The 115,343-nt window shown below is 38.4% G+C and carries 109 protein-coding genes (2 of these 109 cut by a window edge); 92 read left to right on the forward strand and 17 right to left on the reverse strand.

What is annotated here, in order from left to right; translation table 11 throughout:
- Positions 1-387, reverse strand: partial view of a cardiolipin synthase gene (gene cls / locus SB717_RS19570; protein ID WP_410904511.1) — the beginning only. The gene continues 807 nt to the left of window position 1, outside the view; only the first 387 of its 1,194 coding nucleotides appear in the window; it begins with the start codon at positions 385-387; its stop codon lies off the left edge, out of view.
- A gap of 197 nt (positions 388-584) precedes the next feature.
- Here cls and SB717_RS19575 point away from each other — a divergent pair, with 197 nt between their 5' ends.
- From SB717_RS19575 to pyrG, 9 genes are all read left to right on the forward strand, one after another.
- Positions 585-2,696, forward strand: a complete 2,112-nt coding sequence (locus tag SB717_RS19575) for a (Fe-S)-binding protein (RefSeq protein ID WP_410904512.1) — start codon at positions 585-587, stop codon at positions 2,694-2,696.
- Between the two features lie 88 nt (positions 2,697-2,784).
- Positions 2,785-3,948, forward strand: a complete 1,164-nt coding sequence (locus tag SB717_RS19580) for an acetyl-CoA C-acetyltransferase (protein WP_098621195.1) — start codon at positions 2,785-2,787, stop codon at positions 3,946-3,948.
- A gap of 15 nt (positions 3,949-3,963) precedes the next feature.
- Positions 3,964-4,818, forward strand: coding sequence for a 3-hydroxybutyryl-CoA dehydrogenase (locus SB717_RS19585; protein ID WP_074681852.1), 855 nt, complete (start codon positions 3,964-3,966; stop codon positions 4,816-4,818).
- 12 nt (positions 4,819-4,830) lie between these two features.
- Positions 4,831-5,958, forward strand: coding sequence for an acyl-CoA dehydrogenase (locus SB717_RS19590; protein ID WP_074681850.1), 1,128 nt, complete (start codon positions 4,831-4,833; stop codon positions 5,956-5,958).
- An 11-nt stretch (positions 5,959-5,969) separates the two neighbouring features.
- A complete protein-coding gene (locus tag SB717_RS19595; protein WP_013059833.1) occupies positions 5,970-7,103 on the forward strand; it encodes an acyl-CoA dehydrogenase in 1,134 nt (377 codons plus the stop codon).
- Positions 7,104-7,130: 27 nt separating this feature from the next.
- Entirely contained in the window at positions 7,131-7,775 is a 645-nt protein-coding gene (locus SB717_RS19600; protein ID WP_410904513.1) for a TetR/AcrR family transcriptional regulator, read from the forward strand.
- Positions 7,772-11,014: a fused isobutyryl-CoA mutase/GTPase IcmF gene (gene icmF / locus SB717_RS19605; RefSeq protein WP_410904514.1), complete on the forward strand. Its 3,243-nt coding sequence runs from the start codon at positions 7,772-7,774 to the stop codon at positions 11,012-11,014. Before SB717_RS19600 ends, icmF begins: the two co-directional genes overlap by 4 nt.
- Positions 11,015-11,364: 350 nt before the next feature.
- Positions 11,365-11,901, forward strand: coding sequence for a DNA-directed RNA polymerase subunit delta (gene rpoE, locus SB717_RS19610; protein WP_074681844.1), 537 nt, complete (start codon positions 11,365-11,367; stop codon positions 11,899-11,901).
- Positions 11,902-12,221: 320 nt separating this feature from the next.
- Positions 12,222-13,829 carry a CTP synthase gene (pyrG, locus tag SB717_RS19615; RefSeq protein WP_045293794.1) on the forward strand — a complete coding sequence of 536 codons (1,608 nt, stop codon included), beginning with the start codon at positions 12,222-12,224 and terminating at the stop codon, positions 13,827-13,829.
- A 38-nt stretch (positions 13,830-13,867) separates the two neighbouring features.
- Here pyrG and SB717_RS19620 read toward each other — a convergent pair whose 3' ends face one another.
- The gene (locus SB717_RS19620; protein WP_410904515.1) at positions 13,868-14,398 is read right to left on the reverse strand and encodes a DUF2529 family protein; all 531 of its coding nucleotides are present in this window, start codon (positions 14,396-14,398) and stop codon (positions 13,868-13,870) included.
- Positions 14,399-14,635: 237 nt separating this feature from the next.
- Between SB717_RS19620 and SB717_RS19625 the strand changes: the two genes are divergently transcribed.
- From SB717_RS19625 to fabZ, 40 genes are all read left to right on the forward strand, one after another.
- The gene (locus tag SB717_RS19625; protein WP_087944205.1) at positions 14,636-15,010 is read left to right on the forward strand and encodes a response regulator; all 375 of its coding nucleotides are present in this window, start codon (positions 14,636-14,638) and stop codon (positions 15,008-15,010) included.
- A gap of 225 nt (positions 15,011-15,235) precedes the next feature.
- Positions 15,236-16,093 (forward strand): class II fructose-bisphosphate aldolase, encoded by an 858-nt coding sequence (locus SB717_RS19630; RefSeq protein ID WP_013059826.1) that lies wholly within the window; start codon positions 15,236-15,238, stop codon positions 16,091-16,093.
- A 137-nt stretch (positions 16,094-16,230) separates the two neighbouring features.
- Complete coding sequence (gene fsa / locus SB717_RS19635; protein ID WP_410904516.1) at positions 16,231-16,875, forward strand: fructose-6-phosphate aldolase; 645 nt, start codon at positions 16,231-16,233, stop codon at positions 16,873-16,875.
- 207 nt (positions 16,876-17,082) lie between these two features.
- Entirely contained in the window at positions 17,083-18,369 is a 1,287-nt protein-coding gene (locus SB717_RS19640) for a UDP-N-acetylglucosamine 1-carboxyvinyltransferase (RefSeq protein ID WP_013059824.1), read from the forward strand.
- Between the two features lie 524 nt (positions 18,370-18,893).
- Positions 18,894-20,168: a transcription termination factor Rho gene (gene rho / locus SB717_RS19645; protein ID WP_074681838.1), complete on the forward strand. Its 1,275-nt coding sequence runs from the start codon at positions 18,894-18,896 to the stop codon at positions 20,166-20,168.
- A 154-nt stretch (positions 20,169-20,322) separates the two neighbouring features.
- The gene (rpmE, locus tag SB717_RS19650; protein ID WP_013085477.1) at positions 20,323-20,523 is read left to right on the forward strand and encodes a 50S ribosomal protein L31; all 201 of its coding nucleotides are present in this window, start codon (positions 20,323-20,325) and stop codon (positions 20,521-20,523) included.
- A gap of 204 nt (positions 20,524-20,727) precedes the next feature.
- Entirely contained in the window at positions 20,728-21,342 is a 615-nt protein-coding gene (locus tag SB717_RS19655; RefSeq protein WP_234483867.1) for a thymidine kinase, read from the forward strand.
- A gap of 138 nt (positions 21,343-21,480) precedes the next feature.
- Positions 21,481-22,548, forward strand: coding sequence for a peptide chain release factor 1 (gene prfA / locus SB717_RS19660; RefSeq protein ID WP_013059820.1), 1,068 nt, complete (start codon positions 21,481-21,483; stop codon positions 22,546-22,548).
- Positions 22,548-23,399 carry a peptide chain release factor N(5)-glutamine methyltransferase gene (gene prmC, locus SB717_RS19665; RefSeq protein ID WP_410904517.1) on the forward strand — a complete coding sequence of 284 codons (852 nt, stop codon included), beginning with the start codon at positions 22,548-22,550 and terminating at the stop codon, positions 23,397-23,399. Before prfA ends, prmC begins: the two co-directional genes overlap by 1 nt.
- A gap of 121 nt (positions 23,400-23,520) precedes the next feature.
- Complete coding sequence (gene spoIIR / locus SB717_RS19670) at positions 23,521-24,405, forward strand: stage II sporulation protein R (protein WP_074681834.1); 885 nt, start codon at positions 23,521-23,523, stop codon at positions 24,403-24,405.
- A gap of 85 nt (positions 24,406-24,490) precedes the next feature.
- Positions 24,491-24,937 (forward strand): GNAT family N-acetyltransferase, encoded by a 447-nt coding sequence (locus SB717_RS19675; protein WP_074681832.1) that lies wholly within the window; start codon positions 24,491-24,493, stop codon positions 24,935-24,937.
- Between the two features lie 193 nt (positions 24,938-25,130).
- A complete protein-coding gene (locus SB717_RS19680) occupies positions 25,131-26,171 on the forward strand; it encodes an L-threonylcarbamoyladenylate synthase (RefSeq protein WP_074681830.1) in 1,041 nt (346 codons plus the stop codon).
- A gap of 67 nt (positions 26,172-26,238) precedes the next feature.
- Positions 26,239-26,799 (forward strand): manganese efflux pump MntP, encoded by a 561-nt coding sequence (locus SB717_RS19685; protein ID WP_028411979.1) that lies wholly within the window; start codon positions 26,239-26,241, stop codon positions 26,797-26,799.
- A gap of 230 nt (positions 26,800-27,029) precedes the next feature.
- A complete protein-coding gene (locus tag SB717_RS19690) occupies positions 27,030-27,458 on the forward strand; it encodes a low molecular weight protein arginine phosphatase (protein WP_074681828.1) in 429 nt (142 codons plus the stop codon).
- 80 nt (positions 27,459-27,538) lie between these two features.
- Complete coding sequence (rpiB, locus tag SB717_RS19695; protein ID WP_098621201.1) at positions 27,539-28,000, forward strand: ribose 5-phosphate isomerase B; 462 nt, start codon at positions 27,539-27,541, stop codon at positions 27,998-28,000.
- Positions 28,001-28,035: 35 nt separating this feature from the next.
- The gene (locus SB717_RS19700) at positions 28,036-28,587 is read left to right on the forward strand and encodes a TIGR01440 family protein (RefSeq protein WP_372491911.1); all 552 of its coding nucleotides are present in this window, start codon (positions 28,036-28,038) and stop codon (positions 28,585-28,587) included.
- A gap of 117 nt (positions 28,588-28,704) precedes the next feature.
- Complete coding sequence (locus tag SB717_RS19705; protein WP_410904518.1) at positions 28,705-29,949, forward strand: serine hydroxymethyltransferase; 1,245 nt, start codon at positions 28,705-28,707, stop codon at positions 29,947-29,949.
- A gap of 214 nt (positions 29,950-30,163) precedes the next feature.
- Positions 30,164-30,793, forward strand: coding sequence for a uracil phosphoribosyltransferase (upp, locus tag SB717_RS19710; RefSeq protein ID WP_013059810.1), 630 nt, complete (start codon positions 30,164-30,166; stop codon positions 30,791-30,793).
- Between the two features lie 22 nt (positions 30,794-30,815).
- Entirely contained in the window at positions 30,816-31,967 is a 1,152-nt protein-coding gene (wecB, locus tag SB717_RS19715) for a non-hydrolyzing UDP-N-acetylglucosamine 2-epimerase (protein WP_074681822.1), read from the forward strand.
- A gap of 67 nt (positions 31,968-32,034) precedes the next feature.
- A complete protein-coding gene (locus SB717_RS19720; protein ID WP_410904519.1) occupies positions 32,035-34,227 on the forward strand; it encodes a S8 family serine peptidase in 2,193 nt (730 codons plus the stop codon).
- A gap of 297 nt (positions 34,228-34,524) precedes the next feature.
- The gene (locus SB717_RS19725) at positions 34,525-34,746 is read left to right on the forward strand and encodes an AtpZ/AtpI family protein (RefSeq protein ID WP_013085464.1); all 222 of its coding nucleotides are present in this window, start codon (positions 34,525-34,527) and stop codon (positions 34,744-34,746) included.
- 6 nt (positions 34,747-34,752) lie between these two features.
- A complete protein-coding gene (locus SB717_RS19730; protein WP_013059806.1) occupies positions 34,753-35,124 on the forward strand; it encodes an ATP synthase subunit I in 372 nt (123 codons plus the stop codon).
- An 18-nt stretch (positions 35,125-35,142) separates the two neighbouring features.
- Positions 35,143-35,853 (forward strand): F0F1 ATP synthase subunit A, encoded by a 711-nt coding sequence (gene atpB, locus SB717_RS19735; RefSeq protein ID WP_013059805.1) that lies wholly within the window; start codon positions 35,143-35,145, stop codon positions 35,851-35,853.
- A gap of 90 nt (positions 35,854-35,943) precedes the next feature.
- On the forward strand, positions 35,944-36,156 hold the full coding sequence (gene atpE / locus SB717_RS19740; RefSeq protein ID WP_013059804.1) for a F0F1 ATP synthase subunit C: 213 nt from the start codon (positions 35,944-35,946) through the stop codon (positions 36,154-36,156).
- A gap of 102 nt (positions 36,157-36,258) precedes the next feature.
- Positions 36,259-36,777: a F0F1 ATP synthase subunit B gene (locus SB717_RS19745; protein ID WP_013085463.1), complete on the forward strand. Its 519-nt coding sequence runs from the start codon at positions 36,259-36,261 to the stop codon at positions 36,775-36,777.
- Entirely contained in the window at positions 36,774-37,319 is a 546-nt protein-coding gene (locus tag SB717_RS19750; RefSeq protein ID WP_028411987.1) for a F0F1 ATP synthase subunit delta, read from the forward strand. The genes SB717_RS19745 and SB717_RS19750 overlap by 4 nt, the downstream gene beginning before the upstream one ends.
- Before the next feature lie 15 nt (positions 37,320-37,334).
- A complete protein-coding gene (gene atpA, locus SB717_RS19755) occupies positions 37,335-38,843 on the forward strand; it encodes a F0F1 ATP synthase subunit alpha (RefSeq protein WP_013085461.1) in 1,509 nt (502 codons plus the stop codon).
- A gap of 105 nt (positions 38,844-38,948) precedes the next feature.
- The gene (locus tag SB717_RS19760; RefSeq protein WP_013059800.1) at positions 38,949-39,806 is read left to right on the forward strand and encodes a F0F1 ATP synthase subunit gamma; all 858 of its coding nucleotides are present in this window, start codon (positions 38,949-38,951) and stop codon (positions 39,804-39,806) included.
- Between the two features lie 36 nt (positions 39,807-39,842).
- Positions 39,843-41,264 (forward strand): F0F1 ATP synthase subunit beta, encoded by a 1,422-nt coding sequence (atpD, locus tag SB717_RS19765; RefSeq protein ID WP_410904520.1) that lies wholly within the window; start codon positions 39,843-39,845, stop codon positions 41,262-41,264.
- A gap of 26 nt (positions 41,265-41,290) precedes the next feature.
- Positions 41,291-41,695, forward strand: coding sequence for a F0F1 ATP synthase subunit epsilon (locus tag SB717_RS19770; protein ID WP_074681818.1), 405 nt, complete (start codon positions 41,291-41,293; stop codon positions 41,693-41,695).
- 274 nt (positions 41,696-41,969) lie between these two features.
- Positions 41,970-42,206: a DUF1146 family protein gene (locus SB717_RS19775; RefSeq protein WP_013059797.1), complete on the forward strand. Its 237-nt coding sequence runs from the start codon at positions 41,970-41,972 to the stop codon at positions 42,204-42,206.
- Positions 42,207-42,366: 160 nt separating this feature from the next.
- Positions 42,367-43,107: a YwmB family TATA-box binding protein gene (locus tag SB717_RS19780; protein WP_074681816.1), complete on the forward strand. Its 741-nt coding sequence runs from the start codon at positions 42,367-42,369 to the stop codon at positions 43,105-43,107.
- 31 nt (positions 43,108-43,138) lie between these two features.
- Positions 43,139-44,443 carry a UDP-N-acetylglucosamine 1-carboxyvinyltransferase gene (gene murA / locus SB717_RS19785; protein WP_028411990.1) on the forward strand — a complete coding sequence of 435 codons (1,305 nt, stop codon included), beginning with the start codon at positions 43,139-43,141 and terminating at the stop codon, positions 44,441-44,443.
- A 161-nt stretch (positions 44,444-44,604) separates the two neighbouring features.
- Positions 44,605-45,627 (forward strand): stage II sporulation protein D, encoded by a 1,023-nt coding sequence (gene spoIID, locus SB717_RS19790; RefSeq protein ID WP_071269957.1) that lies wholly within the window; start codon positions 44,605-44,607, stop codon positions 45,625-45,627.
- A gap of 162 nt (positions 45,628-45,789) precedes the next feature.
- On the forward strand, positions 45,790-46,620 hold the full coding sequence (spoIIQ, locus tag SB717_RS19795; RefSeq protein WP_028409695.1) for a stage II sporulation protein SpoIIQ: 831 nt from the start codon (positions 45,790-45,792) through the stop codon (positions 46,618-46,620).
- A gap of 275 nt (positions 46,621-46,895) precedes the next feature.
- Positions 46,896-47,159, forward strand: a complete 264-nt coding sequence (gene spoIIID, locus SB717_RS19800) for a sporulation transcriptional regulator SpoIIID (protein WP_013059792.1) — start codon at positions 46,896-46,898, stop codon at positions 47,157-47,159.
- Between the two features lie 189 nt (positions 47,160-47,348).
- On the forward strand, positions 47,349-48,350 hold the full coding sequence (gene mreB / locus SB717_RS19805; RefSeq protein ID WP_074681812.1) for a rod shape-determining protein: 1,002 nt from the start codon (positions 47,349-47,351) through the stop codon (positions 48,348-48,350).
- Between the two features lie 114 nt (positions 48,351-48,464).
- The gene (locus SB717_RS19810; protein WP_410904521.1) at positions 48,465-49,289 is read left to right on the forward strand and encodes a flagellar hook-basal body protein; all 825 of its coding nucleotides are present in this window, start codon (positions 48,465-48,467) and stop codon (positions 49,287-49,289) included.
- A gap of 23 nt (positions 49,290-49,312) precedes the next feature.
- Positions 49,313-50,134, forward strand: coding sequence for a flagellar hook-basal body protein (locus SB717_RS19815; RefSeq protein ID WP_410904522.1), 822 nt, complete (start codon positions 49,313-49,315; stop codon positions 50,132-50,134).
- An 83-nt stretch (positions 50,135-50,217) separates the two neighbouring features.
- On the forward strand, positions 50,218-50,652 hold the full coding sequence (gene fabZ / locus SB717_RS19820; RefSeq protein ID WP_013059788.1) for a 3-hydroxyacyl-ACP dehydratase FabZ: 435 nt from the start codon (positions 50,218-50,220) through the stop codon (positions 50,650-50,652).
- A gap of 28 nt (positions 50,653-50,680) precedes the next feature.
- On the opposite strand, the gene SB717_RS19825 is transcribed toward fabZ, so the two are convergent.
- Together SB717_RS19825 and SB717_RS19830 are read right to left on the reverse strand one after the other, a co-directional pair.
- On the reverse strand, positions 50,681-51,103 hold the full coding sequence (locus tag SB717_RS19825) for a helix-turn-helix domain-containing protein (RefSeq protein WP_029715129.1): 423 nt from the start codon (positions 51,101-51,103) through the stop codon (positions 50,681-50,683).
- A 523-nt stretch (positions 51,104-51,626) separates the two neighbouring features.
- Complete coding sequence (locus SB717_RS19830) at positions 51,627-52,064, reverse strand: YwpF-like family protein (RefSeq protein WP_074681806.1); 438 nt, start codon at positions 52,062-52,064, stop codon at positions 51,627-51,629.
- 96 nt (positions 52,065-52,160) lie between these two features.
- Between SB717_RS19830 and ssb the strand changes: the two genes are divergently transcribed.
- The gene (gene ssb, locus SB717_RS19835) at positions 52,161-52,523 is read left to right on the forward strand and encodes a single-stranded DNA-binding protein (RefSeq protein ID WP_074681804.1); all 363 of its coding nucleotides are present in this window, start codon (positions 52,161-52,163) and stop codon (positions 52,521-52,523) included.
- 485 nt (positions 52,524-53,008) lie between these two features.
- On the opposite strand, the gene SB717_RS19840 is transcribed toward ssb, so the two are convergent.
- From SB717_RS19840 to SB717_RS19850, 3 genes are all read right to left on the reverse strand, one after another.
- Positions 53,009-54,055 (reverse strand): C40 family peptidase, encoded by a 1,047-nt coding sequence (locus tag SB717_RS19840; RefSeq protein WP_410904523.1) that lies wholly within the window; start codon positions 54,053-54,055, stop codon positions 53,009-53,011.
- A 297-nt stretch (positions 54,056-54,352) separates the two neighbouring features.
- The gene (locus tag SB717_RS19845; RefSeq protein ID WP_410904524.1) at positions 54,353-56,983 is read right to left on the reverse strand and encodes a DEAD/DEAH box helicase; all 2,631 of its coding nucleotides are present in this window, start codon (positions 56,981-56,983) and stop codon (positions 54,353-54,355) included.
- Positions 56,976-58,538, reverse strand: a complete 1,563-nt coding sequence (locus SB717_RS19850; protein ID WP_410904525.1) for a replication initiation protein — start codon at positions 58,536-58,538, stop codon at positions 56,976-56,978. The genes SB717_RS19845 and SB717_RS19850 overlap by 8 nt, the downstream gene beginning before the upstream one ends.
- A gap of 241 nt (positions 58,539-58,779) precedes the next feature.
- Between SB717_RS19850 and galU the strand changes: the two genes are divergently transcribed.
- The 3 genes from galU (at position 58,780) to SB717_RS19865 (ending at position 61,968) form a co-directional block, all read left to right on the forward strand.
- Entirely contained in the window at positions 58,780-59,664 is an 885-nt protein-coding gene (gene galU / locus SB717_RS19855) for a UTP--glucose-1-phosphate uridylyltransferase GalU (protein ID WP_028412001.1), read from the forward strand.
- Between the two features lie 246 nt (positions 59,665-59,910).
- Positions 59,911-61,194, forward strand: coding sequence for a nucleotide sugar dehydrogenase (locus SB717_RS19860; protein WP_028412002.1), 1,284 nt, complete (start codon positions 59,911-59,913; stop codon positions 61,192-61,194).
- Between the two features lie 66 nt (positions 61,195-61,260).
- Positions 61,261-61,968, forward strand: coding sequence for a WecB/TagA/CpsF family glycosyltransferase (locus SB717_RS19865; RefSeq protein WP_410904526.1), 708 nt, complete (start codon positions 61,261-61,263; stop codon positions 61,966-61,968).
- Positions 61,969-62,004: 36 nt separating this feature from the next.
- On the opposite strand, the gene floT is transcribed toward SB717_RS19865, so the two are convergent.
- Together floT and SB717_RS19875 are read right to left on the reverse strand one after the other, a co-directional pair.
- Positions 62,005-63,534 (reverse strand): flotillin lipid rafts scaffold protein FloT, encoded by a 1,530-nt coding sequence (gene floT / locus SB717_RS19870; protein ID WP_410904528.1) that lies wholly within the window; start codon positions 63,532-63,534, stop codon positions 62,005-62,007.
- Between the two features lie 20 nt (positions 63,535-63,554).
- Positions 63,555-64,088: an NfeD family membrane protein gene (locus tag SB717_RS19875; RefSeq protein ID WP_410904529.1), complete on the reverse strand. Its 534-nt coding sequence runs from the start codon at positions 64,086-64,088 to the stop codon at positions 63,555-63,557.
- A gap of 628 nt (positions 64,089-64,716) precedes the next feature.
- Here SB717_RS19875 and SB717_RS19880 point away from each other — a divergent pair.
- Complete coding sequence (locus SB717_RS19880) at positions 64,717-65,769, forward strand: glycosyltransferase family 4 protein (protein WP_013059776.1); 1,053 nt, start codon at positions 64,717-64,719, stop codon at positions 65,767-65,769.
- 38 nt (positions 65,770-65,807) lie between these two features.
- On the opposite strand, the gene SB717_RS19885 is transcribed toward SB717_RS19880, so the two are convergent.
- Positions 65,808-66,806 (reverse strand): LCP family protein, encoded by a 999-nt coding sequence (locus SB717_RS19885; RefSeq protein WP_028412005.1) that lies wholly within the window; start codon positions 66,804-66,806, stop codon positions 65,808-65,810.
- A 195-nt stretch (positions 66,807-67,001) separates the two neighbouring features.
- On the reverse strand, positions 67,002-67,637 hold the full coding sequence (locus tag SB717_RS19890) for a YigZ family protein (RefSeq protein WP_074681790.1): 636 nt from the start codon (positions 67,635-67,637) through the stop codon (positions 67,002-67,004).
- A gap of 439 nt (positions 67,638-68,076) precedes the next feature.
- On the opposite strand from SB717_RS19890, the gene SB717_RS19895 reads away from it, so the two are divergent.
- From SB717_RS19895 to cudC, 15 genes are all read left to right on the forward strand, one after another.
- Entirely contained in the window at positions 68,077-69,225 is a 1,149-nt protein-coding gene (locus SB717_RS19895) for a sensor histidine kinase (protein WP_013059773.1), read from the forward strand.
- 77 nt (positions 69,226-69,302) lie between these two features.
- Positions 69,303-69,986 (forward strand): response regulator, encoded by a 684-nt coding sequence (locus tag SB717_RS19900; protein WP_410904530.1) that lies wholly within the window; start codon positions 69,303-69,305, stop codon positions 69,984-69,986.
- Positions 69,987-70,403: 417 nt separating this feature from the next.
- Positions 70,404-70,832 (forward strand): flagellar export chaperone FliS, encoded by a 429-nt coding sequence (gene fliS, locus SB717_RS19905; protein WP_410904586.1) that lies wholly within the window; start codon positions 70,404-70,406, stop codon positions 70,830-70,832.
- Positions 70,833-70,952: 120 nt separating this feature from the next.
- Positions 70,953-71,390, forward strand: coding sequence for a YaaR family protein (locus SB717_RS19910; RefSeq protein ID WP_074681786.1), 438 nt, complete (start codon positions 70,953-70,955; stop codon positions 71,388-71,390).
- Positions 71,391-71,496: 106 nt separating this feature from the next.
- Positions 71,497-72,342 (forward strand): DegV family protein, encoded by an 846-nt coding sequence (locus SB717_RS19915; protein ID WP_029714335.1) that lies wholly within the window; start codon positions 71,497-71,499, stop codon positions 72,340-72,342.
- A gap of 79 nt (positions 72,343-72,421) precedes the next feature.
- The gene (locus tag SB717_RS19920) at positions 72,422-73,930 is read left to right on the forward strand and encodes an ATP-dependent helicase ComFA (protein ID WP_410904531.1); all 1,509 of its coding nucleotides are present in this window, start codon (positions 72,422-72,424) and stop codon (positions 73,928-73,930) included.
- Positions 73,927-74,619 (forward strand): ComF family protein, encoded by a 693-nt coding sequence (locus tag SB717_RS19925; protein WP_410904532.1) that lies wholly within the window; start codon positions 73,927-73,929, stop codon positions 74,617-74,619. The genes SB717_RS19920 and SB717_RS19925 overlap by 4 nt, the downstream gene beginning before the upstream one ends.
- A 61-nt stretch (positions 74,620-74,680) precedes the next feature.
- Complete coding sequence (locus SB717_RS19930) at positions 74,681-75,094, forward strand: TIGR03826 family flagellar region protein (RefSeq protein WP_029714339.1); 414 nt, start codon at positions 74,681-74,683, stop codon at positions 75,092-75,094.
- A gap of 159 nt (positions 75,095-75,253) precedes the next feature.
- Complete coding sequence (gene flgM / locus SB717_RS19935; RefSeq protein WP_144646084.1) at positions 75,254-75,508, forward strand: flagellar biosynthesis anti-sigma factor FlgM; 255 nt, start codon at positions 75,254-75,256, stop codon at positions 75,506-75,508.
- A 21-nt stretch (positions 75,509-75,529) separates the two neighbouring features.
- Positions 75,530-75,991, forward strand: coding sequence for a flagellar protein FlgN (locus SB717_RS19940; RefSeq protein WP_410904587.1), 462 nt, complete (start codon positions 75,530-75,532; stop codon positions 75,989-75,991).
- An 18-nt stretch (positions 75,992-76,009) separates the two neighbouring features.
- The gene (flgK, locus tag SB717_RS19945) at positions 76,010-77,521 is read left to right on the forward strand and encodes a flagellar hook-associated protein FlgK (protein ID WP_410904533.1); all 1,512 of its coding nucleotides are present in this window, start codon (positions 76,010-76,012) and stop codon (positions 77,519-77,521) included.
- A gap of 2 nt (positions 77,522-77,523) precedes the next feature.
- Positions 77,524-78,405 carry a flagellar hook-associated protein FlgL gene (flgL, locus tag SB717_RS19950; RefSeq protein ID WP_029714343.1) on the forward strand — a complete coding sequence of 294 codons (882 nt, stop codon included), beginning with the start codon at positions 77,524-77,526 and terminating at the stop codon, positions 78,403-78,405.
- A gap of 81 nt (positions 78,406-78,486) precedes the next feature.
- A complete protein-coding gene (gene fliW / locus SB717_RS19955) occupies positions 78,487-78,909 on the forward strand; it encodes a flagellar assembly protein FliW (RefSeq protein ID WP_410904534.1) in 423 nt (140 codons plus the stop codon).
- A 24-nt stretch (positions 78,910-78,933) separates the two neighbouring features.
- Positions 78,934-79,164 carry a carbon storage regulator CsrA gene (csrA, locus tag SB717_RS19960; protein ID WP_029714345.1) on the forward strand — a complete coding sequence of 77 codons (231 nt, stop codon included), beginning with the start codon at positions 78,934-78,936 and terminating at the stop codon, positions 79,162-79,164.
- 227 nt (positions 79,165-79,391) lie between these two features.
- Complete coding sequence (gene cudC, locus SB717_RS19965; protein WP_410904536.1) at positions 79,392-79,946, forward strand: choline uptake/conversion transcriptional regulator CudC; 555 nt, start codon at positions 79,392-79,394, stop codon at positions 79,944-79,946.
- A 42-nt stretch (positions 79,947-79,988) separates the two neighbouring features.
- Here cudC and gbsB read toward each other — a convergent pair whose 3' ends face one another.
- Positions 79,989-81,191: a choline dehydrogenase gene (gene gbsB / locus SB717_RS19970; protein ID WP_016765895.1), complete on the reverse strand. Its 1,203-nt coding sequence runs from the start codon at positions 81,189-81,191 to the stop codon at positions 79,989-79,991.
- A gap of 21 nt (positions 81,192-81,212) precedes the next feature.
- Positions 81,213-82,703: a betaine-aldehyde dehydrogenase gene (betB, locus tag SB717_RS19975; RefSeq protein ID WP_410904537.1), complete on the reverse strand. Its 1,491-nt coding sequence runs from the start codon at positions 82,701-82,703 to the stop codon at positions 81,213-81,215.
- A 628-nt stretch (positions 82,704-83,331) separates the two neighbouring features.
- Here betB and SB717_RS19980 point away from each other — a divergent pair.
- A complete protein-coding gene (locus tag SB717_RS19980) occupies positions 83,332-85,044 on the forward strand; it encodes a high affinity choline transporter 1 (protein ID WP_410904538.1) in 1,713 nt (570 codons plus the stop codon).
- 37 nt (positions 85,045-85,081) lie between these two features.
- Here the strand turns inward: SB717_RS19980 and SB717_RS19985 are convergent, their stop codons facing one another.
- Complete coding sequence (locus tag SB717_RS19985; RefSeq protein ID WP_144646074.1) at positions 85,082-86,479, reverse strand: amino acid permease; 1,398 nt, start codon at positions 86,477-86,479, stop codon at positions 85,082-85,084.
- Positions 86,480-86,810: 331 nt separating this feature from the next.
- Between SB717_RS19985 and SB717_RS19990 the strand changes: the two genes are divergently transcribed.
- From SB717_RS19990 to hpf, 5 genes are all read left to right on the forward strand, one after another.
- Complete coding sequence (locus SB717_RS19990) at positions 86,811-87,467, forward strand: hypothetical protein (RefSeq protein ID WP_410904539.1); 657 nt, start codon at positions 86,811-86,813, stop codon at positions 87,465-87,467.
- 226 nt (positions 87,468-87,693) lie between these two features.
- Positions 87,694-89,490: a flagellar filament capping protein FliD gene (gene fliD / locus SB717_RS19995; protein WP_029714353.1), complete on the forward strand. Its 1,797-nt coding sequence runs from the start codon at positions 87,694-87,696 to the stop codon at positions 89,488-89,490.
- A gap of 16 nt (positions 89,491-89,506) precedes the next feature.
- A complete protein-coding gene (gene fliS / locus SB717_RS20000; protein ID WP_028412023.1) occupies positions 89,507-89,908 on the forward strand; it encodes a flagellar export chaperone FliS in 402 nt (133 codons plus the stop codon).
- Between the two features lie 2 nt (positions 89,909-89,910).
- Positions 89,911-90,249 carry a flagellar protein FliT gene (fliT, locus tag SB717_RS20005; protein ID WP_410904541.1) on the forward strand — a complete coding sequence of 113 codons (339 nt, stop codon included), beginning with the start codon at positions 89,911-89,913 and terminating at the stop codon, positions 90,247-90,249.
- 188 nt (positions 90,250-90,437) lie between these two features.
- Complete coding sequence (gene hpf / locus SB717_RS20010) at positions 90,438-90,989, forward strand: ribosome hibernation-promoting factor, HPF/YfiA family (protein ID WP_013059750.1); 552 nt, start codon at positions 90,438-90,440, stop codon at positions 90,987-90,989.
- A 73-nt stretch (positions 90,990-91,062) separates the two neighbouring features.
- On the opposite strand, the gene SB717_RS20015 is transcribed toward hpf, so the two are convergent.
- The gene (locus tag SB717_RS20015) at positions 91,063-91,467 is read right to left on the reverse strand and encodes a GNAT family N-acetyltransferase (RefSeq protein WP_029714360.1); all 405 of its coding nucleotides are present in this window, start codon (positions 91,465-91,467) and stop codon (positions 91,063-91,065) included.
- 226 nt (positions 91,468-91,693) lie between these two features.
- Here SB717_RS20015 and secA point away from each other — a divergent pair, with 226 nt between their 5' ends.
- The 6 genes from secA (at position 91,694) to cccB (ending at position 98,915) form a co-directional block, all read left to right on the forward strand.
- Positions 91,694-94,210: a preprotein translocase subunit SecA gene (gene secA / locus SB717_RS20020; RefSeq protein ID WP_014457805.1), complete on the forward strand. Its 2,517-nt coding sequence runs from the start codon at positions 91,694-91,696 to the stop codon at positions 94,208-94,210.
- 99 nt (positions 94,211-94,309) lie between these two features.
- A protein-coding gene (gene prfB / locus SB717_RS20025) for a peptide chain release factor 2 (protein ID WP_114896991.1) occupies positions 94,310-95,408 on the forward strand; the annotation gives its coding sequence in 2 pieces (ribosomal slippage) (positions 94,310-94,372 and positions 94,374-95,408; 1,098 coding nt in all).
- A 304-nt stretch (positions 95,409-95,712) separates the two neighbouring features.
- Positions 95,713-97,446, forward strand: a complete 1,734-nt coding sequence (locus SB717_RS20030; protein WP_410904588.1) for an alkaline phosphatase D family protein — start codon at positions 95,713-95,715, stop codon at positions 97,444-97,446.
- Between the two features lie 26 nt (positions 97,447-97,472).
- A complete protein-coding gene (locus SB717_RS20035) occupies positions 97,473-97,691 on the forward strand; it encodes a twin-arginine translocase TatA/TatE family subunit (RefSeq protein ID WP_074681764.1) in 219 nt (72 codons plus the stop codon).
- A 59-nt stretch (positions 97,692-97,750) separates the two neighbouring features.
- The gene (gene tatC / locus SB717_RS20040; protein WP_029714368.1) at positions 97,751-98,467 is read left to right on the forward strand and encodes a twin-arginine translocase subunit TatC; all 717 of its coding nucleotides are present in this window, start codon (positions 97,751-97,753) and stop codon (positions 98,465-98,467) included.
- 124 nt (positions 98,468-98,591) lie between these two features.
- Positions 98,592-98,915, forward strand: a complete 324-nt coding sequence (cccB, locus tag SB717_RS20045) for a cytochrome c551 (RefSeq protein WP_029714369.1) — start codon at positions 98,592-98,594, stop codon at positions 98,913-98,915.
- A 25-nt stretch (positions 98,916-98,940) separates the two neighbouring features.
- Here the strand turns inward: cccB and SB717_RS20050 are convergent, their stop codons facing one another.
- Entirely contained in the window at positions 98,941-99,477 is a 537-nt protein-coding gene (locus SB717_RS20050) for a flavodoxin family protein (RefSeq protein ID WP_074681758.1), read from the reverse strand.
- A gap of 339 nt (positions 99,478-99,816) precedes the next feature.
- Between SB717_RS20050 and ftsE the strand changes: the two genes are divergently transcribed.
- The 7 genes from ftsE to SB717_RS20085 all read left to right on the forward strand — a co-directional run bounded on the left by ftsE (position 99,817) and on the right by SB717_RS20085 (position 107,198).
- Positions 99,817-100,503 carry a cell division ATP-binding protein FtsE gene (gene ftsE, locus SB717_RS20055; RefSeq protein ID WP_410904543.1) on the forward strand — a complete coding sequence of 229 codons (687 nt, stop codon included), beginning with the start codon at positions 99,817-99,819 and terminating at the stop codon, positions 100,501-100,503.
- The gene (gene ftsX / locus SB717_RS20060) at positions 100,493-101,383 is read left to right on the forward strand and encodes a permease-like cell division protein FtsX (protein WP_410904544.1); all 891 of its coding nucleotides are present in this window, start codon (positions 100,493-100,495) and stop codon (positions 101,381-101,383) included. Before ftsE ends, ftsX begins: the two co-directional genes overlap by 11 nt.
- A gap of 160 nt (positions 101,384-101,543) precedes the next feature.
- Positions 101,544-102,752, forward strand: coding sequence for a murein hydrolase activator EnvC family protein (locus SB717_RS20065; RefSeq protein ID WP_410904546.1), 1,209 nt, complete (start codon positions 101,544-101,546; stop codon positions 102,750-102,752).
- A gap of 173 nt (positions 102,753-102,925) precedes the next feature.
- Positions 102,926-104,365, forward strand: coding sequence for a S41 family peptidase (locus tag SB717_RS20070; RefSeq protein ID WP_074896310.1), 1,440 nt, complete (start codon positions 102,926-102,928; stop codon positions 104,363-104,365).
- Positions 104,366-104,527: 162 nt separating this feature from the next.
- The gene (locus SB717_RS20075) at positions 104,528-105,718 is read left to right on the forward strand and encodes a PDZ domain-containing protein (protein ID WP_029714374.1); all 1,191 of its coding nucleotides are present in this window, start codon (positions 104,528-104,530) and stop codon (positions 105,716-105,718) included.
- A gap of 20 nt (positions 105,719-105,738) precedes the next feature.
- A complete protein-coding gene (locus SB717_RS20080; RefSeq protein WP_029711203.1) occupies positions 105,739-105,969 on the forward strand; it encodes a DUF2198 family protein in 231 nt (76 codons plus the stop codon).
- A 314-nt stretch (positions 105,970-106,283) separates the two neighbouring features.
- Complete coding sequence (locus SB717_RS20085) at positions 106,284-107,198, forward strand: proline dehydrogenase family protein (RefSeq protein WP_029714375.1); 915 nt, start codon at positions 106,284-106,286, stop codon at positions 107,196-107,198.
- A gap of 64 nt (positions 107,199-107,262) precedes the next feature.
- Here the strand turns inward: SB717_RS20085 and SB717_RS20090 are convergent, their stop codons facing one another.
- Positions 107,263-108,924 carry a sigma-54 interaction domain-containing protein gene (locus SB717_RS20090; RefSeq protein WP_410904548.1) on the reverse strand — a complete coding sequence of 554 codons (1,662 nt, stop codon included), beginning with the start codon at positions 108,922-108,924 and terminating at the stop codon, positions 107,263-107,265.
- Between the two features lie 336 nt (positions 108,925-109,260).
- On the opposite strand from SB717_RS20090, the gene uvrB reads away from it, so the two are divergent.
- The 4 genes from uvrB to SB717_RS20110 form a co-directional block, all read left to right on the forward strand.
- Entirely contained in the window at positions 109,261-111,240 is a 1,980-nt protein-coding gene (uvrB, locus tag SB717_RS20095; protein WP_410904549.1) for an excinuclease ABC subunit UvrB, read from the forward strand.
- A 6-nt stretch (positions 111,241-111,246) separates the two neighbouring features.
- The gene (uvrA, locus tag SB717_RS20100; protein ID WP_410904550.1) at positions 111,247-114,123 is read left to right on the forward strand and encodes an excinuclease ABC subunit UvrA; all 2,877 of its coding nucleotides are present in this window, start codon (positions 111,247-111,249) and stop codon (positions 114,121-114,123) included.
- Positions 114,124-114,210: 87 nt separating this feature from the next.
- Positions 114,211-114,522 (forward strand): hypothetical protein, encoded by a 312-nt coding sequence (locus tag SB717_RS20105; protein ID WP_014457822.1) that lies wholly within the window; start codon positions 114,211-114,213, stop codon positions 114,520-114,522.
- A gap of 38 nt (positions 114,523-114,560) precedes the next feature.
- Positions 114,561-115,343 carry the 5' portion of a DUF4097 family beta strand repeat-containing protein gene (locus SB717_RS20110; protein WP_029714381.1) on the forward strand. Its footprint extends 309 nt past the window's final position, so 783 of the gene's 1,092 nt are visible here — the first part of the coding sequence; its start codon is at positions 114,561-114,563; the stop codon falls past the right edge of the window.

Raw genomic sequence — 115,343 nt, forward strand, 5'->3', positions numbered from 1 at the left:
CAGCGTTCGACTGTAAGCAAAATGAACACCTTGTTTCTTTAAGAATGCAATTTTGTTTTTCTTAATTTTATAGCTTCCTACACGGTCTACCAATAATCTGACTTCAATATTTTGACGTGCTTTTTGGACTAGTAAATCTAAAAATTCTTGGCTAATTTCATCATTTTGTACAATGTAAAACGATAAATGGATAAATGAAGAGGCATTTTCTATTTCGTGAAATAAATCTTTATACAAGACATTTCCGTCTGCGAACAAAAAAAGAGAAGCACGGCGCTTTGGAAATGTATTTTCAGCCTGAGAAAATACTTTTTTTCCAACGCCAAGGTCAATTGCAAGCCAAGCAATAAAAATAATAAAAAGTAAAATTACAACCATGCCGCTCATCATGTCACCTCTTTTCCCGATGTAAATACATTTTATGTTGTTCTTAGTGTCACCTTGTTTAAATAGAATATGAACAAAAGAACGAAAAGATATTGACTGAATGCTCATTCATTATATACAATGAAAACAGATATATTATCAGAAAATTTAGTCGTCAGGAGGAAAGAAGGTAACAAATTATTCAAGGAGGGGACGAGATGACAGGGTTGCTGTGGGTGAATTTTCTCTTTTTTATTATTGTAACCGCTTACGCTGTTTCTTTGTTTGTCTATTTAATTCGCACACGCATTGAGTATATTCAATTAGGAAAAAAAGTTGAATTTGATCAGCGCTTAAAAGAAAGGCTGCAAAAAATTTGGGTGAACGTGTTTGGACAAAAGAAGCTGTTAAAAGATAAAAAAAGCGGAATTATGCACGTCATGTTTTTTTATGGGTTTATTTTAGTTCAGTTCGGCGCGTTAGACTTCATTATAAAAGGTTTGCTTCCAGGTAAGCATTTGCCGCTTGGACCTTTATATCCAGGCTTTACATTTTTTCAAGAAATTGTAACGTTTTTGATTTTAGTAGCAGTTGTCTGGGCTTTTCACCGCCGCTATGTCGAAAAGCTTGTGCGTTTAAAAAGAGGGTTCAAATCTGGTTTAGTGCTGATTTTTATTGGAGCACTTATGCTGTCAGTGCTTGTTGGAAACGGCATGTCAATCATCTGGCATAATCATGAACCAGCATGGACAGAACCGATTGCGTCATCGATTGCCATCTTGTTTAAGGGAATCAACGATACTGCCGCTATCTCCATTTTTTATGTTTCATGGTGGATTCACTTAGCCGTGTTATTGACGTTTTTAGTATATGTTCCTCAATCAAAACATGCTCATTTACTGGCTGGACCGGCTAATGTATTTTTTAACCGTGTTTCTAAGCCAGGTAAGCTTGAAAAGATTGATTTTGAAGACGAGACGCAGGAGACGTTTGGGGTTGGAAAGATTGAAGAATTCACGCAGCATCAGCTTATTGATTTATATGCCTGTGTGGAATGCGGCCGATGTACGAATATGTGTCCGGCAACGGGTACAGGGAAAATTTTATCTCCAATGGATTTAATTTTAAAGATGCGCGATCACTTAACAGAAAAAGGAGCGGTTGTGACATCTAAGGCTCCTTGGGTTCCTACGTATGCATTCTCTAAAACAAAAGGAAATCAGCTGGCGGTGATGGCGGCCGGCCAAGGCGGAGCAGAAGCCGCAGCAACAGCGGAATATAATCCCGCTTTAATTGGAGATGTCATTACGGAAGAAGAAATCTGGGCATGTACAACGTGCCGAAACTGTGAAGATCAATGTCCCGTAATGAACGAGCATGTAGATAAGATCATAGATTTACGACGTTTTTTAGTATTAACCGAAGGAAAGATGGACGCGGATGCTCAGCGTGCCATGACGAATATTGAGCGTCAAGGAAACCCTTGGGGATTAAACCGAAAAGAGCGTGAAGAATGGCGACATGTAAGAGAAGATGTTCACATTCCGACTGTTAAAGAAGTAAGTAAAGCCGGTGAAACGTTTGAGTATTTGTTCTGGGTAGGTTCCATGGGGTCTTATGACAACCGCAGTCAAAAGATCGCTCTATCGTTTGCAAAGCTTCTCAATGAAGCTGGTGTTTCATTTGCGATTTTAGGAAATAAAGAAAAAAATTCTGGTGATACGCCGCGCAGGTTAGGCAATGAATTCTTATTTCAAGAATTGGCTTCTAAAAACATCGCTGAATTCGAAAAAAATGAAATCAAAAAAATTGTTACCATTGATCCACATGCTTACAATATCTTTAAAAATGAATATCCAGATTTCGGTTTTGAAGGAGAAGTGTATCATCACACAGAATTATTAGCTATGTTGGTGAAAGAAGGTAAGTTGTCACCAAAACATGCGGTTAATGAAAAAATCACCTTCCATGATTCCTGTTATTTAGGAAGATATAACGAAGTATACAGTCCACCGAGAGAAATTTTGAAAGCGATTCCAGGTGTTAGTTTGATTGAAATGGATCGCAACCGTGAAAATGGTATGTGCTGTGGAGCAGGAGGAGGGTTAATGTGGACGGAAGAAACGACCGGCCAGCGTATTAATGTAGCGCGCACGGAACAAGCCTTAGCCGTTAACCCAAGCGTTATCAGTTCAGGTTGTCCGTACTGCTTGACGATGCTAAGTGACGGAACAAAAGCAAAAGAAGTAGAAGAAAAGGTTCATACGTATGACGTAGCAGAACTGCTTGAAAAGTCAATTTATGGTGAAGTGCAAGAACAGGTTTCATAAAGGAGAAGTAGAGATGGTATTCATCTCTACTTTTTACAGAAAGGAAACTGAGCAAGCGTTCAATCGGGAAAAAGAGGAGGAAACAATAGTGGGGAAAACAGTTATTGTGAGTGCAGTTCGAACACCTTTTGGGAAATTAGGTGGCAGCGTAAGCGGACTAAAAGCGGCAGAACTAGGCGGGGCAGCGATTCAAGCAGCATCAAAGGGACGTACAGAAATTGATTCCGTTATTATGGGGTGCGTGCTGCAAGGGGGCCAAGGACAGCTGCCTTCTAGGCAAGCCATGCATTATGCAGGTTTACCGTGGCAAGTAGAGACCGAAACCATTAATAAAGTTTGTGCATCGGGCATGCGCAGTATTACAACTGCTGATCAGCTGATTCGATTAGGAGAAGCAAAAACAATCATTGCAGGTGGAATGGAATCGATGAGTAACGCACCGTATCTTCTTCCAAAAGCAAGGTGGGGATTCCGTATGGGAGATAGTGTGGTGACGGATCTAATGGTTCATGACGGTTTGACATGCAGCTTTACAGGGGTTCAAATGGGTACGTATGGAAATGAAATAGCTTCTGAAATGAATATTTCCCGAGAAAAGCAGGATGAATGGGCGCTTCGCAGTCATCAGTTAGCGGTAGAGTCAGAAGAGAAAGGGAGATGGGATGCAGAAAGAATCTCAGTTGATATTCCGTCTAAAAAAGGAACGATAACGGTTCAAAAAGATGAAGGACCAAGAAAAGATACGTCGTTAGAAAAACTCTCGTCTCTTCGGCCTGTATTTGGCCATAGTGGAACTATTACAGCAGGAAATGCACCTAGCGTGAATGACGGAGCAGCTGCGCTCATGCTAATGGATGAAGATGTGGCAAAAGTAAATGGCTATGAGCCGTTGGCTACGATTGTAAACCATACTTCTCTTGCGATGGAGCCAAGGGAATTTCCGAAAACGCCTGGGTTTGCTATTAACAAGCTACTGCAAAAAACAAATAAGACAGTAGACGATATTGCGCTGTTTGAAATCAATGAAGCTTTTTCAGCAGTAGCGTTAATGAGTATGGAGATTGCAGGGCTTCCGGCTGAAAAAGTAAATGTGAACGGCGGGGCAGTGGCACTTGGACATCCGATTGGAGCAAGCGGCGCCCGTATTGTTGTAACGCTCATTCATGAATTAAGACGACGAGGCGGCGGACTAGGCATTGCTTCTATTTGCAGCGGCGGCGGCCAAGGTGATGCCATCATGGTAGAAGTGTAAAAGGGGGATATCAACTTGAATATTGAAACAGTTATGGTTATTGGAGCAGGTCAGATGGGAGCAGGCATTGCGCAAGTATTTGCTGCGAGCGGATATCAAGTTTCTTTGTATGACGTTGATCAAAGAAATACACAAAAAGGAATAGAAGGTATTGATAAACGCCTGAAAAAGCAGGTGGGAAAAGGTTCTCTCTCAGCTGAGGAATATGAAGGAATTATGGAGCGTCTTCACTTGGCAAATGAAATAACAGCAGCACAAAAAGCAGATTTAATCGTCGAAGCGGTTGTGGAAAAGATGGAAGTCAAACAAGCTATTTTTGCGGAGTTGGATTCGTTAGCTCCAAGTCATACTATTTTAGCAACCAACACGTCTTCACTTCCTATTACTGAAATTGCAGCTGTAACGACTCGACCTGAAAAAGTAATTGGCATGCACTTTATGAATCCTGTTCCCGTGATGAAGCTCGTTGAAATTATTAGAGGGCTGGCTACTGCTGATGAAGTGTATCAAGCAGTCTATGAAACAACAAAAAAATTAACTAAAACCCCGGTGGAAGTTCATGATTTTCCAGGGTTTGTTTCAAATCGAATTTTAATGCCAATGATTAACGAAGCTGTGTTTACGCTCTATGAAGGTGTAGCAAACGAAGAGGATATCGATCAAGTGATGAAACTAGGAATGAACCATCCAATGGGGCCTTTGACATTAGCAGATTTCATCGGGCTCGATACATGTTTGTTTATTATGGAAACGCTTCATAAAGGGTTTGGTGATGACAAATATCGTCCTTGTCCATTGCTTAGGAAATATGTAAAGGCAGGGTGGCTTGGTCGAAAAACAGGAAAAGGATTTTTTACGTACGAAACATAAAGGAGTGGCGAAATGATCTTTTTTACGTCTGAACAACACATGATTAAGAAGATGGTAGCTGATTTTAGTGAAAAAGAAGTCACTGCGGCTGTACCAAACATGGAAAAGGGCGAATTCCCTCGAGGTTTATTAAAGCAGATGGCTGATCTTGGCCTGATGGGCATTCCCGTTCCTCAAACATACGGAGGGGGCGGACTGGACTTTGTGTCGTACATGATTGCCATCCACGAAATATCAAAAGTAAGTCCAGCTCTCGGTGTCATTTTGTCTGTTCACACTTCTGTAGGTACGAATCCTATTGTCGTATTTGGGACGGAAGATCAAAAACAAAAATATGTGAAAAAACTGGCGACAGGTGAATATTTAGGTGCTTTTTGTTTAACAGAACCTAGTGCAGGGTCTGATGCCGCAAGCTTAAAAACAAAAGCAGAACGAAAAGGAGACCACTATCTTTTAAATGGATCAAAGCTTTTCATTACAAACGGCGGAGAAGCGGATACGTATATTGTATTTGCTAAAACGGATTCCGAACGCGGGTCGAGAGGGATGAGCGCTTTTATCGTTGAAAAGACGATGGAGGGATTTTCAGTAGGAAAAGATGAACATAAGATGGGTCTTCACGGTTCTCGAACGGTTCAACTGCACTTTGAAAATATGCAGGTGCCTGTAGAAAATCGTCTCGGAGAAGAAGGTGAAGGATTTCGAATTGCTATGGCTAATTTAAATGCCGGAAGAATTGGTATTGCTGCTCAGGCGGTAGGAATTGCTGAAGGTGCGTTAACGGCAGCCAAAAACTATGCAAATGAACGATATCAATTTGGAAAACCGATTTTATCTCAGCAGGGAATTGCCTTTAAGCTGGCTGATATGGAAACGGCTGTTGAATCAGCGAAGCTTTTAATGTACAGAGCCGCTTTTTTATATGATCAAAAACTTCCTTGCAAAAAAGAGGCCTCAATGGCGAAATTATTTGCTTCCCAAACGGCTATGAATGTAGCCATCGATGCGATTCAAGTCTTGGGAGGCTATGGTTATATGAAAGATTATCCAGTAGAGAGGTATTTTCGTGACGCCAAAGTGTGCGAAATTTACGAAGGTACAAGCGAAATTCAGCGCATCGTCATTAGCAGTCAACTATAGGGGGAATAATCATGTTTTTTAAACTTTCAGAAGAACACGAAATGATTCGAAAAATGGTGCGGGACTTTGCCAAAAACGAAGTGGCTCCGACAGCTGCACAACGAGATGAAGAAGAGCGTTTTGACAGAGGAATCTTTACGCAAATGGCTGATCTAGGATTAACAGGTATTCCATGGCCGGAGCAATACGGAGGAATTGGCAGTGACTATCTAGCTTATTGCATTGCCGTTGAAGAACTGTCTAGAGTATGTGCATCAACAGGCGTTACGTTGTCGGCTCATACTTCTCTTGCCGGCTGGCCAATCTATACATTCGGAACAGAAGAACAAAAACAAAAATACCTGAAACCTATGGCAACTGGTGAGAAAATAGGTGCTTATGGGTTAACCGAACCGAGTGCTGGATCAGACGCAGGAGGAATGAGAACGCTCGCTGTAAAGGACGGAGAAGATTATATTTTAAATGGTTCTAAAATCTTTATTACAAACGGCGGCGAAGCGGATATTTACGTCGTATTTGCTCGTATCGATCCTAATGAAAAACGCACGAGCGCTTTTATTATTGAAAAAGATATGCCGGGATTTTCAGTTGGTAAAAAAGAAAAGAAACTGGGCATTCGCTCTTCACCTACCACAGAAATTATTTTCGAGGACTGCCGTGTTCCAAAAGAAAATTTGCTGGGAAATGAAGGAGAAGGATTTAAAGTAGCGATGATGACGCTAGATGGCGGCCGAAATGGCATAGCGGCGCAGGCGGTAGGAATTGCTCAAGGAGCGTTAGATGCCGCGGTGGCTTATGCAAAGGAACGTCAGCAATTTGGTAAGCCAATTATTTCTCAGCAAGGAATTGCTTTTAAGCTAGCCGACATGGCCACGAGTATAGAAGCTGCAAGACTGTTAACCTATCAAGCTGCTTGGCTGGAGTCACAAGGGCTGCCATATGGCAAAGAATCAGCCATGTCAAAATTATATGCCGGGGATACAGCCATGAAAGTAACGACAGAAGCTGTTCAAGTATTTGGAGGGTACGGTTATACAAAGGATTATCCAGTAGAACGTTTTATGAGAGATGCAAAAATTACGCAAATTTATGAAGGTACACAAGAAATTCAGCGTCTCGTTATTTCTAGGTATCTTGCTAAATAAAACACTTGTTGTAGGAGAGGTGAAAAAATGAAAAAGAGAGAAGTTCTCACATCCATTAAAGATGAAAAGCTGATTGTAGAGCGTCGTAATCAAATGATTAAAGGGGCCGTCACGCTATTTAAGGAAAAAGGTTTTCACCGAACAACAACAAGGGAAATTGCCAAAGCCGCTGGGTTCAGTATCGGTACACTTTACGAATATATTCAATCTAAAGAAGATGTTTTATATCTTGTATGTGACAACATTTATGATGAAGTGAGAGAGCGATTAGAAGAGATGGTAGTGGATCGTTATACAATCGCTGAGCTTCAACAAGCGATTCAGCACTATTTTAAAGTTGTGGATGAGCTTCAAGATGAAGTATTAGTCATGTACCAAGAAGCGAAATCGCTGTCTAAAGATGCGCTTCCATATGTATTAAAAAAAGAGCTGGATATGGTTGAAATGTTTAAGGTTATTATCGAAGGCTGCGTAGAAAACAACCAGTTTGCACTTACGGATAAAGAAGTTTCGCTGTTTGCTCATCATTTATTTGTTCAAGGTCAGATGTGGGCATTTCGCAGATGGTGGCTGCAAAAGCATTATTCACTAGAAGAATATACAAATATGCAGTTAGATTTTTTACTTAAAAATTTTTCATTTCAACAATTGTGTGAGGGGGAGACAGTTTGAATACAAGCAAAAGACCGCTTCGTTTTTTAACCGCTTCTAGCCTGTTTGACGGCCACGACGCGTCCATTAATATCATGAGACGAATTCTTCAAGCCAAGGGGGTAGAAGTTATTCACCTGGGACATAACCGATCTGTCGAAGAAATTGTTAACGCTTCCATACAAGAGGATGTTCAAGGGATTGCCATTTCTTCTTATCAAGGCGGCCATGTAGAATATTTTAAGTATATGTACGATTTACTCCACGAACAACAGGCTTCTCATATTAAAATTTATGGCGGAGGAGGAGGGGTAATTATTCCAAGTGAGATTCAAGAGCTTCATGATTACGGCATTTCTAAAATCTTTTCTCCGGAAGATGGACGAAAAATGGGGTTAGAAGGCATGATTCAATTCATGATCGATGATTGTTATTACACAAATCCCCCAGCATTGCCGAAGGATCGAACCTTAACGCCGGCTAATGACCGTTTAATTGCCCAGCTTATTACATGCGCTGAAAATGAGGCCTATGAATACACAAAAGAGCATGCAGCCGCTCTTGAAGAAATCCGAGAAAGTGTAATCGAAAGCGAGACAGGTCAAAAAATACCGGTTATTGGAATCACAGGAACAGGAGGAGCGGGGAAAAGTTCGCTTACGGATGAATTAGTAAGAAGGTTTATTGAACATATTCCAGATATTCATGTAGCTGTTTTATCCGTCGATCCAACTAAACAAAAAACTGGAGGAGCGCTTCTTGGGGATCGAATTCGCATGAACATTGCAGCGTCTCCTCGTGTGTATATGAGAAGTCTGGCTACGCGTTCATCTGGCCATGAGCTATCGGCGGCCATTCGAGATGGAATTGCCGTCGTGAAAAAAGCGGGTTTCGACATTATTATTGTCGAAACAAGCGGCATCGGGCAAGCTGATGCTCAAGTTAAAGATATTGCAAACGTCTCTCTTTATGTAATGACAAGCGAATTTGGCGCGCCGTCGCAGTTAGAAAAGATTGAAATGATTGATTACGCAGACTTTATTGTAATCAATAAATTTGAAAAAAAAGGTTCCGAAGACGCAAAAAAACAAGTGCAGCGTCAATATCAGCGTAATCATCAGCTGTTTGAAAATAATCTCTCTACTATGCCAATTTACGGAACAATTGCGAGTCAGTTCAACGACGGGGGAACAAATATTTTATTTGAAGATCTTGTAAAACATATGCAGCAAACATGCCGTACGTCTTGGCACGTAGAAAAATCATCAGAGCGCGTAAGTGAAAAGAAATATACCATCATTCCTAATGATCAACAGCAATATTTACAGGAGATTGTAAACAGCGTTCGCTCTTATCACCGCGATACGGATGTTCAAGTGCAAACGGCGCGTAAATTTTATCAGCTAGAGGGTGCTCTGGAAGAAGTGGAAACAGAAACGGCCAAGCAAGAGCTCACTCAGCTAAAGGAGAAATACCAAAAACAGCTAACGGCTGAATCCGTTGAAAAGCTGGAAAACTGGCCTAAATTAAAAAGTCAGTATCGGCAAGAAGAACTTATTACAAAAATAAGAAATAAAGAAATTAAAACCTCTTTGCAAGTTGATACGCTATCAGGACTGCGTATTCCGCGCGTGGCCCTTCCAAAGATTGAAGAATACGGGGAAGTACTTCGGTTTCTTTATAAAGAAAATGTGCCAGGCGCATTTCCTTATACAGCAGGCGTTTTTCCGTTCAAACGAAAAGGAGAAGATCCTAAGCGTCAATTCGCAGGCGAAGGGACACCGGAACGAACCAATCGCCGCTTTCACTATTTGTCAAAAGATGACGAGGCTAAGCGTTTAAGTACAGCATTTGATTCTGTAACGCTTTATGGAGAAAATCCCGATCCAAGGCCGGATATCTTCGGGAAAATTGGCGAAAGCGGCGTAAATGTCTGTACGCTTGATGATATGAAACTCTTGTATAAGGGATTTGACCTTTGCCACCCTTCGACTTCCGTTTCGATGACGATTAATGGCCCGGCTCCGATATTATTAGCTATGTTTATGAATACAGCTATCAGTCAGCAGGTGGAAAAGAAGGAAGAGGAGCTGAAGCGTCCTTTAACAGAAGAGGAATACAAGGAAGTAAAATCGGGTACGTTGAAACAAGTGAGAGGAACCGTTCAAGCGGATATTTTAAAAGAAGATCAAGGACAAAATACGTGTATTTTTTCCACAGAATTTGCATTAAAAATGATGGGAGATATTCAGCAGTACTTTATTGATGAGAAAGTGCGCAACTATTATTCTGTGTCTATTTCAGGCTATCATATTGCTGAAGCAGGCGCGAATCCAATTTCTCAGCTCGCGTTTACATTAGCCAACGGTTTTACGTACGTGGAATATTACTTGAGCCGAGGTATGCATATTGATGATTTTGCTCCTAATTTATCTTTTTTCTTTAGTAATGGACTTGATCCTGAATACACGGTTATTGGACGTGTAGCGAGAAGAATCTGGGCAATTGTGATGCGTGATAAATACGGCGCGAATGAACGCAGTCAAAAGCTTAAGTATCATATTCAAACATCCGGCCGCTCGCTTCATGCACAGGAAATTAATTTTAATGATATACGTACGACGCTGCAAGCCTTAATGGCTCTTCATGACAACTGCAACTCCCTTCATACCAATGCGTATGATGAAGCAATTACAACACCGACAGAGGAATCTGTACGAAGAGCGATGGCCATTCAACTAATCATTACAAAAGAGCATGGATTAACTAAAAACGAAAATCCACTACAGGGCTCTTTTATTATTGATGAACTAACAGACTTGGTAGAAGAAGCGGTATTGGCTGAGTTCCAACGCTTAAATGATCGAGGCGGCGTTTTAGGTGCGATGGAAATGCAGTATCAGCGAGGTAAGATTCAAGATGAATCGATGGAATACGAGATGCAAAAACATACGGGAGCTTTACCTATTATAGGAGTAAATACGTATATTAATCCAAATGAAGAGGAAAGTTCCTCAGTTGATGACATGCAATTAGCCCGCGCATCAAAAGAAGAAAAAAATCACCAAATTAATCAGCTTCAGAAGTTTCAACAGCGGCATGAAGAAAAAAGAGAAGATGCGCTGAAAAGGTTAAAGAAAGCTGCAACAGAAGGAGAGAACATTTTCAAAGAGTTAATGGAGACCGTTAAAGTAGCCAGCTTAGGAGAAATTACGCGAGCTTTATATGAATGCGGTGGGCAATATCGTCGAAATATGTAATAATGTATCGTTAGTATATAGTGATATATTAAAAGCCGAGATGACCGTTTGTTGGTCGTCTCGGCTTTTATAGACCTAACCCTAGCGAAGTCAGAATAACTGATGGTGAATTCCTTTTGATCAAAGGATGCTGTTGGTGTATTAAGTAGAATGTATTATAGTGATAAAATGTCTATTTTTTCGTTGTTTTATGCGAAATTCTCGAGAATTTTAGAAACGAGGCTAGCATAAATGTATTGAATTTGTTTATAATGAATGGTATGTATTTATTCGTTTCCATCATTTACACATATGATGAATTGATTTAATAGATTTTCGATATACATAGCCATAGAAAGGATGTGCCAGATTTGAGTTTAGCACAGTACTCAAAAACGGATTTAAAAGAAATGTCGATGATTGAGATTGCTTATGCGCTTCTAGAAGAAAAAACAGATCGTCAAGCAATGTCATTCCAAGAAATTATTGCTGAAATTAAAGCAGCAGCTGAAATGTCAGATCAAGAATTAAAAACGAGATTAGCTCAGTTTTATACAGATATTAATATTGATGGTCGCTTTTTAACAGTAGGGGACAACCATTGGGGTCTTCGTGGATGGTATCCTTTTGACCAAGCTGAAGAAGAAGTTATTCCGGTTGCAAAACCTAAAAAGAAAAAAGCGAAAAAAGCTGTTGTTGAAGAAGTTGAAGATTTTGATGATCTAGAAGAAGATTTGGATTATGAAGATGTTGATGATCTAGACGAAGAAGAAGATTTTGAGGACATTGACGAGCTAGAAGAAGATGAAGATGATCTTGCAGAAGACGACTTTGACGATTTAGAAGATGATCTAGACGATGATGAAGAAGACGAAGAAGAAGATTATGAGGGCGAAAAAGAAAAATAATCCTTCTTGACTTTTTCAAGCGAAGTAGGTAGAATCTTTTTTGGGCTCTTTAAACAAGCATTTAAAAAGTTTTTATTTAAAATAGACTATTGCTCCCAATCCAGTTTTGGTATTGGGAGCAATTTTTTTATTTTATTTATCAATGTTTTACACCCCGATATGTTCTTATAAATCCTTGATAGAAACTTTCTTTTGGTTCTTGAACGTTTCACATTCAAAAGGTTTCTTATAATTTCGCATGCACAATGAATGAATTGTGATTGTTTATGTGAAAACTTTTAATATTGTACAGTTCAAATTATTTAGAGGGGGAAGTATAGATGACAAAGTATATTTTCGTAACAGGTGGTGTTGTATCATCTCTAGGAAAAGGGATTACAGCAGCTTCTTTAGGCCGTTTATTAAAAAACCGTGGGTTGAACGTAACGATTCAAAAGTTTGATCCATACATTAACGTAGACCCAGGAACAATGAGTCCATACCAACACGGTGAGGTATTCGTAACGGATGACGGCGCGGAAACAGACTTAGACTTAGGTCACTATGAGCGTTTTATCGATATCAACTTAAATCGCTACAGCAATGTAACAACAGGTAAAGTATATTCAACAGTATTGAAAAAAGAGCGTCGCGGTGATTATTTAGGCGGAACAGTTCAGGTTATTCCGCACATCACAAATGAAATTAAAGAACGCGTTTTCCGTGCAGGCAAAGAAACAAACGCAGATGTTGTTATTACTGAAATCGGCGGAACGGTAGGAGATATTGAATCACTTCCTTTCCTAGAGGCTATTCGTCAAATCAAAAGCGATATTGGCCGTGACAACGTTATGTATATTCACTGTACACTTGTGCCATATTTAAAAGCGGCTGGTGAAATGAAAACAAAACCAACACAGCATAGTGTAAAAGAATTACGTAGCTTAGGTATTCAGCCAAACGTGATCGTTGTTCGTACAGAAATGCCAATTTCTGAAGATATGAAAGATAAGCTAGCTTTATTCTGCGACATTGATCCAAAAGCAGTTATTGAGTGTGCAGATGCTGAAACATTATATGAAATTCCACTATCTCTACAAGAGCAGCACTTAGATCAAATCACATGCGATCACTTGAAATTAGATTGCCAAGAAGCAGAAATGACTGAGTGGAAAGCACTTGTTGAGAAAGTAAAAGGACTTTCAAACACAACAAAAATTGCATTGGTTGGTAAGTATGTAGAGCTTCAAGATGCTTATATTTCTGTTGTAGAAGCAATGAAACATGCTGGATATGCATTCGATGCAGATGTAAATATCAAGTGGGTAAACTCTGAATTTGTAACAAAAGAAAATGTTCAAGATTTACTTGGTGATGTAGATGGTATCTTAGTTCCAGGTGGATTTGGTGATCGTGGAATCGAAGGTAAAATTGTGGCAACACAATATGCACGTGAGCAAAAAGTTCCATTCTTAGGTATTTGTTTAGGTATGCAGCTGGCATCAGTTGAGTTTGCACGTAATGTATTAGGATTAGAAGGCGCACATTCAGCAGAAATTGCACCTGAAACAAATTATCCAATTATCGACTTATTACCAGAACAAAAAGACGTAGAAGACTTAGGCGGTACATTACGCTTAGGATTATATCCATGTAAGTTGTCTGAAGATACGCTTGCATATGAAGCATATCAAGATGAAGTGGTGTATGAGCGTCATCGTCACCGTTATGAATTTAACAACGAATACCGTCAACAGATGGAAGAGAAAGGCTTTATCTTCTCTGGTACAAGCCCTGATGGCCGTTTAATTGAAATTGTAGAGCTTAAAGACCACCCATGGTTCTTGGCTTCACAATTCCACCCAGAATTCACGTCTCGTCCAACAAGACCGCAACCATTGTTCAAAGAATTTATTCGCGCATCAATGGTGTCAAGCCAAAACAAATAAGTGAAATAAAAACACGCTGTCTTTAGACAGCGTGTTTTTTATTCATATTCTTCTACGATTTCTTTTAATGTGAAAATTAAACCGTAGTACGCATATAAAGCGACCATCATTGCTGGAAAACCAAATCTTGAGCCGTCTTCTCCAGGAATAAGCGGCTTTAACAATTTTGTATCAATATGAGCATCTGCGAGTGCTGTTAAAGAAGGCTCGGCTATTTCTTTAGGGACAGCAGCAATGCTGATAAATGGAATATCTAGTTTCTTTAAACGTTCAGCTATTTCTACTGCTTTGTGATCTGTTGAAAATCGAGAAACAATCAGTACGCGATCGACGCTAGTCAGCTGGTCCAATTCATGTAAAGGCAAAGCTTTTGTCTGACTTAAAGGTTCTGCGCTGCTTAGTGCTTCAAGTGTAATAGCGTGCATTTCTTCTACACCATAAATATAAATAAATCCTTCTCCGACAGAGGCCTGCGCTAAAATACGCGCAGCATCTTCAAATTGGAATTCTTCTTGTTCTTCAATTCGTTTAAAAAAACCTGAAAGTTGAGTTGTGAAAATTTTAAGCATAGAATCTCCCTTCTATTTAAGCGGCTAAAGCCGGCTATCTACACATTATAACGAAAAAAGCTATCTGTATTCTATCTTGAAATGAGCTACAATGAAAGTAAAGTGCAATGAAGTTAGATGGACGACAAAAAAAGCTATGTTTTGTAACAATTTCTCTAATTAGCAGGGATTTTTGTTTTAAAGGCGAAATACATATGTTAGTTTTGTCTGTATAAGAGGAATATAAAAGGTGGGATTATATTGGCAGAGAAAATTTTAATTGTTGATGATCAGTATGGTATACGTATTTTATTAACGGAAGTGCTGCAAAAAGAAGGCTATACGACATTTCAAGCGGCGAACGGTTTCCAGGCGATTGATATTACAAAAGAGCAAGCACCGGATCTTGTCTTATTAGATATGAAAATTCCAGGAATGGATGGAATCGAAATTTTAAAAAGGTTAAAGCAGCACGACGAAACGATTAAAGTTATCATTATGACCGCTTATGGTGAATTGGATATGATTCAAGAAGCAAAAGATTTAGGAGCATTAACTCACTTTGCAAAACCGTTTGATATTGATGAAATCCGCAAAGTTGTTAGGGAATATATACCAGTAAAGTCGAATTAAGGTTTTGGTAGGGTTTTCATCCTAACAAATTTTGAATATCAGCCTAAAAATGTTGCTGTTTTCATTGTTAGTTGGTATCCTAATTACTGTATTCATAATTCGACAATCTATTATGTAAAGATGCGCGTTGTTTCTACATGAAACACTCAATTCAAGAGCATACTATTTGAGTGTGCCTTTTGGTTAGCATCTAAATCTAAGGTTGATTTTAAGGAGGATTTCGATATGCCTTTAGTATCAATGAAAGAAATGCTTATTACAGCAAAAGAACAAGGCTATGCAGTAGGTCAATTTAACTTAAATAACTTAGAGTTTACTCAAGCTATTCTTCAAGCAGCAAAAGAAGAAAACTCTCCAGTTATTCTTGGTGTATCTGAAGGTGCAGCACGCTACATGGGCGGTTTCAAAACTGTTGTAGCAATGGTTGAAGCTCTAATCGAAGATTACGACGTTCAAGTACCAGTTGCAATTCACTTAGACCACGGTTCAAGCTTTGAATCATGTGCAAAAGCAATCCACGCTGGATTCACTTCTGTAATGATCGATGCTTCTCACCACCCATTTGAAGAAAACATTGCAATTACTTCTAAAGTAGTTGAACTAGCTCACTTCCACGGAGTATCTGTAGAAGCAGAACTAGGAACTGTTGGTGGACAAGAAGACGACGTTATTGCTGAGGGCGTTATCTATGCAGATGCTAACGAGTGTGAAGAACTTGTTAACCGTACAGGTATCGATTGCTTAGCTCCAGCATTAGGATCAGTTCACGGACCATACAAAGGTGAACCAAACCTAGGTTTTGCTGAAATGAAAGAAATCGGAGATCGTACAGGCTTACCATTAGTTCTACACGGTGGAACTGGTATTCCAACAAAAGATATCCAAAAATCAGTTTCTTTAGGTACTGCTAAAATCAACGTAAACACTGAAAACCAAATTGCTTCAGCTAAAGCTGTTCGTGAAGTATTAGCTGCGCAACCTGAACAATATGATCCACGTAAATACTTAGGACCTGCTCGCGAAGCAATCAAAGAAACGGTTCAAGGTAAAATGCGTGAATTCGGTTCTTCTAACAAAGCATAATTTGACATCTTCGGATGGCCTGTTTGCAGTTAGTTGAGTCTGAAAAATAAAACCGTCTTATTTTTATTGTAAGGCGGTTTTATTTTTATTATAATTTTCTTATCATTCTGAATACATAACACGGGGGGATGGCATTCATGAAGTTTTTTATTGATACAGCTAATTTAGACGAAATTAAGGAAGCGCATTCATTAGGTTTGTTAGCGGGAGTTACAACAAATCCTAGTTTAGTAGCTAAAGAGAACATCACGTTTGAAGATCGTCTTCGTGAAATTACAGAGTTCGTTGGAGGGTCTGTAAGTGCAGAAGTAATTGCGCTTGATGCAGAAGGCATGATTCGCGAAGGGAAAGAGCTTGCTGCGATTGCGCCGAATATTACAATCAAGGTACCGATGACTCCAGATGGCTTAAAAGCAGTAAAAGAATTTACTAGTTTAGGTATTAAGACAAACGTTACGCTTATTTTCTCAGCTAACCAAGCGTTAATGGCAGCAAGAGCAGGTGCTACTTACGTATCGCCTTTCTTGGGAAGGTTAGACGATATTGGTTTTAATGGCCTCGATTTAATCTCAGATATTGCAGATATTTTTGCGATTCATGACATTCCATCAGAAATCATTGCAGCATCTATTCGTCATCCGATGCACGTAACAGAAGCTGCAAAAAATGGAGCACATATTGCGACAATTCCTTACAAAGTTTTAATGCAATTGTTCAAACATCCGTTAACAAATGCAGGAATTGACCAATTTTTAGCAGATTGGGAAAAACGAAATGTCTAAACATGTATAAAATTGTGTGGCATTTACCATCCTGACAGGTGAATGCCATATTTTTCTTTTATCTTGTCGAAACTATACATGATTTTTTCATTTTCGTGTACACTAGTAGGTAATAGGAAAAATAACCATTCTTTTAGGTATTCTTTGTACCAAAATTTTCCTCAATTACTAGGTGAGAAACTTTCTTTCACTAGAAGGGAGCTATAAATGGAAAAGTTAAAAATACAAGGTGGCTTTACCTTAAGTGGATCCGTCCGCGTCAGTGGTGCTAAAAATAGTGCCGTTGCGCTTATTCCAGCAACAATTTTAGCCGAGTCACCTGTCACAATTGAAGGTCTGCCTGATATTTCAGACGTGCAGTTATTAGGGGATTTAGTTGAAGAAATTGGTGGGAAAGTAACCATTGATAACGACGAATTAACAGTAGATCCATCCGGAATGGTTGCAATGCCTTTACCGAACGGAAAAGTAAAAAAATTACGCGCTTCTTATTATTTGATGGGGGCGATGTTGGGACGCTTTAAAAAAGCGGTAGTTGGTCTTCCAGGAGGCTGTTACCTTGGTCCAAGACCAATCGATCAGCATATTAAAGGCTTTGAAGCTCTTGGTGCGAAAGTAACAAATGAGCAAGGAGCTATTTACATTCGAGCTGAGGAACTGATTGGCGCTCGAATTTATTTAGACGTTGTGAGCGTAGGAGCAACAATCAATATCATGCTAGCTGCTGTGAGAGCAAAAGGGCGTACCGTTATCGAGAATGCTGCGAAAGAGCCTGAAATTATCGATGTAGCTACGTTACTGACAAGTATGGGTGCCCGTATTAAAGGTGCAGGGACGGACGTTATTCGAATTGATGGAGTAGATCAATTAAAAGGATGCCGTCATTCCATCATTCCAGACCGAATTGAAGCAGGCACGTATATGATTATGGGAGCGAGTATGGGAAAAGAAGTTGTTGTTGACAACGTTATCCCTCAGCACCTAGAGTCATTAACGGCTAAAATGCGTGAAATGGGTATTCATATCGAAACAAGCTCAGATCAGATTCTTGTAGCGACTCGTCAGCTGCTGAAGCCTGTAGATATTAAAACGTTAGTATATCCAGGTTTTCCAACTGATTTACAGCAGCCATTTACGACGCTTCTAACAAGAGCATCAGGTACAAGCGTTGTGACAGATACAATTTACGGTGCAAGGTTTAAGCATATTGACGAGCTGAGACGAATGAATGCATCTGTTAAGGTAGAAGGACGTTCAGCTATTATTAATGGTCCTATTCACTTACAAGGTGCCCGTGTGAAAGCATCAGACTTACGAGCAGGCGCAGCCCTTGTAACCGCTGGCTTAATGGCTAAAGGGATTACAGAAGTAACGGGTTTAGAGCACATTGACCGAGGTTACAGCCATTTAGTAGACAAGCTATCGGATTTAGGGGCAATGATTTGGCGTGAAGAGATGACTCAAGAAGAAATTGAACAATTTCAAAATTCATAGAGACAAATTGCACAACAGTCATGAAAGCAAATTCTAGAAATAAGCCGTTTAATAAGCTACACAGGTGTAGGAACGTTCTTCTATGTCTGTGTAGCTTATATATTTATGAATAGGGTAAATAGATAAAAAGGAAAGCTAAAAGATAAATTTCACTTCTTACTTTAACGTCCAGTTTATTTCCTTTAATGTGAAATTATGAAAAGGTTTTCCTGGCTTCTCGTAAGCTATTAAATTTCCTTTTTTTTATTCATCTTCTAAAATAAAAAAAGATTGATTAAAAAGATAGAAAAAGGTTAGAATATAAATTGCTACGTTAAATTTATCAAGATAATATAAATGGTTTTATGTCGGAATTACTCTTCTAAAAGTGTATAGTTAATCAATTGATTCTACTTATTATACTTCAAAGGTTATATTCTCCATTTTCACAGATTTATTCCATCCATATCATCTCTCAATTTTATATTTGAATTTAATATGGGAGGAACGGTTAAAAATTATTCATTATAAAGCGTGGTGTCCTAATGAACTTAACATTATCCAGTTTAGAAAATATGAAATTAAAAGAGCTATATGAACATGCTCGTGAGTATAAAGTTTCGTACTATAGTAAATTAACGAAAAAAGAACTTGTCTTTGCTATTTTAAAGGCTCAAGCTGAACAAGATGGGCTTTTATTTATGGAAGGCGTTCTTGAAATTATTCAGTCAGAAGGATTCGGTTTCTTACGACCAATTAACTATTCACCGAGTTCAGAAGATATTTATATCTCAGCTTCACAAATTCGTCGCTTCGATCTGCGTAATGGAGACAAGGTATCGGGGAAAGTTCGTCCTCCAAAAGAAAATGAGCGCTACTACGGATTATTACATGTAGAAGCAGTAAATGGAGAAGATCCAGAAACGGCAAAAGATCGCGTGCATTTTCCAGCGCTAACGCCGATTTATCCAAATGAGCAAATGCTGCTGGAAACTCAGCCAAGAAGTTTCTCTACGCGTATTATTGACTTGATTTCACCAATTGGATTTGGGCAAAGGGGACTAATCGTTGCGCCGCCAAAAGCAGGTAAAACGATGCTGTTAAAAGAAATTGCCAATAGCATCACAACGAATCATCCTGATGCCGAATTGATTGTTCTTCTTATTGATGAGCGTCCTGAGGAAGTAACGGACATTGAGCGTTCGGTTGACGGTGATGTTGTAAGTTCTACATTTGACGAAGTGCCAGAAAACCATATTAAAGTAGCTGAACTTGTCCTTGAACGTGCGATGAGACTTGTCGAACATAAAAAAGATGTTGTCATTTTGATGGATAGCATTACAAGACTTGCTCGTGCTTATAACTTAGTTATTCCACCGAGCGGCCGTACACTATCAGGGGGTATTGATCCAGCTGCTTTTCATCGTCCAAAACGATTCTTTGGAGCTGCGCGTAACATTGAAGATGGAGGCAGCTTAACCATTCTAGCAACAGCTTTAATTGATACAGGCTCTCGTATGGATGATGTTATTTATGAAGAATTTAAAGGTACAGGTAACATGGAACTGCATCTAGATCGTTCACTAGCTGAAAAACGTATCTTCCCTGCGATTGACATTCGTCGTTCGGGCACACGTAAAGAAGAGCTGTTAATTCCAAAAGAGCATTTAGACCACTTATGGGCAATTCGTAAATCAATGGCAGATGCTCCTGATTTTGCAGAAAAATTCTTAAAACGTTTACGTCAAACAAAGACAAATGAAGAGTTCTTCTCGATGTTAACGGAAGAGAAAAAAACGCTTCTAGCAAATAAACGATAAGTTATAAAACATGTGGTTGCAAAAGCATACAACCCTTGTTATAATTTCATCATGTGTGTTGATAAAGTACACAGTGAAATAGTTATTATTTCATCACTATCTTTATCAATAAACTCTGTTTCAGAATGATTCAGGGCGGAAGGAGATGAAACGAATGAAAACAGGAATTCATCCAAACTATAAAACAGTTATGGTTAAATGTACTTGCGGAAACGAATTTGAAAGTGGTTCTGTAAAAGAAGAGATCCGCGTTGAGACTTGTTCTGAATGTCACCCATTCTACACTGGTCGTCAAAAATTCGCTGAAGCTGGTGGCCGTGTTGACCGCTTCAACAAAAAATACGGTCTTAAATAATCACATTGTCGAAACAAACAGGCAAGTAGCTTAACTTCTTGCCTGTTTTTTTGCTTATAAAAGTAGAAAAACAGTGTCTGCTTGATAAAAAAGTGGGTACTTTATCATAGGAATAAGATCTACATAGAAGACGTAGATTAAGTTAGTAGCGGTTCGCTCAGAAACGGAACGAGAAGAAGGGAGAGTCCCGCAGTGGTGTACGTAATGAAACAAAGCGGTTGGATAGAAGTAATTTGTGGCAGTATGTTTTCAGGGAAATCAGAAGAGTTGATTCGACGTGTGCGCCGTACGCAGTTTGCTAAACAAAAAGCACAAGTGTTCAAGCCTGCAATTGATAATCGATATAGTGAAGAAGCTGTCGTTTCACATAATGGTACATCTGTTATGGCTTATTCAATCTCGGCATCGCGCGATATTTTAAAGCGAGTAAATGAAGAGACAGACGTAGTAGCGATAGACGAAGTACAGTTTTTTGACACAGATATTTTAGAAATTGTTCAATCTTTAGCAGATCAAGGCTTTCGTGTGATTGTAGCAGGGTTAGACCAAGACTTCAAAGGCGAACCTTTTGGACAAATGCCGCAGTTAATGGCTATTGCAGAATCGGTAACAAAGCTACAGGCCGTGTGCGCTTCATGTGGCTCTCCTGCGAGTCGTACGCAGCGTTTGATTAACGGTGAGCCTGCTTCTTATGACGATCCTATTATTTTAGTCGGTGCGTCTGAATCGTACGAACCAAGATGCCGTCATTGCCACGTTGTGCAAAAGTCCAAAGGACAAGCTGCATCTGTGGAATCAAGCGAAATGGTCGAAAAATAAAGCAAGAATTTTATGGTGATAAAAACAGAACGCGCAGTTCTGTTTTTTTGTTCATATACCGGTATTAACAAGGTTTTGACTCTATTTTAAAGCTATACTATAATTACAATGTTATGGATAAAGAATGAGGTGAATGACGTGTTTGATCGTTTAGAAGCGGTAGAGGCGCGCTATGAGAAGTTAAACGAACTTCTGAGTGACCCTGAGATCGTAAACAACCCCTCTAAGTTGAGAGAATATTCGAAGGAACAATCAGATATACAACAAACGGTAGCCGCTTATCAGGAATACAAAGATGTAAAAGAGCAGTTATCAGAAGCGAAAACGATGCTTGAAGATAAGCTTGATGCAGATATGCGTGACATGGTAAAAGAAGAAATTGCCGAGTTAGAAACGCAGCAAGAGGAGCTAGTTGAAAAGCTACGTATTTTATTAATTCCAAAAGATCCAAATGATGATAAAAACGTAATCATGGAGGTTCGTGGAGCAGCTGGTGGAGATGAAGCAGCATTATTCGCAGCTAATTTGTACCGCATGTATTCGCGTTTTGCTGAATCACAAGGCTGGAAAACAGAAGTAATGGAAGCAACGACTACTGGAGTAGGCGGTTATAAAGAAATTATCTTTATGATTAACGGTAAAGGTGCGTACTCAAAGATGAAATTTGAAAACGGTGCACACCGTGTTCAACGAGTTCCTGAAACAGAATCAGGCGGTCGTATTCATACATCTACAGCAACGGTAGCATGTCTTCCTGAAGCGGAAGAAGTTGAAGTGGATATTCATGAAAAAGACATCCGTGTAGATACATTTGCTTCAAGTGGACCTGGTGGCCAAAGTGTTAATACGACGATGTCGGCAGTTCGTTTAACACATTTACCTACAAATACAGTGGTATCATGTCAAGATGAAAAGTCTCAGATTAAAAATAAAGAAAAAGCAATGAAAGTATTGCGTGCTCGCGTGTACGACAAATTCCAGCGAGAAGCACAAGCAGAGTACGATGCAACGCGCAAACAAGCAGTTGGATCAGGAGATCGCTCTGAGCGTATCCGTACGTATAACTTCCCGCAAAATCGTGTAACGGACCACCGTATTGGTCTGACGATTCAAAAGTTAGATCAAATCTTAGAAGGCAAGCTTGATGAAATTATCGATGCATTAGTAATGGAAGACCAAGCGCGCCGAATGGAAGATTCGAACTAATGAAAGTATTTGAAGCCCTTAAGTGGGCTTCTTCTTTTTTGAAAGAGGCAAAGCGAGATGAAAACGCGGGAGAACTCTTGCTTCGCCATCACTTACAGATGACGAGAACTCATTTGCTAGGTGCTCTGCAGGAAGAACTAGAAGAAGAAACGCTAAAAAGATTTGAACAAGATGTCCATGCTCATAAAGCAGGGATGCCTGTACAATATCTAATCGGGACAGAAGAATTTTACGGACGTTCATTTATTGTAAACGAACATGTATTAATTCCAAGACCCGAAACAGAAGAGCTCGTATACGGAATGATTTCTCGAATAAAAAAAGAGTTTCAACACCAGCATATTGAGCTTGTCGATATTGGAACGGGAAGTGGGGCAATTGCTATCACTTTAGCGTTGGAGCTTGGCAGCGTCAATGTTACAGCAACAGATATAGCTATAGAATCTTTAAATGTAGCCAAGGAAAATGCTCAAAACCTGGACGCTGCTGTCACGTTTATACAGGGAGATCTATTACAACCATTTCTATCATCGAAGCAGAAATTTGATGTGATTGTGTCTAATCCGCCTTATATTCCAGCAGATGATGAATTGTCCACAGTGGTAAAAGATCATGAGCCAAACCGAGCCCTTTTTGGTGGAAAAGACGGCCTGGATTTTTATCGACGTTTCATGGAAGAGTTGCCATATGTGACGAAGTCAAATAGTATTATTGGATTTGAAGTCGGGGCCGGACAGACAAAAGATGTAGCTGAGATGCTGCAAAAAACGTTTCCGACAGCTTTTGTAGAATGTGTATATGATATTAATGGAAAAGATCGAATGGTTTTTGCACAACTTCGTGAGAACTAAAAAAATCAAAGGGAATGATTTTCCCTTTGATTTTTGAAAATCATGCATTTTTTTACTAAATTACTAGTTTAAGATATCTTGCTTTCGGCCATACTGTTCCTATGAAAGGGCGGTGGCCGAAATGAAGAAATATGCTATCATTTATTTTATTTTATTAATTATTGGAGCAAATGCTCAACTTATATATACACATAACCAAGTGCAGGCAGATCAGCCTGCAGTCATTCCAGACGAGGCAATTCGACTGCGTATTTTAGCGAACAGCGACGGTGAAAAAGATCAGTACGTAAAACGTCTGATTCGTGACCGTGTGAACGAACAAATTACAGAATGGGTAAAAGATTTAACATCTGTAACTGTAGCTCGAAAAACCATTAAAGAAAATTTGCCGGCGCTTGAGACAATTGCGAAAGAAGTGCTAAAAGAAGAAGGCGTAAATGAATCTGTTCACGTTAAATTTGGAAAAGTAGAGTTTCCTACTAAGTTGTACGGTCAGTTTTTATATCCAGCAGGTGAGTATGAAGCCGTGCTTATTACTCTTGGCAAAGGAGAAGGAGCAAACTGGTGGTGTGTACTATTTCCTCCCTTATGCTTCTTAGATTTTTCAAACGGTGAAGCAGTAAAAGCACCAGAGCCATCTAAAGAAGAACCAAAGGCAGAAAAAGAAAAACCAGCAGCTTCTGAATCAAAATCTGGAGACAAAACAGAGGACACGTCGGCTGAAAGTAAAGAACCCGCAGTGAAAACAGAAATTCAATCTGCAACTATTACATCGGATTCTATTGAGCAGAAAGCTGAGGAACCTTCTCAACCAACAGCATCTCCTGCAAAGCATACTACAAGCGGCACAATAAAGGAAGAAACAAGCGCTAAGGCTGAAAAAAAGGAAAGTAAGGAAGCTGAAAAGTCTGTTTCATCTAAGAAAAAAGCTGGTTCTAAATCAAAAGAAGATTCTGTAGAAGTTAAGTTTTTTGTAGTAGAATGGGTATCTTCAGTATTTAATTAATAGAATCATTAAAAATAAAATTCAGTTCTACTTTTTTTAAACATCTCATAGATTTGTTACTAGAAAACAAGTTGAGGTGATTAAAATGAGAGAACAATTAAAAATTGCCAGTGAAAATGATTATATTCGAATTCAGAAGTTTTTACAAAAAGCGGGTATTAGCACAGCAGGTGTAGAAGAGCATATTCATCAATTTGTCATCATGGAAAGTGAAGAAGGCGAGCTGCTAGCAACAGTTGGGTTTGAAAAAGAAGGTATGGATGGAATTCTTCGCTCCCTTGTCGTGTCACCTTCTTTGATGCAATCTGATATTCTGCTGCTATTTAAAAGTATCGTTCAGCTGGCTCAAAAGCATGGTGTGAAGCAACTATATTTACTAACAAATAAGGCATCCTCTCTGCATTTTTTTCAAATGATGAATTTTCAGCAAACATCTTATAGTGCTCTACCTGATATGTTAAAAGAACATTCTTATTTAAAACAGTTACCAAATCCTAAGGATGTCTACGTGATGTTTTATGCAGCTAGTTAAAAGAAAATGTGGATAAATCATTTTAAAGGGGTATCCACAATGTTATTCACAAAAACCTGAGCTTTATCCACATTTTGTGGATAAAGCTTGTTTGCTGATATAATGAATGCATGTATTTTACTGTTTTTGATACATATTGTACTTTTAAAGTAAAAAAAAACCTAGATATAGAAAGAAAAAGGAGTTGAAGAAGATGGAAACTAAGTTATGGCTTGTGGATAATTTTACGAGCGAAAAAGATATTTATCCACAGATAGAAGAAGCGGCAGATTTGCTGCGCAATCACGAAGTGGTTGCTTTTCCTACAGAGACGGTGTATGGATTAGGAGGAGATGCAACATCGGATAAAGCTGTGGATAAAATTTTTGCAGCGAAAGGACGTCCTAGTGATAACCCTCTTATTGTTCATATTGGAGATAAAGAGCAACTGCATACATTTGTAGAGTCAATTCCTTCAAAAGCAGAGAAAGTGATTGATGCTTTTTGGCCAGGTCCTCTTACAGTGATATTACCTAAAAAAGATCAAGTTTCAGATAAGGTTACGGCTGGTTTAAACAGCATTGCAGTGAGAATGCCATCACATCCGGTAGCTCTTGCATTATTGAAAAAAGTGGCTTTGCCTATCGCAGCTCCGAGCGCAAACCTTTCTGGCAAGCCAAGCCCCACTTTAGCTCATCATGTGATGAATGATTTAGAAGGGCGTATTAGCGGAGTTGTAGACGGAGGAGCGACAGGGGTAGGAGTAGAGTCGACTGTCCTTGATTGTACCGAAGAGATTCCTATTATTTTACGTCCAGGCGGCATTACTCAGAAAGAGTTGGAAAATGTAATTGGTCCCGTAAAAGTAGATCGAGCGTTAATAAGTGATAAAGAAGCGCCAAAATCTCCAGGGATGAAATATACACATTACGCACCCGATGCACCACTTGTCATTGTTGACGGCAGTTCTGGTTTTTTCCAATCTATTATTGATCACTATAAAGATCAGGGTAAGCGAGTAGGGGTATTAACGACATCTGAACATGAAAATGTGTATAAAGCGGATGCCGTCATTACATGTGGATCTCGCTCAAATTTAGAGACGGTGGCTAGCCACTTATATGAGTCTCTTCGTTCATTTAATGAGTGCGATGTAGATATTATCGTTAGTGAAAGTTTTTCTGAAGAAGGAGTCGGTCATGCCGTTATGAATCGATTAATGAAAGCTGCAGGACATCACGTGATTAAGCAATAAAATTCATCTTCTAAACCTTTTCGAATGTGCATATTTTGAAATAGGAGCACGTCCGAGGAGGGTAAAGATGAATGTATCTCAGTTAATTAGTGAAATGATCACGTTAGTCATTATGGCGTTTGCCTTAGGAATGGATGCTTTCTCAGTTGGTTTGGGAATGGGATTAATTCGTTTACGCTTTCGCCAAATTTTCTACATTGGTGTTGTTATCGGTATATTTCATATTTGGATGCCGCTGTTAGGCATGTTTATTGGACGACTTTTGTCTGATAAACTTGGAATGTTTGCTACCTATGGCGGTGGAATTTTATTGCTGATTCTTGGGGCACAGATGATCTATTCCTCCTTTAAGCATGACGATACGCCGTTTATCAAACCAGTTGGCTTTGGACTGTTATTTTTTGCGCTCAGCGTGAGTCTAGATAGTTTTTCTGTTGGACTTAGCTTAGGTATTTTTGGAGCAAGAACGTTTTTGACCATTATTGTTTTTGGAGTAGTGAGTATGCTATTAACTTGGTTAGGACTGCTGCTAGGCAGAAGAGTACAAGGCTGGCTTGGTTCATATAGTGAGGCCCTAGGAGGGAGCATTTTATTAGCTTTTGGAATCAAATTGTTATTACCTTTTTAACTATATATAAATAGGTAAAGGATCATGACCATGCAGGTTATGGTCTTTTTTTGCTTCTTTTAGATTACAGTGATAAAAGAAGGAAAGTGAAGGTGTTTTTTCGAGATAAATAAAGAGAATATGGACAAAAAATACCCAAAAAAGCTAACTGGATTTATGCAAGCAATAGAGATACAATAGGGTGGAATATCAACATAGTCGCACATAGTGAAAGCAAGGGAGGATGTATCTTGAAAAACATCTTATTTGTATGTACAGGAAACACGTGCCGCAGCCCTATGGCAGAAGCGTTGCTGAAAGCTAAAAAAATAGATGGAATGAACGTGAAGTCTGCAGGCGTATTCGCTTCAAATGGAAGTGAAGCTTCTGTCCATGCACAAGTTGCCCTTCAACAGAAAGGCATAGCTTGTTCTCATGCTTCGGCAGCATTAACGGAAGAACAATTGATGTGGGCTACTTATATTTTTACGATGACGGAGCAGCATAAAATGCTGATTTTGAACCAAGCTCCATACGTAAGTGATAAATTATTTACGCTAAAAGAATTTGCCGACGAACAAGGTGAAGTATCTGATCCCTTTGGCGGATCATTACAGACGTACGAACAGACTTTAGAAGAGTTAGAGCGTATGATTAACAAAATAGTCGACAAATTATAAAAGGTCCCATAAATTTTTGCAGACTTAAAATGAACAAAAATTTAATAGAAGACGAAGGTATGTATGAGGAGGAAACAAAGATGAAAGTAGCTATTGCATCTGACCACGGTGGTATAAATTTACGACAGGAAATTATCTCTTTAATGAAAGAATTAAATATTGAATATGTGGATTTAGGGTGTGAATGCTCAGCGTCTGTAGACTATCCGGATTATGCACTTCCTGTTGCTCAAAAAGTGGCGAGCCAAGAAGTAAGTCGTGGCATTCTTATTTGTGGAACAGGCATCGGTATGAGCATAGCAGCTAATAAAGTAAAGGGAATTCGCTGCGCTCTCGTGCATGATACGTTCAGTGCAAAAGCCACAAGAGAACATAATGATAGCAACATTTTAGCAATGGGCGAACGCGTCATTGGGCCGGGACTTGCACGTGAAATTGCGAAAATTTGGTTAACGACAGAATTTGAAGGCGGACGACATGAAAATCGCGTCAATAAAATTAAACAGTATGAGCAGCAAAACGGTGCAATAGTAACGGTATAATGTGAACGTATTCAATGAAAGAAAGGAAGAAAAACGTGTCTGAACTTACGAAATGGAAAGAGCAGTTGGAAACAGTTTTATCTGATTTTTCAGCACAAGTGCAGTTATCTTCAGAACATACACTTGTCATTGGATGCAGTACAAGCGAGGTAATTGGTGAAAAAATAGGAACCGCCGGTGCAATGGAAGTCGCAGAAATGATCTTTGATACACTAGCAGATTTTCGAAAGAAAACGGGTGTCCACTTAGCATTTCAATGCTGTGAACATCTTAATCGAGCACTGGTAGTAGAAAGAGAATTAGCTCGTAAAGAGCGGTTAGAAATCGTTAGTGTTGTCCCTATTCATAAGGCAGGTGGAGCGATGGCTACACAGGCCTATGGCAAGCTTAAAGATCCTGTTTTAGTAGAGTTTATTAAAGCTGATGCTGGGATTGATATTGGAGATACATTCATTGGTATGCATTTAAAGCATGTCGCAGTACCCGTTCGTTGTACGTTGAACGCAGTTGGACACGCTCATGTTACTTTAGCAAAGACGCGTCCGAAACTAATTGGTGGAATGAGAGCGTTTTACGAACTTTCGTAATTAAATATATTAAAATAATACACATTTTTTCTTTTTTATTCTAAATAAATCATGTTACAATGTAGTTGAATTAACAAATAACGAACATTGCGAATACGAAACGAGGAGAGGATTTTGATGGAGAAACAACTAATGCAACAAGATCCAGCAGTTTATAATGCGATCAAGGATGAATTACAAAGACAACGTACTAAGATTGAGCTAATTGCTTCAGAAAACTTTGTAACAACAGCGGTAATGGAAGCACAAGGTTCAGTTTTAACAAATAAATATGCTGAAGGCTATCCAGCTAAACGTTACTACGGCGGTTGTGAACACGTGGACGTAGTAGAAGACTTAGCTCGTGATCGTGCAAAAGAAATTTTCGGAGCAGAGCATGTGAACGTTCAGCCTCACTCAGGTGCACAAGCAAACATGGCAGTATACTTCACTGTTTTAGAAGCTGGAGACACAGTACTAGGTATGAATTTATCGCACGGCGGTCACTTAACGCACGGAAGTCCTGTTAACTTTAGTGGTGTTCAGTACAATTTCATCGAATATGGTGTAGATCGTGAAACACATCGTATTAACTACGACGACGTATTAGAAAAAGCTCGTACGCACAAACCAAAATTAATTGTGGCTGGTGCAAGCGCATATCCACGCGCAATTGACTTCAAGCGTTTCCGTGAAATCGCTGATGAAGTAGGCGCTTATCTAATGGTAGACATGGCTCACATTGCTGGTCTAGTAGCTGCAGGACTTCATCAAAATCCTGTGCCACATGCTCATTTCGTTACAACTACAACGCATAAAACACTACGCGGACCACGCGGCGGTATGATTTTATGTAAAGAAGAATTTGCGAAAAAGATTGATAAGTCAATCTTCCCTGGTATTCAAGGTGGTCCATTGATGCACGTTATCGCTGCAAAAGCAGTAGCATTTGGTGAAGCATTACAAGATGAGTTTAAGCACTATGCTCAAAATATCATCGACAATGCTAATCGTTTAGCAGAAGGATTAAAGAAAGAAGGATTTGCTCTTGTATCTGAAGGAACAGACAATCACCTTGTGTTAATCGACGTAAGCTCAATGAATTTGACAGGTAAAGTGGCTGAAAAAGCGCTTGATGATGTAGGTATTACAACAAACAAAAATACAATTCCTTATGATGAGCAAAGCCCATTTGTAACAAGTGGTATCCGTATTGGTACAGCTGCGGTTACAACTCGCGGATTTGGCTTAGAAGAGATGGATGAAATTGCTTCTATCATCGGATTAACGCTTAAAAATATTGAAGATGAAAAAAAGCTAGCTGAAGCTAAAACGCGCGTTGAAGCTTTAACAAGCAAGTTTGAAATGTATAAATCACTTTAAGAGAGACAGGCCTTTGTGCCTGTTTTTTTTATGGAGAAAGTGGTAGCAATTCAATCATTTTTTGAATAATGCTTGAACTCAAAAACTTTTTTCTGTAAAATGAATGCAATGTATAAATTTAATTAGCAAGAGATATGTTTTTACTAGTACGTACCATTCAATTCGTTGAATGGTATTTTAATGTGTACATCTTTATATATAAGGAGAGATATCAATGGGCAAAGTATACGTATTTGATCACCCGCTTATTCAACACAAATTAACTTACATACGCGATGTAAAAACGGGAACGAAAGAGTTTCGTGAATTAGTTGATGAAGTGGCAAGCTTAATGGCTTTTGAAGCGACACGTGATTTACCGCTAGAAGATGTTGAAATTGAAACACCGGTTTGCAAGACAAAGTCAAAAGTTATTGCAGGGAAAAAGCTTGGTATCGTTCCAATTCTTCGTGCTGGTATCGGCATGGTAGATGGATTTTTAAAACTAATGCCAGCTGCTAAAGTTGGACACGTTGGCTTATATCGTGATCCAGAAACATTACAGCCTGTTGAATATTATGTAAAGCTACCTAATGATGTAGAAGAGCGTGACTTTATTGTAGTAGATCCTATGCTTGCAACAGGAGGGTCAGCTGTAGAAGCAATCAACTCTCTGAAAAAAAGAGGCGCTAAAAACATTAAATTTATGTGTTTAATTGCTGCTCCTGAAGGCGTGGAAATTGTAAAAGAAGCACACCCTGACGTAGATATTTACATTGCAGCATTAGATGAAAAATTAAATGACCATGGATATATTGTTCCAGGTTTAGGTGATGCAGGGGATCGTTTATTCGGTACAAAATAATTTGTAGATTTGGGTGATGAACATGAAGCAGCCAATTAAAGTAATGACGATATTCGGGACAAGACCAGAAGCAATTAAAATGGCTCCTCTAGTATTAGAGCTTAAAAAGCGACCAGAAGAGTTCGAAGCAATTGTTACAGTAACGGCTCAGCACCGTGAAATGTTAGACCAAGTATTGAGCATCTTTGACATTCAGCCTGACTATGACCTGAACATTATGAAGGATCGCCAAACCCTTATGGACGTAACGACCAGAGGATTAGAAGGCTTGGACGACGTAATGAAAAAAGTAAAGCCGGACATCGTACTTGTACACGGTGATACAACTACGACGTTTATTGCTGGGCTAGCAGCTTTTTATAATCAAATTCAGGTCGGGCATGTTGAAGCAGGTTTGCGCACATGGAATAAATATTCTCCATATCCGGAAGAAATGAACCGTCAGCTTACAGGTGTTCTCGCGGATTTGCACTTTGCTCCAACAGATAAGTCTGCAGCTAATTTGCAAGCGGAAAACAAAAAAGAAGAGCGAATCTTTGTCACTGGAAACACAGCTATCGATGCGTTGAAAACAACAGTAAAAGAGACATATGAGCATGAAGTGTTAACGAATTTGGGAGATGATCGTCTTATTTTGTTAACGGCACATCGCCGCGAAAATTTAGGCGAACCAATGAAAAATATGTTCCGTGCTGTTAAACGTATTGTGGATGAACATGAAGATGTGCAAGTTGTGTATCCTGTTCATTTGAATCCAGTAGTTAGAGAAACAGCAAATGACATCTTAGGAAATGACCCGCGCATTCATTTAATTGAACCGTTAGATGTAATTGACTTCCATAACTTCGCTGAGCGCGCTCATATTATTTTGACAGATTCGGGCGGTGTTCAAGAAGAAGCGCCTTCATTAGGTGTACCTGTATTGGTACTTCGCGATACAACAGAGCGACCGGAAGGAATTGAAGCAGGAACGCTCAAACTAGCAGGCACGGAAGAAGAAACAATTTATACGCTAGCAAAAGAGCTGTTAATAGATGAAGACGTATATAAGCAAATGTCACAAGCATCAAATCCTTACGGAGACGGTTTAGCTTCTAAACGCATTTGTGATGCTATTAGCTACTATTTCAACCGCCGTGAAAACAGACCGGAAGCTTTTAGTCCGCTTTCGTAAGATTTCTAAACACCTTTCACATGAAAAGTGTCTCTTTGAGACACGATAGTGTGAGAGGTGTTTTTTTATGTGGATTAAATGGTTAATGATTAGCTTTATATTAGGGAGCGGGGGAGGGCAAATGTCGCTCAATCCGACATTTCCTTCTATAAAACAAGAAATGAATCATCAGGAAAAATCAATAATTGTCATGGTTGAAAAAGAAAAATTCGCGGAATTTAAAAGTCAGCTACAAAAAAATTATCCTAATATAAAGATTAAGAGCGAATTTCACACGGTATTTACAGGACTTTCATTAAACGGCTCCATCTCGGATTTGGAAAAACTATCTCATAATCCTTCTATTATTGGTTCACATTCTATTAAAAACTACCAGGTTGCAGAAGAAAATAGTGTAACCTTCATTGGCTCAGAACAGGTAAGAGGCTTATTTGATACTCATAATCAGCGCTTAACAGGAAAAGGAATCAAAGTAGGCGTCATCGATACGGGTGTTGATTATTCTCATCCCGATTTAAAACAAACCTACAGGGGAGGGTATGATGTAATAGATAAAGATTATGAACCGATGGAAACCACTCGGGAGCAAGGAGAGCCTACTCTGCATGGCACTCATGTAGCGGGTATTATTGCAGCAAATGGAAATATTAAAGGTGTAGCACCTCAAGCGGAAATCTACGCATACCGAGCTCTTGGACCTGGAGGAGCTGGAACGTCTGAAAGTGTTATTCTAGCTATCGAAAAAGCAATTCAAGATGATGTAGATATTATTAATTTATCATTAGGAAATGATGTGAATGGCCCTGATTTACCAACAAGCTTAGCGTTAGATCGAGCTGTTGAAAAAGGAATTGTAACGGTTACATCCAGCGGCAATTCAGGTCCAGGCTTATGGACCGTGGGCTCTCCAGGTACAGCGGGAAAAGCTATTTCGGTTGGCGCTTCTGTTTCCCCGACAACAGTTCAATTTCTAACAATCGGATTTAATAAAGACAAAATTATGATGGCGCCAGTAGAAGGGTCGCACCCGTGGACATTTAATCAAACGCTGCGTGTAATAAATGAACAATACTCCAAAGAGCAAAAGCATGCGTTGGGTAACGTCATTTTGCTAAAAGCAGAAGGAAATGCCGTTGAAAAAAAGATTAAACAAGCTGAACAGGCAGGTGCAAAAGCCGTTATTTTATATAGTCCGACTGAAAAAAGCATAATCGGTAAACTAAAAGAGTCAGTAAATATTCCAGTGATATGGGTAAGTAAAAAAAACGGTGATACAATTAATCAACACATTCAGTCTCAACAGCCATATTTACGCACTGGCAAGCAAGTAGTGCAAGACTTGCTTACATCTTTCAGTTCAAGAGGGCCTGTAACGACTACTTGGGGAATCAAGCCGGACGTCGTCGCACCTGGTTACTTCATTAATAGTACAGTTCCCGGCGGATATGAACGCATGCATGGCACAAGTATGGCTGCGCCCCATGTAGCTGGAGCGTGCGCTCTTATTTTACAAGCTCACCCTAACTGGTCTCCTGAACAAGTCAAAGCTTCATTGATGAACACCAGTAAAGTAATGCAGCAGCTAAACGGTCAAACGTATCGCGTATATGAACAAGGAGCGGGAAGAATTCAAATAGCAAAAGCTGTCACAGCAGACTCTTTATTTTACCCATCTTCTTTATCTTTTGGTATTTTTACGCGTCCATCAAAGAAAGTTTTATCTTTTAAAATTGATAACCAGTCTGATAAAGCAAAAACGTACCGTTTAAACGTTCCGAAAAGGGATGAAGGAGTAAACTGGGATGTTCCATTACCCGTCACGGTGCTACCCCATCAGACAAAAGAGATAGCTGTCACTTTATCGGTGCAGCCCCGTTTTAAAAATAAAGGTATATATGACGGATATTTGGAAATAAATGATTCACGTGAAACATTTTTGCTTCCTTATATGTACATGATTAGCATTCCAGATTATCCTCGTGTCATGGGATTGCAAGTAGCAGCAGAAAAAGAGAAAAATACGTATAGCTATGAACTGTTTTTGCCTGAAGGAGCAGATCAGTTAGGCGTCGCTCTTTTTGATAAGCAGTCTTTGCAGTTTGTATCGTATTTAGATGTTGACGTGGATGTAGAAAGAGGCGTGAGAAAACGAAAAATAACGATTGATGAATCGCTTGTACCGGGAGTGTACCAAATATTTGCATTTGTGAAAAAGCATAGACAAGAGCAGGTTGTACACAGTACAATAACGATTAAATGAACCTCTTTAAATGTTTTCATTTGAAGAGGTTTTATGTGTGGCAGAAATGTGAACAATAAGAAGAGATTGTGAAGTTTTTAGCTTAAACACATTGACATTAAATATACGCTATTGTATGCTTACAGGGAATATAAATGATAAGGTTTTCAACCTGTGAAAACCGTTGATATTTCTGCGTATTTTATTAGCTGTTTTTACCTTTTTTAGCAATTTTTTTTGCCTTTCTATCATATATTGAGCTATGAAAACGATAGAGAATTCGGAAAAAAGAAAATTTTGCAAAAGGGGTATGAGCTTATGAAAGATCGCAACCGTCATCCTTTGCAAGCGATGGCATTAGTGTCAATCATTCTATCACAGTTAGCAGGTTCAGTCTTAATTGGCTTATTCTCTGGAAGATGGGCTGATCAATGGCTTGACACCGAACCACTATTTTTGATTTTAGGCCTTCTTTCAGGGCTAGCAGCAGGTGTTTTTATGATGCTGCGGACAGTCCACCATTTTTTTTCAGGAGATTAATAATTCATGCAGGATTTGCAGCACGTTTTTCCAAGACTTCGTTCATACATATTGTATTTGTTAGCATTATACGTTCTCGGCTGGGGATTTACAAGTTATAAGGCTGTTTTTGCAGGTTTAATTTTAGGAACCGCCCTGAGTTTGTATAATTTGTGGAACTTAGTAAGAAAGTTTGAGCAGTTTGGACAGGCGTTGGATGAGGGGAAAAAGCCCCGTTCAATTGGGACTGTTGTAAGATTTGCAACAGCTGCTCTCGCAGTTGTGATTACCATCTCTTATCCAAAAACCTTTCATATTATTAGTGTAGTTGTGGGATTAATGACGTATTATGTTGTCATTATCATAGATTTAGTTGTTCAAAATATGCGTAGAAGATAGAAAGAGAGGTGAACACAGTTGGGTCATGAATCACCAACTATAGAGTTTCTAGGCCTTACTTTTAGTCAAAGTAACTTGCTTATGGTTACCGTAGCTTCTGTTATTGTATTCTTAATTGCAGTTTTATGTACTCGTACTCTTGCTATGAAGCCAAGCGGTGCACAAAACTTTATTGAATGGGTCTTAGATTTTGTTAAAGGGCTCGTTAATAGCAATATGGATTGGAAAACAGGTGGCCGCTTTTTGACGCTAGGTGTAACTTTACTTATGTACATTTTTGTGTCAAATATGTTGGGTCTTCCATTTGCCATCGTGATTGACCATAACTTATGGTGGAAATCGCCAACCGCTGATCCAGCAATTACGCTGACGTTAGCCGTTATGGTAGTTGTACTATCACATTATTATGGTATTAAAATGCGAGGTTTCTCTGCATACACGAAAGATTACTTCAAGCCAATGGCATTTTTATTCCCGCTTAAGATTATCGAGGAGTTTGCCAATACGTTAACGCTTGGCCTTCGTCTTTACGGTAATATTTATGCTGGGGAAATTTTGTTAAGCTTGCTAGCTGGTTTAGCAACAACAGGCTTCCTAGGTACAATTGGAGCTGCTATCCCAATGCTTTTATGGCAAGGATTCAGTATTTTTGTAGGCGCAATTCAGGCCTTCATTTTCACAATGTTAACGATGGTTTATTTATCTCACAAAGTGAGTAGCGACCATTAATTTATAAAGCTTTGTTCAAGTAATACCCAATTTGGACAAAACAAAACTTAGTTAAACAAAATCATATATATTAAGGGAGGACTTTATAAAATGGGTTTAATAGCATCTGCAATTGCGATTGGTTTAGCGGCACTAGGTGCTGGTATTGGTAACGGTCTTATCGTTTCTAAGACGATTGAAGGCACAGCTCGCCAACCAGAAGCACGTGGTACATTAACTTCAATGATGTTCGTTGGGGTTGCCTTAGTTGAGGCGCTTCCAATTATCGCCGTAGTTATTGCATTCATGGTACAAGGTAAATAATAATGTGTTACATGTGGCGAAGATCATTCAAAAGAACCTTCGCCATTACTTTATGTCTTTAAGAAGTAAATTATATATGTGGAGTCTCTGAAGGGAGTGAACATGGCCGTGTCGAACATGTTTGTGTTAGGAGCAGCAGGCATTAATGGTGGAGATATTCTTTTCCAATTAGTGATGTTCCTTATCCTACTTGCGTTACTTCAAAAATTCGCGTTTGGTCCTGTAATGGGAATCATGAAAAAACGTGAAGAGCATATTGCCGGTGAGATTGATGAAGCAGAAAAGCAAAATGAGGAAGCGAAGAAGCTTGTTGAAGAGCAGCGTGAAATCTTAAAGCAATCTCGTCAAGAAGTGCAAGTAATGATGGAAAACGCTAGAAAGTCTGCAGAAGATAAAAAAGAAGAAATCATTGCGGCAGCACGCGAAGAGTCTGAGCGTCTAAAAGCTGCAGCAAAACAAGAAATCGAACAGCAAAAAGATCAAGCAGTTGCTGCTTTACGTGAGCAAGTTGCTTCATTATCTGTTTTAATTGCGTCGAAAGTTATTGAAAAAGAACTTTCTGAACAAGATCAAGAGAAGTTAATTCATGAATATATCCAAGAAGTAGGGGATGTACGATGAGTCAACCAGCTGTAGCCAAGCGCTATGCACTAGCTCTTTTTCAATTAGCAACAGAAAAACAGATGATCGATGAAATGCAAGACCAGCTACAAATCGTTGAAGAGGTGTTTGCTAAAACACCTGAATTAATGGATGTATTAACTCATCCAAAAATTACAATTGAGCGAAAAAAACAGTTTGTAAGTGAGGCATTTGCTGAACTTTCACCAACTGTTCAACATACGGTTCTTCTATTATTAGAGCGTCACCGCATTCAAATTGTTAGCCAAATGGTACAAGAGTATCGTTTCCTAGCGAACGAAGTACGTGGCGTGGCAGATGCAACTGTTTATTCTGTCAAACCTTTAAGCGCAGATGAGAAAAGAGCAATCTCGCAATCATTTGCTTCAAAAGTTGGAAAACATACGTTAAATATTTCAAATGTAGTAGATAAAAGCCTAATCGGCGGCGTGAAGCTTCGCATTGGTAATCGTATCTATGATGGCAGCATTAGCAGCAAATTAGAAACGATCCACCGAGGACTTCTTGCACACAGATCGTAGATAGGGGTGAAATTCATGAGCATCAAAGCTGAAGAAATTAGTGCGCTGATCAAGCAGCAAATTGAAAACTATCAGTCTGAGATTAAAGTGAGTGATGTAGGTACTGTTATCCAAGTTGGGGATGGTATCGCACGTGCTCATGGCCTCGACAATGTCATGGCTGGAGAACTGGTTGAATTTTCAAATGGTGTCATGGGAATGGCACAAAACTTAGAAGAAAACAATGTAGGTATCATTATTTTAGGACCATATACGGAAATTCGTGAAGGTGACGAAGTTCGCCGTACAGGACGCATCATGGAAGTTCCAGTAGGGGAGCAGTTAATCGGTCGTGTTGTTAACTCATTAGGTCAGCCAGTAGACGGCTTAGGCCCAGTAGAAACAACAAAAACACGTCCAATTGAAGGTGCTGCACCTGGCGTTATGGATCGTAAATCAGTACATGAGCCGCTTCAAACAGGTATCAAGGCGATTGACGCACTTGTGCCAATCGGTCGTGGACAGCGTGAGTTAATTATCGGTGACCGTCAAACGGGTAAAACATCGGTAGCAATCGATACAATCTTAAACCAAAAAGATCAAGATATGGTATGTATCTATGTAGCGATTGGCCAAAAAGAATCAACAGTTCGTAACGTAGTAGAGACATTACGTAAACACGGTGCTCTAGATTACACAATCGTTGTAACAGCATCAGCTTCACAACCAGCTCCGCTATTATTCTTAGCACCATACGCTGGAGTAACAATGGGTGAAGAGTTTATGTATAACGGTAAGCACGTACTCGTTATTTACGATGATTTAACAAAACAAGCATCAGCTTATCGTGAACTTTCATTACTATTACGCCGTCCTCCAGGTCGTGAAGCGTATCCAGGGGATGTATTCTATCTGCACTCTCGTTTATTAGAGCGTGCGGCAAAGTTATCGGACGCAAAAGGTGGAGGTTCATTAACAGCTCTTCCATTTATTGAAACGCAAGCAGGAGACGTATCTGCTTATATCCCAACGAACGTAATTTCGATTACAGACGGACAAATTTTCTTACAGTCAGATCTATTCTTCTCAGGCGTACGTCCTGCGATTAATGCTGGTCTTTCTGTATCACGTGTAGGGGGATCTGCACAAATTAAAGCGATGAAAAAGGTAGCAGGTACACTGCGTCTAGACCTTGCATCTTATCGTGAGCTTGAATCGTTTGCTCAGTTCGGTTCTGATCTTGACCAAGCAACTCAAGCAAAATTAAATCGAGGAGCGCGTACAGTTGAAATCTTAAAACAAGGTTTACACAAACCGCTTCGTGTAGAAAAACAAGTAGCTGTGCTTTACGCATTAACAAAAGGCTTCTTAGATGATGTTCCAGTATCAGATATTACACGCTTTGAAGACGAGTACTTAACATGGTTAGAATCAAACCGTAAAGAAGTACTTGAATCAATCCGTACAACTGGCGGCCTTCCTGAAGCTGGCGTATTCGAATCAGCACTTGAAGAATTCAAGAAAACATTTATTGCATCTGAATAATATATTGTCAGCATGGTATGTTAAGACAATCTTTCAATAAGGTGAAGGTGAACATTTGTTCACCTTTCATACCACGTGATCTTCTAAAACAAGGTGGTGAAACCTTTGGCATCATTACGTGATATACAAACTCGAATCACATCGACGAAAAAAACGAGCCAGATTACGAAAGCAATGGAAATGGTTTCAGCTGCAAAGCTGAATAGAGCGGAACAAAATGCAAAATCGTTTGTTCCATATATGGAAAAAATTCAAGAGGTAGTCTCAAGCGTAGCCCTAGGCAGCAGAGGCGCTTCACATCCAATGTTAACTGCGCGCAGCGTGAAGAAGACTGGTTATATCGTAATCACTTCAGATCGCGGTCTAGCAGGAGCATATAACAGTAATATTTTGCGAAAAGTATCTCAAGCTATTGAAGAACGCCATCAATCACCTGATGAATACGGTGTGATTGCAATTGGACGAGTAGGGAGAGATTTCTTCGTAAAACGCGGTATTCCGGTTTTGCTTGAAATCACAGGCTTAGCAGATCAGCCAGCTTTTGCTGACATTCAAGGGATTGCTTCACAAACAGTTCAAATGTTTGCAGACGGTACGTTTGATGAACTTTACTTATACTACAATCACTTTATCAATACGATTTCACAAGAAGTGACGGAGAAGAAGCTATTGCCTCTAACAGATCTTCAACCTTCTGGTAAACTTGTTGGTTATGAATTTGAACCATCACAAGAGGAGATTTTAGAAGTATTACTTCCTCAGTACGCAGAGAGTTTAATTTACGGCGGCCTACTTGATGGAAAAGCAAGTGAGCATGCTGCTCGTATGACAGCGATGAAAAGTGCAACAGACAACGCAAAAGATCTTATCAATAATCTTACATTGTCATATAACCGTGCACGTCAAGCGGCAATTACCCAGGAAATTACGGAAATTGTTGGCGGAGCGGCAGCGTTAGAATAGAAAGTTTAATGGAAAAGCAAGTTAGGAGGGAACACGATGGCAAAAGGACGCGTTACTCAAATCATGGGTCCAGTTGTAGACGTAAAGTTTGACAACGGACACCTTCCGGCAATTTATAACGCCCTTAAAATTTCACATAAACCGAGCAGTGCAAGTGAAGTTGCAATCGAATTAACATTAGAAGTTGCGATTCACTTAGGTGATAACACAGTTCGTACAGTAGCAATGTCATCCACTGACGGCTTAGTTCGTGGATTAGAAGTAGAAGATACAGGTGCAGCAATCTCAGTACCAGTTGGTGACGTTACGTTAGGTCGTGTATTTAACGTATTAGGTGAAAAAATTGACTTAGACGCCCCAATCGATGCAGGTGCACGTCGTGATCCAATCCACCGTCAAGCACCAAAGTTTGAAAATCTATCTACACAAGCTGAAATTCTTGAAACAGGTATTAAAGTAGTAGACTTATTAGCTCCTTACATTAAAGGTGGAAAAATCGGTCTATTCGGTGGTGCCGGTGTAGGTAAAACAGTATTAATTCAAGAGTTAATCAATAACATTGCTCAAGAGCACGGCGGTATTTCGGTATTCGCTGGTGTAGGTGAGCGTACGCGTGAAGGTAATGACTTATACCATGAAATGACAGATTCTGGCGTTATTAAGAAGACGGCTATGGTATTTGGACAAATGAATGAGCCGCCTGGTGCACGTCAGCGTGTTGCATTAACAGGATTAACAATGGCAGAATACTTCCGTGACGAACAAGGTCAAGACGTATTATTCTTTATCGATAATATTTTCCGTTTCACACAAGCGGGTTCAGAAGTATCAGCATTACTTGGCCGTATGCCATCAGCAGTAGGTTATCAGCCAACATTAGCGACAGAAATGGGTCAGCTTCAAGAGCGTATCACATCGACAAGCGTAGGTTCTGTAACATCGATTCAAGCGATTTACGTACCAGCCGATGACTATACGGATCCAGCTCCAGCGACAACATTTGCTCACTTAGATGCAACAACAAACTTAGAGCGTAAATTATCAGAGATGGGTATTTACCCGGCGGTAGATCCATTAGCATCTACATCTCGCGCTTTATCTCCTGAAATTGTTGGAGAAGAGCACTATGCAATTGCGCGTCAAGTTCAACAAACGTTACAGCGTTATAAAGAGTTACAAGATATCATTGCAATCCTAGGTATGGATGAGTTATCTGATGAAGATAAACTTGTTGTACAACGTGCTCGTCGCGTTCAATTCTTCTTGTCTCAAAACTTCCACGTAGCAGAGCAATTTACAGGTCAAAAAGGTTCTTATGTTCCTGTAAAAGAAACTGTTAAAGGATTTAAAGAGATCTTAGAAGGTAAATACGATCATTTACCTGAAGATGCGTTCCGTTTAGTTGGTCGCATTGAAGAAGTTATTGAAAATGCGAAACGTATGGGAGTAGAAGTTTAATTTAAGGGACATAGGAGGTTTTTTAAATGAAGACAATCCATGTCAGTGTAGTGACTCCTGATGGCCCAGTTTACGAATCAGAAGTGGAAATGGTAAGTACCCGAGCACAGAGCGGTGAGCTTGGTATTTTACATGGCCATATTCCGATGGTTGCTCCTTTACAAATTGGAGCCGTCCGCTTGAAGAAAGCAAGCAGTACAGAACTTGTGGCTGTTAGCGGAGGATTTCTTGAAGTAAGACCTGACAAAGTAACAATTCTTGCACAGGCTGCTGAAACAGCTAAGGAGATTGACGTAGCTCGTGCAGAAGAAGCGAAAAAACGCGCTGAAATGCGCCTTGATAGCAAACAAGACGATGTTGATGTTAAGCGTGCTGAAATTGCCTTAAAACGGGCAGTCAATCGTTTAGATATTAGTCAACGTAAGTTCTAAAAAAAGCCCTCTCAAACGAATGAGAGGGCTTTTTTGCTCTATTATATAAAAGAGGAAGAGCAAATAGCATTCGTCTATAATTATATATTCCATTTAACTAAGCGCCTCCGTCTTCTTTGTTTTTCTTAATAATGGAAAAGGATCTTAAAATAGGGAATAAAATAAATGTTTTTCGTGTTACCGTTTACGAATTTGCATAAGTGTGCTTTAATATGAAAAGAAGAGACGATGATCGTCTCTTCTTTTCATATGGTGTTTAAAAGGAGTGCTTTTATTGTTTGGAGGAATTGAGCAGCAAACGTTACTAACCATGATTTCACATTTGATTTTTATTGTGATTACTTGGTATGCTTTGCAAGGCTTTCAAATTGAAAAGCTGATGAAACCTAATCATGTGTTTCAAGCAAAATTAATGCTTATTTTATTGACCATTACGATTTCATCAACAGTAAGTAATTTCTTTTTGGATTATTTATTTTGGTCACAGCGCATTCCCTCATTTTTTCAATGATTGGCAAGCTATGAGTCTATGATAAAATAGATGTTCATTCATTGAAGATATACGAATTTATACGCTAATGTATGTCGCTATGTCTAAATATGACGACCCTTTTCATGTATGCATCATCGCCTTCTGGAAAGACTGATGAGTACGGAGAGGGAGTGGCGAAATGTTTAAAAAAATTAGTGTCTTTTTGGCTATTTTCATTACTGGCTTATTCGTATATCATGGAAGTTATGTGAGCAATGCCCAAAACAATGAAACTACTATTGAGAAGATTGTTCACACCTTAAATAAGCAGCATGTTTCGTTAACTGAAGTATCGTTGTATGCAAGAGAAGAAGTAAAAGCTGTTACTGACCAAAAAACCTTTTATTTGCAAGCTAAAAGTATTAAAAGTAATTTTAGAGGTTTTAAATGGGAAGTGAAGAGGGAAAGAGACCTATGGAAAGCAATAGGTACACGCAAAAGTGAAGATGTGAACGAAGTCATTCTGTTAACTTATGCGATCGATGAACACAGCAATGCGTACATATCGTATCATGTAACGGGACAAGGTTTAAAAGAAAAAAATATGACCCATTTTCAAAATGTATTTCAGACAAATTATGAAAAAATTTTCCTATCAGAACCCATAATTTTCTCTTGTGCAACAGGGGAAATCAATGATAAGATGGAAAGTGTTTTGTCTGTTGAAATTCAAGACCTATTACGAGCTTTCAATGCTAAACCAGTGGAATCTCTAGTGGAAGAGTCATTTACCTCTGTTTCAGCATATACTGGACTGTGGAAAGAAGCTCTTCAAACGAAAAAGCAGGAAATGAACTTACAAATTGCATTACGCAAGACAAGAATGGGCGGTCAAACAACCATAGTTGTTGGCACACCTATCATTACGTCTGAATATTAATATAGAGAAAATGGACGCGGAGGGGAATACCTTGGAAAAAATCATCGTCCGCGGTGGAAATAGATTAAGCGGTACAGTTAAAGTTGAAGGAGCAAAAAACGCCGTTTTACCTATTATCACTGCAACCTTATTAGCTAGTGAAGGAAAAACAATTCTAAATGATGTACCAGCTCTCTCCGATGTATTTACGATTGGCGAAGTTTTAAGACATCTGAATGCAGAAGTAGATTTTGAAACAAATCGTGTAGTTGTAGATGCATCAAGAGAGTTAAAAACAGATGCACCTTTTGAATATGTAAGAAAAATGCGCGCTTCAGTACTTGTAATGGGTCCTTTATTAGCGCGTATGGGTGAGGCTCGTGTAGCTTTACCTGGTGGATGTGCGATTGGATCAAGACCAATTGATCAGCATCTTAAAGGCTTTGAAGCAATGGGTGCTAAGGTTCAAGTAGGAAATGGTTTTATTGATGCAAAAGTTGAAGGACGACTAAAAGGTGCTAAAATTTATTTAGACTTCCCAAGTGTAGGTGCCACAGAAAATATTATGATGGCAGCAGCATTAGCGGAAGGCACTACAATTATGGAAAACGTAGCAAAGGAACCTGAGATTGTCGACTTAGCAAACTTCTTAAACGCAATGGGCGCTAAAGTTCGCGGTGCAGGAACTGGTACGATCCGTATTGAAGGTGTTAATAAATTATATGGTGCAGAACATGCAATTATTCCAGATCGCATCGAAGCTGGAACATTCATGGTAGCAGCAGCTATTACAGGTGGAAACGTACTTGTACGCGGTGCAGTAGCAGAGCACATCAGTTCACTTGTTGCTAAAATGGAAGAAATGGGTGTTGAAATTACTGAAGAAGGCGACGGCTTACGTGTTGTAGGACCTGAAAAGCTAAAATCAGTAGATATTAAAACAATGCCTCATCCAGGGTTCCCTACGGATATGCAATCTCAAATGATGGCATTATTATTAGCAGCAGAAGGCACAAGTATGATTACAGAAACAGTTTTTGAAAACCGCTTTATGCACGTAGAAGAGTTTCGCCGCATGAACGCTGATATTAAAATTGAAGGACGCTCTGTTATTATTAACGGACCTTCTCAACTACAAGGCGCTGAAGTAGCAGCAACAGATCTTCGTGCAGCAGCAGCGTTAACATTAGCAGGACTTGTAGCAGACGGCTATACGCGTGTAACGGAATTAAAACACCTTGATCGTGGTTATGTGAATTTCCACAATAAATTAGCCGCTTTAGGCGCTGATATTGAACGTGTAAATGACGAAACAAAGCAAGTAGAACAAACTCAACAGGCTTCAGACGTCAAGTAAATATGTCATAAAAAAGCATCTCGTAGCGAGATGCTTTTTTTGTCGTTGGACGACCCTTATGGCCGGTTTGCTGTCATAAAAGGTTGTCCAGCTCCATACATATGGAATATAGGGATATAGGTTTTCCTTGTCAAAATAATAGATATGGAGGCTAGGCGTTCATGAAACAAGCAAAGCCAATCGTCGTACTAGGAGTCATCTTTTTTTTCGTTGTGTTACTCATCCCAACCCTTCTCGTTGTTCCTTTTACTGAAAAGACAGATGGAAAGCTACATGAAAATGTCAAACAGACCCCAAAAAACGAAAAACTACAAAAAGTGACAGCATCTCCTCTTGACGTCAGTGTTTATCGTACGGAAACGAAAAAAGTAGAAAAACTGCCGCTCGAAGACTATCTTGTAGGGGTAGTAGCAGCTGAAATGCCCGCTACTTTTGAACTTGAAGCACTTAAGGCTCAAAGTTTGGCAGCCAGAACCTATATTGTGCAAACTATGATGAATGGAAATAGTCATCTTCCCCAAGGAGCGGATGTGACTGATACCGTAGAGTACCAAGTCTATTTAAATAAAGATGAGCTAAGAAGCAGATGGAACAAAGACTATGATTGGAAAATCAAAAAAATTCAAGAAGCAGTGAAGGACACCCAAGGTCAAATTCTTACGTATAAAAATAAGCCAATTAATGCTACGTTCTTTTCTACCAGCAATGGTTACACTGAAAATTCAGAAGCGTATTGGAAGAATTCCATTCCTTATCTAAAAAGTGTAGCTAGTCCATGGGATAAAAAGTCTCCTGAATTTACAAACCAGAAAGTAATGTCTGTCGCTAGCTTTGAACAGAGGCTTGGAGTGAAATTAACAAACAGTGGATCAGTAGGTGAAATTGTCTCTAGAACGCCGGGGCAGCGCGTAGATTACGTAAAGATAAACGGTAAAGAACTGTCGGGAAAAGATGTTCGGGAAAAACTGGGTTTATCGTCAGCTGACTTTCATTGGACAAAAAAAGGTAATGAAATTGTCATCAACACAAAAGGATATGGACATGGTATTGGGATGAGTCAGTACGGAGCAAATGGTATGGCACTAGAAGGAAAAACGTATAAAGATATTGTTACTCATTATTATACAGGTGTTGCGATTACCCCTAACGATCAGTTTGTTGCACAATTAACAGCTAAACGCTAATTCAAAGACCCTTATAGCAGGGTCTTTTTTTATGTTTTTCACTTTTTTTAAATAAAATGTATATTTTAGATTCATCTGTTGAAAAATAATCGAAAAAAATTTTTTATCGCTGTGTATATATTCATTCAATTGTGTTCAGACTGATTGCTGAGGTGATGATATATGAGAGAGGAAGAAAAGAAACGTACTTCTCCAAAATCGAAAGTTCAAAAATTAGTTAGAAAGCGTTGGGTGTTCCCGGCTATCTATTTAGCGAGTGCAGCAATTATTCTTACAGCAGTCCTTTGGTTTCAAGCTAATGGAAATGATATTAGCAAAGAAGACAAAAGCGGCTATAGCCAAGACGGTACGGCTTATCGAGACGACGCTGTAGAGGTAAATGCTTCGCTTGAAAATTTAAAAATGCCAGTTGCTAGTGAAGCATCAGCTATCGTGAAAAAGCCTTTCTACGACGATCAAGCATCTGAAAAACAACAAGAAGAAGCACTAGTTTTCTACAACAATACGTATCATCCAAACACAGGTGTTGACTTAGCTGTTAAGGGAGATAAATCATTTGATGTTGTAGCAGCAGCTAGCGGTACAGTAACAAAAGCAACAAAAGATCCTTTACTAGGTTATGTAGTAGAAATTGATCACAAAGATGGTTTAGTAACACAGTATCAATCTCTTGAGAAAGCTGATGTAGAAGTAGGAGATATTGTTAAACAAGGCCAAACGATCGCAAAAGCTGGAAAAAGCTTATATAATCAAGAAGCAAAAACACATGTGCACTTTGAAGTTCGTAAAGATGGTGTAGCAATTAATCCAAGCAGTTATTTTGGAAAATCTGTTAGTTCTATCAAAGAAGTCAAAGCAGCTGAAGTGACAGAACCAAAAGACGATTCTTCTTCTGAAGAATCAAAGGATAGCGAAAAATCATCTGATGAAAAGACTAAAGAAGATAAAGATTCAAAACAACCTTCAACAGATACGTCTAAACCAAATGCATAAGGCAAGGCTATAAATACGAAAAGAAGCTGGATAAAACCAAGCTTCTTTTTTTATGAATTTTTCTAAAATGAGATGCATTATGTTAAAAAAGTAAATAAAAAACACTAAAATTTCAAAAAAATATAAGAAATCACTTGTCCTTACTGACTTTTCTAGCATATATCTGCACACAAGCTAATAAACTGTTACAAACCTATAAAGAGAATGTTAGAAAAGGGATAATATATACATTCCCTTGGATACTTCTCATATCCAATTTGGGGAGGGCGAGTAGTGTGCACGATTACATCAAAGAGAGAACCATCAAGATTGGAAAGTATATTGTAGAAACAAAGAAAACAGTTCGTGTAATTGCGAAAGAATTTGGCGTTTCGAAAAGTACTGTCCATAAAGATTTAACAGAGCGTCTACCAGAAATAAATCCTGAGTTAGCAAATGAAGTAAAAGAAATTCTTGATTACCATAAATCTATTCGGCATTTGCGTGGAGGAGAAGCAACAAAATTAAAGTACAAAAAGGAAGAAGAAACTGTAAAGTAAAAAAATGCCCAATATTGCCTTTTTTATAGAGGTAGTATAGGGCATTTTGTTTTTTTTTGGATAAAATAGGTATATAATAAATATTTTTGCTAATAACAACATACATATACAAATTGTGATAAAATAGTAAATTAGGAAAAAAGAATGGTTATCATGCAAAGATATGTAAATAGAAGGAGGATTTAAGGTATGTTAGCAAAAGACATTGGTATCGATTTAGGTACAGCTAACGTCTTAATTCACGTTAAAGGCAAAGGAATTGTGTTAAATGAACCGTCTGTTGTGGCGATTGATAAAAATACAAATAGAGTGCTAGCAGTAGGAGAAGAAGCGAGGCGTATGGTAGGAAGAACGCCCAGTAATATTATTGCCATTCGTCCCTTAAAAGATGGTGTTATCGCTGACTTCGAAATTACAGAGTCTATGCTCAAACACTTTATTAACAAATTAAATGTAAAAGGTTTTTTATCCAAGCCTCGCATTTTAATTTGTTGTCCAACGAATATTACCTCTGTTGAACAAAAAGCAATTCGCGAAGCCGCTGAAAAGAGCGGTGGAAAAACCATTTATTTGGAAGAAGAACCAAAAGTCGCGGCTATTGGCGCTGGAATGGATATCTTTCAGCCGAGCGGAAACATGGTCGTAGATATTGGTGGAGGTACAACTGATGTGGCTGTCCTTTCAATGGGCGATATCGTAACAGCAGCTTCTATTAAGATGGCTGGTGATCATTTTGATGCCGAAATTTTGCAGTACATTAAGCAAAAATACAAGCTCTTAATTGGAGAGCGTACAGCAGAAGAAATTAAAGTGAAAATTGGTACGGTGTTTCCTAAAGCTCGTAATGAAGAATTGGACATTCGAGGGCGAGACATGGTTTCAGGCCTACCTCGTACGGTTACTGTTTATTCTGAAGAAGTAGAGGAGGCGCTTAGAGAGTCTGTCAGCGTCATCGTACAAGCTTCGAAAAGTGTATTAGAGCGTACACCTCCCGAACTTTCTGCCGATATTATAGACAGAGGCGTTATTTTAACTGGCGGTGGAGCACTGCTTCACGGTATGGATCAGCTGTTAGCGGAAGAATTAAAGGTGCCTGTGCTAATTGCAGAAAATCCAATGGGTTGTGTAGCTGTTGGAACAGGTATTATGCTCGATAATATTGATAAACTATCTCGTCGCAATATTGTTTAAATAAATGAAGACTCCTCTATTGGCTCGTTTCATACAGAGGAGTCTCTTCTTTTATCTATTATACTCTGTCAGCCGGCTATAACGAACAACGTTTACTTGTAAGGAGGATGAATTATGTTTAAAGGGTTTTACACGGCAGCAGCGGGTATGCTGTCTCAGCAGCGTCAAACGGACTTATTAACGAATAACATAGCGAATGCTAATACGCCAGGATTTAAAGCAGATCAAGGTACGTTAAAGGCATTTCCTGATATGTTACTGCAGCGAATGGAATCTGAAGATTTACCCACTGACCGTAACGTCTCTGTTCAGAACAAAAAAGACATAGGTACGATTAATACGGGTGTGTATATGCAAGAAACAGTTCCAAATTTTACACAAGGTGATCTTCAGCAAACGTCTCAATCAACTGATATTGCATTGATGGAGCAAAATATGCCTACAAAAGAGGGCGGACTATTTTTTGCGGTAAAAAGCCCTAATAATACACCTCAATATACAAGAAACAGTAATTTTACATTAGATCAAGAAGGGTTTTTAACTACATCTACCGGAGCTCATGTATTAAATACAAATAATCAGCCAATTCAACTAAAAAGTGAAAACTTTATAGTAGATTCACAAGGTAATGTAACGGAAAATAATCAGCAGATTGCACAAATCGGTATTGCTTATGCTAGTGATTTACAAACGATTAAAAAGGCAGGGAATGGATTGTATGAAACGTTGAACAATCAGCCATTACCTTCAGCAAGGAATAGCCCAGGCATTTCTTATCAGTTAAAGCAAGGATTTGTTGAACGTTCCAATGTAGATGCTGCTCAAAGTATGACTGATTTACTAACGGCTTACAGAGCTTTTGAGGCAAATCAAAAAATAATGCAAGCTTACGATAGAAGCATGGATAAAGCGGCAAATGAAATTGGACGCGTGCGTTAAAAGCAACAGGGGAGATGAGTAGAATGAACCGTACAATGATAACAGCGGCTAATACGATGGGACAGCTGCAGCAGCAGCTTGATGTCATTAGTCATAATCTATCTAATACAAATACGACAGGATATAAATCGAGAGCTACTTCATTTAATGATATGCTGTATCAACAAGTAAACAATCAAGAAGATAAGGGAACAGAAAAGCGGCTTACACCAGCCGGAATTCGGCAAGGCACAGGTGCTTATTTAGATCAAACGAGTTTGAATATGACGCAAGGTGCTTTCGAGAATACAGATAAACTATTAGATGTAGCTGCATCGAACACAAACGTTTATTTTCAAGTTGCCGTAAACGATTCCCAACAGCCTGTACAATATACGCGAGATGGTTCATTTCACCTTAGACCTGAAGGCCCGAACAATGTTAAATTAGTAAACGGGTCTGGACAGGATGTGCTGGGGGAAAATGGCCAAGCTATTATTTTTAGTAACGCGTTCAAAGATATACAAATTGATGGAAGTGGAACGATAACGGTTACTACGAACACTGGTGTTGAACAGTTTACCCTTGGGTTAACAAATGTTCAAAAGCCGCAGATGCTAGAAGCTAAAGGAGAAAATTTATTTGCCTTTTCAGCAGGGATGAACCAACCGAATATGTTTACAGATTTGATTGGAAAAGCTCGTGACACAGCAGGCGTAGAGCAAGGGAAATTGGAACAGTCAAATGTAGATTTGAGCAAAGAGCTCACTGATATGTCCATTGCTCAACGTGCATATCAGTTTAATTCCCGCTCTATTTCAATTGCAGACCAAATGATGGGCTTGGTGAATGGAATCAGAGCTTAAGCAAGTAGTTGCTTCTCAATTGAGCATTCTGTATATTGATAATAGTATCGTATGTTACATGCGGTTTGAAAGGAGACTTATTTATGCTTGATATTGAACAAATTAAAGAAATTATTCCACACCGATATCCATTTTTATTGGTCGATCGTATTTTAGAAGTGGAAGAGGGAAAAAAAGCAGTTGGTTTAAAAAACGTATCTGCCAATGAAGAATTTTTTAACGGGCATTTCCCTGACTATCCTGTGATGCCAGGGGTTTTAATTGTAGAAGCTTTGGCTCAGGTAGGAGCAGTAGCTATGCTGAAAAAAGAAGAAAATCAAGGACGTTTAGCATTTTTTGCAGGCATTGACAACTGCCGCTTTAAAAAGCAAGTAAGACCTGGCGATCAACTGCGTTTAGAGGTGGAAATTGTACGTGCGCGTGGATCTATTGGCAAGGGAAAAGGTATCGCAACTGTAGACGGAGAGTTAGTCTGCGAAACAGATATTATGTTCGCTTTAGGCGATAAAAAAGAATAGTACATAAGAGCTGCTGATGCAGCTTTTTTTATTGGCGCTGCAAAGCAGAAAAAAGTTTCTTTAATAAAGGTATAATATCCGTTAGCAATTCTTTTTGAAGAGTTGGTGACAGAGATGAAAATTGTAAGAGCAAATTTTTCAATGAGGGCTGTTTATCTATGAGTTTTAAAATCGCGTCGTCGCGTGAATCAGATTCACGTTTTCTTGTTAAGTAAAGAAGTTGGAAATCATGTAAATGATCTTGTTTATAAGAGGAAGGGTCAATAAGTTGGTCTAGCGTAACTTGAAAACAACTACATAGAGATAGAAAGTCAAAAATGGAAGGCGTTTGCTTCGAACATTCCCATTTCGAAATAGTTGTACGCGAAACATTTAATTGATTTGCTAATTCTTCTTGTGAAAACCCTCCTTTTAGTCTGAAATGCTTAATTCTTTCTCCAAAACCCTTCATATGCATCACCTAATTTCGTAAAGATAAGTATATGTCTTATTGTTCGAATCTAGTTCATATTCTTTCTAATATGCCGAAATCGCACAATATGGAACACATATACTTTACTTTCTGCAATAAAGGGAATAAAACCTGTTTTTATTTCTTTTTTTTCTTTAAAAAGACTTATTTTTTCTGCATGAATATAAAAAAAGAACAAAAATAGAGGTTTTTATAGTAAAAAAATCCTATTTTTTGTTCGGTATATTGAAAAAAATGGTTGAATAATGGAGAAAAATGCATTAATATACGAATTACAAAGAAAAAGGAGTGAAAAAATGACAAATTTTTATTTGAAAAGGCAAGGCGCTCGTATAAGAGATAATCGCTTCAAACGTTCTAGTTGTGCTCATTTATTTTTAGGAAAAAAAGAAAGGTACCTCTCCAGTGAGTTCTCTTTTCTTTACCCTTCTCATGGACCAACGAAAAAGACAGCAAACAATAATCCCCTCTTTTAAATACAGACACCTTGAGATGAATTGGCTTATTTTTTAGATGTACTTTTTACCGGTCTGTTTCGAAGCTGCAGTTTGAACTGTTGAAGCAAATCTTCACCTGACAACCCTTGGTTAATTAAATCCTCTAAGAGCATTTCAGCATAATGAAGTCTCCGTTCTTTTAAAACACCTTTCATTAACAAACTAATACGATTTTCACCAATTGAAGTAATGGAAGCCACGGTAGCCATAAAGGTAGCGGGATCATTTGTTTCTTTCGTAATTTTAGCTTCTACCGTCACTTTTTGTTTATTTTTCAACAAAACATGAAATTCATCGTACCATTTCTTATCGATAACTGCTTCTAAAATCCAGTTATTTTCGCCGTCTTCTTTATTAATAATAAGGCCGTTAGTTAGTGAGACAGACTGGCGCTTTTCTTGATCATCAACCAATTGAAATGACACAAGTTTAAATGTTTTCATTGATGTTTCCTCCTTTACGTAAATAGTAGGTTATCCATATTATAACATGAATGAGCTTAAAGATTCCCATTATTCAATCAGTTGGAGTGGTAGACTATGATTAACCATATTGTTCTTGTAGGAAGACTGACAAAAAAACCGGAGCTTCGATATACCCATGAAGGGATTGCAGTATCTACTATTACTTTAGCAATTAATCGAACGTTTCGAAATGTTGAAGGTGAATATGATGCTGATTTTGTCAACATTACTCTGTGGAGAAAAAATGCAGAAAATACAGCTGCTTACTGTGATAAAGGAGCGGTTGTAGGTGTGGTAGGGCGTGTACAAACGCGTACATTTGAAAATAATCTTCAGCAACGAGTATATATGACCGACGTCGTGGCTGATGCTGTTAAATTTTTAAGTGGAAAGCCAACCGATTCTTCTTCATTTAGTTCAAATCACCAAGAAGAATAAAGTTATCTAGTATGAAAGGGGGTGGTTAGTTCAGCTAAGGTTTTAATTCCCCTTGTCTATCATAATAGAAGATAGATCCTCTTTAAGAGCAACGCTCTTTCTATGTTCTCAAGAGAGAAAATTAAAGTATTCACTATCCCCGAACTATTCCTCTATTTCAGCCGTTAAATCATTTACCGGTTTTTTTGCTGTATATAAGAGGTTGAGGCATAACTGAATCAATGCAATCTAAAGACAAACAAAACGGGATAAATGAGCTGGTATGGATGACTTGTTACACCGCTGTTGATTTCCATGCAAGTCTTCGCTTTCCCGGGGCGGCCGATGAGCCTTACCCTCCAATCAACAGCTAGAAGCATCTACATATATGAAATCTGAGTCCATCCTACCAATGAAAAAATCCGAACGAGTTTGATTCTCCATCAAGCATCAAACTCGTTCGGATTTTCCTTCAACTAAAATACTTTTGTCTCAGCTTCTATTAGTTATTTAGCAAATCTTTTTGCACCTAAGTAGCGCTTGCTCCAGTAGCTGTTATCTAAGCTCGCAATGGTTACACCCGTAGAAGATCCAGCATGAATAAATTGGCGATTACCAAGATAAATGCCCATATGTGTAGGACCACTAGAATATGTATTAAAAAATACTAAGTCTCCAGGCTGTGGATTACTTACAGGTGTTGATACACTCCAATAACCAGCCGTCGTATAGCGTGTTGTAGAAATTTGTTGTTTCATTACGTAATAAATGAATCCGCTGCAGTCAAAACCAGAAGGAGTTGTGCCACCCCATTTGTAAGGAACACCCATATAACGTTTTGCATCTGAAATCATTTGCGATACATTTAATGTTCCGCTAGAAGTTGCAGGTGTTGATGTACTTGGTTTTGTAGTTGGCGTAGTTGTTTGACTGCTTTTTGATACCTTTAATTGTTGATTTACATAAATCGTATTAGACGTTAATCCGTTTATTTGTTTTAATTCGCTGACGCTCATGTGGAATGCCGAAGCTATTTTAGACAGGCTATCTCCACGCTGAACCTTGTAAGTTCCGTTTGGATCCTTAGAAGTAGTTTCTGCTGGTTTACCCGTAGTTGGAGTGGATGCGCTGTTGCTTCCATTTACTTTTAACGTTTGGTTAATATAAATGATATTGGAAGAAAGAGCGTTCAAACGTTTTAATTCTTCTACGCTCATATTAAAACGAGTAGCCACTTTCCAAAGGGTATCGCCGCTTTGAACTTTATAGGTTGAACCAGTAGCGGGAGCTGAAGGCTTTTCTTCCTTATTAGATGTTTGAGAGGTTGAAGCAGAAGGAATCGATAACGTTTGTCCTATGTGAATTGTATTTGAAGATAACTTATTTACGTTTTTTAAAGCTTCTACCGTTGTATGATATTTGGTAGATAATGACCAAAGTGTATCTCCAGCTTTCACTTGAACAGTTGAAGCAGATGCTTCAGCTGAAGCTTGATATAAGAATGTTCCGCCAATAATGGCCCCTAGAGATAAAGCGAGCTGCCTTTTTTTCATTAATAAATCCCCCTAATTATGTAAATGTTTCGTGTTTATTTTTCCAGTATGTCTATTAAATTACAAAAATATTATATGTATAAATATGCTGGAATTTAAAGAGAAAGTAAAGGGTCTTTTTCGCTATAAAAATACCTTTTTATAAAAAAAACGATATTTATCGCGTTTTTTGTATCTTTATCAGTAGTTGAAGAACGATTTACACTTATTTTTTTGTGTCGAATGATCTAATAAAAAAAGAGGACAAGTAAAAAAGTCCTCTTTTTGGTAACGATGTAACCTATTTTATAATTTTTCTTATTCATTTCTGTAAGCAAGAAGCTCTTGTAGCTCTTTATTCGAAAGTTCTGTTACCCATTGATCTCCTTGGATGAGTTCATTGTTTAAATGTTGTTTTTGATTGATCACTTCATCAATTTTTTCTTCAATCGTTCCTCTTGTAATAAATTTATGAACATGAACAAATTTTTTCTGACCAATTCGATGGGCCCGATCGGTTGCTTGGTTTTCAACAGCCGGGTTCCACCATCGGTCAAAATGAATAACGTGATTTGCAGCTGTTAAATTCAATCCAGTTCCCCCTGCGCGAAGAGAAAGGATAAAGATGGCTTTTTTCCTTGCCTGAAATTGAGCAACCATTTCATCTCTTTGTTCTTTTGACAAACTTCCGTGAAGGAATAAAACCGGCTCGTTGATTTCTTTTTCTAAGGTTCTTTGCAGCATGAGTCCTGTTTCAATATACTGAGTAAAGATTAAACAGCTTTCTTGCTGTGTGCGAATGCTTTCTACGAGTTCAATAATTTTTTCACTTTTATGAGATCGCCGTACCGTTTGTTTAGCTGCACTTTCCTTTAAGTACAGAGCGGGATGATTGCATAATAATTTTAGCTTATTTAGTGTTTGCAAAATCAGGCCTTTTCGTTCAAATCCTGTTTTTCCCTCTGTTTCTTGAAGCATTTCTTGAACTAGCTCCTGGTAAAGTGAAGCCTGTTCCGCTGTCAGCGGGATATATTCTTTTTGTTCTTGTTTATCAGGCAGTGAGCGGGCGATGTTTTTATCTTGTTTTGTTCTTCTCAATAAGAAAGGCTGAATGAGGGCTTTAAGCTCCACCGTTCGTTCAGGTTTCTCTCCTTTTTCAATGCCGGCTACAAATCGGTTTTTAAATGAATTGATTGTGCCTAAGTAACCGGGATTTATGAACTCAAATAATGACCATAGTTCCAGCAGGCGGTTTTCAATGGGAGTTCCAGTTAGCGCAATTTTGTGTCTTCCTTGCAGCTGCCGGATGGCTCTTGCCTGTTTAGTCTGCGGGTTCTTAACATGTTGTGCTTCGTCTAAGGAAATGCTGTTCCACATAAACCCTTTCAACAATTCGAGATCTAAAAGGGCAACTTGATACGTTGTAATCACAACGTCGGTGCTTTCACATGTCTTCTCAAATGCATCTCCGCTGGCTCTTTTTGTCCCATAATGAACATGAACGCGAAGAGAAGGGGCGAACTTCTGGAATTCTTTTTCCCAGTTTCCGATTAAAGAAGTTGGACAGATGATAAGAGAAGGAAAGCTATGTGACTTATGAATGTTTGTTAAATAACTAATTAATTGAATGGTTTTGCCTAGTCCCATATCATCTGCTAGACATCCTCCTAAGTTAAACTTTCTCAGAAACATGAGCCAATTTACGCCTTGCTGCTGATAAGGTCTTAGCGCACCTTTAAATGTCAAAGGTGGCAGAACTTCTGGCAGCCGTTCTAAATTCGTTAAAGATGTAATAAATGATTGAAAGGAAGCGGGGAGTTGGAACTCAACTTTTACCTCTTCTTCATCGGTTTTACTGTCTGCCATGTAGGTTAGCTTCGTTTTTAAAATTTCATGAATTGAGACGCCTTTTTTACTAGCTTCTTTAACAATTTTCTGCGCTTGTTTAATTAATCTAGAATCCAGTTGAATCCACTGTCCGTTAATAGATAGTAATCGGCGTTTTTGTTCGACTAATTTTCGAAACTCTTCTTCTGAGAAAGTTTGATTGCCAATAGAAAATGACCAGCGGAAGCTGCTGATAGCTTGTTTACCAAATAATGCAGATGAAGTATTTTCTATAGTACCAGATACTTTTATGGTGGCTTTTTTTAATGATTCCCACCAGCTTGGCAAATGGATAGAGACACCTTGTTTAATCAATGCTGCACTATCTTGAGTTAGAAATTCCCATACTTCTTCATCTGTTAGGACAGACTGAATAAACGCTCCTTTTTGGTATAAAGTAGGAGCCAATGCTTTCCATCGCTCGTGTTCGTAAGCGATATATGATTCGTAGTGATTCCACTCTTTAGGAAGCGTTCTTTCCAGTATAAAAGGTTCTTTGGCTTCATCGTGGGGAATCACGAATGTTTCAGCCGTCCATACATCTCCATCGGTCGTTGGCTCTACAATACGCAATGAAAGGTCAAAGGGAGGATTATAGCTCTCGCCTTCTATGCTTATTAAAAAGTCTTTTCCTTCTTTTTTTAATAGGCTCTCTTTAATTTGTGCTCGCCACTCTTGCTCATCAGCTTGTGAAAGCGATCCAGTCATTTGCTTTTTTAAAGGAAGAGAATGAAATTTCCCTTGGATAATCCTCTTTGTCATATCGACTGCAATTTGCTGATAAGCTTCTGCTGAAGCGGACAAAGCCGGTTTCAACACATGCTGTTGAATAGATAATTGTATGAAAGTGAACATTTGCCATGCAGAAAGAAGAATTCCTTTTTTTCCATTAATCTCAACCTGTGTAGCTTCGCTTCCATAATAGGTCTGTTCATGCCATAGAAACAGCGCATCTTTCCATGTATCAGGGAGCAAAATTTGGCCGCTAGGTGATACACAGTAGAGAAAAAAGTCATCGTGTACAGGTTCGACTTCAAGTGTTAAGTGAAACAAATCAAACATTCAGTAAATCTCCTTTTTCTAATAGTTGTTGAAATGCGCGCTGTTTCTTTGTTTTTATCGTTAATTCTTCTATATAATGTTCCCATAGTAGAGAGCGATTCATTTGTAGATAAAGTCTCTTTAATTCTTGTAAGTAGATATAGGCTTCGTGATAACTGCTTTTCTTTTTTTCATAAATCAGCTTTGAAATCATTTGATGATAAAGAGGGATAATCAGCTTTTCATCTTTTTGTTTTAAGGCTTCTATCGTTTGCTCGTCATATTTGATGCTGTCATATTGAAGAAGCACCTGTAATTCAACCCACTTTTTCAATTGGTCAGAAGCATATAAAAAATCACTATACTCAATAAAACTATAGGGAAGTAACGTTTGTAATGCTTCGGTATACAAAGTTTGATCGTTCGTTAAGTCTTTATAGTGCTGAAATAAATTTGCAATCATGGATACCATGTTTCGGCTTCCTTGATAAGTAGTCGGAACGGTGCGCACGTAATCTCCTATATAAGCCATTATATAAGAGCCCCACTGAGCAAAGCGGTCAGTTTCTTTTTCGTGCAATAAATCATTTAACCAAGGGATAAGATAAGGAATCATTTGTAATGTTTCATCGCTCAAACGTTCTTTTGCTTCTCTATCTTTTTCTTGAAGAAATAAAAGATAGGAAAGAGCTGTATTATTTATAAAAGAACCATGCTTGGCTTTTAATTCGCGTTCCTCGTTTTTTCGCCATCTTTCCAACGTGAAGACTTTTTGCCAAATAACGCGATAAATTTCAATACGCTCATATTGTAAAGGCATATCTTTATGCAATAATTCTCGGATGTATGGAATGCTGTCCTCTATAATAGATAATGCATCCCGATCGTATTTCGTTTGCTTTAATGAATCAGCGGTAGCATAAATTTCATTTGTTATTTTGTATACGTGACTATATACAAAAGATTCTTCGATGTTGGTAGAAAGCTGCTGAGTCTGTAATTGAGCTGATAGTTTATTGAATGAATGAACCGCTCCATACATACAAAATAAAGCATAAAGCAATGGATGCTCAGGAGCCTTTTTCACTAAGGCACGGTAATAATATTGATAGTATTCATGATAAATGGAACGGTCTTTTTCGTTTCGCCCCTGCATAAAAAGCGTATACTGCTCTTCAAAAGTTTGTCTCCACTCTTGAAAAGTTGCCTTCGGCTTTTTTAACACTTGTTTGGCAGATAGCATACTCAAAGCTGCCTTTTCATGGTTTCGCCATTCTTTGAATAGGGGCGAAAGCGGTTCTATTAATGAATACATATAAAAAAACGCTGCAAAGCAGTGTTCACAAAATCCGCGATGCTGGCAAGAACAGGTACTTTCAGGAAGCAGCTGCTTGTTTAGTTCAACATAAAACGAATCAATTTTAACGTTTAATATCTGTTCATCATTGTGCAAAATGAAGAATGAATGGGTGCGGTAAAGGTCTAGTCCTGCTTGGGCATTTGTACGATAGCGTGCATCACTGTACGGGAAATGATGTATAAATTGGTGCTGTAAGTGATCTGAAAACGAACTCATAATCCCATTCCTTTCTATACATAAGTGGAACATAAAATTATATTTATAAGTGATTAATTTTCTTTTCATTATAAATGATAAAAATAGAATTATACAAAATCTTTTGTTATGATAAAGCAGAATCCAACATGACTCTTTATAAAAAGAAATGGATTCAACATGACTTTGTGTACATACTCAATCGAAGACTTACTATACTATAACCAATAAGCACGATTGGCATTGACAGGAGGAAAAGTAAGTGAAAATTCGTAAAGCTATTATTCCAGCAGCTGGATTAGGAACACGCTTTTTGCCGGCTACAAAAGCACAGCCTAAAGAAATGCTGCCAATTGTAGATAAACCAACGATTCAATACATTGTGGAAGAAGCAGTAGCATCAGGTATTGAAGATATTTTAATTGTAAGCGGTCGCGGAAAACGAGCAATTGAGGACCATTTTGATAAATCATATGAGTTAGAAGAAACATTAGCCGCAAAGGAAAAGTGGGACATGCTTGAAGAAGTGCAGGGGATTTCGAATTTGGCCAATGTTCACTACATTCGTCAAAAGGAACCTAAAGGGTTAGGTCATGCTATTCACTGTGCAAGAAGTTTTATCGGAGATGAACCGTTTGCTGTTATGCTAGGCGATGATGTAGTTCAATCAGAAACACCTTGTTTGAAACAGTTAATGGACGTATACGAAAAATATGAATGCGCTGTAGTTGGTGTACAGGAGGTGCCTAGGAAAGAAACTTCAAAGTACGGAATTGTAGGTCCTAAAGGAGAGCCTCTTGAAAAAGGATTATTAGACGTAGAAACGCTCGTTGAAAAACCGAATCCAGAAGATGCCCCTTCAGGCTATGCAATTATGGGGCGCTATATTTTAACACCGGAAATTTTTGATATCTTAAGCAGAGAAGAGATTGGTGCAGGAGGAGAAATTCAATTAACAGATGCTATTTTACGTCTGAATGAATTTCAACGTGTACTTGCTTATTATTTCGAAGGAAAACGTTATGATGTCGGAGATAAATTTGGGTTCATTAAAGCAACAATTGATTTAGCCTTACAAAGAGAACCGCTGCGAGAAGAGTTAGTGAGCTATTTTAGAGAAATTGTCGAAAAAGAAGGGCATATGTAAAAATATATTTACTAGGGGAACTATTGGGAATCATGGAGATTTTCAATAGTTCTTTTGGGTTAGAGCCCGTTGTACAAAAGATGGTTATATCGTTTATTGATGAATTCTCATAAAATGTTACATAATAATAAGTAAAAGAAATTATTTCATGTTTTTATATAAATGCTATCATGAAATGACATTTTTCGATATAATATCAGATAGGTTTTATTTATTAAGCATGTCATATAAAGGAGATTTTCTGCAATGACAAAGAAATTGTGTGTAGTTGGTTTAGGATATATAGGTTTACCGACAGCTGTTATGTTTGCTAATCACGGCTTATATGTACATGGTGTCGATGTAAATGAAAAAGCAGTAGAATTAATTAAAAATAAGCAACTTCATATAGAAGAAAACGGCTTACAAGAACGTTTAGAATCAGCAGTTGACAACGGCCACTTTACGGTAGGCACAACAGCTGAAGAGGCGGATATTTTTATTATTGCTGTGCCATCACCAATTAATGAAGATAAAACGGCAAACTTGAACTATGTTCGAGAAGCGACAAAATCGATTGTTCCTTACGTTCGTAAAGGAAATTTAGTTATTTTAGAATCCACAGTTCCTCCGCGTACAGTAGAAGATGTTATGCTACCTGTGCTAAAAGAAACTGGTTTAGAATTAGGCAGTGAGCTATTTGTTTCTCATTCACCTGAACGCGTTATTCCAGGAAAAGTATTTGAGGAACTAGTAAATAATGACCGTATTGTCGGTGGTATTAACGAAGAGTCTAGTCGTTTGACTGTTGAACTTTATAAAACATTTGTAAAAGGAAATATTCACGTAACGGACGCTACAACAGCTGAAATGGTGAAAGTAATTGAAAACACATATCGTGATGTGAACATTGCGTTTGCCAATGAACTGGCGAAAATTAGTGAGAAAATTGGTGTAAATGCGTGGGAAGCGATTAAGTTAGCGAACTATCATCCACGTGTAAACATTCACTTACCAGGTCCTGGTGTAGGCGGCCACTGTATTGCTGTTGACCCTTGGTTCTTAACGGAGCTTCAGCCAGAACTGGCGAAAATTATTTCTCTTTCTCGTCAGACAAATGATTCAATGCCTGAATATACAGCATTAAAAACGAAAAGCCTACTAGATGAAAAGGGCATTCAACATGGACGTGTCGCTGTTCTAGGTTTAGCTTTTAAAGGAAATATTGACGATATGCGTGAAAGTCCATCAACGGATGTGCTTCATCACTTAGAAAAGCTAGGTGTTGATTACACAGCATTTGATCCTCATATCAAAGAGAATAAAATCGAACGTCAAACGCAAAGTTTGGATGAAGCTGTTGCACATGCAGATGTGATTCTTATTTTAACAGATCATAATGAGTTTAAAGAGCTTCTTCCATCAGCTGTTGAAAATCATATGCGTACAAAGATTATTTTTGATACGAAAAACTGCATTCAGCGTGATCAATGGAAAGCAGCAGGCTTTGACGTAGTGTTACTTGGTGATTCAAAAGTTTCTACTTTATAAAAAGACGGGCTGAACAGCCTGTCTTTCGTTTGTAAAAAACTAAAAAATCAACATACGGGTGATTTAATGAAGGAAAACATCTTAGGAATAGACGTTTGTAGCGACACGTACGATGAGCTAGCGGTAAAGTTACTTCAGGATATAGATAAAGGCCGAAAATCATTTATTGTAGCAATCAACCCTGAAAAGATTATGAAAGCACAAGAAGACAGGGAATTGAAGTCACTATTAAATCAGGCGACTTATCAAATTCCAGATGGAATCGGTGTGATTTTAGCTTCAAAGCTCAAAAAGGGGCGTATTCGTGAGCGTGTAACGGGTATTGATATGATGCTGAAGCTGTGTAAAGAAGCAACGAATAATGGTAAAAGAATTTTTTTATACGGAGCCAAGCCTGGAATTGCAGATGAAGCCAAAGCTAAGTTGGAAGAGATGTTTCCAGGGATTTCAATTGTTGGAACATTAAATGGCTACGAAAAAAATGAAGAAGTGATTGAACGTACGATTAATGATTCAGGAGCAGAAATTGTTTTTGTGGCTTTAGGCAGCCCAGCCCAAGAAAATTGGATTATTGCTCATAAAGAGAAACTTAATCCTTCTGTTTATCAGGGCGTAGGAGGCTCGTTCGATGTTATTTCAGGACGATTGAACCGAGCGCCTGCTGTTTTTCAAAAGTTTGGTTTAGAGTGGCTTTATCGATTGTTAAAAGAACCATGGAGATGGAAGCGTCAGTTAGAATTACCTAGGTTTCTTCTTCGAGTGTTAAGAGGTTAAAAAAGCATGCGGATTATATCCGCATGCTTTTTATTTTTAGATATCTTCTTTTTGGTTTTGTTGCTTGATTTCATCCGTTAGTTCATGCAAGCTTTGTCGCACATTTCCTTTTCCAGAAAAGTTCTCAATTAATTCCTTCACATCTATACCTGATGATGCTTTCAGAGATTCTTGAAGAGAAGACATTAAGTTTGTTGCATAGCCAGTCACTTTATTAGCTCCGCTGTTTTCACCGTTGCTTCCTGTATCCACAACCGTAATTTTGTCAATATTTGCTAAAGGACTTGCGACTTGTTTTGCATATTCAGGAAGCATCTTGATAATCATATCTAAAATAGCCGCTTGACCGAACTGCTCGAATGCTTCAGCTACCTTTTGTTTAGCTTCTGCTTCAGCTAAACCTTTTAAGCGGATAATCTCAGCTTCAGATTCACCTTGGGCACGCTGAGCATCAGCTTTTGCTAACCCATCAATTCGAACGCGTTCAGCTTCAGCTTTAGCCATTGCTTCAATTCGATATTTGTTGGCGTCAGCTTCAGCAAGCTGTTTTGCTTTTTCAGCTTCTGCGGATTGTTCAACAGAGTAACGATCTGCATCTGCTTTCTTTTTTACTTCAGAATCGTATTGACGCTCACGACGAAGAATTTCTTTTTCTTCCAATTCAATTTGTTTCTGACGTTCAATAATGCGGATTTGCATTTCTTGTTCTGTTACATCTTGTTTAGCGCGAGCTGTTTCTAGATCATATGCTTGGTCAGCACGAGCTTTGGCAATATCTTGTTCGCGGCGGTATTCAGCGGTTTTTAACTGATTCATTTTTTCAGCTTCCGCGATTTCTGTATTTCGCTCAAGCTCCGCTTTTTGGGCATCTTTATGAGCCTCAGCACGCTTGATTCTTGTTTCTTTTTCAGCTTCCGCTGTTGCAATGTCAGCATCTCTCTTAACTTGAGCAATACGAGGTTTCCCTAGCGATTCTAGATAGCCGTTCTTATCCCGAACGTCTTTAATTGTAAACGATACAATAATTAATCCCATTTTAGCTAGATCTTGTGAAGCTACGCGCTGTACTTCTTGAGAGAATTTTTCACGGTTTTTATAAATTTCTTCTACCGTCATAGAACCAAGAATCGAGCGAAGGTGACCTTCTAAGACTTCTCTAGCTTCGGTTTCACGATCTTCTTTTGCTTTGCCCAAAAACTGCTCAGCGGCCGTTGCAATTTCTGAAATAGAACCTCCAATTTTGATAATTGATACCCCATCAGCCATAACAGGAACGCCTTGTTCTGTATATACTTCAGGTGTAGACACTTCCAGTTTGCTTGATAGCAAGCTCAGAGGCTCAGCCTGTTGAAAAACTGGCAGCACAAACGTACCGCCGCCGCGAACAATTTTAATCCGGTTTCCGGATTCATCGACGTGTACGTTTTTATTTCCGAGATAGCTCCCTGTTACAATTAACGCTTCATCTGGACCTGCTGTACGGTATTTTGTAATAAATACGGCAATCAGCGCAATTAATAAAAAAACAACAATTCCAAGGACAACTAATATAGGTGTTGAAAACATAAAACTCCCCCTAATGCTATTTATAATGATTGATTGGTCATAACTTCTTCATAAATCACAACGAGTGCGTTGCCTCTTTGTATATCTACCACAAGCACTTTGCTGCCTAAAGGTATAGCAGTTTTTTTAAAGCTGGCAGCGGGTTTGGAGATCGTGCCGCTAACCCCTTCGATAAATACTTCTCCATAACCATCTGCAGGAACGGAAGTAATAATGGTACCAAGTCTTCCTTTTAACGAATCTTCAGTAAAAGCAAGAGACTCTTCAGCCGATGATAAAGGAATCAATACGAAAACGTTGAGCAAAATAACGAGTAGAAGGGCAATAAGAGCGGAAATCGAAATAATCCAATAATTTTGCAATGACGTATAGGTGAACAAATATCCACTGGCACTAAAGAATGTTAAAAAAGAAAAAAGAAGAGAGGGGTTAAAAAAAGGTATCGCTTCAGATAATCCATCTAACAAATCGCTAAATAAAATGTATAAGAAGGTTAGACTTCCGCAGATAATTAATCCATACAAATACACTGTTTGAACAGATAGACCGAGCATAGTTCATTCAACACCTCCTTTATGTAAGATGATTGATGCTGTTTCTACTATGTATTACGAACCGTATTGAAAAAAGTTTCATTTTTTTGATTAAATTCCTTTTTTGTTTAATTTTATCTCTGTCCATTTCACTATATTTTAACTTTTAAATGATATAAGATAAGGACAACGATTCAGTAAATGCGGTTTGAAGTAGTAGACATGCATAGGTCAAAAGTTTGTTCATATAATGAGTGGGGCTATGTGAAATAAAAATAAAGGTTTAAATATGCTTAATAAAAAGGAAAAAGAGTTAAAGATGACGAATAAATTAGACGAAAAGGGGGGAGTTCGCTTATATTTTAATAAAATATAGTAAAGAAAATGTTCTACATAAAATAACCACATAAAAATACAGTAAATCAGCTGTTTATACACCAAAAAATACAGTTGTTTTCTATTAATAGTTTGTAAATGTGCTAATTTTTGAGAATAAATTTCTATTTAAGTAGTAGAATCATTGTGATATAATCCATTTTGGGAATAAGTAAGTAATTATTGTTATACGCAATTTGAAATACTATCCAATTATATAAAGTTGGATACATTTTTTATGGTTTTGGTTAACATAAACCTGAGGAGGGTCTCCATGCTATATTTGACCTTGTTTATTTGTTTTATTACATCTATTCTGATCACTCCGCTGGTTAAGAAGCTGGCGTTTAAAATAGGTGCAACGGATAAACCAAATCAACGAAAAGTTCATCAAAAAATTATGCCTCGCCTTGGAGGTTTGGCGATATTTTTTAGTTTTCTTATTGGATACCTCGTTTTACAGCCTGACAGTAAATATGCGCTGCCGATTTTAATCGGAAGCATTATTATCATCATTACCGGTGTCTTAGATGATATGATTGAGCTCTCCGCTAAAATCAAATTAGGCGGTCAGCTAGTAGCGACATTAATTGTTGTTGTATACGGTGGAGTCCAAATTGACTTCATTAACTTGCCGTTTGGCGGAAAATTAGAATTCGGAATGTTAAGTATTCCAATTACGGTATTATGGATTGTAGGAATTACCAATGCTATTAATTTAATTGATGGATTGGATGGATTAGCTGCCGGCGTTTCCTCTATTGTATTGATTACCATCTCGGGTATGGCTATTATGATGGGCAATGTGTTTGTGACAAGCATGGGTTTCATTGTATTGGGAAGTACGCTCGGATTTTTGTTTTACAACTTTCACCCCGCTAAGATTTTTATGGGGGATACAGGAGCACTATTTTTAGGCTATATGATTTCTGTATTGTCTCTGTTAGGATTTAAAAATGTAGCGGTTATTTCCTTCATTGTTCCAGTTATTATTTTAGGGGTACCAATTTCAGATACGTTCTTTGCTATTATTCGCCGAATCGTAAAAAATCAACCGCTATCGGCTCCTGATAAATCTCATTTGCATCATTGCTTGTTGCGCTTAGGTTACAGCCATAGACAAACGGTTTTAATTATTTATGGAATGAGTGCGATATTTGGTTTAGCGGCAGTTATCTTCTCAAAGGTACAAACAATGTGGGGTTCTTTTCTTGTACTAGCTATCCTCCTTGTGGCGATTGAAATTATCGTTGAAAAGATAGGATTAGTTGATAAGACGTATAGGCCGATTCTCAACATGGTTCGTGGGCTTCGTTTAAAAAATTAATTAAAAAGACCTCTTGGATATGCAAGAGGTCTTTTTAATTATTCTGTTGTATCTGAAGTTGATTCAATGCCTAAATGCTTGCGGAGCTTTTCACTTACTTTTTCCACTGAATCATTGTCTAGTTTGAAGTAGTAAACGCCGTTAATTTTTTCATCGCTGCCGTCTAAGTTAATGGTTTCGATGTCTACTTTTTTCGAAGCATAATCATAAAACGAAAGCATTTCACCGAACATTAAATTCGTTTTCATATTATCGCCAACAGCTTCGATAAGGTTGCCATATTTATTTAGTGATCCAATAGAAGCAGCTTTTTTAATCATGGCTTCGATCAACTGCTGTTGTCTTTTTCCTCGCTCAATATCGTTGTCTTGTTTTCGTGTTCGAGCAACAGCTAACGCTTCTTCGCCATTTAAATGTTGGTTTCCTGGTTTTAAGACAATAGCATTATGACGATCTTTTGAGTCCTTTTCACTCATCGCATAAGGTACATCAAAATCGATTCCCCCAAGTGAGTCTACAATGTCTGTGAAAGCTTTAAAATTCACTTTAACATAGTAATCAACAGGGACATTAAACAGCTGTTCTACCGTTTCTACAGTTGCTTTTGGACCTCCGTACGCATGCGCATGAGTAATTTTATCTTTTTTATTCACTTCAGGTATATAAACCCGCGAATCTCGAGGTATGCTTACAAGCTTTACGGTTTTATTTGTTTCGTTAAAGGTCGCCAAAATCAAAGCATCTGTACGGGCTGATTTTCCGAACTTCCTGGTTTCACTATCATCTACGCCCATAAATAAAATGGATATATCATCTTTTTTGGGATCGATTTTACGATCACGCATAGGAGAGTTATCGCGATCTCCGAGTCCTTCATAAGAATCAGAAGCTACTGTTTTAGCTTTAACAAATAAATAAGATCCATAAGCGGTTGCAGAAAGCCCTAAAATAAGGATAGGTAACAGAAAAAATGTAAAAAGCCTTCGTTTTCTTTTCCGTTTGTTTACTCTTTTTTGAAAACGTCTATATTGAGCCATACGGTTTCTCCTTTTATTCGTATATTCGAACATTTATTGTGACACTTAGTATGTGTTATAAATTGGAATGTATGAATCAAACTCGTCAAAGCTATGTGTCTTTACGAGGTTTTTACTCATTGACAAGTAGCGCAACCATCAGAATAGTTGCGCTATTTATCAATTGTACAATGTTTTTTAAGAAGAGTAAATAATTCATTCTGCATCTTCTTCTAAATAGGTCGTCTCACCTGCTCGAATATCTGCTTGACCGTTTGTTAGCTCAGTCATCCATTCAGTAAATGCTTCTGTTTGAGCTTCTTTTACAAATGTTTCAATCTCTACCATGTCTGCGTAGTGGATTTCTTTTAATAGATAAACGGAACTGCGAAGCTCATTTTCTAATTTTCCAAGCCATGTATAGTCAACGGTTGTATGCATAACCGCCATGAGAGTTCGTTTGACTGTACCTAATTCATTTAACGCTTCGGAAACGGATTTTCCATACGCGCGCACCAAGCCACCTGCGCCCAATTTAATGCCTCCGAAATAGCGCGTAACGACGACCACCGTATCTTTTAAGCCTCTCTTTTTAAGCACTTCTAACATCGGTACGCCTGCTGTTCCACTTGGTTCTCCATCATCGTTTGCTTTTTGAAATTGATCTCGTTCTCCAATTAGGTAAGCTGAACAGTTATGAGTAGCATTCCAGTGCTGTTTTTTAATGTCTTGAATAAATTGCTGAGCTTCTTCCTCAGTTGTTACACGTTTCATATGACAAATGAATCTAGATTTTTGAATAGTGATTTCATGTGAACCTTCTTGTTTTACGGTATAATATTGTGATAACAATCAAAAAATCCTCCTTAGCGTTATAAATAGAAGAAAAACGGGTATTTACGTACTGTTTACTTGCTATTAGTATAAAATGTTTATGAAAAGACATCAATTAATCAAATTCAACATCACTTAAACAAGCCATATAGAATATACGTTATAATAAAGTAGTGTGCAGGCTTGTATAGCTAAATAATGAAATGATTGAAACAGGCAGTTAGTCACTGTTGAAGAGTGAGCGTAAATGGTAATCTATTCAAATAACGCGAGTCAAGCGTCGATTGATGTCGAGTTTGAGGGTACTAAAAACAACCGTTACTTTTTGGATATAAAAAGTCAGATAGGGAGAAAATATGGATCTTATCCTCACAATTCAGATAGGTCATACGAATACTATATATAGCATGAACGTATAGACATTTCTCCGAATGTGAGTATAGTTTGGGGTGAGTAAATGTCGAAACATAAATTAACAAGCAAGGCACTTGATGAAATTTTTGAGAAGATTATTGGCACAGTAGGAGATAGTAAAAATGAAGTCTATCGCCTTTCTGAAGATGCCAGACAAGAATATCAGCAAATTAAAGAAGAGTTAGAAGTGTTAAAAGGAAAAGTTCTTGAGACGATAGAGCAAGGCGATAAATTGGAAACTCAGGCAAGGTTGGCTCGAAAGCGTTTGTCTGATGTGAGCCGACATTTTCAAATTTATTCAGAGCCTGAAGTAAAAGACGCTTATGAAAAAGCACACGAATTACAAACCAAGCTGCTGATGAATCAGCAAAGCGAATATCAGCTGCGTAATCGTCGAGATGAACTAGAAAGACGCTTGCTTACATTGGAAGAAACGATTAAACGTGCCGATCACCTAGTAGGTCAAATTTCCGTTGTGTTAAATTATTTAACAAGTGATTTAAAACAAGTAGGGGAAATAGTAGAAGATGCTATTCAAAAAGAGTATTTTGGCTTTCGGATTATTGAAGCTCAGGAAGAGGAACGGAAACGTTTGTCCAGAGAGATTCATGACGGCCCAGCTCAAATGCTTGCAAATGTTATGATGAGATCGGAATTAATTGACCGAATTTACCGGGAACGTAGTGCAAAAGAAGCAATGGAAGAAATTCGAGATTTACGAAAAATGGTTCGTTCTGCCCTATACGAAGTGCGTCGAATTATATATGATTTAAGACCGATGGCACTTGACGACTTAGGTCTAATTCCGACGCTGCGTAAATACCTTGATACAATTGAAGATTATAATGAAGGCAAGCCTCGGATTACGTTTATTTCCATTGGACAAGAGAAGCGAACTGCTTCAAAATTAGAAGTAGCACTGTTTCGTCTAGTGCAAGAAGCTGTAACGAACGCATTAAAACATGCAGACGCAACGGAAATCCAAGTGAAGATAGAGTTCAACAATGAACACGCTATTTTGCTGGTCAAAGATGACGGCTGTGGTTTTAATCAAGAAGAGAAAAAAGAGAATTCGTTCGGCTTAATAGGAATGAAAGAGCGTGTTGATTTGTTAGATGGGACTATTTCTGTTCATTCGAAAATTAATCAAGGCACGCTTGTTATGATTAAAGTACCGATTATAGCCGCTTAAAAAGGCAGAGATATGTATATAAATAGGGGTCAATATAGAGTAAAACATTTGTTGTTCGATTTGGGGAGGAATCAAACATGCAGACAAGAATTATCATAATCGACGATCACCAATTATTCCGTGAAGGAGTAAAAAGAATTTTAGATTTCGAAAAAGATTTTGAAGTAGTTGCAGAAGGTGACGACGGTAGCGAAGTTATTGACCTTGTAGAAGAACATCAACCCGATGTTGTAATCATGGATATTAACATGCCGGCTGTGAATGGTGTAGAAGCTACGAAAAAGCTTGTAGAAGTAAATCCGGACGCTAAAGTTATTATCTTATCTATCCATGATGATGAGACATATGTAACTCATGCCTTACAAACAGGTGCACGAGGCTATCTGCTAAAAGAAATGGATGCGGATGCGTTAATTGAGGCAGTAAAAGTAGTTGTAGAAGGTGGTTCATATTTACACCCGAAAGTAACGCATAGTTTAGTAAAAGAGTACCGCCGACTGGCAGCTCAAGGACAATCATCTTCTTATCCGCACGAACCAATTGAGATTCGCCGTCCGCTACATTTGTTAACACGTCGTGAGTGCGAAGTGCTACAACTGTTGGCTGATGGTAAAAGTAACCGAGGAATCGGAGAAGCATTATATATCAGTGAAAAAACCGTTAAAAACCATGTGAGTAATATTTTGCAAAAAATGAATGTAAATGATCGTACTCAAGCTGTTGTTGTGGCAATCAAAAACGGCTGGGTAGAAGTGAGATAAGTTCAAAAGTCCGATATACCACTAGGTATATCGGACTTTTTTTTTCTTTTTATAACTTTTTTTGAAATTGCGGGTAAAAAGTCATGTGTAATGAGAGAGGAAAACAACCGATAAGTTAAGGGAAGAAGATATCTTTTAGGAAGGCGATGGATGACACCTTTGCGCCTTTACTCGTCTTTCAACTTCACTTAAGGATAAAGGAAATCTTAAGAATCTTACAACTTTCGACGAAAGCATCCATACCTCAAAACAATGTCCATCAATTTGATGCAAGCTCTTGTAAAGGAAGGTCTTCGATACATTCAGATACATATGAGGTTGTAGAAGGATTTATTCAAACCTCAGCTGATACCCTTTGGAAATTTAAGAGTTATAGTGAAACAAATAGAAAACTGATTTAAAGAAGGCAAGAAGGTGATGAAGCTGAATTTTATAACGGAAGAATTAATCTATCATAAATCTCCGCAAGAGCTAACAGCTATGATGTATGAAAAACTTATTCAAAATATTGGTGAAGCTATTATAGCAATTCAACACAGCGATTATTTTACAGCGAATGAAAAAATTAAACAGTGCAACGATATTTTATATCGGCTAGGAATTGGCTTAACATATCAAGCAGGTATTATTGCAGAGCAGTTAGATACCCTTTACAGCTATATGTCTGAGCAATTAATTATGGCTAACTTTAAAAAAGATACGATTATTTTATGTGAGGTTCAACAAATGATGAAGAAGCTTTCTAACGCTTGGAATGAAGTGTTAAAAGCAACGCCTAATACCTCTTCGTTCCGAAAAAACAAGCTGTCTTCTTATGAACAGCACATAAGCATCACTCTTAGCTAAAGGATAATTATCACATCCACGCATCAGATGCCTCTCAAAACTTTTCAGCTAGTCAAGCTAGCACATCTAAAAGTCTAAACGGAATGGAGTGTATACTAACAGAGAAAGGAGAGATACATAGTGGAGTTACAGCGAATTAACGGTCTTTCTTCTTCCGTGAATCTCATTAGAGAAAAAGAAGTAAGTAGTTCGGCTTCATTTACAGGAGTAATGGTAAAGAAACAAAAAGAACTGACCTATGAACATTTAACTCAAGTAATAAATAAAATTGAAGAACAGGGAAAGCAGTTAGTAAAAAGTCACACTATTGATTCCTTGCGAAAATACAAGACGCTTGTGAAGCAGTTTATGAACGAAGTTGTTAAAAATGGTTTTGAATTGAATGAAGAAAGAGGGTTTAATCATAGAGGAACGACTAAGGTATATAAATTAGTGAAAGAAGTAGATACGAAACTAGTTGACTTGACAAATGATATCCTTCAAAAAGAAAAAGACAGTTTAAATTTACTCAAGCGGGTTGGAGAGATTCAAGGTTTGTTAATTAATATGTATACGTGAAGGAGCTTTTACTAATAGGTAAACCTCTCGTTACATGCATTTTAATCCTAAATGTTGTAGAATAGAGTGAAATTATTTTATATAACAAAGGATGGATCCCTATCTTATGAAAACAGCAATTATTACAGATAGTACCGCCTATATATCAGAGGAAATTCGATCAAACTATCATATACATATGGTACCGCTAAGCGTTATTTTTGGTGAAGAAACATATCGTGAAGAAGTAGATATGACTGCAGATCAATATTTTGAAAAAATTAAAGAAGCAAAAAATCTTCCAACCACTTCTCAGCCCGCTATAGGAGAATTTGTAGAGTTGTTTGAGCAGTTAAAACGAGATCAATTCGATGCAGCTATCGTTATTACATTATCTAGTGGAATTAGCGGAACTTATCAGGGTGCTTTGACGGCAGGTAGCATGGTAGAAGACTTTGATGTGCACGTATTTGATTCAGAAATCAGCTGTATGGTTCAAGGCTTTTATGCGATTGAAGGAGCCGAGATGGTCCGATTAAATAAACATCCTGACGAAATCATTGCGCGTTTCGAAGAGATGAAACTATCAATGCGTGCGTATTTTATGGTAGATGATTTATCTCACTTACAGCGCGGAGGTCGCCTAAATGCTGCTCAGGCTATTATCGGCAGCCTGCTTCAAGTAAAGCCAGTGCTGCATTTTGAATCTAAAAAAATCGTTCCGTTTGAAAAAATTCGTACGCGTAAGCGAGCATTGAAACGAATCACCGAGCTTCTTGATGAGGATGCAAAAGAAAATGTACCTATGAAAGCTGTAGTTATTCATTCTAATCGTGAAAATGAAGCAAAAGAAATTCAGCAAGAGTTAGAACAAGAATATCCTCATATTGAATGGAGCCTTTCTTATTTTGGCGCTGTCATTGGCACGCATTTAGGTGAAGGTGCCATCGGTATAGGCTGGTATAAAAAGTAATCGAAAACCAAATCATTTGATTTGGTTTTTTTGCAGGAAAAAACACCTTTTTTTGCGTATATAGATGTGTACGATAAACATGGAAAGGAATGAAGATATGCTTTTTACTGTTAAACAAGAATTGCTAGATCCCGTTCAAGTACCTAGCCCCTATGCTTTTCCACTCTCGCAAATCGATACATGGAGAACTCCACCTTTAAATCCTTCATACTCCTACTCTTTAGATCTTCAGCGCTCTTTAAGCGGAAAGCAGCTTCTGCTAACTCAGACTCCCTATCCTTTATCTCTTATTCATGAACATTATCTAAACGGATATATTTCCTATCAAAAAGCACTTATCCAGAAAGAAAACGGATATAAATGCAGCCGGTGTGGAAGTGACAGCCCCTTTTATTTTGCTTCATTTCCATGCAGTAGATGTCACCAGGACTGCTACTATTGCCGAGCATGTATTGTAATGGGCAAAGTAAGTGAGTGCACGCCCTTTATAAACTGGGAAGGACCAGCAAGTAATGTCCTGCCAAAAAGCAGCGTAATGAATTGGAAAGGAACGCTGTCTACAGCTCAAGAACGTGCTTCAAATGAACTCATTCAAGCTATAAAAAAGGATGAAGAGCTTTTAATTTGGGCGGTTTGCGGAGCAGGAAAAACGGAAATTTTATTTAAAGGTATTGAATCAGCGTTGAACAGCGGAAAGAAAGTCTGTATTGCTACTCCAAGAACAGACGTGGTTATTGAGTTAAAGCCAAGAATTCAATCAGCATTTCCGGATATGTCCGTGCTGGCTATGTATGGAGGCAGCGAAGACCGCTTTCATGAATCCTCTCTTATTATTTCCACCACTCATCAACTTCTGCATTATTATCAAGCATTCGATGTGCTGATTATTGACGAAGTAGATGCATTCCCGTATTCAACGGAGCCTATGCTGCACTATGCTGTTGCAAAAGCAGCTAAACACGCTGCGTCAAAGATTTATTTAACAGCGACTCCAAGTGAATCATTAAAAAAAGACGTTGAGCAAGGAAAAAAACAAGTAGTTAAAATTCCAGCCCGCTATCACCGCATGCTTATTCCTGTTCCTCGTTTTGAATGGTGTGGCAATTGGAAGAAAAAAATAAAAACAGATACCTTGCCTGCTAATGTTGAGAAATGGCTGAAAAAAAGAATAGACGAAGGGAAACAATGCTTTGTCTTCGTCCCGCAAATTAAGTGGATTGCTCCGATCACAGACATGATTCGAAAGCTGACCGAAAAGGTAGACGGTGTCCATGCTGAAGATTCCCAGCGAAAAGAAAAAGTAATGAAATTTAGAGAAGGACAGCTAGTTATTTTAGTAACGACAACAATATTAGAGCGAGGCGTAACGGTTCCCAACATAGATGTTGCAGTATTGGGAGCAGAAGAAACGATTTTTACTGAAAGTGCTCTTGTGCAGATTTCAGGAAGAGTAGGGAGGAGTGCACAATTTCCAACGGGAGACGTGGTCTTTTTTCATTATGGACAATCTCTGTCTATGCGAAAAGCAAAAGAACATATTGAATATATGAATGCTCTAGCTTATAAGGAAGGGCTGATTGATCGATGACAATATGTCTGATTTGTTTTGAACCTCTTGTTTCTTCTTTCGATTGGAGGTCATTGTTAAAACCTTCTTCAACGGATAGGATTTGTAATGTTTGCTTGCAAAGATGTCCCATCATCACCAGCAGCATTTGCAGGGGATGCGGCCGCTCTCTTACAGACCTGGCTCCTTCTCATTATGAGTTAGACACATGTAAGGACTGTCAGAAATGGAACGATGCTTCTTTTTTTAACCGCTCTCTTTATACGTACAATGATTTTATGCAAAGTATAATAGAACGTTTTAAATTTCAAGGAGACTATGAAATTATCCAAGCATTCAAGGAGCAGTGGTATAAGTTCTATAAAAAAGAATGTAATCCAAAAGCTATACTAGTTCCTATACCTTTAACGGACAAGAGATTATATGAGAGAGGGTTTAACCAATCTTTAGCGCTAGCTGAACTGATCAGTGACAACATAGAAATGCCTCTTGTTCGCTGTTCAGGAACAAAGCAATCAAAGAAAAATAGGCGAAGTCGGCTGGCAGAAAGACTGGAATTTAAAGTAGTCAATTCCTCAATGGTTACGAATCAAGAATTTCTCTTGATTGATGATATTTATACAACAGGAGCAACCGTGCGCCAAGCGGCAAATTGTTTGCAGGAAGCTGGGGCACGTTCAGTTCGTTCGATCACTTTAATTCGTGCATGAAGATGTATAATTTAAAGCTTTGACCGATAGTAAAATAAAAAACAAATGAGGAGTTTCGAATATGGGAACGTTAGATAATTGCAGGGAATGCGGTCATTTATTTGTAAAAAATGGATCAATAAATATATGTAAATCATGTTTTGACAAAGAAGAAGCTCTGTTTCAACGTGTTTCTTCATTCTTGAAGAAAAGAGCAAATCGTACCGCAACGACTTACGAAGTGATGAAAGAAACGGGCGTTTCAGATTCGTTAATTCATCAATTTATTCGACAAGGTCGCTTAGTGCTAACTAATTTTCCAAATATAAGCTATCCATGCATGCAATGCAACGCTCAGATTCGAGAAGGGAAACTTTGCAATTCATGCTCTCAAGAAATTAAACATGGGTTAGAAAAGCATAATCGTGAGATAATTCGTTCCAATGAAGAGCCGACGCGTCCTACCTATCGTTCTAACGAAAGGAAAAAAGAGTAAAAGTGTGCTGAGTGTTTGCAGGTTCTCTATCTATAGACCTATGTTTAAGGTGGACTGTGAAAATGGTCTCAACTTCCTTGTCGATGCTAAAGGTTTAGGTGGAAATTCCGATATAATGAATAGAGATAACGGATACAAATATAAAAAGAGGTGAGAGAGATGAAGATTAATCCATCGAACTTATTTGGAATAAATCCGTACAAAAAACAATCAGAAAAAACAGAACAGGTCTCTAAAAAGAATCCACAAGATCAGATTCATATTTCATCTGAGGCGAAGAAACTTCAGGGAAATGAATCATCTCCAGAAAGACTTGAAAAATTGGAGAAACTAAAACAGCAAATTAACAGCGGAACATACGAAATTAATGGAAAAGAAATTGCTAAAAGCATTGTAGATTTTTATAAAAAGTAAAAGGACTGACATTGATTGAACGTGCGAGAAATTCAAACGGTACTAGAAAAACAAGTAACGCTTCACAAAAGTTTGTCTGTCATTGTTAAAGAGAAAACGAATTTTATTATTAAACAAGATGTAAAGGCATTGACGGCTTCTTTGCAAAAAGAGCAATCTCATATAGCTGCTATTTCTGCACTGGAAACAAAACGTATAAAAGCGATGGAAAAAAGCGGACATGCTGCTCGCTCCATTGAAGAAATAGCAGGCTCATTCTCTGAATACTCCATCTTGATACCCTTTCAAAAACAGCTAATAGATATAATTCAAGATATAAAGTATGCAAATGACTTGAACAATCAGCTGCTCACACAGTCTTTGCAGCTGATTCATACCGAACTAGACCTTCTTGTTCCATCGAAACGAGAGGATTCGTTCAATTATACAAAAACAAATAATAGATCGTTTCAGTCCAACTCTATTTTCAATTCCAAGGCATAAAGAACGGAGGAAAGCAGAATGAGTTCAACATTTCATGGTTTGCAGGTGGCTAAACGAGGAATGGATGCCCAACAAGCGGCCCTTTACACAATTGGCCATAACGTATCTAATGCAAATACGTCGGGCTATACGCGTCAGCGAGTAAGTTTAGAAACGTTCCCAGCCTATCCAGCCCCAGGGATGAATCAGACTGGAACTGCGGGTCAAATAGGAATGGGAGTAGAAGCCAGCACGGTAGAGCGAATACGTGATACATTTTTAGATACCCAGTATCGAGATGAAACAATTAAAGTAGGGTATTGGGATGCACGCGCTGGTGCTCTTGAAAAAATGGAGGAAATTATGAATGAACCTACTGAAGATGGACTTTCAGCTGTTTTTAATCAATTCTTTGAATCCATTCAAGATGTAGCTTCACACCCTTCAGAAGCAGGAGCCAGGTCTGTTATGATTGAACGGGCTGAAGCAGTAGGCGATACTTTCTCTTATTTATCTACTTCTTTAAAAACGATTCAAGGTGATTTACAAAACGAGCGTGACGTAGCCGTAACACAAGTGAATTCTTTGCTAGAGCAAATAAATAATGTGAACCAACAAATACAAAACGTAGAACCGAATGGCTATTTGCCTAATGATTTGTATGATGAAAGAGATCGGCTGCTAGATGAGATTTCTAAATTTATGCCGGTTTCTTTAGAGTATACAAAAAGCAGCGGGAACGCTTCTGCAACGTCAGAAGGAGTGGTAACGGTTCAGCTTCAAACGTCTCAAGGGCCTACTACTCTTTTAGATGGGAAAACTCATCAAGTAAACGCCATCAGTGTGACAACAAATCAAGATTCCTATGTGACGGAAATTCATATAGGGGATGAGATACGGAATCCTGAGTCATTTCCTCAAGGAAAACTTAAAGGGTTAATTGAGGCTTCTGGATATATAGATAATAGTGGTAATAAAACAGGTGTTTACGCTTCAATGATTGATGATTTAGATGAAATGGCATATGAATTTGTGAACTGGTTTAATGATAAGCACCAACAAGGTGTCACGCTAGATGGTGATAATGGTGTGCCCTTTTTTAATGAGATTTCTCAGAAAGAAGGGGCTGCAACTGGAATTGTTATTGCTGATAAAATTAAACAAAACACGAACAATATTGCTGCTGCTTCTGGTGCTGCTGGAACTGATCGCCAAGGAGATGGACAAAATGCTCAGCTGTTGTCTCAATTTCGTCAAAAGGTGCTTATTAATTCGGGAAATCAAGCTGTTTCCCTAGATGGCTTTTATCAATCTGTTATTGGCCAAATGTCAGTAGATGCCCAACAAGCCAACCGCTTAAAAAGTAATTCAGAAACTCTCCAGGGAGCTGTAGAGCAAAGGCGCCAGTCTACCAGTGCAGTTTCATTAGATGAAGAGATGACCAATATGATTCAGTTTCAGCATGCATATAACGCTAGTGCCCGTATGGTGACGATGATTGATGAAATGCTTGATAAAATTGTAAACGGTCTTGGAACTGGAGGAAGGTAAAGATGCGTGTCACACAAGGAATGTTAGCGGCTAATTCGTTAAAACAGATTAGCAATAGCTATAATAAGCTGGAAACCCTTCAAAACCAATTATCAACGGGAAAGAAAATTACTCGTCCTTCGGATGACCCGGTAGTGGCTACTAAAGGAATGGCGTATCGTTCTAATCTTTCTGAAGTAAATCAATATAAACGTAATTTAACAGAAGCCCAGTCTTGGTTTGATAGTTCAGAATCAGGACTTGAACAAGTCAATTCCATTCTTCAGCGCACTAAAGAGCTGGTCGTGCAAGGGTTAAACGGTACGAATGAAAGTGATGACCGCCAAGCGATTGCACGTGAAATTGAACAGTTAAAGCTGGATTATATGCAAGTAGGCAATACGCAGGTGGCAGGAAACTATATCTTTAACGGTGTAAATGTGGGAGCACCGCCTATTAGTGGGAATGCAAGCGGTATGATAGAGTCGAATATTAACCTGGATCCTTTTTCGGTTGAGGTATCAAAAGGTATCCAGCTGAGAGTCAATATTCATCCTGAAAACATCTTTGGACAAGATGCATTCGAATTAATGAACAATGTTCAAACAGCTTTTGAACAAAACGATGTAAACTCACTAAAAGATCTTTCTACACAGGTAGACACGCAGCTGTCTACGCTATTAGCGGAGCGATCTGAATTGGGAGCAAGGAGCAATCGGCTTGAGCTGATCGAAAACCGCCTTGATTCACAGGAAATTACGGCTACTAAGATGCTTTCAAATAATGAAGATGCTGATATTGAAAAAGTCATTACGGATTTAACCGTACAAGAAAGCGTGCATCGTGCTGCTTTGGGAGTAGGGGCTCAAATTATTCAGCCTACGCTACTAGATTTCTTGCGTTAAAAAGCTCCTTCTAAACAGAAGGAGCTTTTTTATAATGAAAAAAGATAACAATAAAAAATTAATTAGCAAAGGTGTGATGAGATGAAAATTTCCACAAGCTATCATGGAGATATAGAAATAGATAATCAGCAAACACTGACATTTAATCAAGGGATTCCAGGTTTTTTGGAAGAAACTGAATTTGTTATTTTACCACTTCCAGAAGTCGAAGCTTTCCAAGTTCTGCAGTCTATTCAAACCAAAGAAGTAGCTTTTATTATCACGGATCCATTTCAGTTTTTTTTAGATTATGATTTTCAACTAGAACCTCAGGAAATCGAAAAGCTTCAATTACAACAAGCGGAAGATGCAGCGGTTTACGTATTGCTTACGATGTCAGATTCTGTGGAAAAGATAACGGCTAATTTGCAGGCTCCTGTTATTATTAATACAAAGCAACAGCTTGCTAAGCAAGTGATTTTAATGAATACAGCTTACGAAACGAAGCACAGGATATTTGAGTAAGAGGAATAGATAAGGAGTGAGTCCATGCTTGTTTTAACACGAAAGTTACATGAAACAATCAAAATAGGTGATGAAATTGAAGTGACCGTCCTTGCAGTTAATGGTGATCAAGTAAAGTTAGGAATTCAAGCTCCAAAGTCTGTAGATATTCATAGACAAGAGATTTATGAAGAAATACGTAATGAAAATAAAAGTGCTTCTCAAATTACATTACATGCTATTGATATGCTGAAACAATTACCGAAAAAGAAATAAAACGATCAGGTTGAAAATAATCAAAAATATACGGTATAAATAATATCTAAATCGGGAAAGATAAACATATAGTATTCCCCACTATGTCTTAAGCCTTTCTCTTAAAGAGAAAGGCTTCTTTTTTATCAAAAAATTGAACTGAATTTCTGTTTTTTTCCTTTTTATCGTGTATCATTAAATTTATTAAGTATAATTCAAATAAATTTAACAAAAGAGGAGAAGAGTAAATGAGTGATGTTCAAGAGTATCATAATTTATTAAAAGAAGCAGAAGACGTGGTTGTCAGCGCCTTAGCTGATACGATGGATTTATATGGTGTCACACCTTCAGTAGGAAGGCTGTATGGCATGCTTTATTTTATGGATGAACCTGTTACATTAGATCAAATGAGTGAAGAATTGGGTATGAGTAAACCAACAATGAGTACATCTATTCGTTCACTGCAAAATATTGATATGGTCCACAAAGTGTGGAAAAAAGGTGTTCGAAAAGACTTATATGAAGCAGAAAAAGATTTTTCTAAGTCCTTTTTTTCATTTTTCTGTAAGAAGTGGCAAAGAGAAATTTCAGTTAATTTAGAGGCAATCGAAGAAGCGGAAAACAAGCTGCAGATTCTTTTAAATGATGAAGATTTGCCTGAGGAGATCGCAGTAAAGGCAAAGCGTAATTTAGCGCAGATTATAGAGTCAAAACATTATTATCATTTCTTGAAAAAAGTAGTGAAAGTTTTTGACGACCGGAGAATCATCGATATTTTAAATGAAGAATTAGCGAAAGAGTAAATAAAAAAGGCTGTTGAAAAATCAACAGCCTTTTTATCATTTTTATACGGTTAATGGTGTAGCTTCAAAACAGCGGTTATAAATCCATTCGTAACTTTTTACAGTTAAATCACGAGGGTTACCAACTGTTTGTGGATCATTAAATGCTTCTTGAGCTAAGCGAGAAACCGCTTCTTTTGGAACACCTTGTTCTTCTAAAGAAGGGATTTGTACATCTTTAACTAATTGATATACTTCACGAACAGCTGCTTGAGCTGCTTCTTCAAGCGTTAATTCATGCGTATTAACTCCTAAAGCTTGAGCTATGCGCGCAAATTTTTCAGGCTCGCCCATCCAGTTATATTCCATTACAGGACCTAGCATTGCTGCTACGCAAGGGCCATGGGCAATTGGATAAATGCCTCCTAATGTTTGAGCCATCGCATGAGCTGCTCCTGCAGATTCACTTCCATATGAAAGGCCAGCAAGCATAGCTGCATGCGCCATTCCATAGCGTGCTTCGATATCCTGTCCATTTGCAACTGCACGTCGTAAGTATTTTCCAACGTACTCAATAGCCAATAAAGCAACAGAGTCTGTCATTGGTTGTGCAAAGTGGCATGTATAACACTCAATTGCATGAGCTAATGCGTCAATTCCTGTACCGGCCGTAATATGTGAAGGCATAGATACGTGCAGTTCTGGATCAATAATTGTTAAGTGAGCAGCAATTAAAGGTCCACCTGTATTAAATTTAAACTCACGAACAGGATCGGTAATGACGGCCCATTGTGTGACTTCGCTTCCTGTACCGGCAGTTGTAGGGATTGTTGTTAAAGGAGGGATACGTTTTGTTAAAGGTTTTTTTCCTTCAGCTGCTTCATAATCTAAGACGGGAGCATTATGAGCTACTTCTACACCAATAGCTTTTGCCGTATCCATTGAGCTTCCGCCTCCAACAGCCACGAGTCCGTTGCATCCATTTTCTTTGTACATTTTTGTGCCGTCTGCTACTACGTGAATAGAAGGATTGGCTTCTACTTGGTCAAATAGAATAACGTCTACGTCCGCTTCTTTTAAACTAGCGATTACGGGATCTGCTAAGCCTACTTTTTTTACGCCAGGATCTGTTACTAGTAAAACCTTAGATACACCTAGGTTTTTTACTTCTTCTCCAGTATGCTTGACAGCACCAATTCCATGTTTTACAACCGTTGGCATCTCAAAACTTTTTAAACGTTCCATTCTTTCAAATCGCATAAACATCTTTAAATTCCCCCTTAATTTTTATTGAAACCAGCGCATTGGCTGTGGATTTGTATTCGTATAAATATGTTTAATTTCCGTATATTCTTCTAGACCGATATGGCTAAGCTCTCTTCCAATCCCAGATTGCTTATATCCTCCCCAAGGAGCCTGCGGGAAGTAGGGATGATAATCGTTAATCCAAGTCGTTCCCATACGGAGTGCTTTTACTACACGTTCAGCTCGGTTCATATCACTTGTCCAAACGGCTCCAGCTAATCCATAAATCGTATCGTTAGCAAGTGCGACTGCTTCTTCTTCAGTGTTGAAGCGCTCAATGGTCATAATTGGACCAAATGACTCTTCTTGGACAACTTTCATATCTCCATGACAGTTTGTGAAAATAGTTGGTTCGATAAATAAGCCTTTTTGTAACGAGTCCTGAGTTGGACGCTTGCCTCCTAAAACAAGAGAAGCACCTTCTTGTTTCCCAAGCTCAATATAATGTTCCACTTTAGCTAGATGTTCTTTTGAGATAACGGGTCCCATTTGAGTGGCTTCGTGCATGCCGTCCCCTAGCTTAATTTTTTGGGCTTGTTCAATAACTGCTGAAACAAATTTATCGTGAATATCATCTTGAACGAGTAATCTCGCACCAGCTGAACAAACTTGACCAGCATGAAAGAAGACCGCATTTAATGCATAGTCAACCGCAGTGTCAAAGTCAGCGTCAGCAAAGACGATATTCGGATTTTTTCCACCGAGTTCAAGAGCGATTTTTTTAAAGTTGCCTGCAGCAGCCTGCATGACTTTACGTCCAGATACACCGCCACCTGTAAAGGAAACTAAATCTACTAAGTGACTTTCTGCCATTTCTTGTCCAACGGTCGCACCCGGGCCGAGTACAATGTTAATGACGCCCGCTGGAAAGCCAACTCTTTCAAAAATTTTCATCATATGAATAGTTGTTAAAGGGGTAATTTCGCTTGGTTTAATAACAATTGTGTTCCCAGCAGCAAGTGCGGGAGCCAATTTCCAAGAGGCTTGCAATAAAGGGTAATTCCAAGGAGTAATTTGGCTGCATACACCTAGAGGTTCGCGGACAACGCGGCTAACAGAATCGGGATTAGGTGACTCAATCATCTGTCCACCATCTTTATCTGCTAATCCAGCATAGTATTGAAAGACATCAGCAATTCCATCCATGTCTGCCAGGCTTTCAACGAGGGTTTTTCCAGTATTCAAGGTTTCAAGTTTGGCGAGTTCTTCATGATCATTACGAATTTCTTCCGCTACTTTAAATAGTAAAGAACCTCTTTGGGCCGCTGTGAATTTAGACCATTCACCTGCATCAAAAGCTTTTCTAGCTGATTCAATGGCTTCTATGGCATCAGCACGATTTCCTTCTGTAACGACAGCGATAACCTCTTGATTAAAAGGATTTATAATCTCTCTTTTCTCGCCGCTGCGTGCTTCAACCCATTCACCGTTTATGTGCATTTTTTCAAGCGTAAGTGTTTGTTCCAATAGCATCGACCTCCAAATAATAGAATTTGTTAAATTTATATTTAACGTTCTTAACAATTTGAATTATAGCATCGGACATTTAATTTAGTCAAATCGAAAAACTCAAAATGTTCAGAATTTATTAGATTATCTTCTCTGGAAGAGACTAATCATTCGGATATTAAGAAAAAATTTAACAAAAAGTAATAAAAAATCACTGATTGCTATGTCCCTTGATACAAAAGGTTTTTTTATGTACGAGCTATGAGAATATTATTCTTTTTTTATATGAAAACACTCAAACTTTTTTGACAATATACTAAACATTCAGATATATTAACCATAGTACGATATCTGCTTGCATACAAACCCTGAGAAACAAAGGATTTTGAATGTGGAAATTAAGAAAGGAGTTTAGATGGAAGATGAAAATAATTATGAGTTCTTAGCAAAATAATAAAAAAAGTCAATTTAAATTATTTTAATATAATTATATAAACGTAATTTCTCCCCTTCGCATTGGTATTTATAATCCAACTATTTATATTTTATTCTAAAAAAACTATTTTTGGGTTTAATTGTATGATGGTAGGAAAAAGGAATAGAGGACAATTATGTCTTTAGATTTCTTTATCAATTTAAAGGATGTGAGACGATGCAAAATGCTAAAAAGCCATTTCGTTCAGACACACAACAAGCCAGGCCTGAAAAGTCGAATGAGACTTCTGACTTTTCAGGGAAATCAAACAGGAACAACCGTCTACTAACCCCCTTATGGACAACTATTATAGGATTTTCCATCTTTATGGTTGTCGCATTTATCTATTCTCTCTATAATCCAGATCTCTATTGGCCAGGCCTCATTTTAATGTTCATTATGTATGGTGTTATTTATTTTATTGGTGCTCGAGCCGCTGCAAGTAAAAAAGGAAAATCAGATGATATGCTTGTTGCGGGAAGATCTATGCCGCTATGGATTTCAATGTTCACAATGACCGCCACTTGGGTAGGTGGAGGGTATATTGCTGGAACGGCCGAAACCGTTTATTCCTCAGGGCTGACATGGACGCAAGCGCCATGGTGTTATTCAATCAGCTTGATTTTAGGCGGTATCTTTTTTGCTAGAAAGATGAGAAGGTTTGAGTTTATGACAATGCTCGATCCTCTAGAATCTCGTTTCGGTAAGAAAATGGCTACGGTTCTTTACTTTCCAGCTATACTGGGAGAGCTGTTTTGGAGCGCAGCTATCTTAACTGCTTTAGGAACAACATTCGGTGTGATTTTAGGCCTCAGTTTTTCAATTTCCATCATTCTTTCCGCACTTATTGCCATTGCATACACCGTGATTGGCGGCTTGTGGGCAGTAGCACATACCGATATCTTACAGCTTTCTATTATGTTTTTAGGACTATTTCTGGTGCTTCCCTTTGCATTTTCGAATACGGGAGGGGTGGGAGCCGTTTTTTCTACTTATTCAGAAGGCCTGACTGGTTCTCTTCATTTATTTCCTCCAATAAAAGGCTGGGAAGATCCGAAATGGGGAAATACATATTGGCAATGGTGGGATAGCACATTTTTACTTATTTTTGGTGGTATTCCATGGCAGATTTATTTTCAGCGCGTGTTATCTGCTAAAAATGAAAAAGCAGCAATGTGGCTATCTATTACAGCCGGCATCTTTTGCGCTCTAGCGGCCTTGCCTCCAACTTTAATAGGAATGATAGGTTATAGTGCAGACTGGTCTTCATTTGGAGCGTCAAGTCCTGAGAGCGCGTCCATGATTTTAACGTATGTATTTAAATACCTAACGCCCGATTTAGTAGGAGCGATTGCACTTGGAGGACTAGCTGCTGCCGTCATGGCTGCAGTAGCGGCTTCGTTACTTTCAGCTTCGGGAATGGCAGCTTGGAACGTGTATCGTCCGATTGTAAAACCAAATGCGACACAGGCACAGTTAGATAAAGTTATCAAACGTTCTATCATTATTATTGGAACCGGAGCAACTTTAATTGCTTTAAACTCTGAGAGTGTCTACTCCTTATGGTATTTATCAGGGGACCTAGTGTATTGTATTCTTTTTCCACAGTTGGTTTGCGCTTTGTTCTTTAAAGGAGCGAACTGGTACGGATCTTTGGCTGGGTTCATTGTGTCTCTTGTTCTTCGAATCGGTGGAGGGGAACCACTGCTTCATTTAAAAGCGCTGCTTCCGTATCCGATGATAGAAGACGGGGTGGTCATGTTTCCATTTCGTACATTTGCGATGGTAGGCGGGTTGTTAACTATTTTTGTCGTTTCTTACGCGACGCGACGTATTTGCCCTCCTCAGCCGCTTCGAAATCTTCATCGTGACATATCGGTTGAGAAATAATCAAAAGCAAAATAAAAAAGCCGCAGATGCGGCTTTTTTATTTTGCAATATTTTCTGACTCGGAAAATTGATCGTCAGGTCGCTTGTTGTTTGTTTTTTTGATGAACGAGTATGAAAGAAGAACTACAACGGTTAATCCAAGAGTTAAGAAAAACTGTGAGCGCATCGAATCAATAAATGCCATTGATAAGAAGATTACGGTAATAATAGCAATTGTTATGTATGTTAAATACGGGAACAACCACATTTTCATCCCTTTAATTGGCTGGTTTGCTCGATTCATTTTCTTACGCAGGCGTAAATGAGAAATAGCGATAGCTAAGTACACAATAAGAGCAATGGCTCCTGATGCATTAACTAAGAATAAAAAGAGTTTATCCGGCGAAACGAAGCTAAAGATAGCACATACATATGCGGCAGCTGTGCTAATCCATACAGCTCTTGCCGGCACGCCTGATTTGCTTACTTTTGCTAAAGCGCGAGGAGCTTGTCCTTTTTGAGCTAATGATAAAATCATTCGTGAGTTCGTATACAAAGCAGAGTTCAAGCAAGACAAAACGGATACTAATACGACTAAATTCATAATTTGTGCAGCTGCTGGAATGTTGACCATTTCTAACATTGTTACATATGGACTTTTTAGTAAATCAGCTGAGTTCCAAGGTAAAAGAGTTACTAAAATAGCAACTGAACCAATATAGAAAATTAAAATTCGCCATACAACACTGCGAATAGCAGTTGTGATAGCTTTTGCTGGATTTTCTGATTCACTAGCTGCAATAGCCGCAATTTCAGCTCCAAAATAAGAGAAAATAACGGTAATAACTCCTAAGAAGATAGAGTTCGTACCTTTTGGCATAAAGCCTCCGTGGCCCGTTAAATTAGCTAGACCAGGTGAAGATGTACCTGGGATTAATCCGAAAATAATAGCTAAACCGATTCCCATAAAGGCAACGATTGCCACAATTTTAATCATAGCAAACCAATATTCAAATTCTCCAAATGATTTGACAGAGAACAAGTTTGTTAAAGTTAATGCAAAGGTTAAAATTAAGCTTAAAAGCCAAATTGGTACGGAAGGGAGCCATTCATGAACAATTGCTCCTCCTGCAGTGGCTTCAATTGCAATTACAATTAGCCAGAAAAACCAGTAAAGCCATCCAACAGCATAACCTGCCCACGCGCCAATTCCTTGCTGAGCATATGTTGCGAATGAGCCTTTATCTGGGTTTACCATAGCCATTTCACCGAGCATACGCATCAATAGAACGACTAGCAGTCCGGCTGCTGCATATGAAACTACTGCTGCTGGGCCTGTTGCGTTAATAACGGATCCGCTTCCTACAAACAAGCCGGCTCCGATAATACCTGCAATGGAAATCATGGAAACGTGACGTTGCTTTAACTTTCCGTGTGATTCTGTTTTGTTTCCCATCGTATTCACTCCTTTAAAATTATCGAAAGACTATTAGAAAATAAAGTAAATTCTGAAAATATAAATAGAAATTCCTCCCCTTACCTTTATAATAAGCAAGAAGTGTGCCAATTATCAAATTACTATTAAAATCGCTTTTAAGTTACTGAATTTAAAATATTTTAAGTCAAAAAAGACTTTATTTATTCATTATAGACTTATTCGTTGCTCCGAATTTCCGCTATATACGTACATCCTATACAAGTTTTCGACATATATCTTATTTATCTTGTATGATAAAAGATAAATCGGTATTATATTCCAAGAAGAATGTTTGAAAGGGTGCGTGTGTTTGAGAAAATTTATAGCTGTTATTTTTCTGTTTATTATCCTTTTAGTTGGGTTGTATTTTTTCGTTAGTCCAGTTAGAAATGTTGAAAAGCTTGACCAGACTGCTTCATTATCTTCACTAGCACAAGAAAAGTCCGCTCATGCGACGTCGCTAGAACTGAACGGAGGCTCTCCTATTTTAGGGTACCGATTGAGCGAGAGCGATGTTAACGATTATCTGCGCAGCTACCTTTATGAAAATGATGAAACGGTTGAGGGAGCAGAAGCCGAGTTGCTTCCGGAACATATAAAATTTTATATTAATAAACATGTAGTATCTTTTATGGAATCACAGTTTGTAGTTGACGTAACACCAAATGCCGAAAATGGAAAGCTTGTTTTAAAGGTGAACAGCGTGCATCTAGGAAGAATGCCGATTCCTATGTCCCTAGTATGGGATCGCTTAAATATTGACGAGTCTTCTGATGTCACGGTCGATAAAGAAATGAATGAAATTACTCTGCTCAATAATTTGCCAGATTCCATTTCGTTTGAGCAAGCAGATACAACGGATGAATATATAAATTTATCTGCCTCTGTAACCATTGATTCGTTACGGGATATTATAAATCTAGCACCATACCTTATTCCTAAGAATATTCAAAGAAATTTATCCTAGAAACTAAACTTGTTTGGCCAATAAGAAAAAGCTCACTTATTATAGAAAAATAAGTGAGCTTTTTCTATCTTACACCATTTGACCTATGAAAAAAATATTTGTTTTACCGATACAAAATAGAGAAGTGTTGAACCTATGAACGAATAAGGAAATTCGGAAAAGTGTACTCATATTTTATGGCTAACAGTTGATGAATAGATGAATAAAAAAACGGTGGTGATGGTAAGTGGTAAGAGTAAGTGGTTTAGCAAGCGGAATGGATATTGATCAAATCGTCAGTGATTTAATGAAGGCTGAACGTATGCCTATTGATAAAATGAAAAAACAAAAGCAAACGTTAGAGTGGCAGCGAGATGATTATCGCTCTATGAACTTGCTGTTATCAGACTTTAATAATCTTGCTTTTAATATGACCTTGCAGTCTTCTTATTCGTCTAAAACGGTATCTTCAGCAGATGAAACGAAAGTAAAAGCAGCAGCTACTTCCTCAGCAGGTAACGCGTCTTATACCCTTTCAAATGTGACAATGGCGACTGCTGCGCAAAATATCAGTAGTGAGAAAATTTCAGAAGGCACTATTGACCCTGCTAAAAGTTTATGGGAGCAAAAAAACTTGCTTGGCAGTGCGTGGAGTGGAAAAGAGGTCAAGCAACCTGATATTACAATAAGTGATGATACAAAGGCTGCCAAGTTATCCAAAGGAGCTATTTTTGAGGGAAGCCTACCTTCTTCTATTCAAGTGAAAAATGGAGAATCTTCTCAAGAATTTAATATAAAAACTACAGGCGATCCTACTTTAATAGGAGAGAATGATGTATTCATTAATATGAATACGGGCGAAATGACATTCGGTACCACATTAACAAACGGTAGCACTGTTCAAGGATTTACGTATAAGCAAAATGTCCTCCAGTTTTCTATTACAACGTATGACAGCAGTGGAAAAGCAACAGGAGATAATGCAGACGGCAGTATGTCATTTGAATTTGATGGCTCAGCGTCATTAAATACTGTTTTGACCCAACTTAGTAATTCAAAAGTAGGTATTTCAGCCTTTTACGATGAAGGAACAGATAAAGTTGTCTTTACTCGCAAAGACACAGGAGATTTGTCAAAAGCCGGTGGTGCAGGCGGTCAAAAGATGGTGTTTTCAGGAGCGTTTTTAACAAATTTCTTAAAATTAGATACTCAAAAAGAAACCGGCGGAACAGATGCAAAATTTACGCTAAACGGTCTAGAAACAACTCGTAAATCCAATACGTTTACAACGGCAGGTGTTACTTATAACCTCCAAAATAATTTCACAGGAGATGTGCGCGTTAACGTAAGCAATGATACGCAAAAAGTATTTGATACAATTAAAGATTTTGTGACCAAATACAATGAACTGATTGAGAAGATTAATGGAAAGGTTACGGAAGAAAGGGACCGGAACTACCAGCCTTTGACGGACCAAGAAAGAGAAAAGCTCACGGACAAACAAGCTGAGCAGTGGGATGATAAAGCAAAAAGCGGTTTGTTAAAAGGAGACACAATTTTATCAAGCGGGCTGAATCAAATGCGTTCTAACTGGTATGCCTCTGTATCAGGAGTGAGCGGAGCATTTTCACAGCTAACGGACATCGGTATTTCAACTAGCGCAAACTATAGTGATCGAGGCAAGCTAGTGATTGAAGGTGACGGGACTAAATTAAAAGAAGCAATTGAAAAAGACCCGCAGTCTGTTATGGATTTATTTATGAAAAGTGGAAGTACAACAAGTGAAAAAGGAATTGTACGACGTTTACGAGATACGATTACTCAAACCGTATCCAAAATCGAGCAGCGCGCTGGTCGTTCAACATGGACAAGCGAACAATTTTTGCTTGGGCGTAATTTAAAAAGCGTAAATAGCCAAATCACGAGTTTTGAAAGTAGGCTCACACAAATAGAGGACCGGTATTATCGCCAGTTTACAGCAATGGAAAAAGCCATTCAAAATGCAAATGCCCAAAGCGCGCAGTTATCGCAATATTTTAGTTAAGAAGGAGTGAACGTTTATGGCAGCAAATAATCCGTATCAGGCGTATCAGCAAGGAGCTGTTCAGACTGCCTCTCCAGGAGAGTTAACGCTTATGCTGTATAACGGGTGTTTAAAATTTATCAAACTTGCACGAACAGGCATACAGGAAAAAAATATTGAGCTAAAAAATACGAATTTGTTAAAAGCACAAAATATTATTCAAGAATTAATGATTACCCTTGATACAAACGTGCAAGTTGCTAAGTCTATGATGACTATGTATGACTATATCAACCAGTGTTTAATTGAAGCTAACACAAAAAATGACATAGAGAGCTTGGATGAAGCCGAACAATATGTAACAGAATTCCGCGATACATGGAAGCAAGTTGTGCAGCTTCACCGCCAGCAAGTCCATGGAAGCGGCGGCCAAGCATAAACATGATAAACGAACTGTATCAGATAACTGATGAGATTTACCAGCTTACTCAAATATTTTCTGACAAAAATCGAGAAGAAGACATTCGGAAATTAGAGTATCTTCTATTAAAAAGACGTGACCTCATAGAGAAGCTGCCCCCAAAAAGTAGAGATCATGAATGGATGGGTAAGAAAATTGTCGAAATGAATAAGACGATTGATCAAAAGCTGATCTTCATTCGGCATCGAATCATGGAGGATCTCCGTTTGCTAAAAGTTAAAAAAAAGCATAATAACAGCTATGTAAACCCTTACGAAATGAAATCGTTTGATGGGATGTTTTACGATAAAAAAAATTAATTTTGCGTAAAAAAATACAACCCTTCTTCTTATGAAGAAGGTCTATTTTTTTGGTTTTTTCATAAACTTTTCTCAGGTTCCAAAAATTTTCACTAAATTTTCAAAAAATTTTAATAGTTTAGGAAGGGATTGTGTCGGGTATTGTAGAATTGTAAGGTATAGCAATGGATTAAAGGAGGAGTTCGAACATGATGTATAACATTCGCGGTGAAAACATTGAGGTGACTCCAGCAATTAGGGAATACGTAGAGAAAAAGCTTGGTAAGTTAGAGCGTTATTTCGACGAGACACCAACTGCTGACGTAAATGTAAACTTAAAAGTCTACAATAACGATCAAAAAATAGAAGTCACAATCCCAATGAATGATCTCGTATTGAGAGCTGAAGAGACCCACAGTGATTTATACGCAGCTGTCGATCTTGTCCTAGATAAATTAGAGCGTCAAATTCGTAAACATAAAACAAAAGTGAATCGAAAAATGCGTGAAAAAGGTGCTGAGAAGTATCTATTTGCAGCATTAGAAAGCGAAGCGAACGTAGCTGTTGCAACTGAAGAAGATGAATTAGAGCTAGTTCGTACAAAACGATTTAATTTAAAACCAATGGATAGCGAAGAGGCTATTTTACAAATGAATATGTTAGGACATAGTTTCTTTGTATTTACAAATGCTGAGACAAACATTACAAACGTTGTGTACCGAAGAAAAGATGGACGATATGGATTGATTGAACCAAACTAAAGGTTACCTTCTTTCTTAAATAAGGGCAGTAAAATAAAAGCAGCGTGCTTCCGCACGCTGCTTTTTTAGCTGTTTAAAAAAATAGTTCCATAACTACATAGCGCGTAGAAGATTTGGTGAATATACGCGTGGTTTCTTTCATTTTGAATGCCTGATAAAAAGATACTTTATTTTCTCGTGCGTTACACCAGACCCTTCGTATCCCAAGATTCTTGACTTTGAACAAAACCTCTTTTAGCAAATGGCTGCCGTACCCTTTTCCTTGTTCTTCTTTGAGCGTAGCAAATTTCCGGAATTGAGCTTCATCACCTGTTATAAATAAGGAAACAACTGATTTTAACTCTCCTTTTTCAAACAGTCCATAGTGCATTCCTGATGGATCATCTCTCAGCTGAACATAACTGAAATCTTTATCAGGCCACATGACGATATGTCGGACTTCCCAAGCTTGTTCTTTCGTAATCGTTTGAACGTTCATTCTACATTCCCCTTTTTTATTGTAAGAGTGAGGCAGGGGAAATCACAATAGAAAATAATTCGTTAATAGAGTAGTACTAGTAAAGAGACAGACGAAAAAGGGTACAAGTTGCTACTTGTTTAGCTGCAATGTTACAATTTTACTCAGAATGTTTTATAATGAAAGATACAGATATGAATGAAAATAGTATAAAATGTACTGATTATAAATAGAGGAGCGTTTTAATATGCTTGGATTATTTAAAAAAGTGTTTGACGGCAATCAGCGCCAAATCGGCCGTTTAGAAAAAATGGCGGACCAAATTGATGCGTTAGGTCCTGAAATAGCGTCTTTAACGGACGATCAGCTTCGTGAAAAAACAGCTGAATTTCAACAGCGCTACCAAAATGGCGAATCGCTCGATAACCTATTAGATGAAGCTTTTGCGGTTGTACGTGAAGCAGCGAAACGTGTGTTAGGCATGTATCCGTACAAAGTTCAGCTAATGGGGGGTATTTCTCTGCATGAAGGGAATATCTCGGAAATGAAAACGGGTGAAGGTAAAACGTTGACAGCTACTATGCCTGTATACTTAAACGCTATTACAGGCAAAGGTGTACATGTAGTAACAGTCAATGAATACTTAGCGAGCCGTGATGCTAGTGAAATGGGTCGTTTATATGAATTCCTAGGCTTGAAAGTAGGATTAAACTTAAACCATTTAACGCGTGAAGAAAAACAAGAAGCATATGCAGCGGACATTACGTATAGTACAAATAATGAACTAGGATTTGACTATTTACGTGATAACATGGTGCTTTATAAAGAACAAATGGTTCAACGTCCACTTCATTTTGCTGTAATCGATGAAGTTGACTCTATCTTAATTGATGAAGCACGTACGCCGCTTATTATATCCGGCAGCGCACAGAAATCAACTGCGCTTTATATTCAAGCTAATGCATTCGTTCGCACGCTTGATAAAGAAACCGATTTTACTTTTGATATCAAAACAAAAAGTGTTCAGTTAACGGAAGAAGGTATGTCAAAAGCCGAGCGGGCATTTGGCATTGAAAACTTATTTGATATTTCACACGTAGCACTAAACCATCACATCAATCAAGCGCTTAAAGCACATGTAACGATGCAAAACGATGTGGATTATGTAATTGATGAAGATCAAGTCGTAATCGTTGACCAGTTTACCGGTCGTTTAATGAAAGGAAGACGTTTTAGCGACGGCTTGCATCAAGCTATCGAAGCTAAAGAGAACGTCGAGATTCAAAATGAAAGCATGACGTTAGCTACGATCACATTCCAAAACTATTTCCGTATGTATGAGAAATTATCAGGTATGACGGGTACAGCTAAAACGGAAGAAGAAGAATTCCGTAATATTTACAATATGCACGTTGTTGTTATTCCGACAAACAAGCCAATTTCACGTGATGATAAAGCTGATTTAATTTATAAGTCAATGGAAGGCAAGTTTAATGCGGTAGTAGAAGACATTGCCGAGCGCCACGCAAAAGGACAGCCTGTTCTTGTTGGTACAGTTGCGATTGAAACGTCTGAAATTTTATCAGCTTTATTAAAGAAAAAAGGCATTCGCCATCACGTTTTAAATGCAAAACAGCATGAGCGTGAAGCGGATATTATCGAAAATGCGGGTCACAAAGGTGCCGTAACAATCGCGACAAATATGGCCGGTCGTGGTACGGATATCAAATTAGGTGAAGGTGTCGTTGAAGCTGGAGGTCTTGCTGTAATTGGTACAGAGCGTCATGAATCACGCCGTATTGATAATCAGCTCCGCGGACGTGCTGGACGTCAAGGGGACCCAGGGGTATCTCAATTCTATCTATCCATGGAAGATGAATTAATGCGCCGATTTGGTTCTGATAATATGATGGCGATGATGGATCGTCTTGGTATGGATGACTCACAGCCAATTCAAAGTAAAATTGTAACAAGAGCTGTTGAATCCGCTCAAAAACGTGTTGAAGGTAATAACTTTGATGCGCGTAAACAATTGCTTCAATATGATGATGTTCTTCGTCAGCAGCGTGAAGTTATTTACAAACAGCGCTTTGAAGTGCTTGATTCAGACAACCTACGTGCGATTGTAGAACGTATGATTGAATCAACGCTACAGCGTGTGGTTGAGGTAAATACACCGCGTGAAGAATTAGAAGAAGAATGGAATTTACAAGCGATTATTGATTATGTAAATGCTAATGTTCTTGAGGAAGGTGAAGTCACAGAAGAAGATCTTCGCCGTAAAGAGCCTGAAGAAATGGTAGAACTGCTGGTAGATCATGCAAAAGCTCGTTATAATGAAAAAGAAGAGCAGCTCCCTGAAGAACAAATGCGTGAATTTGAAAAAGTTGTTGTTCTTAGAGCAGTTGATTCTAAATGGATGGATCATATCGATACGATGGATCAGCTTCGCCAAGGTATCCACCTTCGTGCGTACGGCCAAACAGATCCTCTTCGCGAATACCAAATGGAAGGTTTTGCGATGTTCGAAAATATGATTGCAACCATTGAAGAAGAAGTGACGAAGTATATCATGAAAGCAGAAATTAACAACAACCTTGAGCGTCAAGAAGTAGCGCAAGGTCAGGCGGCTGTTCATCCAAAAGAAGGAGACGCGCCGGCTAAGAAGAAGCCAAAAGTAAATGCGATAGAAGTTGGCCGAAATGATCCTTGTATCTGCGGAAGTGGCAAAAAGTATAAAAACTGCTGCGGTAAAGAATCATAAAATAAGAGTCAATTAGTATAGAATGAACTAGTACAGGAAGGAAATGAGTCTTCTCATTTCCTTCCTGTGCGTCAAAAATAAAATAGAGGTGTTTAACTCATGGATTTAGTAGAAATTAAGCAAGAACTTGACAAAACAGCTAAGCGATTAGCGGACTTTAGGGGGTCTCTTTGACCTCGATACAAAACAAGCTCGTATCGATGAATTAGATGAGACTATGGCTGATCCAAATTTTTGGAATGACCAGCAGGCAGCTCAGACTGTTATTAATGAAGCCAATGGTTTAAAAGATGCAGTAAATCAATTTAACCACTTAGATGAAACATACGAAAATTTACAGATATCTCATGAACTTGTAAAAGAAGAATACGATGAAGATTTAGCAGAAGAACTAGTTAGTGAACTAAAAGAGCTTATTTCAGGCATGAACGACTTTGAATTACAACTGCTTTTAAGCGAGCCGTATGATAAAAATAACGCCATTTTAGAACTGCACCCAGGTGCTGGTGGAACAGAATCACAGGATTGGGGTTCAATGTTACTGCGTATGTATACACGCTGGGCGGAGAAAAAAGGTTTCAAAGTAGAAACGCTTGATTACTTACCTGGAGATGAAGCTGGTATTAAAAGTGTAACGCTTTTAATTAAAGGTCATAATGCGTACGGGTATTTAAAAGCTGAAAAAGGCGTTCATCGTCTCGTTCGTATTTCTCCGTTTGATTCATCAGGCCGTCGTCATACGTCATTCGTATCGTGCGACATAATGCCGGAATTTAACGATGAAATTTCAATTGATATTCGTACGGAAGATTTGAAGGTTGATACGTATCGTGCAAGCGGTGCCGGAGGTCAGCATATCAATACAACAGATTCAGCTGTTCGTATTACTCACCTCCCAACTAATGTAGTGGTATCTTGTCAGACGGAACGTTCACAAATTAAAAACCGTGAGCAAGCAATGAAGATGTTAAAATCTAAGTTGTATCAGTTAGAAATTGAAAAGCAGCAAGAACAGCTAGCAGAAATTCGCGGAGAACAAAAAGATATTGGGTGGGGAAGTCAAATTCGTTCTTACGTATTCCATCCGTATTCATTAGTAAAAGATCACCGCACAAATACGGAAGTCGGAAACACGCAAAGTGTAATGGATGGAGATCTAGATCCGTTTATCGATGCGTATTTACGTTCTCATATTTAATCAAAAGGCAGTGTACCTCGGTATGCTGCTTTTTTTAGTTGTTAGGACTTTGTAAAATTTGAATGAAGAAAAACGAGCGTAAAGAACTATTTGTAGATAGAAAATTAAGAAAATGAAAAAATTTAAAGGTTGCTGTCGTCCGGTCGCTTATTTTGTCAATGAAATAAAATGGTTAAAAACACCTATTTTATGGTAAATGCTTCTTTACAATCCTTTATACCTCTTTTACAAACAGCTTTTATAATTTGAGCTAAATCAAGAGGAAGGGGCATGTGCAGTGGCAAATAAATCGTTAAACGAATTAATAGAGCAAGTAAAACAGAACAGTTTTTCTTCGAGTAAAGGATTTGATAGACGGCGTTTTTTACAAGGAGCTGGAAAAGTAGCAGGAGTATCACTTGGCTTAACAATTGCTCAGTCTATCGGTTTAAATGCAGTAGAAGTTTCAGCTGCAGCGCCTAAATTTTCAAGTTATCCATTCACTTTAGGCGTCGCATCAGGGGATCCTTTAGCAGATAGCGTTGTTCTTTGGACAAGATTAGCACCAGACCCATTGAATGGCGGAAAAATGCCTAATCAACCCGTTCCAGTAAAATGGGAGCTTGCCCAAGATGAAGACTTTCATCAAATTGTCAAACGAGGAACAGAAATAGCTAGACCTGAACTTGCTCACTCTGTTCACGTTGATGTAAAAGGATTAAAGCCAGGCCGTATTTACTATTATCGATTTAAAAGCGGTCATGAGTTAAGCCCGATTGGAAAAACAAAAACACTTCCTTCAGCAAATGCAGAAGTAGCCAGCATGACGTTTGCATTCGCTTCGTGTCAACAGTATGAACATGGTTACTTTACAGCCTATGAACATATGGTTAAAGAACAATTGGATTTTGTGGTTCATTTGGGCGATTACATCTATGAATATGGACCAAACGAGTATGTGGCTGCAAGCGGAAATGTTCGTACTCACAGCAGCGCAGAAATTCAAACGCTTCAAGACTATCGCAACAGGCATGCTCAGTACAGGTCAGATGCTAATTTGAAGTCTGCTCATGCTGCTTTTCCGTGGATTGTGACGTGGGATGATCATGAAGTAGAAAACAATTATGCAAATGTAATTCCTGAAAAAGGCCAATCAGTAGAGGCATTTATTCAACGCCGCGCGGCAGCTTATCAAGCTTATTACGAACATATGCCTTTGCGTCAAACATCCTTGCCTCATGGAACGGATATGAGATTATATCGTGACTTTTCATATGGGAAACTAGCTTCCTTTCAAGTGTTGGATACGCGTCAATACAGAGACGATCAAGCAAATGGAGACGGAACAAAGCCGCAAACGCCAGAATCTCTTGATCCTAAACGTACGCTATTGGGGATTGAACAAGAAAAATGGCTTTTTACTAATCTTGAAAAATCAGCGTGCCATTGGAACGTACTGGCTCAACAAATTTTCTTTGCGCCAAGAAAATTTGGAACGGCGGCTAAGCCTACATACAGCATGGATGCATGGGATGGGTATACGGCGAATCGTCAGCGTGTTATTGATTTTATTGAAAAGAAAAAGTTGGACAACGTCATTGTACTAACCGGAGATGTGCACGCTAACTGGGCTTCTAATTTACACACGGATTTCTCCAATCTTAATTCAAGAATTATTGGTGCAGAGTTCGTCGGCACCTCCATCACTTCCGGAGGGAACGGAGCAGATAAACGAGCTGATACGGATAAAATTTTAAGTCAAAACCCACACCTCACATTCTTTAATGATTACAGAGGATATGTAAGGTGTACGGTAACTCCTGATATATGGCAAGCCGATTATCGCGTTGTGCCTTTTGTAACAGAACCTGGTGCGGAAATTTCAACTCGAGCTTCCTTTCAATATAAAAAAGATGGAAAAGGTATGGCGGAAGTTGAAGTAAATAACGTGCCGCGCGGGCTAAAGATATCTAAGGAAGTAGAGGAAGATCGTATGCGGGCACACGGGAAAGCACATGAAAAACAAGAGTTGAAAAAGAAAGAAAAAGTACAGCAGTAAACTGAGTAAGGGAAAGGAGGTTAAGTATGTTTTCTAATATTGGAATTCCTGGTTTAGTTATTATTTTGGTCATTGCGTTAATTATTTTTGGGCCGTCTAAGCTGCCGGAAGTTGGACGGGCGTTTGGGCGGACATTAACTGAATTTAAAGGAGCCGCAAAAGGGCTTGTATCGGATGATGAAGGTGTCAAAGAAAAACAGGCAGCAACCGTTTCTGAACAAAAAGAGAATGAATCGACATTGTAAGTAAAGAAATAGACGAGGAAACTCGTCTATTTCTACTTGTCAGAAAGGAGAGGAATATGATGGGGGAAATGAGTTTGATGGAGCACCTTGAAGAATTGCGAATTCGTATTATAAAAACACTTTGTGCATTTGTAGTATTACTTATTTTCAGTTTTGTATTTGTGCAAGATATTTATCAGTGGCTGGTGAAAGATTTGGACGGCAAGCTTGCTGTACTTGGACCAAGTGAAATTGTATGGATTTATATGGTGATTGCATTTGTTTTTGCGCTTGCTTTTACGCTTCCAGTAGCTGCTTATCAAATATTTCGGTTTGTTTCACCGGGGCTAAAAAAGGAAGAATACAAGGTTATGATTACCTTCATTCCGTTCTTTTTTCTCTTGTTTGTAAGTGGATTGGGGTTCGGTTATTTTGTTCTATTTCCAATGGTTTTAGCATTTTTAACGGGCCTGTCGAATGATCAGTTTTCACTGATGTTTACAGCTGAGCATTATTTTCGTTTTATGCTTAATCTGTGTTTACCATTTGGTTTTTTATTTGAAATGCCTTTAGTTGTCTTATTTTTAACGCGTTTAGGGGTTCTAAATCCATTGAGGTTAGCTAAAGCAAGGAAGTTATCTTATTTTGCTTTAATTGTGATATCCGTCCTTATTACGCCTCCTGATTTTATTTCGGATATTTTAGTCATTGTCCCGCTGCTTCTTTTATATGAGCTCAGTGTGACAATTTCGCGCGTAGTATACAAAAAACGTTTAAGAAACGAATCAATTGCTTAATCGTATACATAAATGTGATGAGAGAATTCATGAAATTGAAACAAAGTCCTTGTAAACAGAGTGTTTTAAACATTCTGGAGTAGGTTATAATAGAGTGAAAACTCTACAGCAAGGGGGAAAAGGCTTGAAAAAAGTATTACTGACGTTAACAATCGGTCTAGCGCTTGTTTTGTCCGCGTGCGGCGGAGGAGGCGGAGGAAGTTCTAAAAATGAATCTGCTGGTGACTCTTCAGCGAGTGCAGAAGACATTGTGAAGAAAAACTGTACAGGCTGTCACGGAGTAGATTTAGGAGGAGCGAATGGACCAAGCTTGCAGCATGTAGGCAGCAAGCACTCAGAAGCTGAAATTGAAAACATTATTAACAATGGTCAAGGCGGTATGCCAAAAGGACTAATTAATGAAGAAGATGCAAAAAAAGTTGCTGCTTGGCTGGCAAAGAAAAAATAAGACGGATATCCGTCTTATTTTTGTGTTAAAGCTGCTTTAATTCTTGGTTTAAGACAATGGCTTGCTTTTGAGCTTTGACATCTTTTGCTATGTCTCCAGGTGCATTGGCTTCTCCAATGATGTATCCGCTAAAGGAAGAGCCAATAAAATCGACAATGTATTGAAATTGCATAATAAGAGGAAGAGCTTTTACAGATGCGCCTGTGCCCCCTACTACTAATACATACACGCGCTTATTTTTCATTTGTTCTTTAAAGTTGATTGTCGAATCTCTAAGACTTTCAGACCAACGATCCACAAAGTTCTTCATTAATCCGCTCATACCGTACCAGTAAAGAGGCGTAACAAATAAAATAGTGTCGTGCGCTGCCATCTTTTTCGCTATATCATAATAATCATCTTGTTGATTGGTAAACCCGAGTTCATCGTGACGCATATCAGTAATGGGGTTAATGGTATGCTGACGCAAGTAAATTTCTTCCGTATTGATATCTTTTAAGACTGTTTTAGCTAATTCCTCTGTATTTCCGTTTTCTCGTGAACTTCCATAAATGGTGATCATGTTATCTCTCCTCATCGTTTTTCTTATTTATCATACCTTGTTTGTAAAAAAAGTAGATATGAATATGCTTTGTCTAACGATATTCGTAAAGAAATGAACAACAAAAAACAACAGAATTAAAAATAAGGATAAATTCTCATACCCTGCTAAAAATACCCTACTTATGTCATATTTGAAATAAAAATGTAATATTTTTGGGGCTTATTTTCACGAAGAGTGATGTTATAATGAGAAAGCGCGTGAGAAGAGTCGAATTTTTGGTTTGAATTGTAGAGTTTTGTCGTATTTTGACAAGTTTTACATAGTATTAAAATAACACACTTGATTAGGTGATTACTTATGATTGAAATGCAAAATGTATATAAAACGTATCCGAACGGTGTAAAAGCAATCAATGGCATTAGCATCAAGATTAATCAAGGTGAGTTTGCTTATATCGTAGGACCAAGTGGAGCAGGAAAATCCACTTTTATTAAAATGATGTATCGTGAAGAAAAGCCTTCTTCAGGAAATATCATTGTAAACGGTGCAAATGTAGCAAAAATAAAAGATAGCAGAGTTCCTATCTTTAGACGTCATATTGGTGTAGTCTTTCAAGATTTCAAGCTGCTTCCAAAATTAACGGTCTATGAAAACATTGCTTTTGCACTAGAAGTAATTGAGCAAAGTCCCGAAGAAATTAAAAAACGAGTGCTAGAGGTGCTAGAGCTTGTTAAGTTAAAGGGTAAAATGGATTCTTTCCCTGATGAATTATCTGGAGGAGAGCAGCAGCGTGTGTCTATTGCGCGTTCAATTGTGAATAGTCCTAAGGTTGTCATCGCCGACGAACCGACAGGGAATCTTGATCCGGAGACTTCTTGGGAAATTATGGATATATTTGAGGAGATTAATAAACGCGGTACGACTATTTTAATGGCAACGCATAACCGTGAAATTGTAAATACAATTCGAAAGCGCGTAATTGCGATTGAAAATGGAAATGTTGTGCGCGATGAAGTAAGAGGTGAATACGGATATGAAGTCTAGGACATTCGGTCGCCACTTACGTGAAGGATCTAAAAGTTTAGGAAGAAACGGCTGGATGACATTCGCATCTGCAAGTGCTGTTACAGTGACGCTCTTACTTGTAGGCGTATTTTTTATGTTGATGATGAATTTAAACCACATTGCTAAATTGATTGAAAACGATGTGGAAATTCGCGTTCACGTTGATGCTGCAGCGACAGCAGATGATCGAAAAGCAATGAAGGAAAAGCTAGATGCAATTAAGCAAGTTGATACGGTGACGTTTTCTTCTAAAGATAAAGAGTTAAAAGATTTGATTAATAGTATGGGTGATGAAGGAAAAGCTTTTGAACCGTTTGAACAGCAAAACCCATTAAATGATGTATTTGTTGTTAAAACAAAAGAGCCTACTGATGTCGCAAAAGTAGCTAAACAAATTGAGAAATATCCGTATGCAGCAAAAGTTCAATACGGACAAGATCAAGTTGAAAAGTTATTTAAAGTGCTGAAAGTAGCTCGTAATATCGGAGTAGTGCTGATTTTAGGGCTTCTATTTACAGCAATGTTCCTAATTTCAAATACAATTAAAATTACGATTGTAGCTCGCCGTGAAGAGATTGAAATTATGCGCTTAGTTGGAGCTACAAACTCCTTTATTCGCTGGCCGTTCTTTATTGAAGGTCTGTTTTTAGGAGTGCTTGGTTCTATTGTGCCAATTGCAGTTATTATCGGCGTGTACAGCGTTTTATATAATGAAGTTCAACCTAAGTTTGATGGATTCTTTGAACTTTTACCTGCCTTTCCATTTGTGCTTCAAGTGTCGCTATTATTACTAGTGATCGGCGGTCTAATTGGGATGTGGGGAAGTACATTATCCATCCGTAAGTTCTTACGAAAATAAGAATAGATTTTTAACATAATAGATTACAACAACCTCACATTTGATGTTTATCAAATGTGAGGTTGTTGTGTAATTACACATAAAAATAGAAAAAAGTGCTAATGGGGGTCTTGCTAATGCCCGTTTATACGGGGAAATATGTGCAGATGGGGAGAAAGAAATGACGCGTAAGACATTAGTAATGACAGCAGCAGTTTTAGTTGGACTAAGTGCGGCTTGGATAGGTAATGAAAAAATTGCTTATGCAGAAAGTGCCACCACTACTAAACTCAGTGATTTAGAGAAAAAAAGTAACGATGTGAACCAAAATATTAATCAAAATAAAGAGAAATTAAAAGAAGTTCAAGAAAAGCAAAAAAACGAAGAAGCTGAGATTGCGCGCTTGGATTCAGAGGTCGGACAAACGAATACAGATATCCGCAGCCGTGAAGCTGAAGTAGGAAAAGCAAACCAAGACATCGAAAAGCTGAAAAACGAAATTGACGTTGTAAAAAAACGAATTGAAAAACGAAATGAGCTACTAAAAAAACGTGCTCGTGCTTTACAAGAAAATGGCGGGTCTGTGGATTACATAGATGTGCTACTAGGCTCTGAAAGCTTCGGCGACTTTATTAGCAGAGTGAGTGCGGTTTCGACAATTGTAGGGGCTGACCGCGATTTGTTAATGCAGTACGAAGCCGATAAAAAGGCAAAAGAAGAGAAAGAAACAAAAGTGCAAAACAAGCTAACGGAAGTAAATCAAGCGCTTGAAGAGCTTAAAAACCTTCGTGCACAGCTGCAAAAGCAAGTCGAGGAAAAGAATCAGCTCATGCAAACGCTCAAAGATCAGGAAAAAGAATTTAATGAAGAAGCCGTTGGATTAGAAGAGCAAGCTTCTATTTTAGACGATCAAAAAAATGCAGCGCAAGCTCAACCGCAAGAAGTTGAAAAAGCCGGGGCAACAGAGGAGGCACCCCCTGTTACAAGCGGGTCGTTTATGAGGCCAGCAAAGGGCCCGGTAACGTCTCATTTTGGATATCGAGAAACGTTTGGAAGAGGACATTACGGTATTGACATTGGAAAGCGAGGAGAAAGTGTGCCAGTTGTAGCCGCAGCAAGCGGAAAGGTAATTAGAGCCTATCATTCGTCTTCTTTTGGTAATGCTGTATTTATTCGTCACAATGTAGAAGGTCAGACGTGGGTTACAGTTTATGCTCATTTAGAGAGCTACAGCGTCTCAAGCGGTCAATCTATCAATAAAGGTCAACAATTAGGTTATATAGGGAACACAGGACGTTCGTTTGGTGCTCACCTGCATTTTGAATTGCATAAAGGCGATTGGAAAGGCAAAAGTTCTGCTGTAAACCCTGAAAGTTATATTAAATTTTAAGTTCCTAGCATACGTGGTACAAGCTCAACATATAGTTTAACAAAAAGGCATCGCACTTGATTTGTGTGGTGCCTTTTGCTACAAATAACACATGCATCCTTTTTATTACATAGTTTTGGTTGTATCTATTATAATAAGAAGAGATGGCTTAAGGTTGAGGAGGATGAAAGAACTTGAATCGGAAAATCGTTGCACTATTAATGGCACTCTCCTTAGTTGTTGGAGCAGCAGGTACATATTTTGGTATTCAGTATGCAAATGCTGGAACAGTCAGTACCCCCCTTACAACTTCTTCAAATGATAGTAAAGTGGAAAAGGAAGAGCTAGACAAAATCAAGCAAGCTTATGAACTGATATCTTCAAAATATTACAAAGATGTAGATGACAAAAAATTATTAGATGGCGCAATCCAAGGAATGGTACAAACCTTAGGAGACCCTCACTCATCTTACATGGATAAGAAAACGGCACAGCAATTCACCCAGTCTCTTGATTCATCATTTGAGGGAATTGGCGCTGAAGTAAGCATGGTAGATGGAAAAGTAACAATCGTAGCTCCGTTTAAACAATCTCCTGCGGAAAAAGCAGGATTAAAACCAAATGATCAGATTTTAAAGATCGATGGTAAAAATATCGCAGGTCTTGAATTGAATGAAGCGGTATTAAAAATTCGCGGTAAAAAAGGCTCTACCGTGACATTAGATGTTCAACGACCAGGCGTGAAAGAAACGATGAAAGTAAAAGTTGTAAGAGATGAGATTCCAATTGAAACCGTCTATTCTTCTGTTAAAAATGTAAACAATAAAAAAATTGGCTACATGGAAATTACGTCATTCTCTGAATCAACGGGAGACGAATTCACGAAACAGTTGAAAAAACTTGAAAATAAAAATATTGATGGCTTAGTTCTAGACGTTCGGGGAAATCCTGGTGGCTATTTAACGAGCGTTGAAAAAATGCTTGATAAATTAGTAACGAATAAAAAGCCATATATCCAAATTGAAGATCGTAACGGTGAACGTCAAAAAGTGGTTTCTTCAATGAAAAAGCAAAAGGATTATCCAATTGTGGCCTTGATCGATGGAGGAAGTGCATCCGCTTCTGAAATTCTTGCAGGGGCATTAAAAGAAGCAGGAGGATACAAGCTAGTCGGTGAAAAGTCCTATGGGAAAGGAACGGTTCAACAAGCTGTTCCAATGGAAGACGGCAGTAATTTAAAATTAACGTTCTATAAATGGCTAACGCCTGATGGAAACTGGATTAACGAAAAAGGTATAAAACCAACGGTAGAAGTCAAACAGCCGGATTATTATTATGCAAATCCAATTCAAGTTGATAAAAAGCCATTAACACGTGATATGACAGGTGACCAAGTGAAGAACGCTCAAGTGATGCTAAAAGGCCTTGGCTTTGAACCTGGACGTACAGACGGATATTTTAGTAAAGAGACAGAAACAGCTGTAACTGCATTCCAAAAAGCCAATAAGCAAAAAGCTACAGGTGAAATCGATGAAGATACAGCAGCGCTTTTACAAACAAAACTTCTAGAAAAAATTAAATCAAAAGATGAAGATCGTCAGCTTCAAACGGCTTTAAAGCTAGCTAGTCAATAAGAAGCAGAAAAAGTTCCGTGCTTTTCCAAAGCGCGGAACTTTTTTAGTAAAAACAACATTGTCGGTTAGTGATGCATTTTGATAAAATAAAGAAGCCTATGATACATAACAATCAATCGTAAATGTTGTAATAAAAATGTGAAAAATACAGGTGGTGAAAAAATGGATTTTGCATTAGAGCTCTTAAAAGGTATCGGGCGTTTGTTTTTACATCCGTTAACTTATTTATTTCTGCTCGTCTCGTTTTTTGTAGGTCTTTCTCGCGTCAAGAGAGAGCGTCAGAATTTTCATGTTCGCGTGTTTGATTTTATTTTAGAAGCAAAATATTTATTTTTTCCAGGTATCATTATTGGGTTGATTTTATCCGTTGTTACCGTGTTGCTAGGTGTCTATGTATCTATAGGAATGATTGTACTTGTAGCTGTTTTAACTTTTATCATAAGCGGCCCTTGGACGTTTAAATGGCTTTCTCCTTCTTACACCGTAGGACTGGCTGTGCTTGCAACTTTGCTTATTCCGGCATCTGGTTTCGGTGAAGGATTTATTCAAACGTGGTCTGTGCAAGCTCATAACGCAGATTTACCTTCTCTGACTATTTTAATGTCTCTGCTTGTATTAGCAGAAGGATATTTAATTTGGAAATTTGGAGCAAAAGGTACGTCTCCAGCCATTGTGAAAAGTAAAAGAGGGCAGGAAATTGGGGCTCATTACTCTCAAAAATTATGGGTGGTTCCGCTTTTTGTCTTAATTCCAGGCAGTGCCATTACGTCTGTGTTTCCATGGTGGCCTGTGTTATCTATTGACGGAACATCATTTAGCCTGTTTTTTGTTCCTTTTGCTATCGGTTTTTATCAGCGAATTCAGAGTATGGTGCCGTTTAAGTCTATTGAATTTACCGGTAGGCGTGTATTAGCATTAGGCGTGGGATTAACGATCATTACGATTGCTGCCATTTTTTATCCTCTTGCCGCTGTAGCTGTTGTTATTCTAGCGATCATAGGAAGAGAGTCGATTCGTTTGCAGCAGCGTCGAAGCGATGAAAAAGCGCCCGCACTATTTACTAAGCGTACACAAGGTTTGGTTGTGTTAGGAATCATCCCTCATTCTCCGGCAGAGAAAATGGGTTTGAAAGTAGGAGAAGTGATTATTAAGGTAAATGGAATCGCTGTATCTGAAGTCCATAAATTTTATGAAGCATTACAAGTTAATAACCGTGCTTTTTGTAAGCTAGAAGTTATTGACGAAAATGGAGAAGTTCGCTTTACTCAGCGAGCATTGTATGACAACGAACATCATGAACTAGGTATTTTGTTTGTACACAATTATACAAAACGGGATTCACAAGCTGGTTAAAAGACGGATAAAAAGGAGAAATGTTTGTGGAAGTCAAAACGATTGCCGCAGTTTTTCTACCCGCCATATTGCTTGTTCTGTTTGCTAGAGTAACATATAACTTATATGTTGCCACGGCGCTGACGCTTTTGTTGATAGCTGTTTCTGTATATAAAGGGTACGCAGATTATCCGCTTATTATTTTAATAGATTTACTTTCAGCAGCCATCGGTTTTATATATGCAAAAAGCATGCTAGCAGCTGGAAAATAAAGATTGTTGGTTTGATGATAAGTTAATCGCTTGTTATTAAACTGTACACAAAAGCTCTCTGCACAACGTGGAGAGCTTTTTTATGTAAAAAGTGAGTTAGAACTTATAACAATATTATTCCGGTTCATTTAATGAACGAGTATAATTAAGTTAATTATACAAATATGTTTATGGATAAAATTTTTAAACGCTTATGTGTAAATTAATTTAAATAAGTGTACAGAAATGTGAGAAGGGTATAGAAAAATAAAATTATTAATCTGAAAATTTAGTTTATTTTTTAATTTTAAAAAATAAAAGGAGGTTTAGGATTGATGGAAGTATTAATGAGAACGATGTTTCAGTCGCTTGGCAAAAATCATTCAATGAACAAATTAGCCAAAAAGTATGGATTGAGGATGGGGGCAGCTCGTTTTGTTGCTGGAGACTCAATTGAATCAGCAATTCAAACATCCAAGGAGCTTAACGATAGTGGGAAAGTCGTTACACTCGATCATTTAGGAGAATTTGTTTTTACAGAAGAGGAAGCTAGGTTATCTACGGCTATGTGTATTCAGACATTAGAAGCCATTGCAAAATCAGGCGTTCAATCAAATTTATCATTAAAGATGACTTCTTTAGGGTTGGATATTAGCAAAGAGCTTTGTATGGAAAACATGCGCAGAATTTTACACACGGCCAGGGTGAATGATATTTTTGTTCGAATTGATATGGAAGACTACTTGCACTGCCAAATCTCTCTTGATATGTATAAAGAATTACGCAAAGAATTCGATAATGTTGGAATAGTGATTCAAGCGTATCTTTATCGTACAGAACAAGATATGAATGACTTACATCAATATCAAGCCAATTTACGCCTAGTCAAAGGAGCTTATAAAGAATCACCAGAAGTATCATTTCCCGAAAAGAAAGACGTAGATGAAAACTATAAAAAAATAATTAAGATGCATTTGCTAAATGGACACTATACAGCTGTAGCAAGTCACGATGAAGAAATGATTCAGTACACAAAACGATTAGTAAGAGAAAATGGTATTTCAAATGACCAATTTGAGTTCCAAATGCTTTATGGAATCTGTGTAGAACTGCAGGATCGTCTAGTAAAAGAAGGATATAAAGTAAGGGTTTATGTTCCTTACGGAATTGATTGGTTTGGGTATTTCATGAGACGCCTAGCCGAACGTCCCGCCAATGTGTGGTTTGTATTAAAAAATATCTCTAAATAAGTTCAGTCCAAGAAACAGAAAAAATTCGACACAAGTACCCTGAGCTTCGTGTCGAATTTTTCAATTAGTTTAATCCGTATTCTTTGATTTTGTTATAAAGTGTACCGCGCGAAATGCCAAGCAAATCTGCTGCTGCACTCTTGTTTCCATATGTTTTTTGAAGAGTCTCTTCTATTAGCCTAGCTTCTTGGAGAGAATCTTCTTCTTGTTGAACTTCTGTAAAAGAACTTGCATCCTTCAGGTTGTCAGGAAGGTGCGCAACGGTAATCAACGACTGATCACTTAAGAAAATCATTCGTTCAATCGTATTTCTCAGCTCGCGAATATTGCCTGGCCAGTCGTATTGCATAAAGGCTTCAAGAACTTCGGAGCTAATGAAAGGAGCCTTTTTTTTATACTTCTTGCTGAATTCCTTTACAAATTGCTGAGTCAATGCTTCGATGTCTTCTTTATGGTCTCGAAGCGGCGGAATAATAATGTTAATGACGGTCAGCAAATAGTAAAGATTTTCATGGAATTCACCCGCTTTTAGCAACTCTTCCAAAGGCGTCGTGGTAGAGGCTACAATTCGGGTTTGAACTTGAATTTCTTCCTTGCCTCCAACGTGATAAAAGGATCGTTCTTCCAAGTAACGGAGAAACTTAACTTGAATTTCAAGAGGCATTTTATCAATTTCCTCAATAAATAACGTCCCGTTGTGGGCCTGCTCTAGCTTTCCTGCAATGGTTGTTGGATCTTCTGAAAAGACATCTTTTTGATGACCAAAAAGTTCAATTTCCAGGAGTCCCGATGGAATAGTGGCGCAATTTAAAGATAAAAAAGGTTCTTTATGTTTAGATCCTCCGTAGTGAATGGCCTGAGCCAGCATTTCTTTCCCAGAACCAGGTTCTCCTGTTAATAGAATAGGCATATCTGTAGATGCCACTTTTTTGGCAATGTCAACGGCTTGCTTAATTTCAGGACTGATACCTGCGAAAGAAGAAAATGGATTATCTTTTGGAATGAGAAGAGACACATCAATTTCTTCATTTAATCTTACAATATTGGTAATGTCATGTTCAGTTGCGACTCCACCTATGACTCGATTGTTTCTTATAATAGGGGATGCATTGATGAGCACGTGAGTTTGTTCATTAGGACGATGATACGTTCCGCGTACAGGGCGCCCTTCGTTTAGAATCGTATGTAGAATGATGGATTCATCTTTGAAATGCTCTCCGATTTTTCTACCAATAATATCATCTCTCTGAATCTTATACGTATGTTCCGCAGCAGTATTCCACAAGATTACATTTCCTTCATTATCGACCGCTGTCACTGCATCATTAATGGTTTCTGCCAATGTATCAAAATAGGAAGCAAATATCTCATTTTGGCTATGCAAATGTGTAATCCACTGCGAAGGTGTTACAAGTCCTATTGTGGTTTCTTGGTTTTCTGCTTGAATGAGGACTGGTCTGTTCCAGTTTGTGTTGGCTTGTAAATTGGCTAACGTAGAAGTAGAAGATGAAGGCCAATTTGTATCCGCTATTATTTTTTTTATGGACGATGCCTCGTCATGACCTGTTAACAGGTATCGTTCATCTTTTTGTATTACATAAAAGGTACTTGCTGTGACTACGACGAAGTCATAGTTTGAAAGTTCAGATGTCACTTTAGCTAAAGAAGTTGATTCTTCAACTGTTATAAAGGAGTTATTTATAAGAACTTGATCAACGCTTGCCATACTAAACCCCTCTCAGTACATATTTTTTATACTGTATCATAATTTAGAAATTGGCGCAAAAGCCTATCTTTTTCAAACAATCACGCAGCTTACTTTCTTTTATTGCTTTCATTCAAAGAGTTGTATTCCCTTCGAAAAGGGTAGTATAAGAATTTAGTGGGTAATAAAGTAACAGGGTAAAAAATAAAAACAAACAAACACTATATAAGATTAATACTCATTAGTTTCATTTATGATTATAAAGTGATAAAATACGAATATCAGTTCGTGTTTTCGGTTTTTACATATCGTAATAAAAAATAGATAAAACAAGAAAATGGAAACGGAGGCCTTCATTTGAAAGATCAGTTTGAATTAGTATCCCCATATCAACCGCAAGGTGATCAGCCAAAGGCAATTGAAAAGATTGTGAAAGGAATTAAAGAAGGTAAGCAGCATCAAGTTTTATTAGGTGCTACAGGAACGGGAAAAACCTTCACCATGTCTAATGTTATTAAGGAAATAAATAAGCCGACATTAATTATGGCTCATAACAAAACGCTTGCTGGTCAATTGTACAGTGAGTTTAAAGAGTTTTTCCCTAATAACGCAGTTGAATACTTTGTCAGTTACTACGATTACTATCAGCCTGAAGCTTATGTACCTCAAACAGATACATTTATTGAAAAGGATGCAAGCATTAATGATGAAATTGATAAACTTCGTCACTCGGCAACTTCTGCTCTTTTTGAACGAAAAGATGTCATTATTATTGCCAGCGTGTCCTGTATTTATGGATTAGGGTCTCCGGAAGAATACAAAGAAATGGTCGTATCTCTTCGAGTAGGAATGGAAAAAGAGCGGAATCAGCTGCTTCGTACGCTAGTGGATGTACAGTACGAAAGAAACGATATTGACTTCAAGCGCGGAACGTTTCGCGTTCGCGGCGATGTTGTGGAGATTTTTCCTGTATCTCGAGATGAACACTGTATTCGCGTCGAGTTTTTCGGAGATGAAATTGACCGCATTCGAGAAGTTGACGCTCTAACAGGAGAAATTATTGGAGATCGTGAACACGTAGCTATCTTCCCGGCATCTCACTTTGTCACGAGAGAAGAAAAAATGCGTGTTGCTATTCAAAATATTGAAAAAGAATTAGAAGAACAGCTAGAGAAGCTAAAAGAAGCAGGAAAGCTTTTAGAAGCGCAGCGCTTGGAGCAGCGCACGCGCTACGATCTAGAAATGATGAGAGAGATGGGCTTTTGTTCAGGAATCGAGAACTACTCTCGTCATTTAACGCTTCGTCCGGCTGGTTCTACACCTTATACACTGCTGGATTTCTTCCCGGAAGATTTCCTTCTTGTTGTGGATGAATCCCACGTTACCATTCCTCAAGTTAGAGGAATGTATAATGGAGACCAAGCGCGTAAACAAGTGTTGGTGGATCATGGTTTCCGCCTGCCGTCTGCATTAGATAACCGTCCGCTTAAATTTGATGAATTTGAACAGCATATTAAACAAATCGTCCATGTTTCAGCAACACCAGGTCCTTATGAACTTGAGAAGGCGCCTAAGGTGATTGAACAAATTATCCGTCCAACGGGATTATTAGATCCAAATATTGAAGTTCGACCAATTGAAGGGCAGATTGATGATTTAATTGGAGAAATCCACGACCGGATTAAGCGAAATGAACGAGTACTTGTTACGACGTTAACAAAGAAAATGTCTGAGGATTTAACGAACTACTTAAAAGAAATTGGCATTAAAGTTCAATATCTTCACTCTGAAGTGAAGACGCTCGAGCGTATTGAAATTATCCGAGAGCTGCGTCTTGGAAAATATGATGTACTTATAGGGATTAACTTACTCCGTGAAGGTTTAGATATTCCGGAAGTTTCGTTAGTAACCATATTAGACGCGGATAAAGAAGGATTCTTGCGTTCAGAACGATCGCTTATTCAAACCATTGGACGTGCCGCGCGAAATGCTAATGGACATGTCATTATGTATGCAGATCGCATCACAAACTCCATGGACATTGCAATCAATGAGACAAAGCGTCGTAGAAGTATTCAAGAAGCTTATAATGAAGAGCACGGCATTACGCCGACAACGATTCAAAAAGAAGTTCGAGGCTCAATTCGTGCAACGTTAGTGGCAGAAGATACAGAAACGTATGAAGAAGCACCGGCATTTGATAAGCTCAACAAAAAAGAAAAAGCAAAGCTCGTAGAAGAGATGGAACAAGAAATGAAAGAAGCAGCCAAAGCGCTTAACTTTGAACGCGCAGCTGAGCTTCGTGACTTGATTCTAGAATTAAAAGCGGAAGGGTGATCAAACATGGCGATGGAAAAAATCGTGGTAAAAGGTGCACGAGCCCACAATTTGAAAAATATCGATATTGAAATCCCGCGGGACAAATTAGTGGTATTAACAGGGTTATCAGGTTCTGGTAAATCTTCTTTGGCTTTCGATACAATCTATGCAGAAGGACAAAGACGTTATGTCGAGTCGCTTTCGGCATATGCAAGACAGTTTTTAGGTCAAATGGATAAGCCCGATGTAGATTCGATCGAAGGATTGTCGCCTGCTATTTCAATCGATCAAAAAACAACGAGCCGAAACCCTCGTTCAACCGTCGGGACTGTGACCGAAATCTATGACTATTTGCGTCTTTTGTTTGCTCGTGTAGGAAAGCCGATTTGTCCTAATCATGGAATTGAAATTACGTCTCAAACGATTGAGCAAATGGTAGATAGAATTTTAGAGTACTCTGAACGCACAAAACTTCAAGTACTGGCCCCTGTGGTATCCGGCCGAAAAGGCACCCATGTAAAAGTATTAGAAGATATTAAAAAGGAAGGGTACGTTCGCATTCGAGTAGACGGAGAAATGCGTGAAATAACAGAAGAAATCGAACTGGAAAAAAACAAAAAACACTCCATTGAAGTAGTGATTGATCGCGTCGTTGTAAAAGAAGGTGTAGCCGCTCGTTTGTCGGACTCTTTGGAATCAGCTCTTCGCCTTGGAGATGGGAAAGTAATTATTGATGTAATAGGTGAAGAAGAACTGCTTTTTAGCGAGCATCATGCTTGTCCAAAATGTGGCTTCTCGATTGGAGAACTTGAGCCCCGCATGTTTTCATTTAATAGTCCTTACGGGGCGTGTCCAACGTGTGACGGGTTAGGAACGAAATTGGAAGTGGATAAAGATTTAGTGATTCCTAACTATGACTTAACACTTCATCAGCACGCAATTGCACCTTGGGAGCCAACAAGTTCTCAATACTATCCGCAGCTGCTTGAAGCCGTATGTACACATTACGGCATTGATATGGATGTGCCGGTTCGAGATATTCCGGAACATTTATTTGATAAAGTATTATATGGCAGCGGTAAAGAAAAAATTTACTTTCGCTATGAAAATGACTTTGGCCAAGTAAGAGAAAATCATATCGAATTTGAAGGCGTGCTTCGGAACGTAGAGCGTCGCTATCATGAAACAAGTTCAGATTATATCCGGGAGCAAATGGAAAAGTATATGGCTCAGCAAGCCTGTCCAAAATGTAAAGGAAATCGTTTGAAACGCGAAAGCTTAGCGGTGCTTATTGACGAAAAGCATATAGGAGATACAACGCGTTTTTCAGTAAAAGAAGCATATGACTTTTTTGAAAGTCTCAGTTTATCTGAAAAAGACATGAAGATTGCGGATATGATACTGCGGGAAATTCGTGAGCGTCTAAGCTTTCTCATTAATGTGGGGCTTGATTACTTAACATTGAACCGCTCTGCTGGAACTCTTTCAGGAGGGGAAGCGCAGCGCATTCGCTTGGCTACTCAAATCGGTTCTCGCTTAACGGGGGTTCTTTATATTTTAGATGAACCTTCTATCGGTCTTCATCAACGTGACAATGATCGCTTAATTCGCACAATGCAAGACATGCGCGATATTGGAAATACGTTGATTGTTGTAGAGCATGATGAAGATACGATGATGGCAGCTGATTATTTAATTGATATCGGACCAGGAGCCGGCGTACACGGAGGTGCCGTTGTTTCTCAAGGCACGCCTCAGGAAGTGATGGATGATGAAAATTCCTTAACGGGTCAATATCTATCAGGAGAGAAGTTTATTCCACTTCCAGCCGAAAGACGTTCGATAGATAAAGATCGGATGATTGAAATTATAGGAGCAAAAGAAAATAATTTAAAAAATGTAAAAGCAAAGCTTCCGTTAGGTGTATTCACGGCTGTTACAGGTGTATCTGGATCAGGTAAGAGTACGCTGGTAAATGATATCCTTCACAAGTCGCTGGCACAAAAACTGCATAAAGCAAAAAGCAAAGCAGGAGAATATAAAGAAATCAAAGGTATTGAACATTTAGATAAAGTCATTGATATTGACCAGTCGCCAATAGGCCGTACGCCTCGTTCAAATCCTGCAACCTATACAGGTGTATTCGATGACATTCGAGATGTATTTGCACAAACAAACGAAGCAAAAGTGCGCGGATATAAAAAAGGCCGTTTTAGCTTTAACGTGAAAGGCGGCCGCTGTGAAGCTTGTCGAGGAGACGGTATTATTAAAATCGAAATGCATTTCCTTCCAGATGTATACGTCCCTTGCGAAGTCTGCCACGGCAAACGATATAACCGTGAAACTTTAGAAGTAAAATACAAAGATCAAAACATTTCAGATGTTTTGGATATGACGGTTGAAGACGCGCTTCACTTCTTTGAAAACATTCCAAAGATTAAGCGGAAGCTGCAAACCATTTACGATGTGGGACTTGGCTATATCACGCTTGGACAGCCGGCTACTACTTTATCCGGTGGAGAGGCACAGCGTGTAAAGTTAGCTTCAGAGCTTCACCGTCGCTCCACAGGAAGAACGCTGTACATTTTAGACGAACCGACTACCGGTCTTCATGTCGATGATATCGCACGATTATTAAAAGTGCTCCAGCGTCTAGTTGAAAATGGAGATACAGTTCTAGTGATCGAACATAATTTAGACGTGATCAAAGCAGCTGATTATCTACTTGATTTAGGGCCTGAAGGTGGAGATAAAGGCGGACAAATCGTGGCTACGGGTACGCCAGAAGAAGTGGCAAAAGTAAAAGAATCTTATACGGGGCATTATTTGAAGCCAATTTTAGAACGTGACCGTAAGCGCATGGAGAAAAAAGTTGAAAAAGCACAGGCATTAACTCGTTAAAAGACACCAGCACTGGTGTCTTTTTTATAAAGAATGAAACTTTTTAACTCATTAAACCGTAATACATGATATAAGGAGTTGATTATCATGGAAGGAAATCGCGTACTATCTTCCTTAAATTATTTTAGCGTTTTCTTTGCACCATTTTTATTACCTATTATTATTTATTTTGTTGTTCATAACATAGAAGTAAAGAAACATGCAAAAACTGCATTTTTGTCACATTTATTACCTATCGCTACAGCGATCTTGTTCTTATTCTTCTTGCTTCCTGCTCTTACTGGCTCTAGTGGAACGGTATTTATTCTTTTAATTGTAGCTTTAGTTGTTGTTTCTTTAGTTAATGTTGTTGTATTTGTATGGAATATTGTAAAAGGGATACAAATATTAAGCAGATAAAAGTTAAATGACTAAAACGTAAAGAGGAGATGGAATGTATGAGTGAAAAGCGCAAACAAATTTTACAGATGGTAGAAGAAGGAAAGCTTAGCGTAGATGAGGCTTTAACTTTGTTAAATTCACTGGAAAAAGACCCAGCTAATAATTCTTCCTATGCTACGCCTGATAAAGCTGAGCTCTCCCCTTATGTAGGAGGAAAACAGAAAAAAACGTACGCTTCTAAGTCATCTCAAAGCTCTTTAAAAGAAAAATTATTTACATTTGTAGATCAAACGGTAAAAAAAGTAAAAGAAGGAGATTTAGATTTTAACTTTGGTCCTTCGATTGACGTCCAGCACATCTTTCAACAATCAGAAGCATATATTCAAGAGATTGACGTAGATTTAGCAAATGGAAGCGTCCAACTCCGACCATGGGGGAGTACAGAAGTACGAATAGAGTGTGAGGCTGCTATCTACAAAGTAGAGAATTCGGATGAAGCGCGCCGCACTTTCTTGCAGCATACGGCATTTTCCATTGAAAATGGCAAACTGCGCTTTGCTATTCAGCAAAAACAAATGAAGGTGAAAGCGATTATTTATATTCCAGAAATGGAATATGAACGCGTTAAACTCCGTATGTTTAATGGTTCAATCGATGGGGAAAGACTAAGCGTACGAGACCTGAAAGCCAAAACAGCTAATGGCACCATCCGCTTTTACGATGTGAATAGCCATTCTCTTGAAATGGAGACATCAAATGGGCATATGGAACTTTCTCGAATCCTCGCTTCAAAATGTGAGCTTGAAACAATCAATGGAACGGTTAAATTTGATGGGGAC

The sequence above is a fragment of the Priestia sp. SIMBA_032 genome, assembly GCF_046535215.1.
Taxonomy (GTDB): domain Bacteria; phylum Bacillota; class Bacilli; order Bacillales; family Bacillaceae_H; genus Priestia; species Priestia aryabhattai.

Coding starts and splice junctions, on each gene's coding strand:
- SB717_RS19720 (WP_410904519.1), top strand. CDS start 32,035: ATGTGGATTAAATGGTTAATGATTAGCTTTATATTAGGGAGCGGGGGA.
- SB717_RS19925 (WP_410904532.1), top strand. CDS start 73,927: ATGACAATATGTCTGATTTGTTTTGAACCTCTTGTTTCTTCTTTCGAT.
- tatC (WP_029714368.1), top strand. CDS start 97,751: ATGGGGGAAATGAGTTTGATGGAGCACCTTGAAGAATTGCGAATTCGT.
- SB717_RS19815 (WP_410904522.1), top strand. CDS start 49,313: ATGAACCGTACAATGATAACAGCGGCTAATACGATGGGACAGCTGCAG.
- SB717_RS19980 (WP_410904538.1), top strand. CDS start 83,332: ATGCAAAATGCTAAAAAGCCATTTCGTTCAGACACACAACAAGCCAGG.
- csrA (WP_029714345.1), top strand. CDS start 78,934: ATGCTTGTTTTAACACGAAAGTTACATGAAACAATCAAAATAGGTGAT.
- secA (WP_014457805.1), top strand. CDS start 91,694: ATGCTTGGATTATTTAAAAAAGTGTTTGACGGCAATCAGCGCCAAATC.
- spoIIR (WP_074681834.1), top strand. CDS start 23,521: ATGAAGAAATATGCTATCATTTATTTTATTTTATTAATTATTGGAGCA.
- mreB (WP_074681812.1), top strand. CDS start 47,349: ATGTTAGCAAAAGACATTGGTATCGATTTAGGTACAGCTAACGTCTTA.
- SB717_RS19860 (WP_028412002.1), top strand. CDS start 59,911: ATGACAAAGAAATTGTGTGTAGTTGGTTTAGGATATATAGGTTTACCG.
- gbsB (WP_016765895.1), bottom strand. CDS start 81,191: ATGTTTATGCGATTTGAAAGAATGGAACGTTTAAAAAGTTTTGAGATG.
- SB717_RS20085 (WP_029714375.1), top strand. CDS start 106,284: ATGGAAGTATTAATGAGAACGATGTTTCAGTCGCTTGGCAAAAATCAT.
- SB717_RS20050 (WP_074681758.1), bottom strand. CDS start 99,477: ATGATCACCATTTATGGAAGTTCACGAGAAAACGGAAATACAGAGGAA.
- SB717_RS19930 (WP_029714339.1), top strand. CDS start 74,681: ATGGGAACGTTAGATAATTGCAGGGAATGCGGTCATTTATTTGTAAAA.
- SB717_RS20105 (WP_014457822.1), top strand. CDS start 114,211: ATGGAAGGAAATCGCGTACTATCTTCCTTAAATTATTTTAGCGTTTTC.
- upp (WP_013059810.1), top strand. CDS start 30,164: ATGGGCAAAGTATACGTATTTGATCACCCGCTTATTCAACACAAATTA.
- SB717_RS19810 (WP_410904521.1), top strand. CDS start 48,465: ATGTTTAAAGGGTTTTACACGGCAGCAGCGGGTATGCTGTCTCAGCAG.
- SB717_RS19885 (WP_028412005.1), bottom strand. CDS start 66,806: ATGGCTCAATATAGACGTTTTCAAAAAAGAGTAAACAAACGGAAAAGA.
- cudC (WP_410904536.1), top strand. CDS start 79,392: ATGAGTGATGTTCAAGAGTATCATAATTTATTAAAAGAAGCAGAAGAC.
- spoIIQ (WP_028409695.1), top strand. CDS start 45,790: ATGAGAGAGGAAGAAAAGAAACGTACTTCTCCAAAATCGAAAGTTCAA.
- rho (WP_074681838.1), top strand. CDS start 18,894: ATGAACTTAACATTATCCAGTTTAGAAAATATGAAATTAAAAGAGCTA.
- fsa (WP_410904516.1), top strand. CDS start 16,231: ATGAAGTTTTTTATTGATACAGCTAATTTAGACGAAATTAAGGAAGCG.
- SB717_RS19675 (WP_074681832.1), top strand. CDS start 24,491: ATGAGAGAACAATTAAAAATTGCCAGTGAAAATGATTATATTCGAATT.
- fabZ (WP_013059788.1), top strand. CDS start 50,218: ATGCTTGATATTGAACAAATTAAAGAAATTATTCCACACCGATATCCA.
- flgM (WP_144646084.1), top strand. CDS start 75,254: ATGAAGATTAATCCATCGAACTTATTTGGAATAAATCCGTACAAAAAA.
- SB717_RS19840 (WP_410904523.1), bottom strand. CDS start 54,055: ATGAAAAAAAGGCAGCTCGCTTTATCTCTAGGGGCCATTATTGGCGGA.
- fliW (WP_410904534.1), top strand. CDS start 78,487: ATGAAAATTTCCACAAGCTATCATGGAGATATAGAAATAGATAATCAG.
- SB717_RS19680 (WP_074681830.1), top strand. CDS start 25,131: ATGGAAACTAAGTTATGGCTTGTGGATAATTTTACGAGCGAAAAAGAT.
- SB717_RS20075 (WP_029714374.1), top strand. CDS start 104,528: ATGGATTTTGCATTAGAGCTCTTAAAAGGTATCGGGCGTTTGTTTTTA.
- SB717_RS19780 (WP_074681816.1), top strand. CDS start 42,367: ATGTTTAAAAAAATTAGTGTCTTTTTGGCTATTTTCATTACTGGCTTA.
- SB717_RS19575 (WP_410904512.1), top strand. CDS start 585: ATGACAGGGTTGCTGTGGGTGAATTTTCTCTTTTTTATTATTGTAACC.
- floT (WP_410904528.1), bottom strand. CDS start 63,534: ATGTTTTCAACACCTATATTAGTTGTCCTTGGAATTGTTGTTTTTTTA.
- prmC (WP_410904517.1), top strand. CDS start 22,548: ATGAAAGTATTTGAAGCCCTTAAGTGGGCTTCTTCTTTTTTGAAAGAG.
- fliT (WP_410904541.1), top strand. CDS start 89,911: ATGATAAACGAACTGTATCAGATAACTGATGAGATTTACCAGCTTACT.
- fliS (WP_028412023.1), top strand. CDS start 89,507: ATGGCAGCAAATAATCCGTATCAGGCGTATCAGCAAGGAGCTGTTCAG.
- SB717_RS19620 (WP_410904515.1), bottom strand. CDS start 14,398: ATGCTTAAAATTTTCACAACTCAACTTTCAGGTTTTTTTAAACGAATT.
- atpD (WP_410904520.1), top strand. CDS start 39,843: ATGGCAAAAGGACGCGTTACTCAAATCATGGGTCCAGTTGTAGACGTA.
- SB717_RS19685 (WP_028411979.1), top strand. CDS start 26,239: ATGAATGTATCTCAGTTAATTAGTGAAATGATCACGTTAGTCATTATG.
- atpE (WP_013059804.1), top strand. CDS start 35,944: ATGGGTTTAATAGCATCTGCAATTGCGATTGGTTTAGCGGCACTAGGT.
- SB717_RS19640 (WP_013059824.1), top strand. CDS start 17,083: ATGGAAAAGTTAAAAATACAAGGTGGCTTTACCTTAAGTGGATCCGTC.
- SB717_RS19875 (WP_410904529.1), bottom strand. CDS start 64,088: ATGCTCGGTCTATCTGTTCAAACAGTGTATTTGTATGGATTAATTATC.
- ftsX (WP_410904544.1), top strand. CDS start 100,493: ATGAAGTCTAGGACATTCGGTCGCCACTTACGTGAAGGATCTAAAAGT.
- ftsE (WP_410904543.1), top strand. CDS start 99,817: ATGATTGAAATGCAAAATGTATATAAAACGTATCCGAACGGTGTAAAA.
- SB717_RS19600 (WP_410904513.1), top strand. CDS start 7,131: ATGAAAAAGAGAGAAGTTCTCACATCCATTAAAGATGAAAAGCTGATT.
- spoIID (WP_071269957.1), top strand. CDS start 44,605: ATGAAACAAGCAAAGCCAATCGTCGTACTAGGAGTCATCTTTTTTTTC.
- fliS (WP_410904586.1), top strand. CDS start 70,404: ATGAAGCTGAATTTTATAACGGAAGAATTAATCTATCATAAATCTCCG.
- SB717_RS19655 (WP_234483867.1), top strand. CDS start 20,728: ATGAAACAAAGCGGTTGGATAGAAGTAATTTGTGGCAGTATGTTTTCA.
- SB717_RS19920 (WP_410904531.1), top strand. CDS start 72,422: ATGGAAAGGAATGAAGATATGCTTTTTACTGTTAAACAAGAATTGCTA.
- wecB (WP_074681822.1), top strand. CDS start 30,816: ATGAAGCAGCCAATTAAAGTAATGACGATATTCGGGACAAGACCAGAA.
- pyrG (WP_045293794.1), top strand. CDS start 12,222: ATGACAAAGTATATTTTCGTAACAGGTGGTGTTGTATCATCTCTAGGA.
- SB717_RS20090 (WP_410904548.1), bottom strand. CDS start 108,924: ATGGCAAGCGTTGATCAAGTTCTTATAAATAACTCCTTTATAACAGTT.
- SB717_RS19900 (WP_410904530.1), top strand. CDS start 69,303: ATGCAGACAAGAATTATCATAATCGACGATCACCAATTATTCCGTGAA.
- hpf (WP_013059750.1), top strand. CDS start 90,438: ATGATGTATAACATTCGCGGTGAAAACATTGAGGTGACTCCAGCAATT.
- flgK (WP_410904533.1), top strand. CDS start 76,010: ATGAGTTCAACATTTCATGGTTTGCAGGTGGCTAAACGAGGAATGGAT.
- SB717_RS19595 (WP_013059833.1), top strand. CDS start 5,970: ATGTTTTTTAAACTTTCAGAAGAACACGAAATGATTCGAAAAATGGTG.
- SB717_RS19845 (WP_410904524.1), bottom strand. CDS start 56,983: ATGTTTGATTTGTTTCACTTAACACTTGAAGTCGAACCTGTACACGAT.
- rpmE (WP_013085477.1), top strand. CDS start 20,323: ATGAAAACAGGAATTCATCCAAACTATAAAACAGTTATGGTTAAATGT.
- SB717_RS19915 (WP_029714335.1), top strand. CDS start 71,497: ATGAAAACAGCAATTATTACAGATAGTACCGCCTATATATCAGAGGAA.
- SB717_RS19985 (WP_144646074.1), bottom strand. CDS start 86,479: ATGGGAAACAAAACAGAATCACACGGAAAGTTAAAGCAACGTCACGTT.
- SB717_RS19705 (WP_410904518.1), top strand. CDS start 28,705: ATGGAGAAACAACTAATGCAACAAGATCCAGCAGTTTATAATGCGATC.
- rpiB (WP_098621201.1), top strand. CDS start 27,539: ATGAAAGTAGCTATTGCATCTGACCACGGTGGTATAAATTTACGACAG.
- SB717_RS19770 (WP_074681818.1), top strand. CDS start 41,291: ATGAAGACAATCCATGTCAGTGTAGTGACTCCTGATGGCCCAGTTTAC.
- SB717_RS19895 (WP_013059773.1), top strand. CDS start 68,077: ATGTCGAAACATAAATTAACAAGCAAGGCACTTGATGAAATTTTTGAG.
- ssb (WP_074681804.1), top strand. CDS start 52,161: ATGATTAACCATATTGTTCTTGTAGGAAGACTGACAAAAAAACCGGAG.
- SB717_RS19730 (WP_013059806.1), top strand. CDS start 34,753: ATGCAGGATTTGCAGCACGTTTTTCCAAGACTTCGTTCATACATATTG.
- SB717_RS19745 (WP_013085463.1), top strand. CDS start 36,259: ATGGCCGTGTCGAACATGTTTGTGTTAGGAGCAGCAGGCATTAATGGT.
- SB717_RS19865 (WP_410904526.1), top strand. CDS start 61,261: ATGAAGGAAAACATCTTAGGAATAGACGTTTGTAGCGACACGTACGAT.
- SB717_RS20080 (WP_029711203.1), top strand. CDS start 105,739: ATGTTTGTGGAAGTCAAAACGATTGCCGCAGTTTTTCTACCCGCCATA.
- SB717_RS19880 (WP_013059776.1), top strand. CDS start 64,717: ATGCTATATTTGACCTTGTTTATTTGTTTTATTACATCTATTCTGATC.
- SB717_RS19590 (WP_074681850.1), top strand. CDS start 4,831: ATGATCTTTTTTACGTCTGAACAACACATGATTAAGAAGATGGTAGCT.
- SB717_RS20015 (WP_029714360.1), bottom strand. CDS start 91,467: ATGAACGTTCAAACGATTACGAAAGAACAAGCTTGGGAAGTCCGACAT.
- SB717_RS19630 (WP_013059826.1), top strand. CDS start 15,236: ATGCCTTTAGTATCAATGAAAGAAATGCTTATTACAGCAAAAGAACAA.
- SB717_RS19825 (WP_029715129.1), bottom strand. CDS start 51,103: ATGAAGGGTTTTGGAGAAAGAATTAAGCATTTCAGACTAAAAGGAGGG.
- SB717_RS19750 (WP_028411987.1), top strand. CDS start 36,774: ATGAGTCAACCAGCTGTAGCCAAGCGCTATGCACTAGCTCTTTTTCAA.
- SB717_RS19850 (WP_410904525.1), bottom strand. CDS start 58,538: ATGAGTTCGTTTTCAGATCACTTACAGCACCAATTTATACATCATTTC.
- uvrA (WP_410904550.1), top strand. CDS start 111,247: ATGGCGATGGAAAAAATCGTGGTAAAAGGTGCACGAGCCCACAATTTG.
- betB (WP_410904537.1), bottom strand. CDS start 82,703: ATGCTATTGGAACAAACACTTACGCTTGAAAAAATGCACATAAACGGT.
- SB717_RS20035 (WP_074681764.1), top strand. CDS start 97,473: ATGTTTTCTAATATTGGAATTCCTGGTTTAGTTATTATTTTGGTCATT.
- SB717_RS19830 (WP_074681806.1), bottom strand. CDS start 52,064: ATGAAAACATTTAAACTTGTGTCATTTCAATTGGTTGATGATCAAGAA.
- SB717_RS20065 (WP_410904546.1), top strand. CDS start 101,544: ATGACGCGTAAGACATTAGTAATGACAGCAGCAGTTTTAGTTGGACTA.
- atpA (WP_013085461.1), top strand. CDS start 37,335: ATGAGCATCAAAGCTGAAGAAATTAGTGCGCTGATCAAGCAGCAAATT.
- flgL (WP_029714343.1), top strand. CDS start 77,524: ATGCGTGTCACACAAGGAATGTTAGCGGCTAATTCGTTAAAACAGATT.
- SB717_RS19725 (WP_013085464.1), top strand. CDS start 34,525: ATGAAAGATCGCAACCGTCATCCTTTGCAAGCGATGGCATTAGTGTCA.